The 112443-nt window shown below is 75.7% G+C and carries 109 protein-coding genes and 2 pseudogenes (1 of these 111 cut by a window edge); 53 read left to right on the forward strand and 58 right to left on the reverse strand.

The genetic code is table 11. The annotated features are described in order from the left end of the window. A protein-coding gene (locus BLS21_RS18950) for an MFS transporter (protein ID WP_091222135.1) crosses the window boundary here: on the forward strand, positions 1–1174 show its 3' portion. Its footprint begins 353 nt before the window's first position; the window shows 1174 of its 1527 coding nt (coding positions 354–1527); its start codon lies off the left edge, out of view; its stop codon occupies positions 1172–1174. A gap of 62 nt (positions 1175–1236) precedes the next feature. Here the strand turns inward: BLS21_RS18950 and BLS21_RS18955 are convergent, their stop codons facing one another. After that, positions 1237–2673 carry a cation:dicarboxylate symporter family transporter gene (locus BLS21_RS18955; protein ID WP_091222138.1) on the reverse strand — a complete coding sequence of 479 codons (1437 nt, stop codon included), beginning with the start codon at positions 2671–2673 and terminating at the stop codon, positions 1237–1239. A gap of 152 nt (positions 2674–2825) precedes the next feature. Here BLS21_RS18955 and BLS21_RS18960 point away from each other — a divergent pair, with 152 nt between their 5' ends. The 3 genes from BLS21_RS18960 (at position 2826) to BLS21_RS18970 (ending at position 6055) form a co-directional block, all read left to right on the forward strand. Further along, on the forward strand, positions 2826–4454 hold the full coding sequence (locus BLS21_RS18960; protein ID WP_091222141.1) for a sensor histidine kinase: 1629 nt from the start codon (positions 2826–2828) through the stop codon (positions 4452–4454). Beyond that, complete coding sequence (locus tag BLS21_RS18965) at positions 4451–5137, forward strand: response regulator (protein ID WP_091222146.1); 687 nt, start codon at positions 4451–4453, stop codon at positions 5135–5137. Before BLS21_RS18960 ends, BLS21_RS18965 begins: the two co-directional genes overlap by 4 nt. Positions 5138–5293: 156 nt before the next feature. Further along, a complete protein-coding gene (locus BLS21_RS18970) occupies positions 5294–6055 on the forward strand; it encodes a GAF and ANTAR domain-containing protein (protein WP_091222148.1) in 762 nt (253 codons plus the stop codon). A 93-nt stretch (positions 6056–6148) separates the two neighbouring features. Here the strand turns inward: BLS21_RS18970 and BLS21_RS18975 are convergent, their stop codons facing one another. The 3 genes from BLS21_RS18975 to BLS21_RS18985 form a co-directional block, all read right to left on the reverse strand. Beyond that, the gene (locus BLS21_RS18975) at positions 6149–7777 is read right to left on the reverse strand and encodes an MDR family MFS transporter (protein ID WP_245700568.1); all 1629 of its coding nucleotides are present in this window, start codon (positions 7775–7777) and stop codon (positions 6149–6151) included. 13 nt (positions 7778–7790) lie between these two features. Next, positions 7791–8390, reverse strand: a complete 600-nt coding sequence (locus BLS21_RS18980; RefSeq protein WP_175479644.1) for a TetR/AcrR family transcriptional regulator — start codon at positions 8388–8390, stop codon at positions 7791–7793. A gap of 67 nt (positions 8391–8457) precedes the next feature. Continuing rightward, the gene (locus tag BLS21_RS18985; RefSeq protein WP_217636205.1) at positions 8458–8841 is read right to left on the reverse strand and encodes a nuclear transport factor 2 family protein; all 384 of its coding nucleotides are present in this window, start codon (positions 8839–8841) and stop codon (positions 8458–8460) included. Positions 8842–8923: 82 nt separating this feature from the next. On the opposite strand from BLS21_RS18985, the gene BLS21_RS18990 reads away from it, so the two are divergent. Both BLS21_RS18990 and BLS21_RS18995 read left to right on the forward strand, forming a co-directional pair. Continuing rightward, complete coding sequence (locus tag BLS21_RS18990) at positions 8924–9364, forward strand: YybH family protein (RefSeq protein WP_217636206.1); 441 nt, start codon at positions 8924–8926, stop codon at positions 9362–9364. After that, positions 9361–9564, forward strand: a complete 204-nt coding sequence (locus BLS21_RS18995; protein ID WP_245700570.1) for an MBL fold metallo-hydrolase — start codon at positions 9361–9363, stop codon at positions 9562–9564. The genes BLS21_RS18990 and BLS21_RS18995 overlap by 4 nt, the downstream gene beginning before the upstream one ends. A gap of 32 nt (positions 9565–9596) precedes the next feature. Here BLS21_RS18995 and BLS21_RS19000 read toward each other — a convergent pair whose 3' ends face one another. Continuing rightward, complete coding sequence (locus BLS21_RS19000; RefSeq protein WP_091222156.1) at positions 9597–10049, reverse strand: hypothetical protein; 453 nt, start codon at positions 10047–10049, stop codon at positions 9597–9599. Positions 10050–10164: 115 nt separating this feature from the next. Here BLS21_RS19000 and BLS21_RS19005 point away from each other — a divergent pair, with 115 nt between their 5' ends. Then, on the forward strand, positions 10165–10392 hold the full coding sequence (locus tag BLS21_RS19005) for a hypothetical protein (RefSeq protein WP_091222158.1): 228 nt from the start codon (positions 10165–10167) through the stop codon (positions 10390–10392). Here BLS21_RS19005 and BLS21_RS19010 read toward each other — a convergent pair. The 6 genes from BLS21_RS19010 to BLS21_RS19035 all read right to left on the reverse strand — a co-directional run bounded on the left by BLS21_RS19010 (position 10389) and on the right by BLS21_RS19035 (position 15903). Then, positions 10389–10592, reverse strand: coding sequence for a hypothetical protein (locus BLS21_RS19010; RefSeq protein ID WP_139177211.1), 204 nt, complete (start codon positions 10590–10592; stop codon positions 10389–10391). The two genes, BLS21_RS19005 and BLS21_RS19010, sit on opposite strands and share 4 nt — an antisense overlap. Positions 10593–10680: 88 nt before the next feature. Further along, complete coding sequence (locus BLS21_RS19015; RefSeq protein ID WP_091222163.1) at positions 10681–11184, reverse strand: hypothetical protein; 504 nt, start codon at positions 11182–11184, stop codon at positions 10681–10683. 209 nt (positions 11185–11393) lie between these two features. Then, positions 11394–11660 carry a DUF732 domain-containing protein gene (locus BLS21_RS19020; RefSeq protein WP_091222165.1) on the reverse strand — a complete coding sequence of 89 codons (267 nt, stop codon included), beginning with the start codon at positions 11658–11660 and terminating at the stop codon, positions 11394–11396. A 766-nt stretch (positions 11661–12426) separates the two neighbouring features. Beyond that, positions 12427–13077 carry a DUF4352 domain-containing protein gene (locus tag BLS21_RS19025; RefSeq protein ID WP_091222168.1) on the reverse strand — a complete coding sequence of 217 codons (651 nt, stop codon included), beginning with the start codon at positions 13075–13077 and terminating at the stop codon, positions 12427–12429. 509 nt (positions 13078–13586) lie between these two features. Continuing rightward, positions 13587–14216: a dihydrofolate reductase family protein gene (locus tag BLS21_RS19030; RefSeq protein WP_091222499.1), complete on the reverse strand. Its 630-nt coding sequence runs from the start codon at positions 14214–14216 to the stop codon at positions 13587–13589. Between the two features lie 91 nt (positions 14217–14307). After that, positions 14308–15903: a SigE family RNA polymerase sigma factor gene (locus BLS21_RS19035; RefSeq protein ID WP_091222171.1), complete on the reverse strand. Its 1596-nt coding sequence runs from the start codon at positions 15901–15903 to the stop codon at positions 14308–14310. Between the two features lie 84 nt (positions 15904–15987). Here BLS21_RS19035 and BLS21_RS19040 point away from each other — a divergent pair, with 84 nt between their 5' ends. The 3 genes and pseudogenes from BLS21_RS19040 to mug all read left to right on the forward strand — a co-directional run bounded on the left by BLS21_RS19040 (position 15988) and on the right by mug (position 18403). Further along, positions 15988–17382 (forward strand): thioredoxin domain-containing protein, encoded by a 1395-nt coding sequence (locus BLS21_RS19040; RefSeq protein WP_091222174.1) that lies wholly within the window; start codon positions 15988–15990, stop codon positions 17380–17382. Further along, positions 17379–17897: pseudogene (locus BLS21_RS26260) on the forward strand (UGSC family (seleno)protein). The gene BLS21_RS19040 and the pseudogene BLS21_RS26260 overlap by 4 nt, the downstream one beginning before the upstream one ends. Continuing rightward, positions 17894–18403, forward strand: coding sequence for a G/U mismatch-specific DNA glycosylase (mug, locus tag BLS21_RS19055; RefSeq protein ID WP_217636207.1), 510 nt, complete (start codon positions 17894–17896; stop codon positions 18401–18403). Before BLS21_RS26260 ends, mug begins: the two are co-directional and overlap by 4 nt. Positions 18404–18406: 3 nt before the next feature. Here mug and BLS21_RS25280 read toward each other — a convergent pair whose 3' ends face one another. Further along, the gene (locus BLS21_RS25280; RefSeq protein ID WP_175479645.1) at positions 18407–18550 is read right to left on the reverse strand and encodes a hypothetical protein; all 144 of its coding nucleotides are present in this window, start codon (positions 18548–18550) and stop codon (positions 18407–18409) included. A gap of 16 nt (positions 18551–18566) precedes the next feature. Beyond that, positions 18567–19049, reverse strand: coding sequence for a GNAT family N-acetyltransferase (locus BLS21_RS19060; RefSeq protein ID WP_217636208.1), 483 nt, complete (start codon positions 19047–19049; stop codon positions 18567–18569). A 95-nt stretch (positions 19050–19144) separates the two neighbouring features. On the opposite strand from BLS21_RS19060, the gene BLS21_RS19065 reads away from it, so the two are divergent. Beyond that, a complete protein-coding gene (locus tag BLS21_RS19065) occupies positions 19145–19603 on the forward strand; it encodes a winged helix-turn-helix transcriptional regulator (RefSeq protein ID WP_245700572.1) in 459 nt (152 codons plus the stop codon). Between the two features lie 15 nt (positions 19604–19618). Here the strand turns inward: BLS21_RS19065 and BLS21_RS19070 are convergent, their stop codons facing one another. From BLS21_RS19070 to BLS21_RS19080, 3 genes are all read right to left on the reverse strand, one after another. Further along, complete coding sequence (locus tag BLS21_RS19070; RefSeq protein WP_091222187.1) at positions 19619–19939, reverse strand: AzlD domain-containing protein; 321 nt, start codon at positions 19937–19939, stop codon at positions 19619–19621. Further along, a complete protein-coding gene (locus tag BLS21_RS19075) occupies positions 19936–20616 on the reverse strand; it encodes an AzlC family ABC transporter permease (RefSeq protein WP_091222188.1) in 681 nt (226 codons plus the stop codon). Before BLS21_RS19075 ends, BLS21_RS19070 begins: the two co-directional genes overlap by 4 nt. A gap of 253 nt (positions 20617–20869) precedes the next feature. Continuing rightward, positions 20870–21433: an endonuclease V gene (locus tag BLS21_RS19080; protein ID WP_175479646.1), complete on the reverse strand. Its 564-nt coding sequence runs from the start codon at positions 21431–21433 to the stop codon at positions 20870–20872. 308 nt (positions 21434–21741) lie between these two features. Here BLS21_RS19080 and BLS21_RS19085 point away from each other — a divergent pair, with 308 nt between their 5' ends. After that, positions 21742–23118: an FAD-dependent oxidoreductase gene (locus BLS21_RS19085; protein ID WP_175479647.1), complete on the forward strand. Its 1377-nt coding sequence runs from the start codon at positions 21742–21744 to the stop codon at positions 23116–23118. A gap of 150 nt (positions 23119–23268) precedes the next feature. Here the strand turns inward: BLS21_RS19085 and BLS21_RS26465 are convergent, their stop codons facing one another. Further along, complete coding sequence (locus tag BLS21_RS26465) at positions 23269–24186, reverse strand: cold-shock protein (protein ID WP_091222196.1); 918 nt, start codon at positions 24184–24186, stop codon at positions 23269–23271. A gap of 153 nt (positions 24187–24339) precedes the next feature. Beyond that, positions 24340–24546: a hypothetical protein gene (locus BLS21_RS19095; RefSeq protein ID WP_091222200.1), complete on the reverse strand. Its 207-nt coding sequence runs from the start codon at positions 24544–24546 to the stop codon at positions 24340–24342. A 202-nt stretch (positions 24547–24748) separates the two neighbouring features. Here BLS21_RS19095 and BLS21_RS19100 point away from each other — a divergent pair, with 202 nt between their 5' ends. Together BLS21_RS19100 and BLS21_RS19105 are read left to right on the forward strand one after the other, a co-directional pair. Next, a complete protein-coding gene (locus BLS21_RS19100; protein ID WP_091222202.1) occupies positions 24749–25336 on the forward strand; it encodes a hypothetical protein in 588 nt (195 codons plus the stop codon). A 181-nt stretch (positions 25337–25517) separates the two neighbouring features. Continuing rightward, the gene (locus BLS21_RS19105) at positions 25518–26576 is read left to right on the forward strand and encodes a 2,3-butanediol dehydrogenase (RefSeq protein WP_091222205.1); all 1059 of its coding nucleotides are present in this window, start codon (positions 25518–25520) and stop codon (positions 26574–26576) included. Here BLS21_RS19105 and BLS21_RS19110 read toward each other — a convergent pair. After that, positions 26551–26850, reverse strand: a complete 300-nt coding sequence (locus tag BLS21_RS19110; RefSeq protein WP_091222207.1) for a YciI-like protein — start codon at positions 26848–26850, stop codon at positions 26551–26553. The genes BLS21_RS19105 and BLS21_RS19110 overlap by 26 nt on opposite strands. Before the next feature lie 102 nt (positions 26851–26952). Continuing rightward, positions 26953–27894 (reverse strand): sensor histidine kinase, encoded by a 942-nt coding sequence (locus BLS21_RS19115; RefSeq protein ID WP_245700586.1) that lies wholly within the window; start codon positions 27892–27894, stop codon positions 26953–26955. Between the two features lie 191 nt (positions 27895–28085). On the opposite strand from BLS21_RS19115, the gene BLS21_RS19120 reads away from it, so the two are divergent. From BLS21_RS19120 to BLS21_RS19135, 4 genes are all read left to right on the forward strand, one after another. Then, positions 28086–29864 carry a helicase-related protein gene (locus tag BLS21_RS19120; protein WP_245700588.1) on the forward strand — a complete coding sequence of 593 codons (1779 nt, stop codon included), beginning with the start codon at positions 28086–28088 and terminating at the stop codon, positions 29862–29864. Positions 29865–29889: 25 nt separating this feature from the next. Beyond that, on the forward strand, positions 29890–30606 hold the full coding sequence (locus tag BLS21_RS19125; RefSeq protein ID WP_175479648.1) for an SGNH/GDSL hydrolase family protein: 717 nt from the start codon (positions 29890–29892) through the stop codon (positions 30604–30606). Between the two features lies 1 nt (position 30607). Next, complete coding sequence (locus BLS21_RS19130; protein WP_091222214.1) at positions 30608–31399, forward strand: alpha/beta hydrolase; 792 nt, start codon at positions 30608–30610, stop codon at positions 31397–31399. A gap of 79 nt (positions 31400–31478) precedes the next feature. After that, positions 31479–36011, forward strand: coding sequence for a cation-translocating P-type ATPase (locus BLS21_RS19135; protein ID WP_091222216.1), 4533 nt, complete (start codon positions 31479–31481; stop codon positions 36009–36011). On the opposite strand, the gene BLS21_RS19140 is transcribed toward BLS21_RS19135, so the two are convergent. Continuing rightward, positions 35999–36835 (reverse strand): helix-turn-helix domain-containing protein, encoded by an 837-nt coding sequence (locus tag BLS21_RS19140; protein ID WP_091222218.1) that lies wholly within the window; start codon positions 36833–36835, stop codon positions 35999–36001. The two genes, BLS21_RS19135 and BLS21_RS19140, sit on opposite strands and share 13 nt — an antisense overlap. A gap of 38 nt (positions 36836–36873) precedes the next feature. Here BLS21_RS19140 and BLS21_RS19145 point away from each other — a divergent pair, with 38 nt between their 5' ends. Continuing rightward, positions 36874–37443, forward strand: coding sequence for a TIGR03086 family metal-binding protein (locus BLS21_RS19145; RefSeq protein ID WP_091222221.1), 570 nt, complete (start codon positions 36874–36876; stop codon positions 37441–37443). A gap of 2 nt (positions 37444–37445) precedes the next feature. Here BLS21_RS19145 and BLS21_RS19150 read toward each other — a convergent pair whose 3' ends face one another. Next, entirely contained in the window at positions 37446–38537 is a 1092-nt protein-coding gene (locus BLS21_RS19150) for an FUSC family protein (RefSeq protein ID WP_139177213.1), read from the reverse strand. Continuing rightward, on the reverse strand, positions 38534–39004 hold the full coding sequence (locus tag BLS21_RS19155) for a heme-degrading domain-containing protein (protein WP_091222226.1): 471 nt from the start codon (positions 39002–39004) through the stop codon (positions 38534–38536). The genes BLS21_RS19150 and BLS21_RS19155 overlap by 4 nt, the downstream gene beginning before the upstream one ends. Before the next feature lie 37 nt (positions 39005–39041). On the opposite strand from BLS21_RS19155, the gene BLS21_RS19160 reads away from it, so the two are divergent. The 5 genes from BLS21_RS19160 to BLS21_RS19175 all read left to right on the forward strand — a co-directional run bounded on the left by BLS21_RS19160 (position 39042) and on the right by BLS21_RS19175 (position 43808). Beyond that, positions 39042–40022 carry a YihY/virulence factor BrkB family protein gene (locus tag BLS21_RS19160; RefSeq protein WP_091222229.1) on the forward strand — a complete coding sequence of 327 codons (981 nt, stop codon included), beginning with the start codon at positions 39042–39044 and terminating at the stop codon, positions 40020–40022. A 266-nt stretch (positions 40023–40288) separates the two neighbouring features. After that, positions 40289–41272: an ATP-binding cassette domain-containing protein gene (locus BLS21_RS19165; protein ID WP_091222231.1), complete on the forward strand. Its 984-nt coding sequence runs from the start codon at positions 40289–40291 to the stop codon at positions 41270–41272. Beyond that, positions 41269–42105: an ABC transporter permease gene (locus BLS21_RS19170; protein WP_091222234.1), complete on the forward strand. Its 837-nt coding sequence runs from the start codon at positions 41269–41271 to the stop codon at positions 42103–42105. The genes BLS21_RS19165 and BLS21_RS19170 overlap by 4 nt, the downstream gene beginning before the upstream one ends. Positions 42106–42355: 250 nt before the next feature. Then, complete coding sequence (locus tag BLS21_RS25285; RefSeq protein ID WP_175479649.1) at positions 42356–42526, forward strand: hypothetical protein; 171 nt, start codon at positions 42356–42358, stop codon at positions 42524–42526. Positions 42527–42596: 70 nt separating this feature from the next. Beyond that, on the forward strand, positions 42597–43808 hold the full coding sequence (locus BLS21_RS19175) for a low temperature requirement protein A (protein WP_175479650.1): 1212 nt from the start codon (positions 42597–42599) through the stop codon (positions 43806–43808). Positions 43809–43815: 7 nt separating this feature from the next. On the opposite strand, the gene BLS21_RS19180 is transcribed toward BLS21_RS19175, so the two are convergent. Further along, a complete protein-coding gene (locus BLS21_RS19180) occupies positions 43816–44421 on the reverse strand; it encodes a TMEM175 family protein (RefSeq protein WP_091222239.1) in 606 nt (201 codons plus the stop codon). A gap of 312 nt (positions 44422–44733) precedes the next feature. Between BLS21_RS19180 and BLS21_RS19185 the strand changes: the two genes are divergently transcribed. Further along, positions 44734–45549 carry an alpha/beta fold hydrolase gene (locus BLS21_RS19185; RefSeq protein WP_245700590.1) on the forward strand — a complete coding sequence of 272 codons (816 nt, stop codon included), beginning with the start codon at positions 44734–44736 and terminating at the stop codon, positions 45547–45549. A 22-nt stretch (positions 45550–45571) separates the two neighbouring features. Next, positions 45572–46012, forward strand: coding sequence for an NAD(P)H-dependent oxidoreductase (locus tag BLS21_RS19190; protein ID WP_091222244.1), 441 nt, complete (start codon positions 45572–45574; stop codon positions 46010–46012). A gap of 12 nt (positions 46013–46024) precedes the next feature. On the opposite strand, the gene BLS21_RS19195 is transcribed toward BLS21_RS19190, so the two are convergent. The 5 genes from BLS21_RS19195 to BLS21_RS19215 all read right to left on the reverse strand — a co-directional run bounded on the left by BLS21_RS19195 (position 46025) and on the right by BLS21_RS19215 (position 50886). Continuing rightward, positions 46025–46780 carry a hypothetical protein gene (locus BLS21_RS19195; RefSeq protein WP_091222248.1) on the reverse strand — a complete coding sequence of 252 codons (756 nt, stop codon included), beginning with the start codon at positions 46778–46780 and terminating at the stop codon, positions 46025–46027. Positions 46781–46850: 70 nt separating this feature from the next. Further along, complete coding sequence (locus BLS21_RS19200; RefSeq protein WP_091222250.1) at positions 46851–48398, reverse strand: alpha-amylase family glycosyl hydrolase; 1548 nt, start codon at positions 48396–48398, stop codon at positions 46851–46853. A gap of 76 nt (positions 48399–48474) precedes the next feature. Then, on the reverse strand, positions 48475–50211 hold the full coding sequence (locus tag BLS21_RS19205; protein WP_091222253.1) for a pyruvate dehydrogenase: 1737 nt from the start codon (positions 50209–50211) through the stop codon (positions 48475–48477). 106 nt (positions 50212–50317) lie between these two features. Next, entirely contained in the window at positions 50318–50503 is a 186-nt protein-coding gene (locus BLS21_RS19210; protein ID WP_091222255.1) for a DUF6186 family protein, read from the reverse strand. Next, positions 50500–50886 carry a hypothetical protein gene (locus tag BLS21_RS19215; protein WP_091222258.1) on the reverse strand — a complete coding sequence of 129 codons (387 nt, stop codon included), beginning with the start codon at positions 50884–50886 and terminating at the stop codon, positions 50500–50502. Before BLS21_RS19215 ends, BLS21_RS19210 begins: the two co-directional genes overlap by 4 nt. Positions 50887–50888: 2 nt before the next feature. On the opposite strand from BLS21_RS19215, the gene BLS21_RS19220 reads away from it, so the two are divergent. Further along, positions 50889–51605: a CPBP family intramembrane glutamic endopeptidase gene (locus tag BLS21_RS19220; protein WP_245700591.1), complete on the forward strand. Its 717-nt coding sequence runs from the start codon at positions 50889–50891 to the stop codon at positions 51603–51605. A gap of 84 nt (positions 51606–51689) precedes the next feature. After that, positions 51690–53555 (forward strand): glycosyltransferase family 39 protein, encoded by a 1866-nt coding sequence (locus BLS21_RS19225; RefSeq protein WP_091222263.1) that lies wholly within the window; start codon positions 51690–51692, stop codon positions 53553–53555. Here the strand turns inward: BLS21_RS19225 and BLS21_RS19230 are convergent. Together BLS21_RS19230 and BLS21_RS19235 are read right to left on the reverse strand one after the other, a co-directional pair. Beyond that, positions 53552–54676 (reverse strand): DUF2332 domain-containing protein, encoded by a 1125-nt coding sequence (locus tag BLS21_RS19230; protein WP_245700593.1) that lies wholly within the window; start codon positions 54674–54676, stop codon positions 53552–53554. The two genes, BLS21_RS19225 and BLS21_RS19230, sit on opposite strands and share 4 nt — an antisense overlap. A 213-nt stretch (positions 54677–54889) precedes the next feature. Continuing rightward, complete coding sequence (locus BLS21_RS19235; RefSeq protein WP_091222266.1) at positions 54890–56068, reverse strand: alpha/beta hydrolase family protein; 1179 nt, start codon at positions 56066–56068, stop codon at positions 54890–54892. Between the two features lie 179 nt (positions 56069–56247). Here BLS21_RS19235 and BLS21_RS19240 point away from each other — a divergent pair, with 179 nt between their 5' ends. The 3 genes and pseudogenes from BLS21_RS19240 (at position 56248) to BLS21_RS24755 (ending at position 57648) form a co-directional block, all read left to right on the forward strand. After that, positions 56248–57111, forward strand: a complete 864-nt coding sequence (locus BLS21_RS19240) for a DMT family transporter (protein WP_091222269.1) — start codon at positions 56248–56250, stop codon at positions 57109–57111. A gap of 97 nt (positions 57112–57208) precedes the next feature. Further along, positions 57209–57306, forward strand: a pseudogene (locus BLS21_RS26470) (hypothetical protein); the annotation flags it as partial. Continuing rightward, complete coding sequence (locus tag BLS21_RS24755; RefSeq protein ID WP_425431621.1) at positions 57286–57648, forward strand: DUF6578 domain-containing protein; 363 nt, start codon at positions 57286–57288, stop codon at positions 57646–57648. The pseudogene BLS21_RS26470 and the gene BLS21_RS24755, both read left to right, overlap by 21 nt. 110 nt (positions 57649–57758) lie before the next feature. Here the strand turns inward: BLS21_RS24755 and BLS21_RS19245 are convergent, their stop codons facing one another. The 4 genes from BLS21_RS19245 to lysS form a co-directional block, all read right to left on the reverse strand. Continuing rightward, positions 57759–58451 (reverse strand): NADPH-dependent F420 reductase, encoded by a 693-nt coding sequence (locus tag BLS21_RS19245; protein WP_091222271.1) that lies wholly within the window; start codon positions 58449–58451, stop codon positions 57759–57761. A gap of 91 nt (positions 58452–58542) precedes the next feature. Continuing rightward, complete coding sequence (locus tag BLS21_RS19250) at positions 58543–59625, reverse strand: adenylate/guanylate cyclase domain-containing protein (protein WP_091222274.1); 1083 nt, start codon at positions 59623–59625, stop codon at positions 58543–58545. Positions 59626–59641: 16 nt separating this feature from the next. After that, positions 59642–61042 (reverse strand): APC family permease, encoded by a 1401-nt coding sequence (locus BLS21_RS19255; RefSeq protein ID WP_091222276.1) that lies wholly within the window; start codon positions 61040–61042, stop codon positions 59642–59644. Continuing rightward, positions 61039–64455 carry a lysine--tRNA ligase gene (gene lysS, locus BLS21_RS19260; RefSeq protein WP_091222279.1) on the reverse strand — a complete coding sequence of 1139 codons (3417 nt, stop codon included), beginning with the start codon at positions 64453–64455 and terminating at the stop codon, positions 61039–61041. The genes BLS21_RS19255 and lysS overlap by 4 nt, the downstream gene beginning before the upstream one ends. A 200-nt stretch (positions 64456–64655) precedes the next feature. Between lysS and BLS21_RS19265 the strand changes: the two genes are divergently transcribed. Beyond that, the gene (locus BLS21_RS19265) at positions 64656–65126 is read left to right on the forward strand and encodes a copper chaperone PCu(A)C (protein WP_091222281.1); all 471 of its coding nucleotides are present in this window, start codon (positions 64656–64658) and stop codon (positions 65124–65126) included. A gap of 188 nt (positions 65127–65314) precedes the next feature. After that, positions 65315–65938 carry an antibiotic biosynthesis monooxygenase gene (locus BLS21_RS19270; RefSeq protein WP_091222284.1) on the forward strand — a complete coding sequence of 208 codons (624 nt, stop codon included), beginning with the start codon at positions 65315–65317 and terminating at the stop codon, positions 65936–65938. 98 nt (positions 65939–66036) lie between these two features. Here the strand turns inward: BLS21_RS19270 and BLS21_RS19275 are convergent, their stop codons facing one another. The 5 genes from BLS21_RS19275 to BLS21_RS19300 form a co-directional block, all read right to left on the reverse strand. Continuing rightward, positions 66037–67050 (reverse strand): LLM class flavin-dependent oxidoreductase, encoded by a 1014-nt coding sequence (locus BLS21_RS19275; RefSeq protein ID WP_091222286.1) that lies wholly within the window; start codon positions 67048–67050, stop codon positions 66037–66039. 410 nt (positions 67051–67460) lie between these two features. Next, positions 67461–68024 carry a dihydrofolate reductase family protein gene (locus BLS21_RS19285; protein WP_091222290.1) on the reverse strand — a complete coding sequence of 188 codons (564 nt, stop codon included), beginning with the start codon at positions 68022–68024 and terminating at the stop codon, positions 67461–67463. 383 nt (positions 68025–68407) lie between these two features. After that, positions 68408–68848, reverse strand: coding sequence for a hypothetical protein (locus BLS21_RS19290; protein WP_139177216.1), 441 nt, complete (start codon positions 68846–68848; stop codon positions 68408–68410). A gap of 52 nt (positions 68849–68900) precedes the next feature. After that, entirely contained in the window at positions 68901–69782 is an 882-nt protein-coding gene (locus BLS21_RS19295; RefSeq protein ID WP_091222294.1) for a polysaccharide deacetylase family protein, read from the reverse strand. 28 nt (positions 69783–69810) lie between these two features. Beyond that, positions 69811–70773 (reverse strand): asparaginase, encoded by a 963-nt coding sequence (locus BLS21_RS19300; protein WP_091222297.1) that lies wholly within the window; start codon positions 70771–70773, stop codon positions 69811–69813. A 394-nt stretch (positions 70774–71167) separates the two neighbouring features. Between BLS21_RS19300 and BLS21_RS19305 the strand changes: the two genes are divergently transcribed. After that, complete coding sequence (locus tag BLS21_RS19305) at positions 71168–72565, forward strand: ferredoxin reductase family protein (protein WP_175479651.1); 1398 nt, start codon at positions 71168–71170, stop codon at positions 72563–72565. Between the two features lie 159 nt (positions 72566–72724). Then, the gene (locus BLS21_RS19310) at positions 72725–74290 is read left to right on the forward strand and encodes an acyl--CoA ligase family protein (RefSeq protein ID WP_091222302.1); all 1566 of its coding nucleotides are present in this window, start codon (positions 72725–72727) and stop codon (positions 74288–74290) included. Between the two features lie 210 nt (positions 74291–74500). Here BLS21_RS19310 and nthA read toward each other — a convergent pair whose 3' ends face one another. Genes nthA through BLS21_RS26270 form a run of 3 tightly spaced genes read right to left on the reverse strand, consistent with a single transcriptional unit; the run spans position 74501 to position 75730 of the window. Further along, complete coding sequence (nthA, locus tag BLS21_RS19315) at positions 74501–75094, reverse strand: nitrile hydratase subunit alpha (RefSeq protein ID WP_091222305.1); 594 nt, start codon at positions 75092–75094, stop codon at positions 74501–74503. Beyond that, complete coding sequence (locus BLS21_RS26265) at positions 75091–75381, reverse strand: SH3-like domain-containing protein (protein ID WP_091222307.1); 291 nt, start codon at positions 75379–75381, stop codon at positions 75091–75093. The genes nthA and BLS21_RS26265 overlap by 4 nt, the downstream gene beginning before the upstream one ends. Next, positions 75374–75730: an SH3-like domain-containing protein gene (locus tag BLS21_RS26270; protein WP_091222310.1), complete on the reverse strand. Its 357-nt coding sequence runs from the start codon at positions 75728–75730 to the stop codon at positions 75374–75376. Before BLS21_RS26270 ends, BLS21_RS26265 begins: the two co-directional genes overlap by 8 nt. Before the next feature lie 124 nt (positions 75731–75854). Here BLS21_RS26270 and ggt point away from each other — a divergent pair, with 124 nt between their 5' ends. After that, the gene (ggt, locus tag BLS21_RS19330; protein ID WP_091222312.1) at positions 75855–77663 is read left to right on the forward strand and encodes a gamma-glutamyltransferase; all 1809 of its coding nucleotides are present in this window, start codon (positions 75855–75857) and stop codon (positions 77661–77663) included. Positions 77664–77671: 8 nt separating this feature from the next. Here ggt and BLS21_RS19335 read toward each other — a convergent pair whose 3' ends face one another. Further along, the gene (locus BLS21_RS19335; protein ID WP_091222314.1) at positions 77672–79225 is read right to left on the reverse strand and encodes a DUF6297 family protein; all 1554 of its coding nucleotides are present in this window, start codon (positions 79223–79225) and stop codon (positions 77672–77674) included. Between the two features lie 3 nt (positions 79226–79228). Further along, positions 79229–79927, reverse strand: a complete 699-nt coding sequence (locus BLS21_RS19340) for an ABC transporter ATP-binding protein (RefSeq protein WP_091222316.1) — start codon at positions 79925–79927, stop codon at positions 79229–79231. 74 nt (positions 79928–80001) lie between these two features. Between BLS21_RS19340 and BLS21_RS19345 the strand changes: the two genes are divergently transcribed. The 7 genes from BLS21_RS19345 (at position 80002) to BLS21_RS19375 (ending at position 87120) form a co-directional block, all read left to right on the forward strand. After that, positions 80002–80397, forward strand: coding sequence for a DUF6221 family protein (locus BLS21_RS19345; protein ID WP_091222319.1), 396 nt, complete (start codon positions 80002–80004; stop codon positions 80395–80397). A gap of 255 nt (positions 80398–80652) precedes the next feature. Then, positions 80653–80859, forward strand: a complete 207-nt coding sequence (locus BLS21_RS25645; RefSeq protein ID WP_217636209.1) for a hypothetical protein — start codon at positions 80653–80655, stop codon at positions 80857–80859. Positions 80860–80944: 85 nt separating this feature from the next. Next, the gene (locus BLS21_RS19355; protein ID WP_091222322.1) at positions 80945–81997 is read left to right on the forward strand and encodes a LacI family DNA-binding transcriptional regulator; all 1053 of its coding nucleotides are present in this window, start codon (positions 80945–80947) and stop codon (positions 81995–81997) included. Positions 81998–82064: 67 nt separating this feature from the next. Continuing rightward, on the forward strand, positions 82065–83033 hold the full coding sequence (locus BLS21_RS19360) for an ABC transporter substrate-binding protein (protein WP_091222324.1): 969 nt from the start codon (positions 82065–82067) through the stop codon (positions 83031–83033). A gap of 82 nt (positions 83034–83115) precedes the next feature. Next, positions 83116–84639: a sugar ABC transporter ATP-binding protein gene (locus BLS21_RS19365; protein WP_091222327.1), complete on the forward strand. Its 1524-nt coding sequence runs from the start codon at positions 83116–83118 to the stop codon at positions 84637–84639. Then, complete coding sequence (locus tag BLS21_RS19370; RefSeq protein ID WP_091222329.1) at positions 84632–85714, forward strand: ABC transporter permease; 1083 nt, start codon at positions 84632–84634, stop codon at positions 85712–85714. The genes BLS21_RS19365 and BLS21_RS19370 overlap by 8 nt, the downstream gene beginning before the upstream one ends. Further along, positions 85711–87120 carry a hypothetical protein gene (locus tag BLS21_RS19375; protein ID WP_217636210.1) on the forward strand — a complete coding sequence of 470 codons (1410 nt, stop codon included), beginning with the start codon at positions 85711–85713 and terminating at the stop codon, positions 87118–87120. Before BLS21_RS19370 ends, BLS21_RS19375 begins: the two co-directional genes overlap by 4 nt. Positions 87121–87187: 67 nt before the next feature. Here the strand turns inward: BLS21_RS19375 and BLS21_RS19380 are convergent, their stop codons facing one another. Further along, positions 87188–88120 carry an alpha/beta hydrolase gene (locus tag BLS21_RS19380; RefSeq protein ID WP_091222332.1) on the reverse strand — a complete coding sequence of 311 codons (933 nt, stop codon included), beginning with the start codon at positions 88118–88120 and terminating at the stop codon, positions 87188–87190. A gap of 191 nt (positions 88121–88311) precedes the next feature. On the opposite strand from BLS21_RS19380, the gene BLS21_RS19385 reads away from it, so the two are divergent. After that, positions 88312–89340 (forward strand): Atu2307/SP_0267 family LLM class monooxygenase, encoded by a 1029-nt coding sequence (locus BLS21_RS19385; RefSeq protein ID WP_091222334.1) that lies wholly within the window; start codon positions 88312–88314, stop codon positions 89338–89340. A gap of 2 nt (positions 89341–89342) precedes the next feature. Here the strand turns inward: BLS21_RS19385 and BLS21_RS26275 are convergent, their stop codons facing one another. Further along, complete coding sequence (locus BLS21_RS26275) at positions 89343–89975, reverse strand: CG0192-related protein (RefSeq protein ID WP_091222337.1); 633 nt, start codon at positions 89973–89975, stop codon at positions 89343–89345. 186 nt (positions 89976–90161) lie between these two features. Here BLS21_RS26275 and BLS21_RS19395 point away from each other — a divergent pair, with 186 nt between their 5' ends. The 3 genes from BLS21_RS19395 to BLS21_RS19405 all read left to right on the forward strand — a co-directional run bounded on the left by BLS21_RS19395 (position 90162) and on the right by BLS21_RS19405 (position 93479). Next, positions 90162–90812 carry a hypothetical protein gene (locus tag BLS21_RS19395; RefSeq protein ID WP_091222339.1) on the forward strand — a complete coding sequence of 217 codons (651 nt, stop codon included), beginning with the start codon at positions 90162–90164 and terminating at the stop codon, positions 90810–90812. A 66-nt stretch (positions 90813–90878) separates the two neighbouring features. Continuing rightward, entirely contained in the window at positions 90879–92111 is a 1233-nt protein-coding gene (locus BLS21_RS19400) for an MFS transporter (RefSeq protein ID WP_091222342.1), read from the forward strand. A 189-nt stretch (positions 92112–92300) separates the two neighbouring features. Beyond that, entirely contained in the window at positions 92301–93479 is a 1179-nt protein-coding gene (locus BLS21_RS19405; protein ID WP_091222344.1) for an FAD-dependent oxidoreductase, read from the forward strand. 11 nt (positions 93480–93490) lie between these two features. On the opposite strand, the gene BLS21_RS19410 is transcribed toward BLS21_RS19405, so the two are convergent. Next, positions 93491–95023 carry an ATP-dependent DNA ligase gene (locus BLS21_RS19410; RefSeq protein WP_091222347.1) on the reverse strand — a complete coding sequence of 511 codons (1533 nt, stop codon included), beginning with the start codon at positions 95021–95023 and terminating at the stop codon, positions 93491–93493. A gap of 126 nt (positions 95024–95149) precedes the next feature. On the opposite strand from BLS21_RS19410, the gene BLS21_RS19415 reads away from it, so the two are divergent. Both BLS21_RS19415 and BLS21_RS19420 read left to right on the forward strand, forming a co-directional pair. Then, positions 95150–96373, forward strand: a complete 1224-nt coding sequence (locus tag BLS21_RS19415) for an MFS transporter (RefSeq protein ID WP_091222350.1) — start codon at positions 95150–95152, stop codon at positions 96371–96373. Next, a complete protein-coding gene (locus BLS21_RS19420) occupies positions 96370–97140 on the forward strand; it encodes a PIG-L deacetylase family protein (protein ID WP_091222353.1) in 771 nt (256 codons plus the stop codon). The genes BLS21_RS19415 and BLS21_RS19420 overlap by 4 nt, the downstream gene beginning before the upstream one ends. Positions 97141–97226: 86 nt before the next feature. On the opposite strand, the gene BLS21_RS19425 is transcribed toward BLS21_RS19420, so the two are convergent. Beyond that, positions 97227–97658 (reverse strand): cupin domain-containing protein, encoded by a 432-nt coding sequence (locus tag BLS21_RS19425; protein WP_091222355.1) that lies wholly within the window; start codon positions 97656–97658, stop codon positions 97227–97229. A 110-nt stretch (positions 97659–97768) separates the two neighbouring features. Between BLS21_RS19425 and BLS21_RS19430 the strand changes: the two genes are divergently transcribed. Continuing rightward, positions 97769–98455 (forward strand): winged helix-turn-helix transcriptional regulator, encoded by a 687-nt coding sequence (locus BLS21_RS19430; RefSeq protein ID WP_175479652.1) that lies wholly within the window; start codon positions 97769–97771, stop codon positions 98453–98455. Between the two features lie 96 nt (positions 98456–98551). Here BLS21_RS19430 and BLS21_RS19435 read toward each other — a convergent pair whose 3' ends face one another. Continuing rightward, entirely contained in the window at positions 98552–101380 is a 2829-nt protein-coding gene (locus tag BLS21_RS19435) for an ATP-binding protein (RefSeq protein ID WP_091222360.1), read from the reverse strand. Between the two features lie 150 nt (positions 101381–101530). Between BLS21_RS19435 and BLS21_RS19440 the strand changes: the two genes are divergently transcribed. Continuing rightward, the gene (locus tag BLS21_RS19440; protein WP_091222516.1) at positions 101531–102577 is read left to right on the forward strand and encodes a class I SAM-dependent methyltransferase; all 1047 of its coding nucleotides are present in this window, start codon (positions 101531–101533) and stop codon (positions 102575–102577) included. Positions 102578–102613: 36 nt separating this feature from the next. Here the strand turns inward: BLS21_RS19440 and dhaM are convergent, their stop codons facing one another. The 7 genes from dhaM to BLS21_RS19475 all read right to left on the reverse strand — a co-directional run bounded on the left by dhaM (position 102614) and on the right by BLS21_RS19475 (position 109303). Beyond that, complete coding sequence (gene dhaM, locus BLS21_RS19445) at positions 102614–103039, reverse strand: dihydroxyacetone kinase phosphoryl donor subunit DhaM (protein WP_091222362.1); 426 nt, start codon at positions 103037–103039, stop codon at positions 102614–102616. Positions 103040–103042: 3 nt separating this feature from the next. After that, on the reverse strand, positions 103043–103675 hold the full coding sequence (gene dhaL, locus BLS21_RS19450) for a dihydroxyacetone kinase subunit DhaL (RefSeq protein WP_091222365.1): 633 nt from the start codon (positions 103673–103675) through the stop codon (positions 103043–103045). Continuing rightward, a complete protein-coding gene (dhaK, locus tag BLS21_RS19455) occupies positions 103672–104673 on the reverse strand; it encodes a dihydroxyacetone kinase subunit DhaK (RefSeq protein WP_091222367.1) in 1002 nt (333 codons plus the stop codon). The genes dhaL and dhaK overlap by 4 nt, the downstream gene beginning before the upstream one ends. Before the next feature lie 107 nt (positions 104674–104780). Continuing rightward, positions 104781–105248, reverse strand: coding sequence for a universal stress protein (locus BLS21_RS19460; RefSeq protein ID WP_091222369.1), 468 nt, complete (start codon positions 105246–105248; stop codon positions 104781–104783). Then, a complete protein-coding gene (locus BLS21_RS19465; protein ID WP_091222371.1) occupies positions 105241–106005 on the reverse strand; it encodes a hypothetical protein in 765 nt (254 codons plus the stop codon). Before BLS21_RS19465 ends, BLS21_RS19460 begins: the two co-directional genes overlap by 8 nt. Positions 106006–106040: 35 nt before the next feature. Then, on the reverse strand, positions 106041–106865 hold the full coding sequence (locus BLS21_RS19470; protein WP_217636211.1) for a YceI family protein: 825 nt from the start codon (positions 106863–106865) through the stop codon (positions 106041–106043). Further along, positions 106862–109303 carry an MFS transporter gene (locus BLS21_RS19475; RefSeq protein ID WP_091222374.1) on the reverse strand — a complete coding sequence of 814 codons (2442 nt, stop codon included), beginning with the start codon at positions 109301–109303 and terminating at the stop codon, positions 106862–106864. The genes BLS21_RS19470 and BLS21_RS19475 overlap by 4 nt, the downstream gene beginning before the upstream one ends. 362 nt (positions 109304–109665) lie before the next feature. Here BLS21_RS19475 and BLS21_RS26010 point away from each other — a divergent pair, with 362 nt between their 5' ends. After that, positions 109666–110157: a hypothetical protein gene (locus BLS21_RS26010; protein WP_245700595.1), complete on the forward strand. Its 492-nt coding sequence runs from the start codon at positions 109666–109668 to the stop codon at positions 110155–110157. After that, positions 110112–111620 (forward strand): HNH endonuclease signature motif containing protein, encoded by a 1509-nt coding sequence (locus BLS21_RS19480; protein WP_245700597.1) that lies wholly within the window; start codon positions 110112–110114, stop codon positions 111618–111620. Before BLS21_RS26010 ends, BLS21_RS19480 begins: the two co-directional genes overlap by 46 nt. Positions 111621–111802: 182 nt before the next feature. Here BLS21_RS19480 and BLS21_RS19485 read toward each other — a convergent pair whose 3' ends face one another. After that, positions 111803–112417 carry a copper chaperone PCu(A)C domain-containing protein gene (locus BLS21_RS19485; protein WP_139177218.1) on the reverse strand — a complete coding sequence of 205 codons (615 nt, stop codon included), beginning with the start codon at positions 112415–112417 and terminating at the stop codon, positions 111803–111805. Between the last annotated feature and the right edge of the window lie 26 nt (positions 112418–112443).

Genomic DNA, 112443 nt, shown 5'->3' on the forward strand with positions numbered 1-112443 from the left:
GGGGCTGCTCATCGCGGCCCGGCTGGCGCAGGGGCTGGCGGCCGGGGTCCTGGCCCCGCAGAACTCGGGGCTGATCCAGCAGCTGTTCCGCGGCGGTGAGCGGGGCCGGGCGTTCGGGCTGTTCGGCGCCGTCGTCGGGGTGTCGACCGCGGTGGGGCCGATCGCCGGCGGGCTGCTGCTGCGGGTGGCCGACTGGCGCTGGATCTTCTACGTCAACGTGCCGATCGGCGTGGTCGCGTTCGTGCTGGCCTGGCGGCTGCTGCCGAGGGGCGGGACCGGCCGGTCCGGGCGGATCGACCTGGGCGGGGTGTCGCTGCTCGGCGCGGGTGCGCTGGCCCTGCTGCTGCCGCTGGTGCAGGCGGAGTCCGGTGGGCTCGCGCGGCTGTGGTGGCTGTTCCCGGTCGGGGTGCTGGTGCTGGTCGGCTTCGTCGTCTGGGAGCAGCGGGTGGTGCACCGCGGCGGGGAGCCGGTGTTCGACCCGCGGCTGGTGACGCAGACGCCCGGGTATGGGCTGGGGGCGGCGCTCGGCACCGTCTACTTCGTGGGCTTCAGCGGCATCTGGCTGGTCTTCGCGCTGTTCTTCCAGACCGGCCTGGGGCTCACCCCGCTGCAGTCCGGGCTGGCGGTGACGCCGTTCGCGATCGGCTCGGCGGCGGCCGCGGTGGTGGCCGGGCGGCTGGTCGAGCGCTTCGGCCGGCTGCTCACCGTGCTCGGCCTGGTCGGGGTGATGGCCGGCCTCGGGGCGACCGTCGCCGTCCTGCTGCTCGTGCCTCCCGACGCCGTCCCCTGGGCGGTGGCGCCCGCGCTGCTGGCCGGTGGCCTGGGCGGCGGCTTCGTCATCTCGCCGAACATCACGATGACCCTGCGCGAGGTGCCCGTCCGGATGGCCGGCGCGGCCGGTGGTGGGCTGCAGACCGCGCAGCGCTTCGGCGCGGTCATCGGGACGGCGGCGCTGCCGGGTCTGTTCTACGTCGTCCTCGGGGCGACGGGCGAGGACTACCCGGCGGCGGCTGCGGCGGGGCTGGGTGTCGCCCTCGTCGGGATCGCCGCGGCCCTCGTGCTCGCCGTCGTCGACCTGCGGCACGGCCGGCGGCAGGACGCGGCCGACGCCGCCGCGCGCGACGAGGCCGACCACGACGCCGTGCACGGCCACGGGCACGCCGCCCACTCCTGAGACGACGAGGGGGTGCCCGGCCCGCGATCGGGCCGGGCACCCCCTGGGTGCCGGGTGCTGCGTCAGCGCACCGAGGACTCCGCCAGCTTGCGCTGCGCGTCGCCGGCGTCGCGCTCGCCGGGGCCGGCGTTGGTGGCGTCGGACGGCAGCTCGGCGTCGGACGGGCCGCCGTGGTGGTCGTCGAGCATGGTCGCCTCGTCGAAGGGGCTGCTGCCCGACAGCGCCGCCGACAGCTGCTCGCGGTCGAGCTCCCGCGTCCAGGTGGCGATCAGCACGGTGGCGATGGCGTTGCCCGCGAAGTTGGTCACCGCCCGCGCCTCGGACATGAACCGGTCGATGCCGACGATCAGGCCGACGCCGTCCAGCAGCTCCGGACGGTGGGCCGAGAGCCCGCCGGCCAGCGTGGCCAGGCCTGCGCCGGTGACCCCGGCGGCGCCCTTCGAGGCGATGATCATGAAGACCAGCAGCCCGATCTGCTCACCGATCGACAGCGGGTCGCCCAGCGCCTCGGCGATGAACAGCGAGGCCATCGTCAGGTAGATGGCGGTGCCGTCGAGGTTGAAGGAGTAGCCCGTCGGGACGACGATGCCGGCGACCGGCTGGCTGACACCGGCGTGCTCCATCTTGGCGATCAGCCGCGGCAGGGCGGTCTCCGACGACGAGGTGGAGACGATCAGCAGGAACTCGCGGCCCAGGTACTTCAGCAGCGAGAACACGTTGATCTTGGCGACCAGGCGCAGGATCAGGCCGAGGATGACGAAGACGAAGACGGCGCAGGTCGCGTAGAAGCCCAGCATGATGATCGCGAGGCTCTTCAGCGCGTCGATCCCGGTCTCGCCGACGACGGCGGCGATCGCGCCGAAGGCACCGATCGGGGCGACCCACATGATCATCGCGAGGACGCGGAAGACCAGCTTCTGGAAGTGGCCGATGCCGCGCAGGACCGGCTCGCCCGCGCGCCCCATCGACTGGAGGGCGAAGCCGACCAGCAGGGCGATCAGCAGCGCCTGCAGCACGGACCCCTCGGTCAGCGCCGAGACCAGCGTGGTCGGGATGATGCCGAGGATGAACTCGGTCGTCCCGCCGCTCTCGTGAGCGGTCTCGGCCAGCTGGGCGCCCTGACCGCGCAGCTCGTCGGAGAGCTGCAGCCCGTCACCGGGGTGCAGGATGTTGCCGACGACCAGGCCGATCGCCAGGGCGATGGTCGACATCAGCACGAAGTAGCCCAGCGCCAGGCCGCCGATGCGACCGACCTTGGCCGCCTGCCGGATGGCGCCGATGCCGAGCACGATGGTGCAGAAGATGACCGGCGCGATCAGCATCTTGATCAGCGCGACGAACGCCGTGCCCAGCCACTTGAGCGAGACGGCGAACTCGGGGAAGGCGAACCCGACCGCGATGCCGGCGAGCACCGCGCCGATGACGGCGAGGTAGAGCCAGTGCGTGCGGTCCCGCCGCTTCGCGGGCGGTGGCGCGTCAGCGACGGTGCCTGAGGCCATGACTGCTCCTGGGGGATCCGGGGGATGGGGGCGGCCCGTGATGGGGGCCACTGCACAAACGGTGCGGGTGCTCGGTGACCGCCGTCACGCATTCGTTCATTGCGTACACGCCGGTCGCGGCGCGGGGCTCCGCACGCGGGACACTCGCGGACGTGCGCGTCCCCGCCTTCCTCTCGCACCGCCGTCGTGGCGACGCGAGCCTGGCCCGGCGCCTGCTCCTCCTCCAGGCGCTGGTCGTGGTGGTCGTCGTCCTGACCATGACCGCCGTCGCCTATCTCGAGGCCCGCCAGGCGGTGCGCCAGGCGGCCGCGGAGGAGACCACGGCGATCGTCGCCAGTCTCGCCGACTCCCCGCTGGTCCGCTCGGCGGTGACCGGGCCGGACCCGACGGCGGTGCTGCAGCCCTACGTCGAGGAGGTCCGGGCCGACACCGGGACCTCGTTCATCACCGTCCTGGCGCCCGACCGCACCCGGTTCACCCACCCCGACCCGACGCAGATCGGCAAGCCGTTCATCGGCACGATCGGCCCGGCGCTCGAGGGCGAGACCTTCACCGAGACCTACACCGGCACGCTGGGCCCCTCGGTGCGCGCCACCGGCCCGGTGGTGGACGACGACGGCGACGTGGTGGCCGTGGTGTCGGCCGGGGTCACCGTCGAGGCGATCGGTGAGGACCTCGCCGCCGCCGTCCCCGGCATCCTCGGGACGGCGGCCGCGACGCTGGCCGTCGGCGCGCTGGGCAGCGCGGCGCTGTCCCGGCGGCTGCGGCGGCAGACCCACGGGCTGTCCCCGGCGCAGCTCGCGCGGATGGTCGACTACCACCACGCCGTGCTGCACGCCGTCCGCGAGGGCCTGCTCCTGGTGGACGACGAGCAGCGGGTGCAGCTGGTCAACGACGAGGCGCGGCGGCTGCTCGGGCTGACCGACGACCCCACCGGCCGGCACGTCGGCGAGCTCGGCCTGCCCCCGCAGCTGACCGCGGCGCTGGGGCAGCAGCGCACCGCCGTCGACGAGGTGCACGTGACCGGCACCCGGGTGCTGGTGGTCAACCAGGCCCCGCCGCGGCCGGAGGGCCGCTCGGCCGGGGCGGTGGTGACCCTGCGCGACCACACCGAGCTGCAGGCCCTGACCGGCGAGCTCGACAGCGTGCGCTCCTTCGCCGAGTCGCTGCGCGCCCAGGCGCACGAGGCGGCCAACCGGCTGCACACCACCGTGTCGCTGGTCGAGCTCGGCCGCACCCAGGAGGCGATCGACTTCGCCACCGCCCAGCTGGCCTCGGCCCAGCAGCTCACCGACCGGGTGGTCGACGCCGTGGGCGACCCGGTGCTGGCGGCGCTGCTCCTGGGCAAGGCCGCGACGGCGCACGAGCGCGGCGTGCTGCTGGAGGTCGACCCGGGGACGGCGGTGGGGGAGACCGGCATCCCCGGCGGCGACCTGGTCACGATCGTCGGCAACCTGCTGGACAACGCGATCGACGCCGCGCTGGCCGGCGACCCGCCGCGGGAGGTGCAGTTCGCCGCCGAGGTCGACGGCGAGCGGCTGGAGATCCGGGTCGAGGACACCGGCCCCGGAGTCCGCGAGGAGGACCTGCCGCGGGTGTTCGAGCGCGGCTGGAGCACCAAGGAGACGACCGCCGCGCCCACCGGGCTCGGTCGCGGGCTGGGGCTGGCGCTGGTCGCCCAGGCCGTCGCCCGGCACGGCGGCACGCTCACCGTGCGACCCGGCCCGGGGGCGCTGTTCACCGTCACCCTGCCCGTCGGCGTACCGGCGGTGCCCCGGTGATCGGTGTCCCCGTCATCAAGGTGCTGGTCGTCGAGGACGAGCCGGTCGCCGCCGAGGCGCACCGCGCCTACGTCGACCGGACGCCGGGCTTCACCACCGCGGCGGTCGCCGGCACCGGGGCCGCGGCCCTGGACGCGCTGGCCCGCCAGCCGGTCGACCTGGTGCTCCTGGACATGAACCTCCCCGACGGCCACGGCATCGACCTGTGCCGGCGGATCCGCGGCGCCGGCGCCCAGGTCGACGTCCTCGCCGTCACCTCGGCGCGGGAGCTGGCCACGGTGCGCGCCGCGGCTGCCCACGGCGTCGTCGGCTACCTGCTCAAGCCGTTCACCTACCCGGCGCTGCGCGACCGGCTGGCCGCGTACGCCGACTACCACGCGCGGTTGCACGCCGGCGGGGACGCCGCCGGGCAGGACGACGTCGACCGCGTGCTCGGCGGGGTGCGCCCCAGCCGGCCGGCGCCGCTGCCCAAGGGGATGGGCCGGGAGACCCTCGACGCCGTCGTGGCCGCGGTGCGCGCCGCCGGCGCGGGGCTGTCCGCCGCGGAGACCGCCGAGCTGATCGGGGCCTCGCGGATCACCGCCCGCCGCTACCTCGAGTACCTCGCCGACACCGGGCTGGTCGACCGGGCGCCGCGCTACGGCGGCACCGGCCGCCCCGAGCTCGAGTACCGCTGGCGCTGAGCCGCGATGACCCGGGCGCGGTAGCGTGGACCCGAGCGGCGGGCCCCGCGCTCCTCGTGCGTCACTCCCGCGGCGTACCCGACCACCGGCCCCGGCTCCCGGGGTCCCGGACCTGGGTCGCCCAGCCGCTGCGGTGGACGACCGGAGGTCGACGCCATGGCGAACCCCGAACCGTCGGACCCCCTCGACCCGGTCGAGGCGCTGGAGCGGCTGGGCCGCCTGAGCCTCCGCGAGCACTGCATGAGGTCCCTGCTGCAGACGGTGGCGGACCTGGCCGGTGAGGTCGTGCCCGGCGATCCGGAGACCTCGGTGTCCCTGCTCATCAACGACCGGCCCGGCACGTCGGTGTTCACCGGAGAGCTGGCCCGGGCCTGCGACGAGAGCCAGTACGCCCGCGGCTACGGACCCTGCCTGCACGCTGCCGGCACCGGGGAGGTGGTCGAGATCGCCGACGCCCAGGCCGAGACGCGGTGGCCGGACTACACGGCGTACGCCGTCGAGCAGGGCATGCTCAGCTCCCTGTCGGTCCCGCTGCCGATCACCGAGGGCATCGCGGGGGCGGTGAACCTGTACGCCCGCAAGCCCAACGCCTTCGACGAGGCCAGCCGCTCGGCGGCCGTCCGGTTCGCCGGCTACGCCTCGGTGGTGGCCGCGAACATGTACGCCCACGAAGAGGCCCGCGACCTGGTCGAGCACCTCGAGCGCAGGGTGGAGTCGCGCGCGGTCGTCGAGCGGGCCACGGGCATGCTCATGGAGCGCCACGGGCTCACGACCGAGCAGGCGCGGCAGGTCCTGGCCCGGGTGGCGAGGTACGCCGACTCCAGGGTCAAGGACGTCGCGGCCGGTCTCGTGCGGACCGGCGAGCTCCCGGGGGACGGCGATCCGGCGGCCGACCTGCTCGAGGGCACGGGTCCCTGACCGCCCGCCGGAGTGCCGGTTCGGCGCACCCACCGCGCCAGGCGCCCGGTCGGCATGCCCGCCGGGCCGGGGGATCGCCACCGGACGGCAGGGTCAGCGCGCCGGGGTGGCCTCGCGCGCGTCGTCGTCCCTGCGGTCGACGTCGTCCCCGGCCACCGCCTCGCCGCGGGCGACCAGCCCGGCGACGTCGGACAGCGGGATCTCCCGGAGGAACAGCGCCAGCAGCAGCGCGACGGCGAAGGCCGGCAGCAGGTAGCCGAACACCGGGGCCAGGGCGCCGGCGTAGGCGTCGACGATCGCCGTCCGGAGCGGTTCGCCGGCGGCCTCGACCGCCTGGGGGACCAGGCTGTCCGGCGAGGTGATGCCGGCCGCGACCGCCTGCTGGGCGTTGTCCTGCAGGGCGCCGGTGAGGTTCTCGGCCAGCCGGTTGGTGAAGACCGTGCCGAAGACGGCGACGCCCAGGGTGGCGCCGACCTCGCGGAAGTAGTTGTTGGTCGAGGTGGCCGTGCCCAGGTCGCGCGGGGAGACCGCGTTCTGCGCCACGAGGACGACGACCTGCATGACCAGGCCGAGGCCGAGGCCCATGACGAACAGCATCGTGCAGATGGTGACCAGCGAGGTGTCGCCGGACAGCGTGGTCATCCAGAGCATCGCCGCGGCGATCACCAGCACGCCGGCGATCGGGAAGACCTTGTACCGGCCGGTCCTGGTGGTCGCGATGCCCGAGCCGATGGCGGTGATGAACAGACCGGCCATCATCGGCAGCATCAGCAGGCCGGAGCTGGCCGCCGAGGTGCCCGAGGCCATCTGCAGGAACGTGGGCATGAAGGCGATCGCCGAGAACATGCCCAGACCGATGGCGGCGCCGAGCGCCGTGGCCACCACGAAGGTCGGGTTGCGGAAGAGCGACAGCGGGATGATCGGCTGCACGGCCCGCTGCTCGACCAGCACGAAGGCGAGCACCGACACGGCGAAGACGGCCATGAGGACCAGGGTCCAGCCGTCGGTCCAGCCGCGGTCGCCACCGAAGTCGGTGAAGAACACCAGCGAGGTGGTGGCGGCCGAGAGGGTGGCGATGCCGGCGTAGTCGACCGGCTCGGTGTTGCGCTTGCGCGGCAGCGTCAGGGCGAACCAGCCGATGACCAGCGCGGCGATGCCGACCGGGACGTTGATCCAGAAGCACCACTGCCAGCCGAGGCTCGCGTGGTCGGTGAAGAACCCGCCGACGAGCGGGCCGGCGACCGCGGCCAGGCCGAAGACCGCGCCCAGCGGGCCGAGGTACTTGCCGCGCTCCCGGGCCGGGACGACGTCGGCGATGATCGCCTGCGACAGGATCATCAGCCCGCCGCCGCCGAGGCCCTGCACCCCGCGCCAGACGACGAACCAGGTGAAGTCGGTCGACAGGGCCGCCCCGACGCTGGCGGCGGTGAACAGCGCGATCGCGACGAGGAAGAGGTTGCGGCGTCCCCACAGGTCGCCGAACTTGCCGTAGATCGGCATGACCAGCGTGCTGGCCAGCAGGTAGGCCGTCGTCACCCAGGCCATGTGCGAGACGCCGCCGAGGTCGCCGACGATGGTCGGCATCGCCGTCGAGACGATGGTCTGGTCGAGGCTGGAGACCAGCATCCCGGCGATCAGCGCCGAGAAGACCAGGTTGATCCGGCGCCGGGTGAGGACGAACAGCGGTGCGTCGTCCGTCGCGGTCGGGGTGGGGGCGTGCACAGGGCTCCTCGGGTCAGTGGGGGAGGGCGGCCAGGCCGCGGGCGAGGACGTCCCACGCCTCGTCGACGAGGCGGGGCAGGGAGTCGGTGAAGCCACTGGTGAGCCAGCGGTGCAGAGCGGTGCGCATCACCGCGCCGCTGGTCAGCGCCAGCAGCGTGGGCAGCGTGTCGGTGTCGACGTCGGTGCCGGTGCGCTCGGCGACGGCGGTGGCCAGGGCGCGGTCGGCCTCGCCGAAGTGGGTGACCAGCCGGCCGACGAGGTCGGGGTTGGCCTCGATGACCTGCAGCCGCAGCGGCCACAGCTCGGTCTCGCGCGCCATCTCCTCGGCCTGCTCGCGCTGGACGGCGCGCAGTGCCGCGACGGTGGACTCGTCAGCGGGCCGCCCGGCGAGCGCCTGCGCCGTCCGCCGCAGCTCGGCGGGGTCCAGGCCGAGGACCGCGTCGTCCTTGGTGGCGAAGTAGTTGAAGAAGGTGCGCGGGGAGACGTCGGCGCGGGCGGCGATGTCGTCGACCGAGACGCCGTCCAGGCCGCGCTCGGCCACCAGCCGCAGCGCGGCCTCGTGGAGCGCCGACCGGGTGGCGGCCTTCTTCCGCTCGCGGAGCCCGGTGGTCACCGAGCCATCGTTGCATGGTCTGCAAGTTTGCGGACCGTGCAGAAGATGTCGCGTCGATCACCGCGCGTCAGGCCTGCGGTGGCGTCGGCGCGTACGCCAGCAACCGCCACGAGCCCCCGGCACGCGTCCAGACGGCGAGGGCCAGGTTGTCGAGCGTCTTCGGGACGCCGGCGACGTCGACCACCGCGGTCATCCGGCCGACGACGATCGCGGTGTCGCCGGTGACCTCGACCCGGTCGACCGGGTGCTCGGCCCGGCGGTACACGTAGTGCCGCGACCGCAGCTTGGCCAGCCACTGCTCCTTGGTGTCGCGGGTGCCGCTCGAGTGGGTGTAGCAGAGCCCGTCGGCGAGCAACTGCTCGAGCGCGTCCAGGTCGCCGTCCACCATGGCCCGGTAGCGACGGTCCTCCGCCGCGAGCACCGCCTGCACGTCGTCTCCGAGTTCCGCCACGGCGCCATCGTGACCGGTCCTGCCGAAGGGACGCACCGCGGGCCCGGCGATGAGTCGGCGTGCCCGCGCCGGTCTGACCGTCGTGAGCGCGACCGATCCGAGGGACGACGAGGCCGCCGTCCGGGACCTGATCCACCGCTGGGCGCGAGCCGTGCACGCCGGCGACCTGGACGACGTCCTCGCCGACCACACCGAGGACGTCGTCGTGTTCGACGTCCCGCCGCCGGAGGACGGTGTCCGCGGCCTCGACGCCCACCGGGAGACCTGGCCGGCGTTCTTCGACTGGCAGCGTTTCGGTGCGGCGTTCGAGGTCGTCGAGCTGTCCGTGACCGCCGGCGCGGACGTCGCCTGGGCGTACGCCCTGCTGCGCTGCGGCACCGGGGACGAGGTGGCCGAGCACCCCGGACACCGGCTGCGGCTGACCCTCGGCCTGCGCCGGGAGGGCGGCCGGTGGCGGGTCGCGCACGAGCACCACTCGTTCCCGCTGCGTCGAGCCGTTCCCGGGCTCAGGCTCGGGAGGTGACGGTCCGCGAGCTCGTCGTCCTCGGCACCGCCAGCCAGGCGCCCACCCGCATGCGCAACCACAACGGCTACCTGCTGCGCTGGGACGGCGAGGGGCTGCTGTTCGACCCCGGTGAGGGAACGCAGCGGCAGATGCTGCTGGCCGGCGTCGCGAGCAGCGCGGTCACCCGGATCTGCCTGACCCACTTCCACGGCTGCTAGTGCTTCCTGATGCACAGATATCGAAGCCGAGGTCACTCACCACTGCCAGATGGGAAGGGACGCCTCCTGTTCCGGCTCCTCCTGCCGAGGACCCAGGCGACCGTCCAGAACCCGAGGACGGCTCCGATCGCGCAGATCCACACGAACAGCGGAACTGACGGCCGATCCTCCGGTGGAGCCAACTCGTAGAGGACGGGCACGAAGACCCCGTAGCCCCACAGTACGACGATGATGAAGAGAACCAGCCCAGCGCGAAGGAAGTAGACGTAGAGGGCCGTACGCCGGTCCAGCATGTGCCAGTTCCGGCGTGCCAACTGCTCGATCTCGGCCGCCAGGGTCCTTTTCAGGGGCCCGGCGACGTCCTCAGGTACGTCCTTCAACAACGCGGCGTGCTCACGGATGCGTCGCGGCAGAGTAGGCCACCGCAGGATCGGGATGAAGGCCACCGCGAGCGGCACCAGGGCGGTGAGTAGCTGCATGACCACGGTCAGCAGTCTAGGTAGCCGACCTCTGGGAACCGCTTCGCTTGGGAGCGGCATGGAGTCTACGGAGGCCCCATCCCTTGACGACGCTCAGACCGGGAGCGGAGCGTCCCGCACCATGCCCGAGCTGACCCCGGCCCCCACCTACTTCGAGCTGGTCGAGCCCACCCTGACCGCACCGGACGGCCGACGCATGTGGCGGCTGACCGACGACGTCCAGGTGACGATCTATCCCAACGGCCGGATCAGCGTCACCGACCGCACGCGTCCTACGTTCGATGTGCGCAACCGCCCCACCCGCAGGGGGACGGAGGTCGACCTGGTCCCACGTCCCGACGCGGCCTAGCCGCGCCGGTTCGGGTCGATCGGCAGGCCGCTCGGTCGCTCCCCGTGGGCCCGGTAGTCGGCGATGGCCCGCTCCCGCTCCTCCGGGGTCATGACGTGCGGCGGGGCGTACCTGCGCATCAGCTCGGAGAGGACTTCAACCTCTTCCTGGGCGTTCCTGATGTCCCGTCGGTCGGCGTCGGTCAACCAGCGGATCGTCATGCGGGGAGGGTAAGAGCCATCGACAGTCCTGAACAGCACAAAGGCCCTCTCCCTACGCTGCCGGGAGAGGGCCTCTTCCTGTGTCAGATCAGCCCCCGCAGTGGGTCACCGGGTTGAAGCTGATGAGCGGGAAGCCCTCGACCATCAGTTCCCCGATAGACCCGAAGGGGATGAACTGGCTCTGTAGGGTCTGCGGTTCCTCAGTGAACAGGAACGTTCCGCTCGACACGACCTTGCCGTCGATCCGCCAGGTGAAGTCCACCACCTGACCGGTCGACATGACGTTCTGCTGGTCCAGTCCGATCGTGGGGGTCAGTTCGCACCCGTTGTCGAGTGTGACGACGTCCTGCTGCACGGTGAAGACGGCAGCGAGGGCTCCGCCGTGAGCAACGTGCTGAACGCACGACCTCTGGTCCGTGAAGTTCGGGCCAATGATGACGCCGTCCAGCACCGGACGGAGGACGGCGAACCCGCCGTCCCGGCACAGGCTGGCGTCTCGCTGTTCACCCTGAGGAACGGGAGGGTCTGCCGCAGCAGTGCCGGTCATCGCCGCGAACAATGCGACGACGAGTACGAGCAGTCGAGTCTTCATGTGTCCATTCTCCTTCTACTTGACCGTGATCGGATGTGGCTTAGCGTCGCCGGAGAGGTCGTCTCAGTCGACGCCATAGGGCCCTGCCAACCTCATCCAGTAGATGAGGGTTCGGACAGTCGATCCCGTCCGAGCTAATCAATAGAAGTGGCGTCACCCCGTCTGATGCAGGAATCACGATGCGCGAGTCGAGCACCAAGCGATCCATCTCAGTTCTCCAGCTGATCGCCGTGCTCGGGGCGCAGGAAGGTGATGGAGGCATCCAGCACGGTGTCGGAGTCCCGGTCGTTGATGCCGCTCTCCAAGCCGATGCCCCGGATCCAGTCAGGCGAATGCCCCTGTGCCAGCGCGTCGCACATCAACTGGCCGAAGCCCTCAACCTCACCAGCGGTGCCGTAGCAGGGCACCAGGCCTTCGTTCCGCATCTCCGCGAGGAAGGCGTCGGGGTCGGGCTGGAGAGCCTCGACGGCTTGCACCGTCTTCCCCTCGACGCTGTTGGGCCCGCTGCACTGCGCGGCTCCGCTTCAATGTCTGGAAGAAGCGGTGCGCTGGTGCTTCGGGGAGATTCGTACAGCTCGCTCGCACCCAACTGCTGTCCTGACGTGTCCGTCGAGGAGGTGTACATGTGGACGGGGACGGGCTTTCAGTTGGTGGATAGGACTGCTGAGCGAAAGTAGCGTGACAGCCTTGGATCTGTGAGCCAAACCCTACGGCCTGAGAGCCCGACGCGGTCCGACTACGGGCGCCGACCACCGCTGCCGTCCCGGAGGGTGGCTCCGAGTGAGAGACGGGACAACCGTATCCGGAGTACCCGAGCTAGCTCTGAGTGAGCGGCCCAGGTACGGCCGCCCGGGGCGGCCATGGGGTTGCTTCGTGCGCATCCTGGACCCGTTGGCGACGGCGTCTCCGCCTTTACGGGAACTGCACTCCTGCGGCCACAACTGGCGTGAGCATCCCGGCACGCCAGCGATTGACGGCGTGGAGTGCAGCGAGTGTGTCTACGAGTTGGAGCACGGGGAGCGGCCGAATGCCGTTCCGCTGTGCACCAGAAGCCCTCCTGCGCCACTCGTGATGCGGTGACGCCGCTGTCCCTAGGTGGGCCGTTCAGGGACGGTGGGCGGCCTCAGACGCACACATGCCAAGACCGTCCCTCGTCTCTCACCAGGCCCGGAAAGGTGCGGCCTCAACGACGAAGCCCCCGCCCCGGCTGACCGGAACGGGGGCTTCGTGCGTGTCGAGGTATCAGCTGAGGTTGACCGTCACGCCACCAGAGAACGGCGAATCGTGGAGCTCAAGCGCGGTGAGCTGGGTCCCGACGGGGACGTCGTAAGCGATCTGCCCGTCGACCGTGCTCCCGGGGTTGAGCTGGTTCAGGAACGTGCTCGTGTCCCCCAGGTACACCGCGGCGCTGCTGTCCGCCGAGTACTCCTTGCCCGCAGCGTCCAATGCCTTCTGCGAGCTGGCATCGAGCAACTGGGCCTCGTTGCCGATGTTCTTCACGGTGAGCGACACGAGGCAGAAGGTCCCCTGCGCCGTCTTGGTCACCGGGGCTTCCCCGAGCGTGTTCTGAGAACAATCCACACTCGTCACCGTGAACTCGAACTTGCCGTCCTGAGCCGGCTGGTTCAGGCCCACCGCGTTGACCGCGTTCTCCGACGAGCCGCCTCCAGTCGAAGACGAGCCGCCGTCAGAGGACGACGAGGACGAGCTGTTCTCGCCGCCGCCACTGGTGGCGATGGCGATGATGACGATGAGAGCGATGACCGCGAGAAGGATGAAGCGCTTCTTCTTGTAGAAGGGCCGGCTGGCCTTGCGGTACGCCTTCTCAGCCTTCGCCTGAGCCTTCGCGCTCCTGGGGTCGGCAAACTGAGGAGGAGGAGTGGGATGAGACATGGAGGATCCCCCGTCGAGAACTCTGAGTGACGCAGATGTTTGATCTTGAGAGCCCTCTGCTCAGCAGATCATCTACGGCCAGGCTGGTGCTTTCGTCAGACTAAGTTCTGGATCTCCTCCGGTCATGAACCGTCTTCGACAATCCCCCCCGAGAAAGATGGCACGTGTTGCCAGGACGTACGACCGCAACGACCATCCCGCCGACCTGGTCGATCTGAGCGCGCCCGCCCGGCCGACGGGTTGGACGACCTCGAGTGGGCCGCCCAAGGACACGGTTGGACCAGCAGTCGCGACGGGCATGATCCGCGGGACAGGGCCCGGCACCGCAGTCGTGGATCGGGCCTGTGGCCTGCGGTGACGCTGGCACCGCCAACGCCATCAGCACCGCCCGCACCGCCGCAGACGCGCGACCCCCAGCGTCGGCACCCCGAACTGACGACGCCGTGACGGGATGCCGACCGAGCGGATCCGCCACCGGCGACACCGGACAGCCCTGGCGTGGAGCGGCCTCAATCGTCGCGCCCGACACCGCGGTCGGGTGCGGTCATGTCCCCCGTCAAGGGCGTGCCCTCGGCGAGCCCGTAGCGCAGGTACACGGTGCCCCGCGGGCTGGCCACCGGCGGTTCGAGGAGCGTGACGTTCGTGGGCACCGCGCCGCCGTCGAACACCTTCTTCCCGACGCCGAGCACGATCGGGTGCACCCAGAGGTCGAGACGGTCGAAGAGCTTCTCGCGCAGCAGGGTCTGCACCAGGTCCAGGCTCCCGACGACCTTCACGTGCTCGTGCCGGTCGCGGATCTCGCGCACCGCGCCGGCCAGGTCCGGACCGAGCTGCGTGGACCCGGCCCACGGGAGGTCGGGCCTGCCGCGGGAGGCCACGTACTTCGGCACGCGGTTGAACAGCGTGGCGATGTCGCCGTCCTGGCCGCCCTCCTGGTGCGGCCAGTAGGCGGCGAAGATCTCATACGTCCGCCGGCCGAGCAGGAGGGCGTCCGTGCCCTCGTACGCGGCGCCGACCTGCGCCCCGGCGACCTCGTCCAGCAGGGGCGCCTGCCAGCCGCCGAACGGGAACCCCGCCGGGTCCTCGTCGGGGCCGCCGGGCGCCTGCCCGACGAGGTCGAGGGTCGCGAACAGCTCGATGTGGACGAGGCCCCATGGCCCGCTCCCGGTGGGTCGGTCGACTCGGTCGAGGGGTGGACCGGTGGACGCCGGCGAACTGAGCGCTGCGGTCCTAGCCGACCTCGCCGGAGCCGTAGTCGCCGAACGGCTCGGTGGCGACGGCGCTGATCGGCACCTCCGCCAGCGCCCGCCCGGCCGCGTCGAGGGTGCGCACCTCGCGGGCGCCGGCCGGGAGGAGGGCGACCCCGCCGCCGTCGGGCAGCGGGACGGTGGCGAGCACGCCGCCGCGCTCGTCGAGGACGGCGGCGGCCGTGGCCGGGGCGGGCGCGGTGACGACCAGCCAGCGGCCGGCGTCGGACGGCTCGGTCTCGGGGGAGGAGAGGTCGCAGATCCGCGCCACGACGAGCCCGGCGACGTCGGTGGTGCCCGGCGGGGTGTGCACACCGCACGAGACGGTGCGCCCGGCCCCGGTGCTGCCGAGCTGCCCGGCCCGGGTGGTGACGACGAGCCCGCCGCCGGGGCTGCGACCCACGACGACGGCGACGCTGCCCGGCACCTCGGGCATCGGCAGGCCGCCCGACCAGAGCAGCTGCGGCTGCAGCTCGGCGGGTTCGGCGCCCAGCGGGACGGAGATGTCGGTGAGTGCCTCGGTCACCAGCCGGTCGGCCGGAGCAGCGGTCGCCGGGCGCAGCGGCTCCAGGGGTGGGACGTCGGCGGGGAGCGCGGTGCCGGGAACGCCCGCGCGGTACACCGGCTGCCCGTCGCGCAGCACGCGGACGCTGGTGCCGGCACCGCCGGTCGTCGTCGGCACCCCGGTGACCGCGAGGCCGTCGTCCGCCGGGACCGGCTCGTAGCGGCGGCCGACCGTGCCGCGCGGGCCGACCTGCAGCCGGGGGGAGACCTCGACCCGGTCGCCGGGGGCGGTGAGGACGACGAGGGTCGCCGGGCCGGGGCCGCCCACCAGCAGCGACGCCGGCCGGAACGGGCCGAGGTCCTGCGGGACGTGGCGGGTGAGCTGCTCGGGCGGTGCGCCCACCGGGCCGGTGAGCCAGACGCCGCGGACGTCCTCGTCGACCGTGCCGGCGAGCAGGACGACCCGGCCGTCGGGGGTGTCGGTGGCGAGGACGACGCGGCGGTCCTCGACCGGGGGCGGGGTCAGCGGGCCCCAGTCGGCGCGGCGCGCGGCCTCGACGAAGGCGGCGTCGCCGGCGAGCGAACCGCGGGTGGGCTCGGTGAGCACCGGGACGTCGGCGGCCTGCTGCTGGGCATCCGGTGGGGCGGGCGGCTCCGTGGTCAGCTGCGGGACCACCAGCGCGGCGGCGGCCACGGTGACGGTGGCCGCGGCGGCGGTCCCGGCGGTGCGGACCCGGCGCTGCCGGCGGGCGCGGCCGAGGGCGTCGGTGGCCGCCGCGTCGGCGTCCAGGCGCCAGCGCGCGGGCGGGACGGGTGCGGGTCGGGGGCGGTCGTCGAGCGACTCGAGGACCTGCCCGTCCCCGCGCGGCGACGCGGCGGCGTGCAGGGCGTCGGCGGCGGTGGTCGCGGGATCGGTGCCGCGCCGTCCCCAGTGCCGCCGGGTGCGGGCCAGGGCGCGCTGGACGGCGTCCTCGGCGCGGTCGGGGTCGCCGGTCAGCCGGAGCGCCTCGGCGAGCAGGCCGGCACGCTCGGCGGCGACGAAGCGGCGGAAGGCCGCGTCGGCACCCTCGGTCATGCCGGCCAGTGTGCGCTGTGCAGGAGCCCTGGTCTCCCGCTCCGCGGTCGTCCGGGCCCGTCGTCGGGGCTAGCGTCAGCAGACGTGCAGCTACCCGACGGACTGGTCGCCGTCGTCAAGCGGGACTGCCCGACGTGCACCCTCGTGGAGCCGGTGCTGCGCGGGCTGGGTGCCGCGGTGTGGTGCCAGGACGACCCGGACTGGTTCGACGGCGACGACACCGGTCTGGAGCTGTCGTACCGGCTGGGCATCGAGACCGTGCCGACGCTGCTGCGCGTCGAGGGCGGTCGGGAGACGGGCCGGGTCGTGGGGTGGAGCCGGGAGCAGTGGGAGGAGCTGACCGGGGCCGCCGGGCTCGGTCCCGGGCTGCCCGAGCACCGGCCCGGCTGCGGGTCCCTGTCGGTGGACCCGTCCCGGGTGGACGAGCTGGAGGCCCGCTACGGCGACGGGCTGGCCAGCCGGCGGGTGGCGCTGGCCGACCTCGAGGACGAGCACGAGGCGCTGTTCGACCGCGGCTGGACCGACGGGCTGCCCGTGGTCCCGCCGACGCCGGAGCGGGTCCTGCGGTTGCTGCGGGGGACGACGCGGGACCCGCGCGAGGTGGTCGCCGTCGTCCCGCCGGACCTCGTGGCGTGCACCGTGGAGAAGGTCGCGGTCAACGCGGTGATGGCCGGGTGCCTCCCCGAGCACCTGCCGGTGGTGCTCGCCGCGGTGGAGGCCGCCTGCGCCGAGGAGTTCGCCCTCCACGGGCTGCTGGCCACCACCTACTTCTCCGGCCCGGTCGTGGTGGTCAACGGCCCGGTCGCCCGGCGGGTGGGCATGAACAGCGGGGTCAACGCCCTCGGCCAGGGCAACCGGGCCAACGCCACGATCGGCCGGGCGCTGCAGCTCGTCGTCCGCAACGTCGGCGGCGGCCGGCCCGGGGAGGTGGACCGGGCCACGCTCGGCAACCCCGGCAAGTACACCTGCTGCTTCGCCGAGCGGGAGGAGGACAGCCCCTTCGCCCCTCTGGCCGCCGACCGCGGGATGCCCGGGGACGCGGTCACCGTGTTCGCCGGCGCCGGGGTGCAACCGGTGGTCGACCAGCTCAGCCGCGACCCGGAGTCGCTGGCCCGCAGCTTCGCCGCCTGCCTGCGGGTGAACGCCCACCCCAAGCTGCCGATGGCCTTCGACGCCATGCTGGTCGTCTCCCCGGAGCACGGCCAGGTGTTCCGCGAGGCGGGCTGGGACCGGGCGCGCCTGCTCGCCGAGCTCGACGGGCTGCTCCAGCTGCCGGCCGGCGAGCTGGTGCGGGGGGCGGGGGGCATGGCCGAGGGGCTGCCGCCCGGCGTCGGGGCCGAGCAGCTGCCGAAGTTCCGCCCGGGCGGGCTGCTCGTGACGCACGCCGGCGGGGACGCCGGTCTGTTCAGCGCGATCATCGGCGGGTGGGTGTCCGGCGAGACGGGGAGCGTCCCCGTGACGAGGGAGGTGCGCGGGTGAGGACCGTCCTGGACCCGACCGGCGAGCGCAGGCCGGCGACCCGGGAGCTGCTGCCCCGGCCCGACGCGCTGCGCGGCCGGACCGTCGGCCTGCTCGACATCAGCAAGGCCCGCGGGGACGTCGTCCTGGACCGGCTGGAGGAGCTGCTGCGGGCAGACGGGGTGCGGGTGCTCCGGTACCGCAAGCCGACCTTCGCCCGGCCCGCCCCCGTGGACCTGCGGCACGAGATCGCCGAGCACTGCGAGGTGGTCATCGAGGCGCTCGCCGACTAGGGCTCGTGCACGTCGTGCAGTGTGCACGACATCGCCGACCTCGAGCGCCGCGGCGTGGTGGGGGTCTTCCTCGCCAGCGAGGCCTTCGCCGAGGCCGCGCTCGTCCAGGGCCGGGCCCTCGGGTTCCCCGCTCCCGCCGTCCTCGTGCCGCACCCGGTGCAGGACCGCACCGACGACGAACTGCGTGCCGCCGCCGACGCCGCCTACCCCGCGGTGGTCGCCGCGGTCACGGCGGCCCGGTGAAGCCGCTGCGCGACGTCATCGCCCCCGGCCTCGACGTCCTCTTCTGCGGCATCAACCCGTCGCTGCTGTCGGCCGAGCGCGGGCACCACTTCGCCCGCCCGGGCAACCGCTTCTGGCCGGCGATCCACCGGGCGGGCCTCACCCCGCGGCTGCTGCGGCCCGAGGAGGACATGCAGCTCCTGGACCACGGCCTCGGGGTGACCAACGTGGCCGACCGCCCGACCCGGACCGCCGCGGAGCTGTCCCCCGAGGAGCTGCGGGCCGGGGCCGCGGCGCTGGGCGAGCTGGTGGCGCGGTACCGGCCGCGGGTGCTCGCCGTCCTCGGCATCACGGCCTACCGGATCGGCTTCGACCGGCCACGCGCGACGATCGGGCCCCAGCCCGAGCGGGTCGGCGGCGCGGCGACCTGGGTGGTCCCCAACCCGAGCGGGCTGAACGCCCACCACCAGCTGCCCGACCTGGCGCGGCTGTACGGGCAGCTGCGGGAGGCGGCGCTCGCCGGCTGACCGTCAGCGGCGGGTCGAGATGGCGCGCAGCTCGTGCGCGGACTCGACGGTCGGGGCGCGGGCGAGCAGCCGCTCGAAGGCGCGGTCCTCGCGCAGGCGGGCGCGGGTGCGGCGGCGCTCGGCGATGGCGGTGCGCAGACGGGACACGGGCGTTCCTCTCGGATCAGGCGGCGGCGGGCACCGTCGCGCGGGGAAGGGGGCTGTGCACGGCGTAGACGCCGTGCTCGGGGGTGAGCCGCGCGCCGGGGAGCAGCCGGTGGACCAGCCCGACCACGCGGTCGTTGTCGGCCTGGACGTCGGCGGTCAGGCTGCGGACGCCGCGGCGTCCGGCCAGCTCGGTCAGCTCGGCGAGCAGCTGGCGGCCGACGCCGACGCCCTGCCAGGCGTCCTCGACGACCACGGCGACGTCGGCGGTCGCGGGGTCGGCGGGCGAGCGGTCGTAGCGCGCCACCCCGATCACCTCGCCGCCGACGACGGCCACGAGCGCCTCGCGCAGGTCGTGGTCGACCTCGACCAGCCGGTGGACGTCCACCGGCGGGGAGCGCAGCGGCGCGTGGAAGCGCCGGTAGACCGTCTCGGGGGAGAGCCGTTCCCACAGCCGGCAGAACAGCGGGGCGTCGTCCGGCCGCACCGGCCTGGTCGTCACGGGCAGATCCATCCCGGCCTCCCTGGGTTCGTGTGATGAACTCTGCTCCCGTCGAGTGAGTTCGTCAAGTGAACTCAGCCGGATATGCTGGGGACGTGAGCGAGGCGCTGTGGGACCGGTCGCGGTGTTCGGTCGCGGGCACGCTGGCCGTCGTGGGCGAGAAGTGGAGCCTGCTGGTCCTGCGCGAGGCGTTCCTCGGGGTGCGCCGGTTCGCCGACTTCCAGCGGGTGCTCGGCGCGCCCAGGGCCGTGCTCACGGACCGGCTCAACACGCTGGTGGAGCAGGGCATCCTGCGGCGGGTCCCGTACCAGGCCGAGGGGGAGCGGCAGCGCCACGAGTACCGGCTGACGCAGAAGGGCGTCGACCTGCACCCGGTCCTGGTGGCCCTGATGAGGTGGGGGGACCAGTACCTGGCCGAGGACGGCGAGGCCGCCCTCGAGCTGCGGCACCGCGACTGCGGCGAGCCGGTGCACCAGGTGCTCGTGTGCGAGGCCGGGCACCAGCTCAGCGGCGCCCGGGACGTCCGACCGGTGCCACGGGGCTCCCGGGCCTGAGCCCGGCCGCTCGGCTCAGTCCACACCCAGCGCGCGCAGGCCCGCTGTGACCGCGGCGGCTCCCAGGACGACGACGAGCAGGTGCGCCCGCCGCCACAGCAGCACGCCGGCGGTCGCCGCGCCGGCGGTGTCCGCCCCGACGCGCAGCTCGCTCCCGTCGGCCAGCGCGGAGGTGACGACGAGCGCAGCCAGCAGCGCCGAGGACAGCAGGACGACGACCCGCACCGCGGGTGCGGGGAGTTCCCGCCCGCCGGTCGCGGCCGGGCCCGCCCCGCGGGTGAGCGCGGTCGTCAGCACGCAGAGGCCGATGAGCAGCCACCAGGTCGACGGGCTCACCGCGGCCCCCGCAGCCCGACGAGTGCCACGGCGCTCGCTGCCAGGACCGGCAGGCCCGGTGGGGCGACCGGCACGAGGGCCAGCGCGACCCCGGCGCCGGCCAGGGCCACGCCCAGTCGCAGCCGGTCGCGGACCTCCGCCGCGAGCAGCGCGAGGAAGAACGCCGGGAAGACGGCGTCCAGGCCGAGGGCACGGGTGTCGAGCACCGGCACGAAGACCCCGACGACCGTGCCGGTCACCCACGGGACGTACTGCGCCGCGGAGTGGCCGAAGAGGTATTCGCGGTCGTACCGGCCGTCGCCGCGGGCGGCCATCGCCCAGGACGCGTCCACCGTCGCCTGGCCTTCGAGCGCGCGGCGCAGCCGGCTGCCGCGCAGCGAGGGTCCGAGTGCGAACCCCATCGGCAGGAACCGGGAACTGACCAGGGTGGCGGTCCCGACCGCGGCCCCGACGCCCCCGCCGGAGCCTGCGACGCCGAGCGCGGCGAACTGCCCCGAGCCCGAGTAGACGAGCGCCGACATCACGATCGCGGCGACCGCGGGCATCCCGGCGTCGGTGGCCACCACCCCGAAGGACACCGCCAGCACGAACGCCGCGGCGCCGTAGGGCGCCCCGTCGCGCAGCCCGTCCCGCCAGCTCCTGCTCTGCTCCGCCGACCCGTGTCCGCCGCCCACCACGCCGCCGTCCTCCCCGCTCCGGTCCGCCGGGCCCCGTGCGGACGACGGCGTCGCGACGACCCTGCCAGGACCCCTCGCCGGGGAGGCCTCCCGGCTCGACGGAGACGGCGGGGCGCGCTCCACCTGGTGCATCCCGACGGAGGTGCGCGGGCCCGCGCTCGCCCGTCCCCGACCAGCCGGGCGCCTCGGCCCGCTCGACCCCGCTCCGCCCGCGGACGGACCCCCGTGTCCCGGTGACGGCACCGGCGCGGTGTCAGGGCCGCCCACGGCGGGCGCGTCCGTCCCGGGCGAGGCGGCGGGCCTCCCGGAGGGGCAGCGGGGTCCGCACCCCGGACGACGAGGCGAGGACGAGCCCGGCCGCGACCTCCGCGGCGGTGCGCCAGGCGGCGTGCGCCACGACCGGGCGCGCGCCGGCCGCCGTGCGCACCCAGCGGGCCACCTCGGCGCCGTCCAGCCGGAGCGGTGACGTGTCGCCCCGCGCAGGGCCGGGTGGGGGACCGACGGCGAGGAGGGGACGGTCGGTGACGCCGACCGTGGGCAGGTCCAGGTCCGCGCCGAGGTGCAGCGCGAGGCCGGCCCGCCGCGGGTGGTCCCGGCCGGCCGCGGCCAGCAGGAGGACGTCCGGCCGCGGGTGCAGCCCGCCGACCGCGGCGGCCAGCAACGGCCCGTCCCGAGCGACCAGCGACCCGGGTTCGTAGGGCACCCGCACCACGCCGGCCGCCACCTCCGTGGCCAGGACCCGCTCCCCGCGGGTCAGCACCGCGGCCGCCCAGGCGGGGCCGACGTCGCCGGCCGAGACGACGACGGCGGCGGCCACGGCCGGGAGCCACCCCCCGGGCCGCCAGGCCGGCGGGTGCTCGGCGGCGAGCCGCAGCTGTTCGGCGACGACCGCGTCGGGCGGGGTCAGACGGGCTGCGGTCCGGACGGCGGCGGCGCCGACGGGTCGGCGGGACCCGGCACGGGGAAGGGAGCCGGCTCGGGCGGCGGCACGGGGTCCACGGGCGACGGCGTCGGTGACGGGGGTTGCGGACCGGGAGGCGGCGGGACGGTCATGGACCGACGCTAGTCCCGGGCTGGCCCGCCGTGGACCGGCGGACGCGCACCGGGTCCCCTAGCGTCCGGGACGTGGGCAGACGCGTGGTGGTGATCGGCGGGGACGCCGCGGGCGGCAGTGCGGCGTCGCAGGCGAAGAAGCGACGTCCCGACCTGGACGTCGTCATGTTCGAGCGGGGCCGTGCGACGTCGTACTCCGCGTGCGGCATCCCGTACTGGATCAGCGACGCCGTCGACTCCGAGGCCGACCTGGTCGCGCGCACGCCGGAGCAGCACCGCGCGATGGGCATCGACGTCCGGATGCGGACCGAGGTCGTCGGCATCGACCTCGACCGGCGCGTCGTCCACTGGCGCGACCTGGAGGACGGCGGCAGCGGCGTGGAGCCGTTCGACGACCTGGTGTACGCCACCGGCAGCGTCCCCATGCGGCCGCCGGTGCCCGGCATCGACGCGACCGGGGTCCACGGCGTCCAGACGCTGGACGACGGCGCGGCGCTGCGGGCCGCGCTCGAGAGCGGGGACGTGCGGCGCGTGGTCGTCGTCGGCGGCGGCTACATCGGCCTGGAGATCGCCGAGGCCTGCCGGATCCGCGGGCTCGAGGTGACCGTCGTGGACATGTCGGCGACGCCGGTCGGCACGTTCGACCCCGACGTCGGGGAGTTCATCGCCGACGCGGTGCGCAAGGAGGACATCGAGCTGGTCCTCTCCGACGCCGTCGCCGCGATCGAGACCGACGCCGGCGGCCGGGCCCGGGCGGTGGTGACCGCCAGCGGCCGGGAGCTGCCCGCCGACCTGGTGGTGCTCGGCCTCGGCGTCCGGCCGGCGGTCCGGCTGGCGGAGGAGGCCGGCATCCCGCTCGGCACCTCCGGCGGCATCGCGGTCGACACGGGGATGCGCACCCGGGTCGAGGGCGTGTGGGCCGCCGGCGACTGCGTCGAGTCGGTGCACCGGCTCTCCGGCCAGCGGGTGGTGGTCGCCCTGGGCACGCACGCCAACAAGCAGGGCCGGGTGGCCGGCATCAACATCGGCGGCGGCTACGCGACCTTCCCCGGCGTCATCGGCACCGCCATCACCCGCATCTGCGAGCTGGAGGCGGCCCGCACCGGGCTGTCCACCGCCGAGGCCGAGGCGGCCGGGTACCAGTTCGTCACCGCCGTCGTCGACTCGACCACCAAGGCCGGCTACTTCCCGGGCGCGCAGCCGATCCGGCTCAAGATGATCGCCGAGCGGCGCAGCGGCCGGCTGCTCGGCGCCCAGGTCGTCGGCCGGGAGGCGGCGGCCAAGCGCATCGACGCGCTGGCCATCTGCATCTGGAACGAGATGGGCGTCGACGAGATCCTCTCGCTCGACCTCTCCTACGCCCCCCCGTTCTCGCCCGTCTGGGACCCGGTGCTCATCGCCGCGCGCAAGGCCTTCGAGGCCGTGGAGGCCGACGTCCGGCAGCTCTGACGCCGGGTCCGCCGGCGCCGCACCCCGCGGGGTGCGGCGCCGGCGCAGGCCCCGTCCAGGGCACCGCCCCGAGCCTGGTGAGGCGCTGGAACGGCCCCCCTGCAGGGACCCGCCGCGCGCCTGCGAGCGGTGGAGGGCAGGGGGCCTTCCTCAGGCCGGGTCGACCCGGTCGGCCTGCCGGCCGCGCTGACCCTCGCTGGCCTCGAACTCGACCCGCTGCCCCTCGTCGAGGCTGCGGTACCCGCCGCGGTCGGCGATCGCGGAGAAGTGCACGAAGACGTCCGGTCCGCCGTCGTCGGGCTCGATGAACCCGAAGCCCTTCTCCGCGTTGAACCACTTCACCGTGCCGTTGGCCCGGCCGCCGCCCGAGGGACGGCGACCCGCGCCGGCGCCGCCCCGCCCGGCGTCCCGGCCGCCGTCGCGGTAGCCGCCACGGTCCCGGTCCTGGTAGCCGCCCCGGTCCCGGTCCTGGTAGCCGCCCGGGTCGCGGTACCCACCGCCGCGCGGACCGGCGTCCCGGGAGCCGCCGCTCCGCTCGGCCGACCGCACGTCCTCGGCCTGCGGACCGCGCTGGCCCTGGGTGACGTCGAACTCGACCCGCTGCCCCTCGTCGAGGCTGCGGTACCCGCCGCGGTCGGCGATGGCCGAGAAGTGGACGAACACGTCCGGCCCGCCGTCGTCCGGCTGGATGAACCCGAAGCCCTTGTCGGCGTCGAACCAGGAGACCGTGCCGGTGGCCCGGCCACCGCGCGACGGGCGGCCGCTCTCGCGCCCGCGGTCGCCGCCGCGGCCCCAGTCCCGGTCGTCGTCCCGCCCGCGGCCCCGGTCCTCACGCCCGCGCTCCTGGCGGCGGGGGGCGCCGCCGACCGGCCGCACCGAGTCGGCCTGCGGGCCGCGCTGGCCCTCGCTGGCCTCGAACTCCACCTGCTGCCCCTCGTCGAGGCTGCGGTACCCGCCGTCGTCGGCGATCGCGGAGAAGTGGACGAACACGTCCGGTCCGCCGTCGTCGGGTGCGATGAACCCGAAGCCCTTCTCCGCGTTGAACCACTTCACCGTGCCCTGCGGCATCCACGTGCTCCTGCACTGCTCGTCGCCGGCGGGCCCGTCCCACCGGCCGTCCTCCGGCCGCGCCGTCCCCGAGGAGAGGCCCGGCCGCAGCCTCAAGCCTCCCTCACCCGCCGCGCGCGCGGGCAGGCACCCGGCAGGAGACCGGTCCCGGGCTCATGCTGCGCGCGCCCGGCGAGCGGCGGTCATGGTGTCGAGGCGCGCGTCGAGCAGCTCGTTGAGCCGATCCTCGGCGGTCTGGCAGGCGGCGACCGCCGCCCCGCTCGGGGAGCGCGCGAACGTCGACCGCGCCGTGCCGAGCTCACGGTGGGCCTCGACGATGCGTCGGTCGATCTCGGACAGGGGGACGACGGCGGGTGCCATGGGGTGCTCCGCGGGGACTCCGGCCGGTCCGACTGTCCGAACCTCGGCCGCACGGCGTTGCATACCCACCCGTGACCGCTCCCATCCCCGGCCGGCACTCCCGCGGCGTGTCGCGGAGGTCGGCGGGCGTGTCCCGTTACCCGGGCGCGGGTCCGGGTAGGGGCGGCCACTCGCACGGGGGGACGCGACCGGAGGAGGAACGATGACGTCCAGCAGCGACAACCACGTCGTGGCACAGGCGGTACACGACCTGGGCTCGGCTCTGTGGTTCGGCGGAGCGGTGATGGGCATCGCCGGCGTCAACAAGTCCGGCCAGGACCTCTCCCAGGGCCTCGACCGCATCCGGGTGGCCGGGTCCGCGTGGAGCCGGTACCAGCCCGCGCAGTTCGGCGGCATCGCCGCCACGCTGCTGGCCGGGCTGCGGCTCACCCAGGTCGGCGGCCGGCGGATCGCCCTGCAGAAGGGCTTCGGCACCGTGGGCGCGCTCAAGGCCGGGCTGGCCGTGGCCGGCGCGGGCGCCACCGCCTACGCCGCCTACAGCGGCAGCCGCATCGGCAAGGCCGCCGAGGAGGCCGCGCGCCGCGGCGAGCAGGTGGAGGTCAAGGACGCCACCCTGCCGACGCAGAACACCCCGCCGGAGATCGCCAAGTGGCAGAGCCGGCAGCGGGTGACGCAGTTCCTCGTGCCCGCGCTGGCCGGCGCGAACATCGTCTGCAACTCGTGGCTGGTGCAGTCCTACCGCGTCGGGGCGACGGCCAAGGGCGTGCTGCGGCGGCTGCTGCCGGACTGAAGAAGGACCACCGTTCCCCCCACGCCTCGCAGGCTCGGCGCGGGACCCTGGAGGGTGGCCACCGTCCTCCCAGGGCGGAGGCCGGTGCAACCGGCTGCAACGCTCCCGGGGACCGGGCGCCTCGCGGTGTCCTGTCGGCAGCCTCCCGCGCGGAGGTCCACCGACGGACGGAGACGACGCCATGAAGGCAGCCCGGTTCCACGGTCGCGGCGACATCCGGGTCGAGGAGGTCCCCGACCCCCAGGTGCGCCCCGGAACGGTCGCCGTCGAGGTCGAGTGGTGCGGCATCTGCGGCACCGACCTGCACGAGTACCTCGAGGGCCCGATCTTCGTGCCGACGGCCGAGGCGCCGCACCCGCTGACCGGTGAGGGCATGCCGGTGACTCTCGGCCACGAGTTCGCCGGCGTGGTGGCGGAGGTCGGCCCCGGGGTGGACGACGTGCGGGTGGGCGACCGGGTGGTCGTGGAGCCCTACGTCGTCTGCGGTCGCTGCGACGCCTGCCAGCAGGGTCGCTACAACGTCTGCCGCACCCTCGGCTTCGTGGGGCTCTCCGGCGGCGGCGGGGGCTTCTCCCGGTACGTCGTGGCCGAGCGGCGGTGGATCCACCCGCTCGGCGACCTCGGCACGGACGTCGGGGCGCTGGTCGAACCGCTCGCCGTCGCCCACCACGCCGTCCGGCTCTCCGGCGCCCGGCCGGGACACGCGGCGGTGGTGTTCGGGGCCGGTCCCATCGGGCTGGTGACCACCGCGGCGCTGACCGCCGCCGGCGTGGACCAGGTGCTCGTGGTGGAGCCCGCCGAGGCGCGCAAGCAGAAGGCCGCGGGCGCCGGCGCGGCCACCGTGCTCGACCCGCGGTCGGTCGACGTCGTCGAGGCCGTGGAGGAGCTGACGAAGGGCCGAGGCGCCGACGTCACCTTCGAGTGCGCCGGCGTCGACCAGGTGCTGGCGACGGCCATCCGCTCCACCCGTGCCGGCGGCACCTGCGTCAACGTGGCGATCTGGGGGCACGAGGCCCGCGTGGCGATGAACGACCTGGTGTTCCGCGAGGTCAGCGTGCTGGGCAGCCTCGCCTACGCGCACGACCACCCGGCGACGATCGAGATGGTGGCCTCCGGCCGGGTGGACCCGTTCCAGTTCATCACCGGGCGGATCGGCCTCGACGACATCCTCGACCAGGGGTTCCGCGAGCTGATCGACAACAAGGAGGAGAACGTCAAGATCCTGGTGCAGCCCCGATGACGACGGCCCACGGCCGGATGGTCCAGCCGGTCACCAGCCCCTGGACGACGTAGGGGTCGGACTCGACGAAGCGCTCCACCGCCTCGCGCGGCGCCGTCCACACCAGCAACGCGCGGTCGTACGGGTCGGGCAGCGCTCCGGCCATCAGCAGCTCCCCGCGCTCGTGGGCGGCTCGGAGGAGCGCCAGGTGTTCGGCCCGCAGCGCCTCCCGGCGCTCCAGGTAGTCGTCGGCCAGCGTGTACTCCAGGACGCTGTACTGCGAGGCGGGCTGCACGCCGACAGTCTCCCAGGCGGGCAGGGCGCGTCTGACGGACCTCCGGCCTCAGTGGCACCGCCCAGGCGGCGCTCCCTTCGGCATGGGTCCGTCAGGCGCGCCCTAGCGCAGCGCGGTCGTCAGCCGCACCGTGACGCCGTCCGGGCCGGAGCTGATGTCGACGTGGTCGCACAGCTGGCGGGCCAGCCACACGCCCATGCCGCCGCGGGAGAGGTCCTCGCCGTGGGCCGGGCCGTAGCCGGCGAACGGGGTGTCCAGGCCCGGGCCGTGGTCGGTGACGGCGCACACGACCCGGTCGGCCGACGTCCACAGCCGCAGGCCCACCGGCGGCGCGCCGTGCCGGACGGCGTTGGACGTCATCTCGTCGACGGCCAGGAGGAAGTCCTCGACCACCTCGCGCGCACCACCGATGGCGGCCAGCTCGGCGGCGACGGCGTGCCGCAGCGCGATCGGGTCGGTGACGTCGTCCACGGCCAGGCGCGGGACGCCGGCCTGCAGCGGCTCCACCGGCACCGGCAGCCTTCGCAGGTAGTCGGCCGGGTCGACGAAGCGGGGGTTGGGCGTGCGGGACCGGCCGGTGACGACGGTCGGGTGGGTGCGGGCGACCGACTCCAACACCTGGTCGGGCAGCCGCGTGGTGTCGAAGACGCACAGCCCCCACAGCGGCCAGGGCCCCAGGGCGTCGTTGATGACGGCCTCGTAGCGCTGCCACTCCAGCCACTCGCGCTCGGTGCGGCCGAAGTCGGTCTCGCCGATGACCCGGACGCGCGGCGCGCCGGCGGCGGACAGCTCGTCGGCCAGCCGCCGGAACTCGATCACCGCCGCGGGCGTCCGCCGGGCGTAGCCGGCGCCCCGGGCGACCACGCGGACCCGCTCGTCGCCGTCCACGGTCTGCCGGACGACGTCCGCGGTGGCGGGTGAGGCGGCGACGACCACGGCGTCCCCGGCGGCCAGGCCGGCCTGCACGAAGGGAACCGTGGCGGCGGCCAGCTCGTCGGGGGAGGAGAAGAACAGCGCGTCGTGCACGTAACGCGGGCCGGGCACGGGGACGACCCCGTGCGAGAGCGCCGTGTCCACTGTCCGTCCCCTCGCGTGTGGCCCGCCGTTGCCCCACCACGGTAGCCAGGTCCGCGGTGCGGCCGCCCGCGGACACGGGGCGATGTCGCCCACCCCGGGCATGCCCGCGGGCTCCCGGCTGTTGTCCCTCCCGGGCCCGGACGGGCCCTCGGCCGGGGGTGCTGCGCCCACGGCCTCTCCCGCACCAGACGAAGGACGACGTCCTGCCTGCCTCCCCGTACCCCCGGACCGTCTCCGGGGACGAGCTCCCCGCCGGCGCCGGCGCCGGCCCGGCGCTGCCGGTGCGCGGCACCCCGCCGCAGCGGGTCGTGTTCCACCTCGGCCCCACCAACTCCGGCAAGACCCACGACGCCCTGGCCGCCCTCGCCGCCGCCGGCTCCGGCACCTACGCGGCCCCGCTGCGGCAGCTGGCCCACGAGGCGTACGCCCGGCTGTCGGCGCAGCTGCCGCCGGGCACCGTCGGCCTGTCCACCGGCGAGGAGCAGATCGACCCCACCGCGCCGGTGCTGTGCTGCACCGTCGAGAAGGCCCCGCCGCGCGGCGGGCTGCTGGTCCTCGACGAGGCGCACTGGGTCACCGACCCCGACCGCGGGCACACCTGGGCGCGACTGCTGCTCACCGGCGAGTACCGCGAGATCCGGGTGATCTCCGCTGCCGAGGCGCGGCCGGTGCTCGAGCCGCTGGTCGCCGACGTCGCCGACGTCGAGGTCGTCCGCCACGAACGGCTGTCCCGGCTCGACGTCCTGCGGGCGCCGGTGCGGACCTCGGGCGTGCGGCCGCGGACGCTGGTCGTCGCCTTCTCCCGCAAGGCCGTCTACGCCACCGCGGCCGTGCTGGAGGCGGTCCGGCCGGGCCGCACCGGCGTCCTCTACGGCGCCCTGCCGCCGGCCACCCGCCGCCAGGTGATCGACCGGTTCACCCGCGGCGAGCTGGACGTCCTGGTCACCACCGACGTCATCGGGCACGGCATCAACGTGCCGGCGGCGACCGTGCTGTTCGCCGAGACGACCAAGTTCGACGGGGTCGAGCGCCGCCCGCTGCGCACGTGGGAGGCCGCGCAGATCGCCGGCCGGGCCGGCCGCTACCTGCTCACCGGCCACGGCACGGTCGGCGTGCTCGCGGGCGTGCCCGGCCTGCGGCCGGACGCCGCCCTCGTCGCGGCCGGCGCCGCGGTGGCCCGCGGCACGGTGGCCAGCGACCTGCCCCGGCGCACGCCCCGGCTCCGCCCGGAGCTCGACGACCTCGGCGCGCTGGCGCCGGCCGACCTGCCCGAGGCCCTGGCGCGGTGGGCGCGGTGGGCCCGGACGGCCACCCGGCACGAGGCGGTGACGGGGGACGACGTCAGCGGGCTGGTCGAGCGCGTCGAGGCACTGCTGCCGCTGCTGGAGGGGCCGGTCGGGGAGAGCACCGACCTGGAGACCGTCTGGCGGCTGGTCACCCTGCCCGTCGACTTCGAGCCGCCGCGCCGCACCCGCTGGCTCACCCTGGCCCGCGCCGCGCTGCTGCACGGGGCCGGGTACCGCGTCCCGCCGCAGACGGTGCTGCCCGCCCTGCCGCGGCGGGGACCGGTGGAGGACCTCGAGCAGGCGGCCGCCGCCGCGCGTGACGCCGCGACGCTGCTGCGGTCCTTCCCGGGCGTCGCGGGCCTCACCGCCGGGGACGCGGCCCGGCTGGAGCAGCGATGTGCCGCCCGCATCACCGAGCTGCTCCCCGGCGCGATCACCGCGGCGGGGCCCGGCCGGTGCGCCGACTGCGGCGTGCCGGTCGCCCCGCGGTTCCCGACCTGCCGGGCCTGCGCGGCGCGCGGCTCCCGGCGCGGGACCCCGGTCCGCCGGGGCGCGGCCCCGGCCCGCCGCCGCGAGGACGCCGGGCGCCGCCGGTCCGGGCGCACGGACGCGCCCCGCCGCGCGACCCCGCGCCGGGCGGGGCGCGGCTGACCGGCTCCTGGCGCACCATGGCGGGGTGACCGGCGCTGGGGGGTACGTCGCGCTCGGCGACTCGATCTCGATCGACGACTACTCCGGCGGCCCGGGCCGCGGCGGGGCCAGCCTGCTGTACGCCAACCGGGACGACGACTTCCCGGACTGGCGCGGGCGCGACCTGCGCAGCACCGCGCCCGGGACGGCGTTCGCGCTGCTGGCGACCGACGGCGCGACCACCGGCACGCTGATGGACCGGCAGCTGCCCCGGCTCGCCGCCCTGACCGCCCGGCCCGCGCTGGTCACGCTCACCATCGGCGGGAACGACCTCCTCGGGGCCTACGGGAACACCGCGGCCGCCCGTGCGGTCGTCGCCCGGGTCGCGGCGGCGCTCGACCGGGCACTGGTCGCCATCGGCGAGGCCCTGGCCCCGGACGGGCGGGTCGTCGTGGGCACGGTGTACGACCCCAGTGACGGCACCGGCGACGCGGAGCGGCTCGGCCTGCCGCCCTGGCCGGACGCCGTCGCGCTGATCGGCGAGCTCAACGACGCCCTGCGCCGGGGAGCGGCCCGGCACGGCGCCGCGGTGGCCGAGATCGCCGAGCTGTTCCGCGGCCACGGGCTGGCGGCGGGCGACCCCCGGCGCCCCGAGGCCCGGCCGGAGCAGCGGGACCTGTGGTTCTGCTCCCTCATCGAGCCCAACGCCTGGGGTGCCGACGGCGTCCGCGCGGCCTTCTGGGCAGCCCTGCACGGCGGCTGAGGTGGCGCCCCCGGACCCCGCCTGGACCCGCAGGCGCCTGCTCGGCGCCGCCGCGGCGCTCGCCGGTGCGGGCGCCCTCGCCGGCTGCGGTCCGCAGCTGCCGGGGTCCCCCGGGAGCACGGGGACGCCCACCCGGCTCACCGCCCGCCCGCAGCCGGAGCTCCCCGCCGCGCCGCCCGCGCCCGGGACGCAGCCGCTGGACCCGGGGGTCGACCGGCCGCCGCTGCTGCACGTGCCGCCCGGGCTCGCGGCGGGCAGCGCGGTGCCGCTCGTGGTCGCGCTGCACGGGGCCGGCGGGAACGCCGAGACCGGGCTCGGCATCCTCGGCGGCCTGGCCGACGAGCGGGGCCTGCTGGTCCTCGCGCCGGCCTCCCGCGGGTCGACGTGGGACGCGGTCACTGGCCGCTCCGGCGAGGACGCCGCCCTGCTGGACCTGGCCCTGGCCCGCGTCTTCTCGACCGTGCCGGTCGACCCGGGGCGCACCGCCGTCGCCGGGTTCTCCGACGGCGCCTCCTACGCGCTGGGCCTCGGCCTGGCCAACGGGGACCTGTTCGCGCGGGTGGTCGCCTTCTCCCCGGGCTTCGTGCCCGGGGCGTCGCGGGAGGGGCGGCCGGCGGTGTTCGTGTCGCACGGCGACGCCGACGAGGTCCTGCCCGTCGAGCGGACCAGCCGGCGGATCGTGCCGGCTCTCCGCGACGACGGCTACGACGTCACCTACCGGGAGTTCGCCGGCGGGCACGCCGTCCCGCACGAGGTGGCCGTGGCGGCCGTGGACTGGCTCGGCGCGGGATGACGACGCTCCGGGGCGCGGACGCGCGCCGACCGGCGTAGCGTCCGCACCCTGTTCCGGGAGACCGAGTTCCGGAGGAGCGATGGCCCTCAGACGCCGGATCGGCGGCGCGCTCAGCGCGGCCGCGGCCCTGGCCGGTGCCGGCGTGGTCGCCGGCGCGGGGGTCACGGCCGGGCTCGTCGGTGGCACCGCCGGGCTGGTGCAGGGCGCCGCCCGCTCGTCGCTGTCCCTCGCGCACGCGGCCGCCGTCACGGGCACCCGCGCCGTCGGCACCCTGGTCACCGGCGCCGACCCGCTGCCCGACGGCCGGCTGCACGACCTGCTGGACGCCGCGCGCGGGATGCTCGAGCCCCCGCCGGCGCGGCACACCCGCCGGGTCTGGGCCGACCGGGGCCGGGTCCAGGTCGAGCTCCTCGCACCGGATGCGCAGGAGACCCCGGAGGTCCGCTCCGCGCTGCGCCGGCACCTCGAGCGGCTCGAGGGCGTGGAGTGGGCGACCGTCAACGACGTCGTCGGCCGGGTCCTGGTCGCCTTCGACGAGCGGCGGGTCACCGCCGAGGACCTCGTCGGCACGGTGACCGCCATCGAGAAGGCCCGCGGCGGGCAGGGGCTGCTGCCGGCGCGGGAGGACCACCCGGCCGACCTGGAGCCGCTGCTGGCCGCGCTCGTGGCCGCCGGCATCGACCTCGCGGCCGTCGGTGTCGCCTACGCGGGCAAGATGCTGCCGGTCCCGGCGCTCACCCGCCACGCGACCCTCGCCGTCGCGCTGCTGGAGTCCCAGACGTGGCTCAAGCGGGAGCTGTACCGGCGCGTGGGCCCGACCGGCACCGAACTGGTCTTCTCCGGCGTCAGCGCGCTGCTGCACGCGCTCACCCAGAGCCCCACGGTGCCCGCGCTCAACGCCGCCGCCGCGTTCCAGGAGGTCCTGGAGATGCGCGCCCACCGGCAGGTGTGGCGGCGCCGCGAGTGGGAGCTGTGCCGCCCGGAGCCGGACGACGGCGAGCGGGAGCCGCTGACGCCCCCGGGGCCGCGGCCGTGCCCCCTGCCACCCGGCCCGGTCGAGTCCTACACCGAGCGGCTGGCCCCCACCGAGCTGGCCGCCGCGCTCGGTCTGCTGGCGCTCACCGGGCGCCCCGGTCGCTCGGCCGACCTGCTCAAGGCGCTGAACCCGAAGGCCGCCTTCCACGGGCGCGCGGCGTTCACCACGACGCTGGACCTCCTGCTGTGCCGCCGCGGCGTGCTGCCGATGGACGGCTCGGCCTACCGGCGGCTGGACCGGGTGGACACCGTCGTGGTCGACGGGGACGCGCTGTGCACCGGCCCGCCGGTGGTGCTGGAGGCCACCGCGGAGGCCGACGGGTGGGACGACGCCCGGGTCTGGACGGCCGCCGCCCGGCTGGTCGGCGCGCTCGAGGGCGACGAGCCGGACGACGCCGTGCGGCTGGGGCCGTCCCGGGACTCCGAGGACCTGCCCGGGGCCGAGGTCCGGCCGCTGCACGAGGGGCGGCGCCGGGTGGGCACGGTGACCGTCGCCCGCGAGCTGGACCCGCACGCCGAGGCGCTGCTGACCACCGCCGCGACGGCCGGCGCCCGGCTGGTGCTCACCGCGCACGCCGGCACGCGGGAGGTGGCCGCGGCGGCCGACGAGGTGGCACCCGCGGACGAGGCGCTGGTGGAGACGGTGCGCCGGCTGCAGGACGACGGGCGCGGCGTCCTCCTGGTGAGTGACACCGACGGCCCCGCCCTGCTGGCCGCCGACGTCGCCGTCGCCCCCGTCCGGCCCGGCCGCGCGCCGGCGTGGGGCGCCGACCTGGTGACCCGGCCGGGGCTGGCCGACGCCTGCCGGGTGGTCGCGGCGACGGCGGCGGCCCGCACCGTGAGCCGCCGCTCGGTGCAGGCGGCGCTCACCGGCAACGTCCTCGGCGGGCTGCTCGCCGCCGTCGGCAGCGAGCGGTACGGGCAGCGCAGGTCCACCACGCCCGGGAAGACGGCCACGACCGTCGCGATGCTGGGCGGCACCTGGGCCGCCGTCCGGGCCGCCGGCCGCCCGGTCCCGCCCCCGACGGTGCACACGCCCTGGCACGCGCTGGACCCCGACGAGGTGCGGCGCCGCGTGGCCGAGCTGCCGGCCGCGGAGGACGCGCGCCCGGTCCGCCTCCGCCGGGTCCGGGCGCACCCGCTGGTGCGGGGGCCGTCCCGGTTCGTCCGCACCGTCGCCGCCGAGCTGGCCGACCCGCTGACCCCCGTCCTCGGCACCGGTGCCGCGGCCACCGCACTGCTCGGCGAGGCCACCGACGCCGTCCTCGTCGGCAGCGTCACCGTCGCCAACTCGCTGGTCAGCGGCCTGCAGCGGCTGCGCGCGGAGACGGCGCTGGAGTCGCTGCTGCTCGAGCAGGACGTCGTCGTCCACCGGGAGACCGGCGACGGCCGGGAGGAGGTGCCCGGCAGCGCGCTGCGGGTCGCGGACGTCGTCGTGGTCGAGCCCGGTGACGTGCTGGCCTGCGACGCCCGCCTGCTGGAGGCGGTCGACCTGGAGGTCGACGAGTCCAACCTGACCGGGGAGTCGCTGTCGGTGGGCAAGTCGGTGCCGGCCACACCGGGGGCCGAGGTCGCCGACCGCACCTGCATGCTCTTCGACGGCACGACCGTGGTGGCCGGGCGCGGCCGGGCCGTCGTCGTCGCGGTGGGCGACGCCACCCAGGCCGGCCGCGCGGCCCGGGCCGCCGGCGGCGCCGCGCCCCCCGCCGGCGTGCAGGCCCGGCTGGGCGAGCTGACCCGCTCGGTGCTGCCGCTGACCCTGGCCGGCGGCGTGGCGGTCGCCGCCCTCGGGGTGCTGTGGCGCCGCCCGCTGCGCGACGCCGTCCGGGACGGCGTGGCCGTCGCGGTCGCCGCGGTGCCCGAGGGGCTGCCGCTGGTGGCCACCGTGGCGCAGCAGGCCGCCGCCCGGCGGCTGTCGCGGCGGGGCGCCGTCGTCCGCAGCGCCCGGGTGCTCGAGGCCCTCGGCCGGGTCGACACCGTCTGCTTCGACAAGACCGGGACGCTGACGGAGAACCGGCTGCGGGTCGCCGGCCTGGCCCCCCTGGACGGGGAGCTCGACGAGGACGGGCTGCTGCGGCTGGTCGCGGCCGGTGTCGGCAACGGCGACGACCAGGCGCACGAGACCGACCGCGCGGTCGTGGAGGCCGCCGAGGAGCGCGGTGTGTGCCCCGACGGAGACGCGGGCGAGAGCCTGCCGTTCGCCGCCGGTCGCGGCTTCTCCGCGGCCGTGCGCGAGGGCCGGCTCGTGGTCAAGGGCGCACCCGAGGTGGTGGCCGGCCGCTGCCGGGACGCCGGGGACCTCACCGGGCGGGTCCAGGAGCTCGCCGCCGAGGGGCTGCGGGTGCTGGCCGTCGCCGACCGGCAGTGGGACGGCGGCGCGGGCGACCTGGAGGAGGGGGCCCGCGACCTCACGCTGCGCGGGCTGGTCGGGCTGGCCGACACGGTGCGCGGCTCCTCGGTCGCGGCGGTCGAGCAGTTGCGGGCGGCCGGCGTCCGGGTGATCGTGGCCACCGGCGACCACCCGGAGACCGCCCGCGCCATCGCCGCGCAGGCCGGCGTCCCCGGTGCCGACCGGGTCGTGACCGGCGCGCAGTTCGCCCGCGCCTCGGAGTCCGAGCGGGCCCGCATGGTGCGCGAGACGACGGTGTTCGCCCGGCTGTCACCGGAGCAGAAGGTCTCGCTGGTCGCCGCGCTGCGCCGGGCCGGGGCGACCCTGGCGATGACCGGCGACGGCGTGAACGACGCCGCGGCGATCCGGCTGGCCGACGTCGGGGTGGGGGTCTCCGGGGCCGAGTCCCCCGCCGCCCGTGCCGCTGCCGACCTCGTGCTCACCGACCTGGACCTGACCCGGCTGGTCGACGCGATCGGTGAGGGCCGGGCGATGTGGTCACGCGTGCGGGACGCGGTCTCGGTGCTGGTCGGCGGCAACGCCGGCGAGGTGGCGTTCACCGTGCTCGGCACCGCGTTCGGCGGGCGGGCGCCGATCAACACGCGGCAGCTGCTGCTGGTCAACCTGCTCACCGACATGTTCCCGGCGCTGGCCGTCGCCGTGGCCGCGCCCCGTCGTGGCCCGGCCCGCCCCGCACCCGGCGGGGACGACGGCCCGCTGGCCGGGCACCCGCTGGCCGCGGTGCTCGAGGCCGGGCCACAGCGTGGCTTCGCGCGGGAGGTGCGCCGGATGGTGCTGGTGCGCGGGGCGGCCACCACCGCCGGCGCGACCGCCGCCTGGGCCACCGGGCGGCTCACCGGCTTCCGCGGCCGGGCCGGGACGATGGGCCTGGCGGCCCTGATCACCACCCAGCTGGGGCAGACCGCGTGGGCCGGCCGGCGCAGCCCGCTGGTGCTGGTCACCGCCGCGGGCTCGCTCGCCGTCCTGGCCGCCGTCGTCCAGACGCCGGGGCTCAGCCGCTTCTTCGGCTGCACGCCGCTGGACCCGCTGGCCTGGCTGGTCGTGCTCGGCTGCGCGGCCGCCGGCACGGCCGGCGCCGAGGTCGTGCCGGCGCTGGTGGCGCGGGTGCGCGGGGAGCCGGCGGCCATCTCCGCGGAAGTGGCCGCAACGGGCGATCAGCCGGCGTAGCGGGCCGCGAACGCGCCCGGCGTCATGCCGGTGACCCGCGTGAAGTCGCGGCTGAAGTGCGGCTGGTCGGCGTACCCGAGGAGTGCCGACACCTCGGCGAGGGTCGTGCCGCGACCGCGGAGGCGCTCGGCGGCCTCCTGCAGCCGGCGGCGCTGGATGAGCCACTTCGGCGTCAGCCCGAGCCGGCGCCGCACCAGCCGCTGCAGCGCCCGCTCGGACAGGCCGAACTCGGCGCAGACCTGGGCCACCCGGGTGACCTCGCGGTCGCCCTCCACGAAGGCGACCACCCGGTTGACCAGCTCGCCCTCGGCGTCGACGGGCAGCAGCGGCCGCAGCGCGTCGCCGAAGGCCTCCATCGCCGTCCGGTGCGCGGCGGGCGACGTCGGGTCGGGGGCCATCGCCGCCCGCACCCGCGCGGTCAGCCGCTCGCCGTCGACGCCGAGCACGTCGGCCAGATCGACGGAGCGGTCGGTGTACGGCGCCACCGAGCCGCGGGTGACGAGCGCGCCGGCGGCCGGGGCGCACATGACCCCGACCGCCCAGCCGTCGCCGGTCAGCGTGGTGGTCGACAGGCCGGGCACGACGCCGTAGAAGCGGGCGTAGTCGCCGGAGACGACGAGCAGCGTGACCGGGTACTGCAGCACGTGCTGCGGCGCCTCCCGGCCGGGCGGCACGCACCAGACCGGGATCCAGAAGCGCTCCAGCAGGCCGGCGAACTCCGGCGCCGCGTCGTAGCGGTACATCACGTGGGAGGCGTCGCCGGGGGAGCGCAGGTGCGCGCGCTCCACGTGGTCGAGGGGCCGCGCGGCGGTGTCGGGTTCCATCAAGACCCCACCCTGCCCGGCTCCCTACCGTCCCGGCCATGACCTCACCGACCACTTCACCCGGCACCTCGATCGCCACGGCCCACGCCGCGGCCGACCGCCCGCTGACCGCGGTCCTCGACGCCGTCCCGGCCGACGCGTGGGACCGGCCCTCGACCTGCGAGGGGTGGACCGTGCGCGACGTCGTCCGGCACCTCGTGCAGACCCAGCGGGCGTTCCTCACCGAGCGCGGCGTGGACCTGGGGCCGGAGCCGGACGTCGACGCCGACCCGGCGGCGGCGTGGCGTACCCACGCGCGGCGGGTCGCGGCGGCGGTCGCCGACCCGGCCGTCGCGGAGCAGGGGTACGACGGCCACTTCGGCCCGACGACGGTCGGCGCGACCCTCGAGCAGTTCTACGTGTGGGACATGGTCGTGCACCGCTGGGACGTCGCCCGGTCGGTCGGCGCCGATCCCGCACTCACCGACGCCGAGCTGGACCGCGTGGAGACCGGGGCGGACTCGTTCGGCGAGGCCCTGTACTGGGACGGCATCTGCCGGCCCGCGGTCGAGCCTCCCGCGGACGCCGACCGCGCGACCCGGGTGCTGGCCCGGCTGGGCCGCGCCTGACCTCAGCCCGCGGGTTCCCGTGCGGGGAGGGCGTCCAGCGAGCGGCGCACGGTCTGGACGACGTCCCCGGCGACGAACAGGTCGTCGGCAGAGGTGGCCCGCGCCTGCCGGACCGCGTCGGTGAACTCGTGCAGGCAGGTCTCGGTCCGGCGCAGTGCCTCGGGGTCGGCGGCCGCGTCCTCCACCGAGCGGAGCGCGGCGGCCAGCGCGGCGAGGGTGCGGGCCGCGGGCGGGCGCAGCGTCGGGCCGAGCGCGACCCGCTCGAAGTCGGCCCGCTCGGTCTCGGCGATCACCTGGGTCAGCTGCTCGACCATCAGGCTCAGCCGCTCCAGCGCCCGGGCCTGCCGGTACTGGGCCTCCGCGGCGGCGCGGTGGTGGCGGGCCCGGCGGTTGCCCCGGCGCGCCTCGGCGGCCTGCTGCACCGCGTCCCGCATCTGGGCGAGCACCGGGTCGATCCGGTGCGTGCGCTGCCGCCACTCGTCCTCGGTCGGCGGGTGCTCCTGCTGCAGCCCGTCGGCGAGGTCCTCGAGCTGGCCGGCCAGCGTGTCGCGCAGCGCCTGCAACTGCTCGGCGGCCGGCGCGAGCGGCAAGGGCGGGAAGGCGGCGGTGACCGCGAGGCCGATGACCGCACCGACGGCGGTCAGCCCCGTGTAGGCCACGACGAAGCCGGAGTCCTGCGTGCCGAGGACGAGCACGAACAGCGCCGAGGTCGCCGTCCAGCTGCCGGAGCTGCCCAGGTGCCGCCAGCCGGCCAGCAGCACGCTGGCGGCGGTCACCACGGCCAGGGCCCCGAGGCCGTCCCCGAGCACGGCCGAGACCCCGAGGGCGAGGGCGGCGCCGAGCGCGATCGCGGCGACCGACTGCAGGGAGCCGCGCACGGAGCCGCTCAGCGTCGTGGACGTGGCGATCACCGCGCCCAGCGGCGCGTAGTACGGGTACTGCTGGGCCGGGTCCAGGGGGAGCAGGACCGCCACGTGCCAGGCCACCGCCGCGGCGAGGGCGGCCTTGACGGCCAGCCCGGCCCGCGGGTGGCGCGCCCAGGTCCGCCGCACCCGTCCCGGCCGGCCGAGGTACGGGCGCCGAGCGCCGCTCACCGGCCGAGGTGCGCCCGGATCGCGGCGACCACCATGCGGTGGTCCTCGAGCTGCGGGAGCCCGGAGACGACGACCGCGCCGACCGGCCCCACCGAGCGGACGACGACGGGGAACGCGCCGCCGTGGGCCGCGTAGAGGGCGGGGTCCAGGGCGAACTCCTCCTCGAACGTCGTCCCGCGCTCGATCGAGGCCTGCCGCACGTAGAGGCTGCTGTGCCCGAAGCGGTGGACGACGCGCGTCTTGCGCTGGATCCACGAGTCGTTGTCCGGGCTGGTGCCCGGCAGCGAGGCGTGGAAGAGCTGGTGACCGTGCCGGCTGATGTCGACCGCCACCGGGGCACCGTCCCGCCGCGCGGCCGCCACCAGCGCCGAGCCGAGGTCCCAGGCGTCGTCGTTGGTGAAGCCGGCGAACTGCAGCTCCTCCTCCTCGGCGGCGAGCTCGGCGAGGGACGGGGAGGAGTCGGTCATGTCGCCTTCCTACCGCCTGACGCGGGAGGCTGTGCCCATGAGGTGGACCGAGCGGGTCGACCGGTTCCAGCGCCGGCACCCGGCGGCCGGGTTCCCCATCGCGGTGATCTACAAGTTCATGGACGACGACGGCCACTTCCTCGCCGCGCTGATCACCTACTACGGCTTCCTGTCGCTGTTCCCGACGCTGCTCCTGCTGGCCACCGTGCTCGGGCTGGTGCTGGCCGGGGACCCGGCGCTGCAGCAGCGGCTGCTGGACTCCGCGCTGGCGGAGTTCCCGGTGATCGGGCCGCAGCTGGCCCGGCCGGAGGGGCTCGGCGGCGGGGTCACCGGCATCGTGGTCGGCGGGCTGGTCGCCCTCTACGGGGCCCTGGGCATGGGCCAGGCCATCCAGCACGCCATGAACACGGTGTGGGCGGTGCCGCGGCACAGCCGGCCGGACCCGATCACCTCCCGAGGGCGCAGCCTGATGCTGCTGTGCACCCTGGGCCTGCTCGTGCTGGCCAGCACCGTCCTCTCCGCCCTCGGCAGCGGTGCGGCGGCCTACGGCGGCTTCAGCGGATGGCTGCACGTGCTGCTGACGGTCGCCTCGGTGCTCGCGAACGCCGCCGTCTTCGTGCTCGGGTTCCGCATCACCACCGTCCGCCGGCTCACCACCCGGCAGGTGCTGCCCGGCGCCCTGACCGCCGCGGTGCTGTGGCAGCTGCTGCAGTCCTTCGGCGGCGTCTACGTCGCCCGCGTGGTGGCCAACGCCAGCGCCGTCGACGCGGTCTTCGCGCTCGTCCTCGGGCTGCTGGCGTTCATCTACGTGGCAGCGGTCGCGCTGATGCTGTGCGTCGAGATCGACGTGGTCCGGGTCGACCACCTCCACCCCCGGGCGCTGCTCACGCCCTTCGTCGACCACAAGGACCTCACCGAGGGCGACGAGCGGGTCTACTCGGACGCCGCGCGCGCCCAGCGGGCGGTGCAGCACCAGGAGGTCGACGTCCGCTTCGAGGCCGGGGACGACCGTCCGTGATCCTCGGCGGGAGGCCGTGGACCCGGTCCCCGTCTCCCGTGCGAGATCGCGCGTTCCCGCACGGCCGGGCGACCGGAACCGTGCGGCACCGCCGATCTCGCCGGTCCGGCGGTCGGACGTGGCGGTCCGGCGGGGCTTGACCTCGAGTGCACTCGAGGTCCGACCATCGCGGCAGGAAAACCGGTGGCGGCCCGATGAGTCCGGCGCGCACATTCCGTCGGAGGGGCAGAGGACGCTGCGACGCACCACCTGCTGAGGAGCCCGGGATGACAGCCCAGCCAGCGCTCGCCATCGAGGCGGTCGGCCTCGAGAAGTCCTTCGGGGACACCCGGGCGGTGGCCGGCGTCGACCTCGCCGTCCCCGCCGGCGCCATCTACGGGGTCCTCGGACCCAACGGCGCCGGGAAGACCACGACGATCCGGATGCTCGCCACGCTGGTCGAACCCGACGCCGGCAGCGCGCGGGTCCTGGGGCACGACGTGGTCGCCGAGTCCGACGCCGTCCGCGGCCTGGTCAGCCTCACCGGTCAGCTCGCCTCGGTCGACGAGGAGCTCACCGGCCGCGAGAACCTGGTGCTCGTCGGCCGGCTGCTCGGCCACCGCCGGGCCGCGGCGCGGGCCCGGGCCGACGAGCTGCTGGAGGCCTTCGGCGTCGCCGACGCCGCGGGCCGGCTGGTCAAGCACTGGTCCGGGGGCATGCGCCGCCGGCTGGACATCGCGGCCAGCATCGTCGTCACCCCGCAGCTGGTGTTCCTCGACGAGCCGACGACCGGGCTGGACCCGCGGTCGCGCAACCAGGTCTGGGAGATCGCCCGGGCGCTGGCCGCCGCCGGGACGACCATCCTGCTCTGCACCCAGTACCTGGAGGAGGCCGACCAGCTGGCCGACGGCATCGCGGTCATCGACCGCGGCCGGGTCATCGCCGAGGGCACCCCCGGCCAGCTCAAGGCCTCGGTGGGCACCGGCTCGCTGCACGTGCGGCTGCTCGACCCCGGCCGCCGCGCGGAGGCCGCCCGCGTCCTCGAGGCCGCGGTCGGCACCGTGGTGCTGGAGCCGGACCCGGCCGCGCTCTCCGCCGCCTGCGCGGACGCCGAGCGCGCAGCCGTCGGAGTCGGTGAGCTGGGGCGCGCGGGCGTCGGCGTCGCCGGCTTCTCCCTCGACCAGCCCAGCCTGGACGAGGTCTTCCTGGCCCTCACCGGCCACGTGGCCGAGCAGCAGCCCTCCGGGACCCTCGAGGAGCAGGCGTCATGACCGCCACGACCACCGCACCCGGCTCCGCCGACACCGCCGCCGTCCGCCGGGCCATCGCCGACACCGTGCGGCCGGCCCGCCCCGGTCGCCTGTCGACCGCGCTGACCTTCGGCTGGCGCGGCATGCTGAAGGTCAAGCACGTGCCCGAGCAGCTGCTCGACGTCACGGTCACGCCGGTGATGTTCCTGCTGCTGTTCACCTACCTGTTCGGCGGCGCCATCGCGGGCTCGACCAGCGCCTACCTCGACTACACCCTGCCGGGGCTGCTGGTCATGTCGGTGCTGTTCACCACCGTCTACTCGGGCGTCTCGCTGAACACCGACCTCACCAAGGGCGTGGTCGACCGGTTCCGCTCGCTGCCGATCTGGCGGCCGGCGCCGCTGCTGGGGTCGCTCCTGGGCGACAGCGTCCGCTACGTCGTGGCCGGCACGGTGATCATCGCGGTCGGCGTCGCCCTGGGGTACCGGCCGGACGGCGGGGTCGGCGGGGCGCTCGCGGCACTGGCGCTGGTCGTCGTCTTCTCGTTCGGGCTGTCGTGGGTGTTCTCGGTGCTCGGGCTGCTGATGCGCTCGCCCAACGCGGTGATGAACGCCGGGTTCATGGGCATCTTCCCGCTGACGTTCCTGTCCAACGTCTTCGTCGACCCGGCCACGCTGCCCGGCCCGCTGGAGGCGTTCGTCGAGGTGAACCCGATCTCGGTGCTGGCCACCGCCTCCCGCTCGCTCATGGCCGGCGCCCCCGACGGCACCGCCATCGCGGTCTCCCTGGCCGTGGCCGCGGCGCTGGCCGCGGTGTTCCTCCCGGTCACGACCCGCCTCTACCGCAGCCGCTGAGGGCCGCCGTGACGGCCGAGGTGCCGTCGGACCCGGACCCGTCGGGGTCGGTGCGGCCGCCGGGAAAAGCGGTGGCGTCGTCCGTCACGTCCCGAGGAGCGTTTCCGTCGGTAGGGGAGAGCAGGGTGAGCACCCCACCGAGGAGAGGAGCGGCATGACCGCACGACCGGGCCACGCGGGTGTCCTTGTGGCGCTCCCGCCGGGGGGGCGAGCATGGGCACCCTGGCGCACCCGGCGAAGAGGAGCCGACATGGAGCCCGACCCGCGCGAACCCACTGGAGACCTCGGCTACGACATGGCGCACGAGGTGACCGGCCGGCCCCGCCCCCAGGACGAGGCCCCGCACCCTCCTGCGGAGGACACCCGCGACGACGCCGCGGGGGACTACGGCTACGACGAGGCGCACGACTTCCGGCGCTGACGGCCCTGCCCCGGCGTGGCGGCGCCGCGCCGGGGTAGGGGAGGGGCACCCCTCGACCCCAGGGAGCGTCGTGGCCGACCGCAGCTCACCCCGATCCGCTCTCGGTGCTCTCCTCGGCGGGCTGGTCCGCGCGCCCGAGCTGCGCACCGACGACGAGCGCTCGGCCTCGCGGCTCGAGCTCTTCTTCGACCTGGCCTTCGTCCTCGTCGTCGCCGAACTGGCCATCGACTTCCGCGCCGACGTCACCTGGCACGGGGAGCTGGTGTTCGCCGGGCTGTTCACCACCGTCTGGTGGGCGTGGGTCAGCTCGACCCTCTACGCCAACCGGTTCGACCACGACGACGTCGTCTACCGCTTGCTCAAGCTCGGCAGCATGGCCGCCGTCGTCGGGATGGCCGCCACCGCCACCGAGGCGACCGGCACCTACTTCGGCGTCTTCGTCGGCTGCCAGCTGGTGCTGCGGGCGACGCTGTTCCTCCAGTACCTCCGTGCCCACCGGCACGTGGCCGGTGCCCGGCCGATCGCCCGGCTGTACATGATCGGCACCGTCATCGGGGCGCTGCTGTGGGCGGTGTCCCTCGCGGTGCCGCGGCCGATCGGGTTCGCCCTGTGGGCCGCCGCGATCCTGGTCGAGGTGCTGGTGCCGCTGGTGGCCACGCGCTCGTCGGCCGACGTCCCGCTGCACGTCGAGCACCTGCCCGAGCGGTTCGCGCTCTTCGTGATCCTGGTGCTCGGCGAGTCGGTGGCCGGCATCGCCCACGGGCTGCACTCCGCCCACTGGACCGGCTCCGGACTGCTGGTCGCCGCGCTGGGCTTCGTCCTGGCCGCGGCGCTGTGGTGGAGCTACTTCGACCTGGCCGGGGCCCGCGCCAAGCAGTTGCTCAGCGAGGTGGGCGGGGAGCGCAGCGACCACTCGCACGACGTGTACGTCTTCGGGCAGCTGCCGCTGACCCTGGCGCTGGCCACCATCGGCGCGGGGCTGGAGCTGGCCGTCGTGCAGAGCGGCGAGGGCGAGGTGCCGACCGGCACCCGGCTGGTGCTGGCCGGCGGGGTGGTCGTCTACCTGCTGTCGGTGGCCGTCACCGAGGTGGGGATGTCGAAGAAGGGAGCACGGCGCGGGTTGTGGTGGCCGGTCGTCGCGGCCGCCGTCGCGGCCGTGGACGTCGTGCTGGAGCTGCCGGCCGCCGTCGTGGTCGGCGCGCTGGCCGCGGTCGTCGTCGCCGTGGTGGTCATCGGGCTGGTCGAGCGGTCCACCGGGCGGGTGGCCGTCGAGGAGGTCTGAGACCGGTTCAGCGCGCCCGGCGGGCGAGCAGCCGGCGCACCGGGTCCGGCAGGAAGAGCAGCAACAGCGCGAGGTAGCCGACCGCCGGGACGGCGACACCGAGGACGAGGGCGACTCCGAAGGCCGCCGTGGTGAGCAGGGAGCCCGTCGGGTCGTCCTCCGTGCCGTCGTAGCCGTGCCGGCGCAGGTGCGGCCGGCCGGAGACCATCAGGCTCAGCACGGTCAGGCAGGCCGAGCTCAGGGTCATCGTCCCGATGTAGAGCGCGATCCCCAGCCGGGTGCTGTTCCCGTAGACGGCGGCCACCTCGGTGGCGAAGGGCAGCAGCACGATCGTCAGCGTCCAGAGCAGGTTCACCAGCACGAACGGCCGGTCGTAGGAGCCGACCCGCTCGACGATCCGGTGGTGCACCAGCCACAGCTGGGCAATCACCGCGAAGCTCAGCGCGAAGGCGCCGAACCGGCCGGCCTCGTCGGCCAGCAGGGTGTCGAGGTCCAGCGTCGCACCCTCGTCGGGGAGGACGTCGACCAACGGCAGGACGAGCAGCGTGATGGCGATCGCCACGACGGCGTCGAGGAAGGTGATCAGCCGGTCGAGGCCCCGGTCGGTGCGCACCCGCCGCAGGCTAGGGCGTGTTCGACGGACCCATGCCGACGGGAGCGCCGGTCAGGTGGCAGCTCCGCGAGGCCGACGGTGTGTCGGATACCGGGTTCGCATCCGACACAGCGTCGAACGCAGCGGAGCGCCGCCCGGGCGGTGCTGCCGGGGCTGGGGGTCCGTCGGACCCGCCCTGGGGCGCAGGTGACGAGGTGGGGCGGTCGGAGCGCCGACCGGCGGGGTAGGGGCCGGGGCATGCGGGAGCGACCAGGCCACGGCGGACGACCCGGACCCCGGGAGGGCAGCATCCGACTGCCCGACGGGCGGGCGATGGCGTACGCCGAGTACGGCGATCCGGCGGGCCGGGTGGTGCTCGGCTGCCACGGCTCGCCGAGCTCCCGGCTGGAGCGCCACGTCGAGGACCCCGAGGACTACCGGCGCTGGGGGGTGCGGTTCGTCGTCCCGGACCGGCCGGGCTTCGGCCGGTCCGACCCGCAGCCGGGACGGCGGGTGGTCCACTGGCCCGACGACGTGGCGCGGTTGCTCGACTCCCTGGACATCGGCGAGTTCTCCGTCCTCAGCCTCTCCGGCGGCGCCGCCTACGCACTGGCGTGCGCCGCCGCGTTCGGCCCCCGGGTGCGGGCTGTCGGGGTGCTGGGCGGGGCGCCGCCGCCCGACGTCCCGTGGCCCTGGCCGCAGTGGGTGCCCCGGCGGCTGCGGTCGGCCGCGCACCGGCCGTCGCCGGCGGCGGCGCTGCTGCGGCCGCTGTTCGCCCCCGTGGCGCTGCGTCCCGCGGCCATCCCGCGCTACCTGCAGGCGCGGCTCAACCCGGCCGACCGGCGGGTGATCGGGCGTCCCGAGGTCCGGCGCATCCTGTCCGAGACCTTCACCGAGGGGCTGCGCAACGGCGCGGCCCCGCTCGCCGAGGACCGCGCGCTGCTGTTCCGGCCGTGGGGGTTCCCGCTGTCGTCGGTGGAGCAGCACGTGCACGTCTGGCACGGCACGCAGGACTGGCAGGTGCCCGCCGGGCTCGGCCGGGTGCTGGCCGCGATGCTGCCCAGTTGCACCGCGCACTGGCTGGTGGGCGAGGGCCACTTCGCCGTCTTCGACCACGCCGCGGAGGTCTACGGCGCGCTGCGGCCCTGACCGGCCGGGGGAGGATGCCCGCGTGCCCCGGCTGCTCGTCGTCCACCACACGCCCTCGCCGTCCCTGCAGGCCGTGCTCGTGGCGGTGCGCGAGGGCGTGGCGCTGGTCGAGGAGGTCGAGCTCGAGGTGCGCCCGGCGCTCTCGGCCGGTGCCGCGGACCTGCTCGCCGCCGACGGCGTCCTGCTCGGGACGCCGGCCAACATCGGCTACATGTCCGGGGCGCTCAAGCACTTCTTCGACACCGTCTACTACCCGTGCCTGGACGCCACCGTCGGTCTCCCGTACGGCGTGTACGTGCACGGCAACGACGACACCGCGGGCGCGCTGCGCAGCATCGAGCGGATCACCGGCGCGCTGCGGTGGAAGCAGGTCGCCGCGCCGCTGAGCCTCACCGGCGCGCCCGGCCCGGCCGACCTCGAGGCCGTCCGCGAGCTGGCGGCCACCGTCGCCGTCCAGCTGTAGCGCAGCGCCCGTTCACCCCGGCCGGACGGGCGGCGCTGCAGCCGTGGGCGCGGGCTGCGGGGGAACCTCGGCGAACAGGTCGACCAGCGCGTCCCAGCGGGTCCGGCGGCCGGCGGGGAAGCGGGCCTCGGCGCGGGCCCGCCGGCGCGAGCCCGGCCGGTACCACCGGTGGGCCCACGGTGAGCTGGGCCGGGCCAGCCGTACCGCGCCGACGAGCGCGACCAGCGGGACGAAGACGCCGACGACACCCAGCACCACCCGGCCCTTGAGGATCGCGGCCAGGGCGAAGACCAGGTTGACCCCCACGGTGGTCCACACGATCGTCTCGCCACCGGCGTCGTAGGCGTCGAACGGGTTCGCGCCGACGAGCAGCAGCCCGCCGACGACGAGCGCCACGAGGACGGCGTCGATCGAGCTGCGGCCCTGCCGGCTCCAGTAGACGTCCTCGAGGTGCAGCCAGAGCGCGAACTCGTCGAGGGTGAGCGCGGCGCCGGCCCCGAACAGCACGGCCAGCACCTGGAGCCACGGGGTCCCGGGCCGGTAGGTGAACTCCAGGGTGCCGGTGCCCAGCAGCAGGAAGATGCCGTAGACCTCGTGGTGCACGTGCACCCCGCCGATGCTGGCGTCGCGGAACGGCCCGCGGCCGGTCCGGATGGCCCGGGTGACCAGCCGGGTGACCAGGAAGGTCACCAGGAACGCCAGCACCATCCAGGCGACGACGGCCCGGCGCCCGGTCAGGTCGGGCAGGATCTCGAGGTCGATGTCCACCCGCCACCTCCGCGCCGCGGACCCGGTCGCCGCCGATCGTGGTGCCGGCGCCGGTCCGCCGACAAGCAGGTCAGCCGCCGTGCAGGCGCAGCAGGACGGCCTCGTCCGGCAGCAGCACCAGGTCGCGCACCGCCGAGGTCGGGCGGTCGGGGTCGGTCGAGACGAGCAGGGTGGACTCCTCGCCCGGGGCGAGGGCGCGCGGCCCGAGGCTGAGGTTGACGGCGGCCAGCAGCCGATCGTCGCCGTCCTCCCGGACCCAGGCCAGCACCCCCGGCGCGGCGTCCAGCACGCGCTGCCGGCCGGTCTGCAGGGCGGGGGAGGCGGCGCGCAGCGCGCCGAGGCGGCGGACCAGGGACAGCGTGGACGACGGGTCGGCGGCCTGGCGCTCGACGCACAGCCGCTCGGCGTCGGCGACCAGCGGCAGCCAGGGCTCGCCGGTGGTGAACCCGGCTCCCGGGCCGGCGACCGACGGCGGCCGCCAGGGCAGCGGCGCCCGCTCGGGGTCGCGGCCGTCGACGTCGACCACCCGGTCCGGCGGGACGACCGCGTCGGGCAGTCCCAGCTCGTCGCCCTGGTAGAGGAACGGCGTGCCGCGCAGCGCGGTCAGCAGCAGCGCGACCGCGCGCGCCCGCGCCGGACCGTGCCCGCCGTCGTCGTAGCGGGTGGCGATGCGGGAGTGGTCGTGGTTGCCGAGGAACCACGCCGGCCAGGTCTCGGGCTCGGCCTGCGCCTCGAACTCCTCGATCGCGGTGCGGAAGGCGATGGCGTCCCACGGCAGGTGGACGAACACGAAGTTGTGCGCCAGGTGCAGCTGGTCGCCGCCGGCGAGGTAGGCCAGCACGCGGCGCAGGTCGAGCAGGTAGACCTCGCCGACGATCATCCGGTCGGGGAACTCGTCGACCACCCGCCGGATGCCGCGCAGCCGCTCGTGCGCGGTGTCCCAGTCCTGGTCGTGCCGGCGGTCGGAGCCGGCGTTGCTGCGCAGCAGCGGGTCCTTGGCCAGCCGCTGCAGCGCGTCGATCCGCAGCCCGTCGACGCCGCGGGCGAGCCAGAACCGGATCGTGTCGTGCATGGCCGCCACGACCTCCGGCTCGTCCCAGTTCAGGTCGGGCTGCTGCGGCGTGTACGAGTGCAGGTACCACTGGCCGGTGGGCTCGTCGTAGGTCCACGCCGGGCCGACCGCGGCGAACTCCGAGCGCCAGTCGTTGGGCGGCCCGCCGTCGGGGGCGCCGTCCCGCCAGACGTACCAGTTGCGCTTCGGGTCCTCGCGCGAGGACCGGGAGGCGCGGAACCACGGGTGCTGGTCGGAGGTGTGGTTGGGCACCCAGTCCAGCACCACCCGGATGCCGCGCGCGTGGCAGTCGGCGACCAGGTCGTCGAGGTCGGCGAGCGTGCCGAACAGCGGGTCGACGTCGCAGTGGTCGGAGACGTCGTAGCCGAAGTCGGCCATCGGGGAGGGGAACACCGGCGACAACCAGACCGCCACGACCGACAGGTCGGCGAGGTGGTCCAGGTGGGCCCGCAGGCCGCGCAGGTCGCCGACCCCGTCGCCGTCGGAGTCGGCGAACGACCGCGGGTAGACCTGGTAGACCGCGCCGCGCCGCCACCACTCGGTCACGGGCTCCCCTGGCCGGCGCTCGTCGGCGTCGCGACGGAGGACCCTGCTGCGCCCGTGCGGGACCTCGCGAGCTCGGTCACGGGCGCGGGATGTTGCGGAGGTTGCTGCGGGCCAGGTCGATCATCTTCCCGACGCCGCCGCCGAGCACCTGCTTGGTCGCCGACGTCGCGAAGCCGCGGATCTGCTCGCCGGTGATCGCCGGCGGGATGGACAGCGCGTTCGGGTCGGTGACGAACTCCATGAGCACCGGACCGGGCTCGGCCAGGCCCTTCTCCAGCGTGCTGCGGACGTCGCGGGGGTCCTCCACCCGCATCGACCGGATGCCGACGCCCTCGGCGATCGCGGCGAAGTCCGTCGGCTCGTGGTCGGTCTCGAAGTCGGGGATGCCGTCGACCATCATCTCCAGCTTCACCATGCCCAGCGAGGCGTTGTTGAACAGCACGACCTTGACCGGCAGCCGGTGCAGCCGCACGGTGATCAGCTCGCCGAGCAGCATCGCCAGGCCGCCGTCGCCGGACATCGACACCACCTGCCGGCCCGGCGCGGCGAACTGCGCGCCGACGGCGTGGGGGAGGGCGTTGGCCATCGAGCCGTGCCGGAAGGAGCCGATGACCCGCCGGCGGCCGTTGGGCGTCAGGTAGCGGGCCGCCCACACGTTGCACATCCCGGTGTCGACGGTGAAGACGGCGTCGTCGTCGGCGAGCTCGTCGAGCTGCGCGGCCACGTACTCGGGGTGGATGGGCCGCATCCGCTCCACTCGGTGCGTGTAGGCGTCGACCACCTTCTCCAGCGCCTCGGCGTGCTGCCGCAGCATCGAGTCGAGGAAGCGCCGGTCGGTCTTCTGCTCCAGCAGCGGCAGCAGCGCCCGGATCGTCTCGCCGACGTCCCCGTGGACGGCGACCTCCAGCGGGCTGCGCCGGCCGAGGTGGCCGGCGTCGGCGTCCACCTGCGCCGTCCGCCGCTGGGGCAGGAAGTTCGTGTACGGGAAGTCCGTGCCCAGCAGCAGGAGCAGGTCGGCCTCGTGGGTGGCCTTGTGCGCGGCGCCGTAGCCGAGCAGCCCGTTCATCCCGACGTCGTAGGGGTTGTCGTACTGGATCCACTCCTTGCCGCCGAGCGCGTGCCCGACCGGGGACAGCACCCGTCCGGCCAGCTCCACGACCTCGTCGTGCGCGCCCGCGCACCCGGCGCCGCAGAACAGGGTGACCGTGCGCGCGGCGTTCAGCGCGTCGGCCAGGGCCTGCACCTGCTCGGGCACCGGCCGCACCGGTGAGGGCCGGGAGACCAGAGCGGTCGGCACGGTCGGGCCGCCGGACTCCCCGGCCGCCAGGTCACCGGGGAGCACGACCACCGAGACCCCGCGCCGGCCGATCGCCGTCTGGATCGCGACGCGCAGGGCGTGCGGCATCTGCTTCGGCGTGACCACCTCGCACCAGTACGAGCAGTCCTGGAAGGTGCGCTCCGGGTGGGTCTCCTGGAAGAAGCCCATCCCGATCTCCTGCGACTGGATGTGCGAGGCGATCGCCACCACGGGGGCGCCGCTGCGGTGGGCGTCGTAGAGACCCTGCAGCAGGTGGGTGTTGCCCGGCCCGCAGGAGCCGGCGCACACCGCCAGCTGCCCGGTGACCTGGGCCTCGGCGGCCGCCGCGAACGCGCCGCCCTCCTCGTTGCTGACGTGCACCCACTCGATGCCCTCGGTGTGCCGGACGGCGTCGACGACGGGGTTGAGGCTGTCGCCGACCACGCCGTAGATCCGGCGGGCACCGGCGTCGCGGAGCATGCGGACCAGCTGGGCGGCGACGGTCGGGTGGGCCATGGCGACCTCCGGGGACGGGGGAGCGGCGGCGACGGCGTCCGGCCCGGCTGCCCTACCCGGGCGGCCCGCTGTCGAGTCGTGGGGGGCGTCCCGCGGTGACACGCCGTCAGCGGGCGAGGAAGTGCACGCCGAGCCACACCCAGGCGAGCAGCACCGCGACCCGTCCCGGTGTCGTCCGCATGGCGGCGCCGACCGCCTCCCGGACGGTCGCCGGCCCCGCGCCGCGCCGCGCGGCGGCCTCCAGCGCGAGGGCGGTGACCAGCAGGACGGCGAACCCGACGGCGCCGGTCACCCCGGCCGCCGGGATCCGGGGCGGGTGACCAGCCAGGCGCCGGCCGCCAGCCAGGCGAGGGTCGCCCCGCCGCGCAGCACCGGCGAGGCGAGGACCGGGTCGGCCAGGTCGCTGAGCGTGGGCAGGTCGTCGTCGGCCAGGGTGACCAGCTCCCAGGCGACGGCCGCTCCCAGCCAGCCGAGCCACGGCAGCCCACGCCGGCCCACCGGCGCCGTCCCCGCGCCGGCGCGCCGGGCCAGGCCCGTCGCGGTGACGACGGCACCGGCGGCGGCCACGGCGAGCAGAGCGCCCGCGGACAGCTCGCCCGCGGCGGCGACCGCGGCGGCGCAGGCGAGGGCCGCCGCGGCGCAGGTGAGCCCTCGCGTGGAGCGGGAACACCGCATCCGTGCATGCTGGCGCAGCCGACCGCAGGAAGGTGCTGGTCCTCGCCGTGGCGCTGGTCCCCGTCCTCGGCGCCTGGAACAACCTGGTCGTGCACCGGCTCCCGGGCCGGCCCGGGTCCTACGTGGTGGCCAACGTCGCGGCGGCGGGGGTCCTGCTGGTCGCCGCCCGCACCGCCGGGCTGTCCTGGGCCGAGCTCGGGATCGACCGCCGGCGGCTCGCGGCGGGGGCGCGGTGGGGCGGCGCGTGTGCCGCGGTCGTCGCGGCCGGCTACGGCACGGCGCTGGGGGTGCCCGCACTCCGGCCGCTGCTCGGCGACGCGCGGGTGGCCGGCCTCGGGGGCGGGGAGCTCGCCGGGCAGGTGCTGGTCCGGATCCCGCTCGGGACCGTCCTCTGGGAGGAGGTGGCGTTCCGCGGGGTGCTGCTGGCGACGCTGGGCCGGCTGCTGCCCCGGCGCGGGGCCACCGGGGTCTCCGCCGCCCTGTTCGGCCTCTGGCACGTCCGCCCCACGCTCGGGGCGCTCGCGGCCAACGACCTGGCGGGCGGACCGCTGGCGCGCACCGGCGCCGTGGTGCTGGCCTGCCTGGGCACCGCGGCCGCCGGCGTCCTCTTCGCCGAGCTGCGGCTGCGCAGCGGCAGCCTGCTCGCCCCCGCCCTGCTGCACCTGGCCACGAACTGCCTGGGCCTCCTCGCCGCGGCCGCCGCGCACCGGCTCGGCTGAAGGACCCCGTCCTCCTCGCGCAGCGCACGCTCGGCGCGAGCCTCGGGACGGGGCCGGGCGGGCCTGTCCGTAGACTCGGCCCCGATGACGGCGGCGAGGTGGCGGGCGGCGCTCGCCGTCCTCGCGGTGGTCGCCGGGGCCCTGGCCGTGCTGACCAACCTGACGCTCTTCCCGCTCTACTCGCTCAACCGCGACGACTCGGTCTACGTCGCCATGGCCCGGCTGCTCGAGACCGGCGCGGTCACCCTCCCCGCCGACCACGACGCGTTCCGGCCGTGGGCCTCGGCGGTGGTCGGCGACCGGATCGTGCTGAAGTACACGCCGCCCTGGCCGGCCGTGATCGCGGCCGGCGACCTGCTCACCGGCTCGCCGCGCGCCGCCCTGGCGGTCAGCGCCGCGGCCGCCGCGGTGCTCGTCGCGCTGCTGGCCGCCGAGGTGCTGCGCGACCGGGCCGTCGCCCTCACCGCCGGCGCGCTGTTCGCGCTCTCGCCGGTGGTCGTGGTGCAGAGCGGCACCTTCCTGCCGTACCTGCCCGCCCTGGCGCTGGGCCTGGGCGCCGCCGTCCTGCTGCTGTCGGGGGCGCGGCTGGGCTCGACGCCGCGGCTGGTCGCGGGCGGCGCGGTGGCCGGGGTCGCCGCGTTCGCCCGGCCCTTCGACGCGCTGCTCACCGTCGCGCCGTTCGCGCTCGCCGTCCTGCTGGCCGGGGAGCGCGGTGGCCTCTCCCGCCCCGGCCTGGTCCTCCGGGCGGCCGCCGGGGCGGTGCCGGTGCTGGCGCTGACGCTGGTCTACAACGCCGCCGTGGTCGGCGGGCCGTTCCGGCTGCCGTTCACCGTCACCGGCCCGCAGGACACCTTCGGCTTCGGCGACCGCGGCGTCTTCCCGCAGTACACGGTGCACTTCACGGCCGCCGACGGCGCGACCGGGATGCTGGCCAACCTCCTCGCGACGCCGGGCTGGGTGGCCGGCGGGGTCGTGCTCGTGGCGCTCGCCGTCCTCGGCCTGGTGCGGACCCGCGGCGCAGCACGCTGGGCGGTCGCGGCGCTGGCCGTGGTGGTGCCCGTGGGCTACCTGCCGTTCTGGGGGCCGTGGGCGATCAGCGCGCAGTGGGAGGGCCTGGAGCTGTTCGGCCCCTTCTACTGGCTCCCGGTCGTCGTCCCCCTGGTCGTGTTCGGCGCCGCGGGCCTGGTGCGGCTGGCGCGGTGGAGGCGGCCGCTGGCCGTCGTCGCCGGGGTGGCGATGGTCGGGCTCACCGCGCTGGCCGTGCCCGGCCCGGTGAGCGGCAACCGGGAGGTGACCGAGCAGTACCGGGCGGTGCAGCGGGTCGTCGAGGACGCCGGCCTCGGCGACGCGCTGCTGTTCCTGCCGGAGCGGGGCGACCTGGGCTTCGAGAGCGACACGCCGTTCCTGCAGAACGAGCCGTCGCTGCAGCAGCCGGTGCTCTACGCCGAGCAGCGCGGCGCGGCCGACCTCGCGCTGGCCGCGCGCTTCCCGGACCGCGCCCCGTACCGGCTGTCGCAGGACGACGACGACCCGCCGGTCGTCGAGCCGCTGCGGGTGGACGCCGGTCCGCAGGTGACCCTGCGGCTGCGGCTCGCCGTCCCCGCCGGCGCCCCCTCCGCCGTCGCCTACCTGCGGGTGGGGGACCGCACGTACGAGCAGCCCCTGGACCCGTCCGGCGAGGTGAGCTGGACCGTCGCCGCGCCCGGTGCGGCGGCCGACCCCGGGACGGTGGTGCTCGACGACGACGGCGTGCTCGCCGTCGGCCTGGCCGTCCGCGCGCCAGGGGACGACGGTCCCGGCGACCGCTGGGAGCGGCGGGTCGCGCACCGCACCGTCGACGGCGGGGCGCGGGTGGAGCTGCTGCGGCCGGGCCAGGCCTGGGCGCGCACCGACGGCGGCGGCTGGGTGCCCGACGCGACCGGCAGCCCGGTCGAGGAGCTCGGCCCCTAGCGTCCCGTCCGGTCGGAGCGCTCGCCGTCCGTCGAGGGGACGGCGGTGGCCGGCGACCCGGTCGCGGACGTCCCGGGCGAGCGCTCGGGGTCCGCCAGCCACGCCAGCATGCGGCCCCGCGACCAGCAGCGGCCGATGGCCTCGGCGCGCAGCGCCGACCCGTCGAACACCGCCAGGCCGATGGTGCTGTGGCCGGAGGCGCGGCGATCGCCGAGCGTCGGGATCGCCGGCGCGACCCCGACCCCCTCCGCCGACACCCACGCGACCGCCCGGCCGGCCGCCGCGTCGTCGAGGCGGTGCAGGAAGCGCAGGCGGTCCTCGAGCGGGACGCGCGACAGCGCCCACGTCGTGGTGACGACGGGCAGGGCGTCCGCGGGCACCCGGGCGACGGCGTCGGGCAGCACCGCGACGGCGTCCCCGCGCAGCAGCAGCGGAGGGGCCGTCGCCGCCAGCGCGAGCTCCGCCTCGAGCGCCGCGAGCCGCTCCGGCTGGTCCGGCGGGAGGCAGGCGCGCAACCACCGGGCGTCGTCCGGGTCGGTCACGTCGACCGGATCGACGTCGACGCCGACCCGGGCCACGACCTCGGGCACCGCCTGCGCCGGGACGGGCCGGTCTCCGACGATCGACGACGACAGCTGCACGGGAGACGACGGATCGCCCAGCGATCGCCCGTCGCTGTACGTGACGCCGACGCGATCGACGTGGAGGTTGAGCCCGGCCGAACGACCCACGTCGATCAGCCCGACCGCGTCCGCGCCCACCCGGCGCGCCGCCTCGGCGATGGCCGGGTACAGCACGGCGCAGCAGCGGGTCTGGAAGCTCTGCGGCTGCCGGCGCACGGCGATGGCCACGACCGAGTCGGTCATCCGCAGCAGCGTGTCGATCGCCGCGCCGGCGGCAGCGTCGCCGTCGGCAGCGGCACAGGCAGCGGCGAACGCCGGGGCGCGTCCGGCGAGGGCGAGGTCGTGCAGCGCCGCGAGGACCACCGCGGGGTGCCGCCTGCGCGCCGGCACCGTCCCGATGGCGCGCAGCGCCTCGTCGGACCCGCTCAGGGCGATGGCGACGCGCGCGTACAGCGGCGACGTCCCGGCGGCGTCGACCTCGCCGAAGCGTCGGTACACCTCGGCGAGTGTGCGTGCCCTACCCACGGGTGCGGCGCTCCCCGCGGTCGGCCCCGGCACCCCGACGTCTCCGGCCACCGCACCGACGTCCGGCCATGGGAACGACGACCCCCGACCCTCCACCTGGCACGAGAGCGCCGAGGCGGTCCGCGACCGACTCGCCGGCCACTGCCGCTCCCCGGCACGTGACGAGCCCTCCGGCTCGACAGCACACTAGGTGAGCTGCCGCGCCAGCCAGTCGAGGACCCGCTCCCCGCGCAGGCCGACGGCGAGCGGCTCGCAGTGGCCGGCCGCGCCCTCCTCGGCGGTGAACCGCACGAGCTCCCTGGGACCGGGCAGCATCTCGTACAGGCGTCGGGACTGGCCCGGCCAGAACTGCTCCTGCTCGGGATCGGTGACCAGCACCGGGCAGGTGACCTGCCGGACGACGTCCTCGGTGAGGGTGTACGCGCGGGCGGCGGTGAAGAAGTCGAACGGTGAGGTCGTGCCGTAGGGCCGCATCCGCCACGTCATCATCGCCCGGACGCGCGGGGTCAGCCGCAGCCCCAACGCGATCTCCTTGTCGAAGACCTCCCGGTTCCCGGCGTCGAGCAGCCGCACGAGGTGGTGCGGCAGGTGGGTGAGCATCGCCGCGGACACGTCGACGACGCCGGGGTCGGCGACGGCCGCGGCGACGCGGTGCTCGAAGGCCACGGCCCGGGGCACCCAGTAGCCGGCCTGGCTGACGCCGACCAGGGCCAGCCGGTGCGGGTCGGCGTCGGCACGGGCGAGCAGGGCGTCGACGACCGGGGTGACGACGTGCTCCCAGTCGGGCCGGAAGTGCAGCCCCTGGCGGACGAGGGCGGCGTTCTGGCCGGGGCCGTCGAAGGTCATCGCGTTCCACCCGCGGGCCAGGGCGCCGGAGATGCCCCGCACCCAGGCGCCCACCACCGAGCCGTCGCTGCCGTTGGTGTAGACCAGCGTGGGCCGGGGGTCGTCGGGTGCGCCGGACCGGAACAGGTAGCCGGGCAGGGTGGTGCCCTCGTAGGGGACCTCGAGGCGTTCGACGGCGAGGTCGGTGGCGTCGACGAACGCGTCCCAGGCCCGCCGGTGCCGTTCCCACAGCGACGCGAACAGGCCGTCGTCGCCGGTGCGGTCGGCCGCCCCGGTCGCGGTGGCGAGGTAGCTCGCGGCGCGCAGGGCGCGGGCCGCGGTCGAGGCGGCGCTCCCGTCCTCGGCGAGCAGCCGGTCGGCGGTGGCGGTCCACTCGTCGACCCAGGACCGGCCGTTGCCGTCGCGGATCCGGTCGACGGTGGTGAGCACCTCGCCGACGTCGGCGGCGCCGGCGAACACGCCGCCGAGCAGGGTGCGGGTGGCGAACTCGAAGTCCTCGTCGGTGAAGAGGGGCCGCACGGCCGTCACCTCCCGGGTGGACGACGACTGTGCCGCTCGACGGCAGCCCGCGGCACCCCGCCGGCGCCGCGCGGGGGCGGGCGCTCGCGGGTCGCGCCGGGGCGCGAGGGGACCGGCCGGTTCCGTGAGGCGGCGCGGGCGGGGTTCCCGGGCCGGACCGGGCCCGGCAGCATGGCGCGGTGGACGGACTGGCCGCGGCGCTCGCGCTGCTCGCCGCGGTCCTGTTCGCGGTCGCCTCGGCGGTGCAGCAGGAGTCGGCCGCCGACGTCCCCCAGGCGCAGGCCCGCGGTGGTCGGCTGCTGCTCGCGCTGGCCCGCAGCCCGCGGTGGTGGGCCGGGACGCTCTGCGACACCGCGGGGTTCGCCGCGCAGGCGGCGGCGCTGGGGCTGGGCTCGCTGCTGCTCGTGCAGCCGCTACTGGTCACCACCCTGCTGGTCGCGCTGCCGCTGGGCGCCCGCTGGGGCGGCCGACGGTTGCGCCGGTCGGACTGGGTCTGGGCGGCGCTCCTCGTGCTGGCCCTGGCCGTCTTCGCCGTGGTCGGGGAGCCCACCGCGGGCGTCGACCGCGCCGGCTGGCGGCCGTGGCTGCCGGCACTGGTGCTCCTGGGCCTGCTGCTCGGCGGCTGCCTGGCCGGCGCGGCGGTCCGCCGGGGGGCGGCGCGGTCGGTGCTGCTGGCCGTCGCCGCGGGGGTGGCCTACGGCATCGGCGCGGCGCTGACCAAGGGGGTGGTGAGCCTGCTCGACGACGGGCTGCTCGCCCTGCTCACGAGCTGGGAGACGTGGCTGCTGGCCGTCGCGATGGGCGGCGGCACGCTGCTGCAGCAGGCGGCCTACCAGGCCGGCGCCCTCGAGGCCTCGCTGCCCGCGGTCACCGTGGGGGAGCCCGTCGTCGCCGTCGCGCTGGGCATCGCGGTGCTGGGGGAGCGGTTGCGGGCCGACGGGGTGGAGTGGGCGCTGATCGGCGTCCTGGTCGTGGTCATGGTCGCCGCGACGGTCGCGCTGGCCCGGGCCGCGGCGCGGGACGCCGCACCCGTCCCCGCCTGACCATGGCGGACGACGGTCGGGTCGGGTCGGGTCGGCGCACAGGACGTCGTCCCTGAAGGCGGCCTATGGGACACCCTGCCCGGCGGGACTGACGACGATGGTTGTCATCGTCAGCCGACTAGGTGACCCTCTGCCTGTGCGGGCATTCGTGTGGGTGGATTCGTGGCAGCAGCAGTGCTGCGGCACAACGTTCCGCGTGGGTTCGGAAGTTCACTGGCACGGGCACCGAACAAGGGAGAAAAAAGTTGGATCACCACGCTACTGGGGGCGGACGCAGTTGAATACGAGGAGAACCACCACGGTCCCCCTGATCAGCTCAATCCCCTCGTCGAGCTGCACGGCATGGTCCGATCAATCCGCGTTGTGGCATACGACCGCAAGGCGAAACCAAACTCGACGAGTTTCAGTGGTATGCCCGTACCTGAAAGCGGGCGGCTCCAGATGGTCGAGGTCGCCGACCCCTGGAAGCCGGAGCCGCCCGCCCAAGCTCGCGAAATGTTCTCAGGATGGATCGTGGAGCTCGTGTTGTGCGGCTGACTCAGAAGAGCCCGGCCTCGGCCGTAGAGAGTCCGGCTGTCCCTGAGTGGGCCGCTCAGGGACAGAAGACGGGCTCAGGGACACCCTTCGCACCAGTGGCCCGGCGGCCTCTACATGTCCCGGTAGCGCACGGCAGCGTCCAGCTTCTCCTCCAGCATCTCCCGGGTGACCTGGCGTCCGGGCCACGTGGGGTACTCAGATCCAGGGACCGCGTAGGGCTGGACGTAGGCCGCGGTGTCGCGCTGGTAGCGCCACCCCTCGGACAGCGGGCCGACGTCGTAGGCGTCGTACCCGATCGAGTCGAGGAACTCGGCCACGGTCTGCCTGGCCGCGTCGTCGTCGCCGGCGATGGGGAGCACGGAGCGCTCGGGGGAACCTGCAGGGCGCTGCAGGCTGCCGAGGTGGCTGACGTAGATGTTGTTGAAGGCCTTCACGACGCGCGACTCCGGCAGGTGTGCCTGGAGCAGCTCGCTGGTCGTCGTGGACTCGTCGTCGAGCTCGGCGATGTGCCCGTCGCGCTCGGGGTAGTAGTTGTTGGTGTCGATGACGACCTTGCCGCGCAGTGGCTCGACCGGCACCTGGCGGTAGGCCTTCAGCGGGACGGTCACCACGACGATGTCGCCGGCCGTGGCGGCCTCGGCTGCGGTGGCCGCTCGTGCCCGCGGTCCGAGCTCACGTACGAGGTCGGCGAGGGTCTCCGGTCCTCGACTGTTGCTGAGGACCACGTCGTGGCCGGCGGCGAGCGCGAGCCGGGCGATGGTGCTGCCGATGTTCCCACTGCCGATAAGTCCGATCGTCGTCACGCACGCCGCAAGCCGTGCACCGGCGGAGCCATTCCCGGCGCGGGCGTCGTCCCGGCCGCGCTCCCACCGCGAAACGACCCAACCACCTGGATCACGGCCTCGGGGCGCGTCCGCCGGGGTGCGGGACGTCGTCGGCGCGCTCGCCGACCATCGCATCCGGGCGCGGCGGCTCCTCGTCGGCGTCGCTGCGGCTGACCAGCCACGGCTGCAGGTCCTCGAAGCCGCGCACCGAGCGGCGCTGCAGCGGCTCGATCCGGTAGCCGGGGTGCCGCCGCAGCCGGGCGGCCAGCTCGCGGTCGACGAGCACGCTGCCGGCGCGGGCCACCGTGGTCAGCCGGCTGGCCAGGTTCACCACCGACGAGTACACGTCGCCGAGCCGGGTGAGCACCCGGCCGTGCGCCAGGCCGACCCGCAGCGGCGGCCGGTCCCCGGCCGCCCACCGCTCCGGCAGCGACAGCGCGATCTCCGCCGCGGCGGCCGGGTCGGTCGCGGTGAACAGCACCCCGTCGCCGACGGTCTTCACCACCCGCCCGCCGCCGCGCGCGACCACCTCGGCGGCGGTCGCCTCGAAGTCCTCGACCATGACGCCCAGCTCGGCACCGCTCATGCCGCGCGTGCGGGTGGTGTAGCCGACCAGGTCGGCGAAGCCGACGGCCAGCTCGCGGATCTCGTCGCCGGGCGGTGCGGTCGGCGCCCGCTCGACGGCGGCGGCCAGGTGGCGGCGCCACACGTGGTCCTGCACGTCGCGCAGCCGCGACAGCAGCGCGTCGGCCGCCAGCGGCTCGTCCGGGGACGGGACGTCCGGCTGGTCGTGCCGGGCGGCGCGATCCCGGCCGAGGGCGCCGGTGAGCAGGGGAGCCTGCCAGTCGGCCAGCCGCGCCAGCGGCTGCGCCAGGGCACGGGCGAACGACGCCTCGGTGCCCGGGCCGACGGACCCGGCGTCGGCGAGGTCCAGCAGGGTGCGCAGCGCGGCGACGTCCTCGTCGGTGAACACCACGTCGTCCTCGGCGACCTCGGCGAAACCCAGGGCGTGCCACAGCCGCCGGAAGCGGTCCGGCGGCAGCCCGGACAGATGGGCCACCTGCGCCCGGGTGTACCGGCGGCGTCCCCCCAGCAGCAGCCGGTCGAGCTGCGCGGCGATCGGGTCGCGACGCGTCCCACCCTCGTCGTGCACCTCCCGAGTGTGCGGCTCACCCCGGGACGGCGCCGCGCCGACGCTCGAGCAGGGCGAAGACGAACGGCGGCAGCGACAGCACCACGGTCGCCAGCGCGAGCAGCAGCACGTAGACCACCGGGTTGCCGGTCTGCAGCTGGTCGGGGGGCACGAACCCGAGCAGGAACGAGACGACGCAGCCGAGCAGGCCCACGCCGCCGACGAGCCAGACGCCGGGCAGGCCGCCGGGGATGCGGTAGGGGCGGGGGACGTCGGGCTGCGTGTGCCGCAGCCGGATGACCGCGGCGAACACCAGCGCGTACATGGTCACGATGACCTGCGCGGTGACGGCCGAGAGCATCCAGTACGAGGTGCTGACGCTGGGCACGAGCACGAACAGCAGCGCGAACACCGATCCTGCGACCGCCTGCACGACCAGCAGCGCCACCGGGACGTCGTTGCCGTTGACCCGGCCCAGCCGCGCCGGGGCCAGCCCCTCGCGGGCGACCGCGCCGACGCCCTTGGCCGGCCCCAGCACCCACGGCGTCAGGTGGGCGACCCCGCCGAGCGCGACGACGACGGCCAGCGGCGCCAGCAGCCACCCGATGTCGAGCCGCTGCAGCACGGTGGAGAACAGCTCCATGGTCCCGGAGACCAGGCTGATCTCCCGCTGCGGCACGACGAACGCCATGAACAGCGAGCCGAGCACCGAGAAGGCGACGGTGACGGCGACGGCCAGCGCGATCGCCCGGGGCACGGTGCGCCCGGGGTCGGCGGTCTCCCGGGCGTGGAAGCCGGCCATCTCCATGCCGGTGAAGAGCAGGATGACCCCGCCGAGGAAGGCCACGTTCTCCAGCCGCACGTCCGGCACCAGCGCGCCGGCGGAGAACGGGATCTCGGAGGGGTCGCCGCGCAGCAGGAACGCCGCGCCGAGCGCGACGACGAGGACGGCGGGCAGGATCGAGCCCGCGATCGTGCCGACCGCCCCGATCGCCGACGACGTCCGGACCCCGCCCAGCGCGGCGGCGGTGGTGCCCCAGAAGACGACGAGCATGACCGTGACGAGGAAGAACCGGTCGTTCGCGAGCGCCGGGTCGAACGCGTAGGCCAGCGAGGCGGCGATGAACGACAGCACGGTGGGGAACCAGGCGATGTTCTCGGCGTAGTCGCACCAGACCGCCAGCGCCCCGGTCCGGCCGCCGAAGGCCTCCTTCACCCAGGCGTACACGCCGCCCTCGTGCGGCCAGGCGGTGCCGAGCTCGGCCGCGGCCATCGACACCGGCACCAGGAACACGCCGATCGACAGCGCGAACAGCGCGAGCATCGACCAGCCGTACTCGGCCATGACCGGCAGGTTCCGGGCGCTGACGATCGAGGCGATGTTGACCATGGCCAGCGACAGGACGCCGAGGCGGACGGTGCCGCCCGGCCGGGTCACGCCGCCGACCGCCGCTCCGGCGCCGACGGCGCGGGCACGCCGCCGACGGCCTTGGGCACCAGCAGCTCGCCGAGCCCGGGCAGGGCCAGGAAGCCCTCCGCGCCGGCGTAGCGCAGCCCCACCCGCGGGAGGTCCGCACGGTGCCGGTAGGCGAGGACCCGCGGGAGCCACTCGGGGTCGAACTTGGCGTTGAAGTCGTGCAGCGACTTGATCTGGAAGAACGGGTTGAGCGCACCGACCGCCCAGCGGGCGGCGCGCTGGGCGGGGGTGAACGGGACGTCGTCGGCGAACAGCCGCCCCCACATCGCGAAGTTCATCGACAGCCGGGCCACGCCGCGGGCGCCCAGGGCGGCCGCGGTGGAGGCGATGAGGAACTCGGTCATCCCGTTCGGCGCATCGGGGTCGTGGCGCATCAGGTCCAGCGTGTAGCCGAACGACGGCCCGTAGGCGGGCACCAGCCGGAGGAAGCCGCCGGGGCGGCCCTCGGCGTCCTCCGCGACGCACAGCAGGAACCCGGGGTCGGCGCCGGCGCCGCGGACGTCCTGGGACAGCGACATGGTGAAGCCGCGCTCGGGGTGCTTGCCGCGCCAGCGGGCGCTGATCGCGTTGAGCTGGTCGACCAGCGCCGGCGGGGCGTCGGTCTCGGCGACCAGCCGGAAGCGGTGGGTCCGCCCCACCCGCCGGACGGCGGCCCGCAGGCCCTTGCGGCCCGGGCCCTCGAGGGTGAACCGGCGGCAGTCGATGACCGCCTCGTCGCCCAGGTAGAACGCGCTGAACCCGCGGGAGGCGTACAGCGGCATGCTCGCCTCGCGGGCGGCCAGCAGGGCCGGCGCCCAGGCCCGCTCGTCGCACATCGCGAGGAACTCGTCGAGCACCCGCGGCACCGACTCGCGGGCCCCGATCGGGTCGCCGGAGACCAGCGCGTAGCCGCCGATGTAGGTGTAGGCCAGGAACGCCTCGCCGTCCCGGGAGAAGAAGAACGACTTGTCGTCGCGCAGGGCGAAGTAGGCGAGGGTGTCCCAGCCGTAGGTGTGCACCAGCCGCTCGGCGTGCGCCCAGTCCTCCTCGGTGTGCGGACGGCGGGCCGCGGCCAGCGGGCGGAACAGCAGCACCGCCAGGGCGACCAGCCCGACCACCCCCAGCGCGAGCAGGGCCGCGGGGTAGAACGCCGCGAAGAACCGGGAGCCGTAGCTGTAGGGGCCGTCGAGGCCGACCAGCCCGGCGAGCACGGTCTGCAGCGCCCCGGCGAGGGTGAGCGGCGGGTCGACGCGCCCCCGCTCGGCCCACAGCGCGGCCAGGCCGAACAGCAGCACCGCGGCCAGGTACAGGGGGACGAAGCGCAGCAGGCGCAGCAGGGACGGCGGATCGGCCGGCGCACGGAAGGCCGACCGGTACCGCACCAGCCCGGCGAGCAGCGCCAGGCACAGCGCCACGGCGACCGGGTGCGGTCCCTTGACCACGTGCGCGACCGCCCCGACGGCGAACAGCAGCACCGCCAGCCGCCAGGCCAGCGCCTTGCGCCGGGCCAGCTGGTCGGACAGCAGCAGGAGCAGCAGCCCCACCACCACCGACGCGACCGCGCCGCTCACCGGCACCCACAGCGGGCCGAACGCCGTCCCCCGGCCGACGAGCCGCTCGTGCACCACGGGCAGGGCGGTGAGCAGCTGCAGGACGCCGGAGAGCGCGGTCAGCCCGGCCAGCACCCGCACGGCCGGCGCATGGGTGCGCGCCGTCGGCGGGGGTGCCGGGACCGGGCCGGAGGAGGGGGCCATCGACGGCAGCGCGACGACCGAGGCGACCGCCGTCCCCGCGTCGTCCGCCGTCGCCGCGCCGTCCGGGCCGGCCGTGCTGCCGGCGGGCAGCGGGGTGGGGGCGACCAGGGGGCGCACCGCGCCGTCCGGGCCGGTGCCGGGGACCTCGGGGCGCAGCGTCGGGAAGAGGATGACCTCGCGGATCGAGTCGACGCCGGCCAGCAGCATGACCAGCCGGTCGATGCCGATGCCCAGCCCGCCGGTGCACGGCATCCCGCACTCCAGCGCGCGGACGTAGTCGAGGTCGACGTCCCCGGCCTCCGGGTCGCCGTGCGACTTGGCGCGGGCCTCGGCCTCGAACGCGGCGAGCTGCTCGACCGGGTCGTTCTGCTCGGAGTAGGCGTTGCACAGCTCGAAGCCGGCGACGATCAGCTCGAAGCGCTCGACGTAGGCGGGGTCGTCGCGGTGCACCCGGGCCAGCGGCGAGACCTCGCGCGGGTAGTCGACGCAGAACACCGGCCCCACGACCGAGTGCTGCACCTTCTCGTCGTAGACCTCCTTCATCAGCCGCCCGGCGCCCCACGAGGCCTCGTAGGGGATGCCCAGCCGGTCGAGCACCGCGCGGGCGTCGTCGATCGGCATGGCCGGGTGCATGGGAGCGCCGGTGGCCTCGGCGATCATGTCGGCGAACCGCTTGCGGGGCCACGGCGTCGCGGCCAGGTCGATGGTGTGGCCGGAGTACCGGACGGTGAGGTCCTCACCGAGGGCGGCCCGTGCCGCGGCGGTGATCAGGCCCTCGGTCAGCTCCATCATGTCGGTGATGTCGCCGAAGGCCTGGTATGCCTCCAGCAGCGTGAACTCGGGGTTGTGCCGGGTGTCGACGCCCTCGTTGCGGAAGACCCGGCCGATCTCGAAGACCCGCTCCAGGCCGCCGACGATCAGCCGCTTGAGGTGCAGTTCGAGGGCGATCCTCAGGTAGAGGTCGAGGTCCAGGGCGTTGGAGTGGGTGACGAACGGCCGCGCGCTGGCCCCGCCCTGGATGGTCTGCAGCACCGGCCCCTCGACCTCGGTGAAGTCGAGGTCCTCCAGGTGCCGGCGGATCGCCCGCACCGCCGCGTGCCGGATGCGGAAGACCTGCCGGGTGCGCTCGTTGACCTCGAGGTCGACGTAGCGCTGGCGGTAGCGGGTCTCCACGTCGGTCAGGCCGGCGTGCTCGGGCGGCGGCGCGCGCAGCGCCTTGCCGAGGACGGCGAAGTCCTCGACGCACACCGACAGCTCGCCGGTCCGGGTGGTCATCACGGTGCCCTCGGCGCCGATCCAGTCGCCGCGGTCGACGTCGTCGAACTCGGCGTGCCGGTCGGGGCCGAGGACGGAGCTGTCGACGTAGAGCTGGATGGCGCCGGTCCGGTCGCGCAGCGTCGCGAAGGTCAGCCAGCCCTGCCGGCGGATGAGTTCCACCCGGCCGGCGACCCGCACGCGGTCCGTCGTCCGCACGTCGGGGGCGAGGTCCGCGTGGGCCGCGCGGACGCCGGCGGCGGTGGCGTCCGGGGGCCAGCGGTAGGGGTAGGCGGTGGTGCCCCGGGCGCGCAGCGCCTCCAGCTTGGCCAGCCGGTGCGCGCGCTGCCCCGCGCTGCGCCCGGCGACGTCGGTTCCGCTGACCACCGCGCCATGATGGGGAGGACCCCGGGCGGTGCGACCCCCTCGACGACGCCGGTCGCCCCGCCCTCGCGCGTCCCCGGTGGGTCGCTGCGCTCAGGGTCGGGCGGCCCCCGCTGCGTGTGGTCGCGACCGGGACCCTCGCCCCTGGTGGCGAGCCGGGCGCGACGGGATCGTGCGCTCTCGTGCGACGGACTTCTCTTCCCGTGTGGGCAGCCGCCGGCATCCTGGTCCTCGGCGGTTGCGCCGCCGGGCAGGAGGCCGAGACAGCCGAGGAGACCCCTGACGTCGCGGGCGTCGACGGCACGGTCGGCGAGGTGTCGCTGGACGACGTCTTCCTCGACGCCGAGGACACCGTCGAGGCGGGCGCCTCCGTGCCGCTGCGGGGTGTGCTGACCAACGACGCCGAACAGGCCGACCGGCTCGTCGGCGTCAGCACACCGGCGGCGGAGTCGGTCCAGCTGCTCGACGAGTCCGGTGCACCGAGCGCCGACGGGATCGAGCTGCCGGCCGGCGGTCAGGTGGAGGCCGTCAGCGGCGCCGTGCGGATGCAGTTGGAGGGGGTGACCGCACCGATCGCCCCCACCGACACCGTCTCGGTCACCTTCACCTTCGCGACGGCCGGTGAGGTGGCCCTCGACGTGCCGGTCGCCCCCGGCCCCGGTCCCGTCGACTAGGCCGCCGCCCGCACCCGGTCGGCGGGGGTCCGCCGGATGCGTGCCCGGCGGCGTGCGCACGGTCCGCACGCGCCGCGCCCGGTCCCGGCCGGCCCGACGGGACGCTCCGGGCGCCGCCCGCCCCGTCGCGAGCGAGGACATTCCCCTCTGTGCGGTGCCGCCCGGCGCCGCCAGGGAGGAGATCGGTCATGTACGCCAGGACCACCACCGTCCGCGGCGACCCGCGCGCGGTCGACGACGGGATCGCCTTCATCCGCAACGACGTCTGGCCGATGGTCCAGCGGATGGACGGCTGCATCGGGATGTCGATGCTCGCCGACCGCGAGGCGGGGCGGTGCATCGTCACCTCCGCGTGGGCCAGCGAGGACGCGATGCGGGCCAGCGCCACCGAGGTCCAGGAGTCGCGGCGGCAGGCGGCTGAGGTGCTCCGCGCCGATGCCGTCGACATCGCCGAGTGGGAGATCGCCGTCCTGCACCGGTCCCGGCCGGCGGGGGACGCGGCGTGCGTCCGGGGCACCTGGCTCGACGTCCCGGCCGGCCACGTCGACGAGATGGTCGACACCTTCCGCATGAGCCTGCTGTCGAGGCTCGAGGACCTCCCCGGCTTCTGCAGCGTCAGCCTGCTGGTCGACCGGCCCGGTCACCGCGGCGTGGCCGCCGTGACCTACGAGGACCGGGCCGCCATGGAGCGGGCCCGCGAACAGGGCGCCGCGCTCCGCGAGGAGTTCAGCCGGGCGATGGGCGCGAGGATCACCGACGTCGCCGAGTTCGAGCTCGCGATGGCCCACCTGCACGTCCCCGAGATGGCGTGAGGTGGTGGCGCCGCTGAGGCGGCGCCCCCTGCAGTACTGCGCGCCCCTGGCCCGTTCCGGTCCCCTGAACGGGCCACCGGCGCGCGACGACCGGTGGCTCAGCCGCCGGGCTGCCAGCCCAGCGCCGGGCCGAGGCGCGTGGCGACGTCGGTGAGGATCTGCTCGTAGTCGGCGGGTGCGAAGTCGAACGGCAGCGCGAAGACGACCTCGGTGACCTCGCGGAAGCCGGCGTGGGCGTACAGGGCCTCGGCGATCTCCTCGGAGCTGCCCAGCAGGTCGCGGGCGAAGAGCATCCGCGCCGGGCCCTGCGGTGCCGTCGTCCGCGGGGTGCGGGCCTCGACGTAGGCGGCGTAGCGCGCCCGCTGCTCGGCGGTGGCGGTGTCGGTGGGGATGACCACCAGCCCCTGGGAGACCCGGCCGGCGGGGTTGGCGGCCCGGAAGGCCCGCACGTGCGAGGCCTGGACCTCGGCGAAGTCCTCGGACTGCTCGGCCTTGACCACGCTGGAGGTCAGGAAGTGCGTGCCGTGCTCGCCGGCCCACGCCGCCGAGCGCAGGCTGCCCCCGCCGTACCACATCCGGCCGGCCAGCCCGGGGGACTGCGGCTGCACCCGGTCGGACCACTCCTCGACGACGCCCTCCCGGCCGACGAAGGTCGACGCCCGCTCGCCGCGGACGAACCGCAGCAGCCGCTCCACGCGCGCGTAGCTGAAGTCCTCGCGGTCGGCGGTGTCGGGGTAGAGGGCGTCCTTCACGTCGTCCCAGTGCATCGGCGGGCCGACGCTGACGCCCGGGTGGAGCCGCCCACCGGAGAGGACGTCGACGGTGGCGAGGTCCTCGGCCAGCCGCAGCGGGTTCTCCCACGCCAGCGGCGTGACGGCGGTGCCGAGCCCGATCCGGCGGGTGCGCTGGGTGAGCGCGGCGAGGACGGCGACCGGCGAGGAGATGCCCGGCTGCAGGTGCCGGTGGCGCAACCACGCGCTGTCGAACCCGAGCTGCTCGCCGAGCTCGACCATCGCGAGGGTCGCCTCGTGCCCGGGGCCGGGGTCGGCCGGGTCGAAGGTGCCGATGGTCAGGAAGCCGAGCTGTTCCAGCGGGGTCCCGGGGGCGGGCATGGGGCGGCTCCTCGATCGGTGCGGTGGGTTCCGTTCCATCGTCGGTCAGTGGCCGACGACGTGCTCCTGCGCCCCGCCTCCGGCCGGGAGACGTGGGTGGACGCGGTGCTGCCGCAGGTCCCGGGGTCGTCGGCTCGCCGGCTCGCCGGCTCGCCGGCTCTCCTGGTCTCCTGGTCGACGCCGACGGCCATGATCTCCTGCCGCCGCGGGCCGGGGACGGCGACGGCGACCTCGGTCTCCTCGCCGTGCTGCGCGACGAACCCCTGCAGCACCACCGGTCCGACCGTCCCGTTGGGGGATCCCTCACATGCACGGCCTGCGATCCGGCGGGGGTGTCACGATCGCCTCGGAACGCAGCGCCACGAGATCCTCGGGCGGCCCGAAGCCCGCGCCGATCCGAGGCCGGGCACTCAGTGCCTGGTCTCGTACCTGGTCAGGAGCACGCCGTCGGGAAACGTCCGGGTCTCCACCAGGGTCAGGTTCACCCAGTTGTCCAGGGCCGTGAAGAACGGCGTGCCGCTGCCCACCAGGACCGGTGCGGTGGCCAGCACGTACTCGTCGATCAGCCCGGCCCGCATCGCCGCTGCGGCGAGGGTGGCGCCGCCGATGTCCATGGGGCCGCCATCCTCGGCCTTGAGCCGGGTGATCTCGGTGACCGCGTCGCCGGTGACCAGGCGGGTGTTCCAGTCGACCGTGCTGATCGTGGAGGAGAACACCACCTTCGGCATGTCCTGCCAGCGGCGGGCGAACTCGATCTCCGCCGGTGTGGCGCCGGGCTGCTGGTCGGCGGTCGGCCAGTGGGAACTCATCGTCTCCCACAGTCTGCGCCCGTACAGCGCCAGGTCGGTCGCTCCCACCCGGTCGGACCACCACTGGAACAGCTCGTCGCTCGGCACGCTCCAGCCGAGGTCGTCGCCGGGCGCGGCGATGTAGCCGTCCAGGGACAGGTTCATGCCGAAGGTCAGTCTCCGCATGCGTCACCCCCCGCGAGTCGGTGTTCGGCGTACAGACCAGCACGGCGCGGAGAAGTCATCGGTCAGGCCACACCGAGGGCCGGTTGACCACCACGCCAAGCGGATGCTGCCTACGGAAGGGAACCCCTACGTACACCTGACACCGGGGCACCCGCACCGCCATCACCGTGACCAGCGGTGTTGCGGGTACCCGTACGGTGAAGCTCTCACCAGCCGGGGCCTGGACGTACACGCACTGAGCCCCAGCCAGATCGAGATCGAACCCTGCCGGGCAAGGCGCAGAAGGCGGCGGAACTGCAGCGGCTGCGGGCCCGCGAGGCGATGGACGCCGCCTACGAGGCCGAACTGCTGCTGGGCCCGGCCGACGAGCCGACTCACGGCTGTCACGCTCGGGCCGCGAAGTGGAGGAGGTCGGTGAGCGCGGCCTCCGGCTCGGGCCCGAGGACGCCGACCTCCGCCGTCCCGGACGAGGGGTCGACGTGCGCCGCGCCGCCGTCGGAGAACTCCACCACTCCACCGGGCAGCGCCGCCGCGGTGATCGTCCCGATGCGGGCGGCCGCCGCCACCCAGACGGTGGCCGCCTGCCGGTCCCACCCGGCCGGCGCGGGCGCCCGGGCCCAGTGCTGCTCGCCCGGGGGCGCGCCGTCCCGCTCCACGGCCGCCCAGAGCTCGTCGAGCGAGGCCACCGGGCGGCTGGCCCCGGTCGCGGTGGCCAGCAGGTAGCCGCCGCGCCAGGGCGTGACCCGCAGCCGCCGGCCGGTCAGCAGCCGGCCGGCGGCACCGGCCCGGGCGGCCCGCTCCGCGGGACCGGCCCCGGCCAGCACGTCCTCCCACGGTGCGACGGCCCGGCCGCTGCCGCAGGCGCCGCACACCGCGTCAGGCCGGGCGGGGCGAGCGGCGCAGGAAGTCCTGCGCGATCTCGTCGAAGGTCACCCAGCGCACGCCGTCGTGGCCCTTGATGTGGGCGATGATCCGCTCCAGGGCCATCAGCACCTGCGGCCGCCCGGAGACGTCCGGGTGGATGGTCATCGTGAACACCGCGTAGTCCTGCTCGCGGTAGACCCAGTCGAACTGGTCGGTCCACATCTGCTCGATGTCGCGCGGGTTGACGAACCCGTGGCTGTTCGGGCTGGTCTTGACGAACATCATCGGCGGCAGGTCGTCGAGGTACCAGTTCGCCGGGATCTCCACCAGCTCGGTCTCCCGGCCGCGGACCAGCGGCTGCATCCACGTGTCGGCCGGCTGCGAGTAGTCGATCTTCGTCCAGCTGTCGCCGACGCGGACGTAGTAGGGCTCGAAGTCGCGGTGCATGAGCGAGTGGTCGTAGGTGATGCCCCGCTCCAGCAGCAGCTCGTTGGTGACGGGGGAGAACTCCCACCACGGCGCGACGTACCCGGTGGGACGGCGTCCGGCCCGCTTCTCGATGAGCTCGATGCAGCGGTCGAGCACCGCCGACTCCTGCTCGCGGGTCATCGCGATCGGGTTCTCGTGGCTGTAGCCGTGCACGCCGATCTCGTGGCCGGCCGCCACGCAGGCGTCGAACTGCTCCGGGAACGTGTCGATGGAGTGGCCCGGCCAGAAGAACGTCTGGGTCAGCCCCTCGCGGCGGAACAACTCGAGGATGCGCGGCACGCCCACCTCGCCGGCGAACAGCCCGCGGGAGATGTCGTCGGGGGAGTCCTCCCCGCCGTAGGACCCCAGCCACCCGGCGACGGCGTCGATGTCGACGCCGAAGGACACGAAGATCTCCTTGGCCATGCCCGTTCTCCCCTCGATGTGTCGGTGCTCACAGCCGGCCGGCGAGGACCCGCCCCGGGTCCCGCGGGTCCAGCGCCAGGGCGGCGGCCAGCAGCAGCCGCCCCTGCCACGGGCTCAGGTCGCCGCCGAACAGGGCGCCGTCGCGCGCCAGGCTCGCCCCGCCCCCGGCGTAGAGGGGGGCGACCGGACCCGACGGCACCCGCGAGCACACCAGGACCGGCACGCCGCCCGCCACCAGCTCGGCCGCCGCCGCAGCCACCGGCGGCGGGACGTTGCCCGCCCCGAAGGCCTCCAGCACGACCCCGGCGGCGCCGGCCGCGACCGCGGCGCGCAGCAGGGCGTCGTCCGACCCCTGGGCGCAGGCGACGACGTCGACCCGCGGCAGGTCGGCGGCCAGGTCCAGCGGCAGCGCGGGCGGCCGCGGCGGCCGCCCCAGGGGGACGACGGCCCCGCCCGCGACCCGCAGCACCGGTCCGCGGCCGGGAGCGCCGAAGGCCGCGCCGCGCAAGGTCTCGACCTTGCGCACCCCGCGCGCGGCGAAGACCAGGCCGTCGAAGGCCAGCAGCGCACCGAGGTCCCGGGCCGCGGGGTCGGCGGCGACCCGGAGCGCGTCGGCGAGGTTCGCCGGACCGTCGGGGGCCGGCGCGTCGAACGGCCGCTGCGCGCCGGTGAAGACCACCGGCCGCGGGTCGTCGTGCACCAGGTCGGCCAGGAACGCCGACTCCTCCATCGTGTCCGTGCCGTGGGTGACGACGACGCCGTCGACGCCGCCGGCCAGGTGCTCCCGCACCTCGCGGAGCAGCCCCCGCACGTCGGCGCCCGTGAGCGCGAAGCTCGGCACCGTCGTGAGGTCGCTGACGGTGACCTCCAGGCCCGGGAGCGGCCCGGCCGCGGCCAGCAGCTCGGCGGCCGGCGTGGTGGCCGACAGGCCGTCGTCGGTGCGGCGGCTGGCGATCGTGCCCCCGGTCGCCAGCAGGTGGACCCGTGCCACGGCACCCTCCCGTCCTCGCACCCGACCTCCCGCAGCGGCCCCAGGTGACCACGGCGCGCCGAGCGACGCACCTCGGGGAGCGGTGTGAGCGGACCCACCCTCGGTGCTGACCTGCGTCGTTGCCGGACCGGTCCGTCCCGGGCTTGACGATGGTCGGCGGGACTCACTTAGAGTTCTCGTCCGGACACCGCCCGTCATGGGGGGCCGCACGCCGCGAGGGCCACGGGGCTCTCGCGTCGCGCGGTGCGGGGGTGGCCCGCCGGAGCGCCCCGTCGCCCGGACGACCGCCGCCCGGGTGTTCGGAGCCCGGGCGCGCCCGACGCCCGCACGCACTGGAGAACGCCTTCATGCACCACCCTGCCCTCCGGCGTCCCACCACCGCGGGAGCCCGCCGGTGACGACGGTCCTCGACCGGCCGCGCGTCTCGGACCTCACCGGCGAGATCCCCGTGCCGGTCACCCGCCGGGCCGCGCCCTCGACCCGCGCACAGGCGGTGGCGTGGACGGCGCTGCACGCGTTGCTCGCCGCCGCCCCGCTGGCCCTCTGCGCCACCGCCGTCCGGCCCGGGCGCGGCTTCCTCGTCGACCTCTCCGTGGCGCTGGGCTTCCTGGCCCTCTCGGTGATGGGGCTGCAGTTCGCCCTGGCCGCGCGGTTCTCCCGCGCCACGGCGCCGTTCGGCATCGACGCCGTCCTGCGCTACCACAAGCAGATGTCGGCGCTGTCCGTCCTCGCGGCGTTCGGGCACCCGGCGCTGCTGTTCCTCGCCGACGACCGGTACCTGGTGCTGCTCGACGTCGTGGACGCGCCGCTGCGGGCCCAGTTCGCCTGGCTGTCGGTGCTGGCGCTCGGGCTGCTCATGGTGACCTCGATCTGGCGGCGGGCGCTGCGGATCCCGTACCAGGTCTGGCACGTGCTGCACTCGCTCCTCGGCGTCACCATCGTGCTGGCCGGCCTGGGGCACGCCTTCCTCGTGGACAACTGGATGAGCGCTCCGTGGGTGCGGCTGGGGTGGCTCGTCTACGCCACGGCGTTCCTGTGGCTGGCGGTGTGGGTCCGGCTGGTCAAGCCGCTGCGGCTGTGGCGCCGTCCCTGGCGGGTGGTGGAGCTGTGGCCCGAGCCCGGCGGCGCCGTGACCGTCGGCCTGGAGCCCGCGCACCGGCACGGCGGGCGGCCGTGGTCGTTCACGGCCGGGCAGTTCGCCTGGATCCTCCCCGGCCGGGTGCCCTTCACCCCGACCTACCACCCGTTCTCGATCTCCTCGAGCGCGCTGCGCCCCCGCGTGGAGTTCACCATCAAGCAGGTCGGCGACTTCACCTCCTCCATCCGCCGGCTGCGGGTGGGTGACACCGTCTACGTCGACGGTCCGCACGGCTCGTTCACCCTCGACCGGCACCCGGGCATGGGCTACGTCCTCCTGGCCACGGGCGTCGGCGTCACGCCGTTCCTCAGCATGCTGGCCACGCTGGCCGACCAGGGCGACCGGCGCCCGGTGTGGCTGTTCCTCGGCAACCGCAGCGAGGACCAGATCACCGGCATCCGCCAGCTCGAGCGGCTGAAGGGCCGGCTGGACCTGCGGGTGGTGCACGTGATCAGCCGGGCGTCCGAGGGCTGGCCGGGCGAGCGCGGCCGCATCGACGCCGCGCTGCTGGCCCGCCACCTGCCGCCGCACGCCCGCTCGCTGCAGTACTTCGTCTGCTCCCGCGAGGAGACGGTGCGGGCGGTCCGTGCCTCGCTCGGCGAGCTCGGCGTGCCCGCGGACCGGGTGCACAGCGAGCAGTTCGGGATGGTCTGACGTGCGTGCCGACGGACCGGCCTGGGTGGTCAGCGGCGTGCTGCTGGCCCTCTGCGTGCTCTGGGCGCTCCTGCAGACCTGACGCGTCCGGGGAGCGCGGTCGCGGGCACTGTGCCGACAATCCACCACGGAACCGTCCGCACAGCCTGAGGAGACCCGGTGGCGACCTTCAGCTCCGCCCCGCTGACCCCGACCGCCTTCCTCGACCGCTCCGCGCGGGTGTTCCCCGAGCGCACCGCGGTGGTCGACGGTGACCGGCGGTTCACCTACCGGGAGTTCGCCGACCGCTCGCGCCGGCTCGCCGGGGCCCTGGCCGCCCGGGGCGTGTCGCCCGGGGACCGGGTCGCTGCGCTGTGCACGAACAGCTCGGCGATGCTCGAGCTGCACAACGGCGTGCCGTGGGCCGGTGCGGTCCTGGTCCCGCTCAACACGCGGCTGAAGGCGGGCGAGCTGGAGTACATCCTGCGGCACTCCGGCGCCGCGGTCCTCGTCGCCGACGCCGCGTTCGCCGCGACCGCCACCGAGGTCGCCGCGGCGGTGGGGATCCCGGTCGTGGTGGCCGGCGGCGAGGCCGACGAGTACGAGCGGTGGCTGACCTCGGCCGAGCCGCTGGCCCGGCCCTGCGACGACGAGTGGGCGCTGCTGGCGCTCAACTACACCTCCGGCACGACCGGCCGGCCCAAGGGCGTCATGTACAGCCACCGGGGCGCCTACCTGCAGGCGATGGCGATGGCGCTGCACACCGGGCTGGCACCCGGCAGCCAGTACCTGTGGACGCTGCCGATGTTCCACTGCGACGGCTGGTGCTTCCCCTGGGCGGTGTCGGCCGGCGGCGCCACCCACGTGTGCCTGCCCCGGGTCGAGCCCGCCCGCATCTGGCAGCTGCTGCGCACCGAGGGCATCACCCACTTCAGCGCGGCGCCCACCGTGCTGACCATGATCGCCAGCGCCGAGGAGGCGGAGGCCGGCCCGGTCTCCCCGCGGGTCGCGGTGCAGACCGGCGGTGCGCCGCCCACCCCGACCCTGCTGGCCCGGATGTCCGCGCTGGACATGGACGTCACCCACCTCTACGGGCTCACCGAGACCTACGGGCCGGTGGCGGTCAACCAGTGGCACCCGGAGTGGGACGACCTCCCGGACGAGCGGCAGGCCGAGCTCAAGGCCCGGCAGGGTGTCGCCAACGTGGTCGCCGAGCCGCTGCGGGTGGTGGGGGAGGACGGCGCGGACGTGCCCCGCGACGGGGAGACGATCGGGGAGATCGTCGCCCGCGGGAACGACGTCATGCTCGGCTACTACCAGGACGAGGAGGCGACGGCGAAGGCGACGCTGCCGGGGCCGGACGGCGGACCCGGCTGGTTCCGCACCGGGGACCTCGCGGTCGTCCACCCGGACGGCTACCTCGAGATCCGGGACCGCAGCAAGGACATCATCATCTCCGGCGGCGAGAACATCTCCTCGGTGGAGGTCGAGCGGGCCCTGGACGCCCACCCCGCCGTCCTGGAGTCCGCCGTGGTCGCCGAGCCCCACGAGAAGTGGGGGGAGGTCCCGGTCGCCCACGTGACGCTGCGGCCCGGTGGCGAGGTCACCGACGAGGAGCTCGCGGCCTTCGTGCGGTCGCGGCTGGCCGGGTTCAAGGTCCCCAAGCGGTTCGTCTACGGCGACCTGCCGAAGACCTCCACCGGCAAGGTGCAGAAGAACCTGCTGCGCGAGCGATCCTCCGGCTGACCGCGGATCAGGTGTCGCCCGGGGGCGCAGGCGTCCCCGGAGAGGCGTCGTGCCGAGTGGCCGCCGCCGGAGGGCCGGCAGCGGCCAATGACGGCCCACGGGCCAGCGGGGTGTCGTACCCCGCGGGAGCTCCGCCCCTGCTTCCCGGTGGAAGCAGGGGCGGAGCTCCCGCGGAGTGGTGGTGCTCAGCCGGGCCTCGGGACGCCGCTGTCAGACGGCGGCGGTCCCGATCAGGCCCTTGCGGGTGACCAGGCCGGCGAGCTCCTCCTCCGGCATCCCGTCGGTCCCCTCGGGCCGGCGGGGGACGACCATGTACCGGGACTCGGCGCTGGCGTCCCACACGCTGATCCGCGTCCCGGCCGGCAGCTCGAGCCCGAACTCCCGCAGCACGCCGCGCGGGTCGCGTACGACCCGGGACCGGTAGGCCTCGCTCTTGTACCAGGCCGGGGAGGGGCCGAGCAGCGCGATCGGGTAGCAGGAGCACAGCGTGCAGACCACCACGTTGTGCTCGTCCTCGGTGTTGGCGACGACCTTGAGCCGCTGCTCCTGCAGGCCGCCGGACATCGACAGCCCGAGCTCCCGGATCGCGGCGTTGGCGTCGGCGAGCAGCCGGTCCCGGAAGTCCGGGTCCACCCAGGCGCGCGCGGTGATCCGGGCCCCGTTGGCCGGGGAGCCCCCGGCGAGGAACTCGTCGATGCGCCGGTCGATCTCGCCCTCGTCGACGAGGCCGCGCGCCTCCAGGAGGGCCTCGACGTGCCGGACCCGCTCGGAGATCGCCGAGCTGCCGTGGTGGTCTGCGCTCATGGTGTCCCTCCTCGGGGGTCGGCGGGCTCCAGGTAGTCCTCCCAGAGCTCCACGGTGACGGCGTGGTCGCCGTCACCGAACAGGTCCGCGGCGGCGAACCGCACGTGGTAGACGGCCTGCGTCGTGCCCGGCAGGCCACGGGCCCGGTCGTCGGCGAGCGGGTGGTGCCCGGCGAGCTCGACCACCCGGCCGACCGCGCCGCGGGCGTACCGCGGCAACCGGGTGTGCCCCGCCGGGTCGGCGGTGCTGGTCCGCACCGCGTCCCCGGGGGCGAACCGGTCAGCCACCGGCCGGCTCCTCCGGCGTGGCCAGTTCCTCCGGGGTGGCCAGTTCCTCCGGGGTGGCCAGTTCCTCCGGGGTGGCCAGTTCCTCGGGGGTGGCGACGCCCTTCTCGACCAGCAGGGTCGTGATGGCCGTGAACCACTTCTCGTAGTAGGAGCTCGAGAGATAGGCGTCCGGCGGCATCCGCTCGATGGCGTCGCGGAACTCGTCGAGGTTGTAGACGCCGCGCCGGATCAGCGCCGCGTTGAGGGCCAGGACGTGCGCTTCCCAGTCGGCGTGGAAGGCCGGCTCGTCGGGCTCCTCGACGATCGCGGGGAAGCCGACCATGCCGCCGACGTCGTTGATGCGGCTCACCCGCCGATCCTGTCCCGTCCCACCGGATCGGTCCAGCGCGCCGGGCGCCCGACGGGCGGGCCGACCGCTCCAGGAGCAGGCTGAGTCCCTGGACCGCGACCGTCCCGACGCCCGAGGAGTCCCCGTGCCGCGTCGACGCACCGTCTTCACCGCCCTGACCGCCGCCGTCCTGGCCGGGGTCGCCCCGGCCGGCACCGCGGCCGCCGCGCCGGGGGACGCCGCCGTCCCGCCGCCGGAGAAGGTGCCCCGCGCGGTCGGGACCGGCGGCGCGGTCGCCACGGTCGACCCCGACGCCACCCGGGTCGGCCTGGAGGTCCTGGCCGCGGGCGGCAACGCCGCCGACGCGGCGGTCGCCGCGGCCGCCGCGCTCGGCGTGAGCGAGCCCTACTCGGCGGGCGTGGGAGGCGGCGGCTTCTTCGTGTACTACGACGCCGCGACCGGCGAGGTCACGACGGTCGACGGCCGGGAGACCGCGCCGCAGGCGATGGGCGCCGACGCCTTCGTCGGGGAGGACGGCGAGCCCCTGCCCTTCGAGGAGGCGGTGACGAGCGGGCTGTCGGTCGGCACGCCGGGGACCCCGCTGACGTGGCAGCGGGTGCTCGACGAGTTCGGCACGCTCTCGCTGGCCGAGGCGCTGGAGGGCGGCACCGAGCTGGCCGAGGAGGGCTTCGTCGTGGACGAGACGTTCCGCCAGCAGACCGCCGACAACGAGGAGAGGTTCCGCCGCTTCGCGCCCACCGCCGAGCTGTTCCTCCCCGGCGGCGCGCTGCCCGAGGTGGGCTCGGTGTTCCGCAACCCCGACCTCGCGCGCACCTACGATCTGCTGGCCGCCGACGGGGTCGAGGCCCTCTACACCGGTGAGCTGGGCGAGGAGGTCGTGCGCACCGCCCAGGAGCCCCCGCTCGCGGAGGGCGCGGCGCCGGTGCGGGCCGGCCTGCTGGAGGAGTCCGACCTCGCCGCGTACGAGGCGCCCATGCGCGAGCCGACCCGCGTCGAGTACCGCGGCCTGGAGGTCTACGGGATGGCGCCGCCGTCCAGCGGTGGCTCGACGGTCGGGGAGGCCCTGAACGTCCTGGAGGGCTCCGACCTGGCCGCGCTACCGGAGGTCGACGTGCTGCACACCTACCTGGAGGCGAGCGCGCTGGGCTTCGCCGACCGCAACGCCTACGTCGGCGACCCCGCCTACACCCAGGTACCTCTGGCCGAGCTGCTCTCCGACGCCTTCGCCGCCGAGCGGGCCTGCCTGGTCGACCCGCAGCGGGCGGCGCCCAAGCCGGTGCCGGCGGGTGTCCCGGACGGCGAGTACGGCCCGTGCCCGGCCGCGGCCGCAGCCACCGACGACGGCGGTCCGGAGGGGCCGTCCACGACGCACCTCACCGTGGCCGACGCCGAGGGCAACGTGGCCGCCTACACGCTGACCATCGAGCAGACCGGGGGCAGCGGGATCACCGTCCCCGACCGCGGGTTCCTGCTGAACAACGAGCTGACCGACTTCACCTTCGCGCCCGCCGACCCGACCCGTCCCGAGCCGAACCTGCCCGCTCCGGGCAAGCGGCCGCGCAGCAGCATGGCGCCGACGGTCGTGCTGCAGGACGGCGAGCCGCTGCTGGCGCTCGGCTCGCCCGGCGGCGCCACGATCATCACCACCGTGCTGCAGACGCTGGTGGACCGCCTCGACCGCGGCACCGACCTGGTCGACGCCATCGCGGCCCCGCGGGCCAGCCAGCGCAACGCCGCGACGGCCGACGCCGAGCCGGCCTTCATCGACGCGTACGGCGCCGAGCTGACCGCCCGCGGGCACGCCTTCGCGGCGGTCGACGAGATCGGGGCCGCCACCGGGGTGGAGTTCCTGCCCGACGGCCGGCTGCTGGCCGCGGCCGAGACCGTGCGGCGCGGCGGCGGCAGCGCGGGGGTGGTGCAGCCGGGCGGCTGACCCCCCGGTCAGCTCCCGGGAGAGCGTCTCCGGCCCAGCTGCACCAGCACCGCCACGGCCAGCAGCAGCGCCCACACCCCCTGGACGGCGACCAGCAGCGGGGTCGGGCCCCCGGTTCCCAGCGCGGCGAGCAGCGGCAGGCTGCCGACGACGCCGACGTCCACGCCCTGCACGAGCGTGGCGCCGACCCCGGCCGGCAGCACGCCCATCGGGGTGGAGACCACCGGCCCGGACCAGTCCGGGTCCGGCCGCAGCGCCCCGCGCAGCGCCGCGGCCGCCCACGCCGGCACCGCGGCCAGCCCGAGCAGCGCCCAGCTGCCGAGGAGGCCCGTGCCGACGCCCAGCAGCAGCCCGCTGAGGGTGCAGACCAGCGCGGTCGCGACCAGCGGGACGACGGCGCGGCTGCGCACCACGGCCGCGGCTGACAGCGCGAACAGCCGGTCCAGCTCCGGTGCGCCGTGCGCCTCCCGCGCGGCTCGCCCGGCTGCCGTCGCGGCCAGCCCCCAGCCGACCAGGCAGCCGGCCCAGACCGCGGGCGGCAGCGCGCCCAGCCCCTCGGTGCGGGCGACGACGACCGGGACGGCGGCGGCGACGGCGAGCTGGCCGAGCTGCCACCGGCCGCGGGCGAGGACGGCGAGGTCGGCGGCCACCACCGCCTGCCAGGGGCGGCGCACCCGGGAGAACCGGCGGCTGCGGCGGGGCGGGCGGTCCCGGCCGGCCAGCGCGCGGCCCAGCTGCCGGGTGTCCAGCGAGAGCAGCGAGCCGCCGGCGTCGCGGGCCGTCGCCCCGCCGGCGAGCAGCCGCCCGGCGTCCAGCCGGCCCAGGCCCCGGTCGGCCTGCACGAGCAGGGCCGCGGCGGCGACCGCGGCGACCGCGGGCGCCCAGCCCGGCAGGGTGCCGGCGACCGGGACGCCGACCGGGCCGCCGCCCGCCGCTGCGAGGGTGCCGGCGACCGCGGGGACGACGGCCGCCGCGCCCGCGACCGCACCGGCGACCCCGGCCACGCCGCGGCCGCGGCGCCCGGTCTGCAGCAGCGCCGTCCCACCGACCGCGGCGACGGCCAGCGCGACCGCGGCACCCAGGCCGCCCAGCACCGAGGCCGCCGTCGGCGCGGCGGCGGCCCCCAACACCAGCGGCAGCGCCAGCAGCACGGCGACGGCGCCCGCGGCGACGGTCAGCCGCACCAGCTCGCCGCGCAGCAGGCTCCGGCGGTCGGCGGGCAGCGGCAGCCACCACGCGGCGGCCGCCGGCGTGGCGCTCACCGGCCCCAGCCGGGCCAGGACGACGACCACGCCGGCCAGCGCGACCAGCGTCAGGGCGGCTGAGGTGAGCGAGGCGGGCAGCGTCGTCCCGGTGACCGGCGCGCCCGCCAGCGCGATCCGCTCGCGCAGCGAGGCGAGGCTGCCGCCGGCCACGGCCACGCCGATCCCGGCGGTGACGAACCCGCCCCAGGCCTCGGAGAGCCGCTCGCCCAGCGTGGTCCGCGCCCGCGCCGCCGTCGCGGAGCGGGTCCAGCGGCGCACCGCCGCACCGTCCAGCGGCGCGGCCACCTCGGTCGCCACCGCTCAGAGCTCCGCGATGCGGCCGGCGGCCTCGGCCGGGGCCAGCAGCCGGCAGGCGTCGTCGCCCACCACGAGGACCTCGTCGGCGACCGTCCCGACCACGTCGGCGTCGTGGCTGGCGAAGAGCACGGCGGTGCCGGCGTCCCGCAGGGCGGCGAGCCGGGCGGCCAGCCGGGCCCGCATGCCCGCGTCGAGCCGGCGCTCGGGCTCGTCGAGCACCAGCAGCCGGGCGGGGCGGACGAACGCGGCCGCGAGCGCCAGCCGCCGCCGCTGGCCGGAGGAGAGCGCCGAGGGCAGCGCGTCGGCGCGCTCGCCGAGGCCGAACGCCTCGACCTCGGCGTCCACGACCTCCTCGGCCGCGGCCACCCCGTGCCCGCGCGCGGTCAGCAGCAGGTGCTCGCGGCCGGTGAGCGAGACGAAGAAGGCGTCGTCGTCCAGGACGGCGGCGACGTCGCGGCGGAAGGCCGCCGACAGCTCGTCGACCGGCGCGCCGGCGAAGGCGACGGTGCCGTCGAGCGGCTCGAGCAGGCCGACCAGCGTGCGCAGCAGCGTGGACTTGCCCGAGCCGTTCGGGCCGACGACGGCCACGGCGCGGCCGGCGGCCAGGCGGAGGTCGACCGGGGCGCACACCGGGGCGGCCCCGTGCCCCACGGAGAGGTCCTCGACGACGAGCAGGTCGGGCGATCCGGGTGCGTTCCGCATGGCCCGCCCACCGTAGGACGGCGGTCGGAGCGCAGCCGGTTCCGGCGCGCGTGCCCACGGCCCAGGATGGCCGCATGGACGCCGACCCCGGGCTCGAACCCGACCTCGAACCGGACCTGGACGGCTTCCTGCTGGCCCGGATCGCCGAGGACCAGCGGCTGGCCGCCGAGGCCGCCCAGGCGAGCGGCCGCGAGTCCTGGGACGGCGGCGTGACCGCGCCGCACGGCGCCGCCGACCACGTCGCCCACCACGACCCCGCACGGGTGCTCGCCGAGTGCGCCGCCAAGCGACGGCTCGTGCTGGCCTGCCGCGACGTCCGACCCGACCTGCGGCTGCTCGGCGCCCGCCCGGCGGGCCTGGACATCCCGCTGCCCCCCACCGACCAGCACCAGTTGGCCGCGCTCACCCTGGCGCTGCTCGCGCTGCCCTACGCCGCGCACCCCGACTACCGGCCGGCCTGGCGCCCCTGACCGGACCCGGCGACCCCCGAGCACCCCGGTTGCGCGCGTGGAGACGCATCAGCGGGTGCGGATGCGTCTCCACGCGCGCACCCACCGGGGACCCGGCACACCCCGGCGATGAGTCGCGGGGCCCGGGCGGTCGGTTCTGCGACGGGAAGCGCACCCGGGAGGCACGGTGCGCACGCTCGCGATCACCCAGGACACGACCGTCGACGGTGCGGTGGAGATGCTCGGCGACTGGTTCGACCCGCAGGGGCAGTCGGGGTGGACGACTCCGACCTGGTCGAGGGGATCCACAGCGAGGACGAGCGTGCCGACGCCCTGCTCCTCGGCCGGCGGACCTCCGAGGACTCCCGCAGCTACTGGCCGGTCACGTACTGCGCCATGCCGCGGCCTGACCGGCCCGCCACGCCTCGGCGGGCCGTGGCCGGCACACGGCGGTTGCGGATCCGGCTCTTGACAGCGACGTGAACGGCCTCCTACTTTTCGACCTAATCGTTTAGCGGTGACGAGCACCACAGGTCGCCGTGGGACCTAAACGTTTAGGAGGCCAGTGGTGGGGCGGAAGCCGACCTTGCGTGACGTCAGCGTGGCCAGCGGCCTGTCCACCTACACGGTGTCCCGGGCACTCAGCGACGGCGACGGGGTGTCGGCGGCCAGCCGGGAGGCGGTGCTCAAGGCCGCCCGCGAGGTCGGCTACGTGCCCAACGCCGCCGCCCAGCAGCTGCGCAAGAACACCCGGAGCTCGGTCGCGGTGATCACCGCGAGCACCAGCAACCACTACTACCTGGAGCTCATGCGGGGGATCGACCGGACCCTGCGCCGGTCCGGCCGCACGACCGTCGTGGCCGACATCGCGGCCGAGGGGCGGTACACCACCGCCCTCGAGGACGCCACGGTGCAACACCTGATCCAGTCGCGCGCCGCCGGGGTCATCTCCACGCTGACGCTCCGCGGCAGCAACCTCGACCTGCTGCACGACTGGGACATCCCGGTCGTGTTCGTCGACGCCGCCCCACCGGAGGAGGCCGGACTCGTCCCGAGCATCACGACGGACAACCGGTCGGCCAGCCAGGCCGTCGGCGACCACCTCGCCGAGCACGGCTACGGGCAGTGGCTGCTGCTGGCCTACCCGAGCCGCTGGTCGACGCGGGTCCCGCGCGAGGCGGGCCTTCGCGAGACGGCCCGGCGGCACGGCGCCGAGCTGACGGTCGTGGAGAGCGAGAACGACGTCGACTCGGCGGTGCGGGCCCTGGAGGCCCACCTCGACCGGTCCGGCCCGGCGCCGCGGGCCCTCGTGGCCGGGAACAACCCCCTGCTGCAGGGCGCCCTGCGGGTGCTCCGGTCCCGCGGTCTGCGCGTGCCCGACGACGTGGCCGTCATCGCGTTCGACGAGTTCCCGTGGGCGCCGCTGCTGGACCCGCCGCTGACCGTGCTCGACGAGCACAGCGAGACGATCGGTGAGCTGGCCGCGCAGACCCTCACGCGGCTGATCGACGCGCAGATCGAGGCGGAGCGGGCAGGCCGGCCCGTGACGCCGGCCTACCTCCCGGACGACCGACGGGAGGTGGCCTTCGACCTCGTCGTCCGCAAGTCCTGCGGCTGCTGACCCCGCCGCCCCCTTCCTGACCCCCGTAGCACCCGGGCGGCTGTCCGCCCCGTCGAAGGAGACACCCGTGCGCCGTACGACCCGTCCCACCCCCGCCCGGCTCATCGCCGGCCTGAGCGCGATCGTCCTGCCCCTGTCGGTCACGGCCTGTTCCTCCGGGGACGCCGAGACGGCGGCCGGGCCGGAGTCCATCGAGAGCATCGGCCTGCTGGTGCAGGACATGTCCAACCCGTTCTTCTCCGCGATGGACCGCGGCCTGCAGCAGGCCGCCGAGGAGATCGGCGCGACCGCCAACACCCAGGACGCGCAGCTGGACCTGGGCACCCAGACCAGCCAGATGGACGCCTTCATCCAGCAGGGCGTCGACCTCATCGTCGTCAGCGCGGTCGACCAGGATGGCATCGAGCCGGCGATTCAACGGGCCAAGCAGGCCGGGATCATCGTGATCGCGGTCGACACGCCCGCGGTGGGTGCCGACGCGGTCGTGGAGACCGACGCGGTCCAGGCCGGGGAGACGTCCTGCACGTACCTGTTCGAGCAGCTGGGCGGGCAGGGCAACGTCCTGCTGGTCGACGGCACGCCGATCCAGACGATCATCGACCGGATCGAGGGCTGCAAGAACGTCGCGCAGAACTTCCCCGGCATCAAGATCGTGGGTCAGCAGGCGTCGGAGAACGACCGGGCCTCGGGCCTGGCCGTCACCACCGACATGCTCACGGCGACCCCCGACGTCCAGGGCATCTTCGGCATGAACGACCCGTCCGCCCTCGGTGCGGTGCTCGCCGTCGAGCAGGCCGGCATCGCCGGACAGGTGAAGGTGACCGGCGTCGACGGCAGCCCCGAGGCCGTCGACGAGCTGAAGCGGGCGGGCTCGCCGTTCATCGGCACCGCCACTCAGGCGCCCGGCGAGATGGTCCGCCGGGCGGTCGAGCTGGCCCAGCAGATGGTCAGCGGCGAGGAGATCGCCGAGACCCACATCCGGATCCCGAGCGAGCTGGTGACCCGGGACAACGTCAACGAGTACGCCGGCTGGTGACCCGACGTGGGGCGGTCCCGGCTGGACCGCCCCACCCGGGCCGGCCGGGCCCGGCCCTCAGGACCCCGAGAGGACTCGATCGATGACGCAGGACATCCCCCTCTTGCGACTGGAGGGCGTGACGAAGCGCTACGGCGCGACGACCGCCCTCGACGGGGTGCACTTCGACCTGCGCGCGGGCGAGGTGCACGCCCTCATGGGCGAGAACGGCGCCGGCAAGTCGACGCTGATGAAGATCCTCGCCGGCAACGTGCAGCGCGACGCCGGCCGCATCCTCCTCGACGGGGCGCCCGTCGAGATCGAGAGCCCCAAGGACGCCACGGCGCTGGGCATCGCGATCATCCACCAGGAGCTCAACACCGTCCCGGCGATGACCGTCGCGGAGAACCTCGCCCTCGGTCGCGAGCCGCGGACGAGGTGGGGCTCCCTCGACCGGCGGGCCCTGCTGCGCGAAGCCAGGGAGAAGCTCGACCGCATCGGCGCCGACATCGACCCGCGCCGCGAGCTCGGCTCCCTGTCGGTCGGCATGCAGCAGATGGTGGAGATAGCCCGAGCGGTCAGCGAGGACGCCCGTGTCCTGGTGCTCGACGAGCCCACCGCGGCGCTGTCGCGCGGGGAGTCGCTGCAGCTGTACCGCCTGGTCCGGGAGATGCGCGCGGCCGGGGTGGGGCTGGTCTACATCTCCCACCGCATGGAGGAGGTGTGGGAGCTCGCCGACCGGATCACGGTGTTCCGGGACGGCGGCTACGTCGGCACCCGGGAGCGCACCGAGATCAACCCCTCCGATGTCGTCCGCATGATGGTCGGGCGCTCCTTCGACGACCTCTACGCCCACGCGCCCCGGCAGCCCGGCGACGTCGTCCTCGACGTGCAGGGGCTGACCGACGGCGAGCTCGTCGGCCCGGTGGACTTCCAGGTCCGCGCCGGCGAGGTCGTGGCCATGGCGGGGCTCATCGGCGCCGGTCGGACCGAGACCTGCCGGCTCCTGTTCGGCGCCGACCACGTCCACGGCGGCAGCGTCCGGGTCCGCGGACGGGAGGTCCGGGCCCGCTCGCCCCAGCAGGCCATCGCCGCGGGCCTCGCCATGGTCCCCGAGGACCGCAAGGCGCAGGCGCTCTTCCTGGACCACACCGTCGAGGACAACATCGCAGTCAGCTCCCTGCAGGAGCACAGCCGCGCCCAGGTGCTCCGGCGCGACTCCGTGCGGACCGCCGTCAAGCGGCACATGCGCCAGCTGCGGATTCGCGAGAGCGCCATCGGTCTCCCCGCCCGGGCGCTGTCGGGCGGCAATCAGCAGAAGGTGGTCCTCGCGCGCTGGCTGATGCGCGAGGCCGACGTGCTGGTCCTCGACGAACCCACCCGCGGGGTCGACATCGGCGCCCGCCGGGAGATCTACGAGCTCATCGAGGAGCTGACGGCGGCCGGCAAGGCGGTCCTCGTCGTCTCCTCCGACCTGCCCGAGGCCATCGGGATCAGCGACCGTCTGCTCGTCATGCGCGCCGGCCGCATCGTCGCCGAACTGGACTCGCACACCACCACCGAAGAGGACGTCATGTCCCACGCCACCGGGACGGCCACCAGCCCATCAGGAGCACACCATGTCTGAGTCCGCCCCCCGGAGCGCCACCGCTCCGGCCTCCCCGGGCCCGTCGTCGGCCCCCGAGTCGATCCCCGTCCCCGCGGCCGAGGAACGTGTCGCCGCCCAGCGCGGGGTCGACCTCGCCCGCTGGTGGGACCGGGTCGGCATCCTCGTCGTGCTGGTCGCCCTCGTGGCGCTGATGGTCTTGATCGCGCCGAACTTCGCGAGCGTGTCGAACTTGCTCAACATCGCGCGGTCGATCTCGATCAACGCGATCCTCGCCGCCGGGCTGACGCTGGTCATCCTGACCGCCGGCATCGACCTGTCCGTCGGGTCCATCCTCGCCGTCTCCGGCGTCGTGTCAGTCCTCGCCGCGGTCGGCGGGCTGCCGGCGTGGGTGGCGATCGTCCTCGGCGTCGTGGCGGGCTGCCTCGCCGGCCTGGTGAACGGCATCCTGACGGCGTACCTCGGCCTGGCGGCCTTCATCGTCACGCTGGGCACGATGACCGCCCTCCGGGGGCTGGCCTACACCATGACCGACGGCCAACCCATCGTGTCCAACACGCTGAACTTCCGGGACATCGGCAACGGCTACGTGGCCGGCATCCCGGCGCCGGTCGTGGTGATGATCGTCGTCTACCTGGTCATCTGGTTCCTGCTGGAGCGAACCCGGTACGGCAAGCAGGTGTACGCCGTGGGCGGCAACGCGGAGGCCGCCCGGCTGGCCGGCATCAACGTCCGGCGGGTCACCACGTCGGTCTACGTGATCGCCGGCGCCTGTGCCGGTCTGGCCGGCATCATCTTCGCCGCGCGGGTGGTCTCCGCCCAGCCCACCGCCGGCACCGGCTACGAGCTCGACGCCATCGCCGCGGTCGTGCTGGGCGGCACCAGCCTGGCCGGCGGCCGGGGCCGGCTCTACGGCACGCTGATCGGCTCGATCATCCTGGGCGTCCTCAGCACCGGGTTGATCCTGATGAACGTCCAGTTCTTCACACAGCTGCTGATCAAGGGCGGCGTGATCATCCTGGCCGTCGCCATCGACGGGCTCAAGCAGCGGCCGCTGCGACGCCAGCGGGTCCGTGCCGCTGGGGCCGTCACATGAGCGCCCACCCCACCCGGCCCGCCGTCCCCGTGTCCCCGACCTCCCAGGAGGAGTTCGTGTCCCTGCCCGACGTCCACGTCCGGGACCCCCTCGGCGGCCGGCGCCGGAACGAGCCGGTGGTCTTCACGGTCCCCGTCGAGCTGGAGGGCGACCTCTGGACGGCACGGACCGCGGAGGGCGACGAGGTGACCTGTCAGGTGCTGCGCGCGCAGCAGGCGCCGGGGTCGACCACCCTGGTCGCCGCGGTCAGCTTCGTCGGCGAGACGAAGCTGACCCTGACCGGTCCCGCGGCCGCCGACGTCGACGGCATCCGGGAGCTGCCCGCCCGGGAGGCGGACGCCTTCGTGCGGCTGGACACCGGCGTCTTCGACCTCGAGATGTGCAGGGGGACGGCGCAGGGGACCGGGTCCTCGAAGTGGGGCCTGCGGCACTTCTCGTCGACCGCGGAGGGCGTGGACCTGCTGCCGTCGGGCAACAACGCGATCGGTGGCTTCTACGGTCCGTTCTTCACCCCCGAGAACGGCCTGATCAACCCGCCCGAGCACACCACCGTGGAGATCGAGGTGGTGGAGCGCGGGCCGGTGCAGCACCACTACCGGATGCACGGCACCGTGCCCGACGGCCTCCTGCCCGAGCTGCGCGGGAAGCGCTTCAGCATCGACTGGGTCTTCACCCACGGCAGTTCGCACTTCACCCGCGTCTACCGGGTCGACGAGTTCCAGACCGTCATCAATGGCCGGTCCGTGACCAACAAGATCACGGTCGGGGACGAGTTCGAGAGCGGCCAGGGCAGCGTCGTCTTCGACCGGTTCGCGGCCCTGGGCGGCACCCGCTACCGCAGCGGCGACCCCTACGCCGGTCAGCTGGCCGACATGGTCGGCGACACGCTGGCGACCTCCACGTCGCGCAGCGAGACCTTCGACCGCTTCCGGACGGCGCTGACCGGCGACATCGAGGCGGCGCACTGGGACCTCTACTGGCGGCTGTTCTGCGTGTGGGAGGGGGCGCTCGACGAGGCGGAGATCCGCGAGCGGCTGGGCCGCGTCCGGGCCGCCTCGCACGTCCTCGCCGACCTGCCCGACCGGCGGTGGCAGCTGGACGCCGAGCCGGTGGACGTCTCGGCGGTCGAGCACGAGACGGTGTTCGCCGGTCCGGCGGCCAAGACCGTGGAGTTCCACTCGGAGACCGGCCGGACCATGGTCTGGTGGACGTCGGCTCCCTCAGGGGCGTTCCAGATCGTCCAACGACCGCAGTCCGGCTGGGTCAACTGGGGGACCAACGGGGAGAACGAGTGCCCCGAGCTCCCGGTCGGCGTGACCGTCAGGACCGCCTACGGCCAGTTCGCCGACAGCTGGAGCGCCGTGGCCGACCAGCTCGAGTCCCCGCCCGTGGTCACGCAGTCCTGACGCGGCCCGTCGCGACCGGCCCCGCACGTCCGCCGACGTGCGGGGCCGGTCTGCGCCCGGGCCCGGCTCAGCGGTGCAGCAGCTCCCCGAAGGCCGCGCAGGTCTCGTCGACGGCGGCCTGCGCCGCCGGGGACACCGCGCCCATGGCGAAGAAGCCGTGGATCAGCCCGTCGTACCGGCGGACCCGGGCCTGCACCCCCGCGGCGCGCAGCGCCTCGCCGTAGGCCTCGCCCTCGTCGCGCAGCGGGTCGTACTCCGCGGTGACGACGACCGCCGGCGGCAGCCCGGAGAGGTCGGCGGCGTGCAGCGGGGACAGCCGCGGGTCCTTGGCGTCGTCCCAGGCTCCGGCGTAGTGGCCGTAGAACCAGTCCATGGTCGGCTGCTCGAGGAAGTAGCCGCGGGCGTTCTCGGTGCGCGAGGGATAGTCGCCGAGCGCGTCGACCGCCGGGTAGACGAGCAGCTGCGCGGTGAGCGGTGTGCCCTCGGCGGTCAGCTGCTGGGCGACGACGGCGGCGAGGTTGCCGCCCGCGCTGTCGCCGGCCACGGCCAGCCGGTCGTCCCCGCCCAGCTCGTCCCGGTGCGCGGCGATCCAGCGGGCGGCGGCGACGGCGTCGTCGGCCGCGGCGGGGAAGGGGTGCTCCGGGGCGAGCCGGTAGTCGACGGCGACGACGACCGCGCGGCTGCCGCGGCAGATCTCGCGCACCGACCGGTCGTGGGTGTCGAGGTCGCCGATCACCCAGCCGCCGCCGTGGAAGAAGGCGACCGTGGGGAAGGGGCCCTCGCCCTCGGGCCGGTACACGCGGGCGCGCAGGTCGCCCTCGGCGCCGGGCACGGTGGTGTCCTCGACCGCCGCGACCGGCACGACCAGGTCCGGGGAGCGCGCGGCGCTCATCACCAGGTACTGGGTCCGGGCGGCCTCCGCCGTCCCCTCGTGCATGGGCGGCAGGCCGGTCTCGGCCAGCATGGTGAGCAGAGCGGCGATGTGCGGGTCGACCGGCACCGGGCCTCCTGTGCGTGCGTGTGCTGGGTCACGGCAACCTATCCGCGCCGGACGACGGTCCCGGCACTCGGGTGTCCGCACCTGGCGACCCGGGCGACCCGCCGCTGACCTCGGGCCGGGGCGCGGCCTGGTTGACTGGTTGAACACTGGACCGTCGCCGGTGGCGGCCCCCACCCCCGAGGAGGACAGCCGTGCACGTCGGCGTCGACAGCTTCGTCGCAGCGGTGACCGACCCCTCGACCGAGCGACCGGTCGGGCCCGAGGAGCGGATGGCGCACCTGCTCGAGGAGATCGCCCTCGCCGACGAGGTCGGGCTGTACTCCTTCGGCATCGGTGAGCACCACCGCCCGGAGTACTACGACTCGGCACCGCCGGTGATCCTGGGCGCCGCAGCCGCGCGCACCTCGCGCATCCGGCTGGGCAGCGCGGTCACCGTGCTCAGCGCCGCGGACCCGGTCCGCGTCTTCCAGCAGTTCGCCACGCTGGACCTCGTCTCCCGCGGCCGCGTCGACCTGGTGGTCGGCCGCGGCTCGTTCGTCGAGGCGTTCCCGCTGTTCGGGCTGTCGCTGGCGGACTACGACGAGCTGTTCGAGGAGAAGCTGGACCTGCTGCTGCGGCTGCGGGACTCCGAGGAGGTGACCTGGTCGGGCCGGCACCGCCCCCCGCTCACCGGGCAGGGCGTCTACCCGCGGCCGCTGCAGGACCCACTGCCGATCTGGGTCGGGGTCGGCGGGACGCCGGAGTCCTTCGTCCGCGCCGGGCTGCTCGGCCTGCCGCTGATGGTGGCGATCATCGGCGGGGAGCCGCGGCAGTTCGCGCCCCTGGTCGACCTCTACCGCCGGGCCGGCGCGCAGGCCGGGCACGCGCCCGAGCGACTGCGGGTGGGGCTGCACGTCTTCGGCTACGTCGCGGAGAGCACCCGGGCCGCCGCCGACACGATCTACCCGGGCTGGCACGAGATGTTCACCAAGGTCTCCCGCGAGCGCGGCTTCGCCCAGCCGACGCGGGCGCAGTTCGACGCGACCAGCGGCCCGAACGGCGCCTTCTTCACGGGCGACCCGGACACCGTGGCCGACAAGCTCGTGCGGGTGTCCGGGCAGCTCGGCGGGGTCGACCGCGTCTCGATCCAGATGACCAACCCGCGGCTGGCGCACGCCGACCTGCTCCGCGGCATCGAGCTGCTGGGCACCGAGGTGGCCCCGCGGGTTGCGTCCGCCTGAGGTCAGACGCTCCCCTGCGCGGTGGCGAGCAGGACCGGGTCGTCCTGCCCGGCCCAGGTGCCGGTGAGCGTCGCGGCGCCGTCGGCGGGCGCGACCGGCGCCAGCACGCGGCGCACGACGAGCTCCAGGTCCCCGGCGCGGACGGTCGTCGCGTCGGCGGTGTCGGTGGCGGTCGGCGGGCCGAGGGCGCCGACGCCGGCCGCCGTCCCGCTGCCGGTGACGTGCGCGGTGGGGTCACGGCGCTCCTGCCGGTCGTCGACCACGACGTGCTCCTCGGCCTGCGGGGCGCCGGTGAGCACCGCGGCGGCCAGCGCGGCGACGTAGACCGGGTCGGCGCAGGCGTCGTAGACCCAGCGCCGGCCGAGCACCGAGTGCTCCGTCGTCCCCACCAGGTGCTCCGCCAGCTCCGGGGCGGGGGCGCCGCGGTAGGTCACCGGCACGTGCAGCAGGGTGTCGCCGACGCGCAGCACGAACGTCTCGGTGCCGACCTCGCCGGCCGGGTCGTCGAAGCGGTAGGCGGCGACCTGCTCGAGCTCGGCGCCTGCGGCCGCGGCACCCCACGGGCGGCCGGGCGCCCAGCCCGCCACCAGCTCGAGCTTCGACGGCCGCAGGGTGGCCCGGTGGATGAGTGCCATGAGGCCGACCGTACGGGCCGGTGGCCGGGCTGCCCGGACGGGTGCCGTCGCCGCTGGCTGCCGCGGATCCCCCGTCCGCCGTACGCTCCTACGACCGGGAACGGGCGGCGGGACGCCGTTCGTGCTCCCCGGTCGGAACGCACCGGGAACCCGTCCGTCGGGGCAACGGGTGGAGGAGGCGGGGCGATGGCGCAGGGTCCGGCGTCCATGCCGGTGCTCAGCCGGGGCAGGCACCGCAGTCCGGCGCGCGGGGCGTGCTTCCTGGAGTACACCGCCCTCCTGGCCGGCGAGCCGTTCACCGACGCCCCGGGCTGCGTGGACGGGGAACTGGCCGCGGTCCTGCGGCACGCCAACGACCGGCTGTCGGACGGCGACCGGTTCCGCTTGACCCCCCTGCTCGGTCGCGCGATCGGCCTGGTGGTCCCGGGGCCGGCGGCGTCACGGCGCCCGCGCCGCTCGGCGCGCCGGGCCGGGGGGGAGGACGCGCACGCCCTCGCCGTCCACGACGCGGTCGTCGGCGAGCTGCGCGAGTCGGTCTCGCGGCGCTTCACGGCCGCCCTGGGCCACCGCCCGTCCCCGGCGGAGTGGCGCGGGCACGGCTGCGGCCGGGACGTCGACCGGCTGTTCTGGTCCCTGATGCTGGAGCCCACCCCGGTCAGCACCTCGGCCGCGTACGTGGACCGGCTGGTCGACCGGCTGGTCCTGCTGCACGAGTGCTACGAGCAGGAGATGGCGCGGCTCGGACCCGCCAGGCGGTCACCGGGACCGACGCCGTCCTCGGGCACGACCGCGTCGTCCTCGGACGCCGTCCCGGCCGCGTCCCCGCCGGGGGTCTGACCGCCGCGCCGCACGCGGACCGACCCCGGCGTCCGCGCCCCGACGCCCTGTGGTGCGGTGGGCGGGATGCGGACACCGCGAGGGACGGACGCGGCGGTCTTCCTGCTGGGCCTGTCGGCGCTGCTGACGATCTACGCGCCCCAGCCGCTGCTGCCGGCGCTCGCCGCCGACGTCGGCGTCTCCGCGACCGCCGCCGCCTGGACGGTGAGCGCGACGGCGCTGGGGATCGCGGTGGCCGCGCCGTTCGCCGGGGCGGTGTCGGACCGGCTGGGCCGCAAGCGCGTGATGCTGACTGCGATCGCCGTGCTGGCCGGGGCGACGGTGGCCTGCGCTCTCGCCCCCGGCTTCGCCGTGCTGCTGGCCTCGCGGGCGGCGCAGGGCCTGGCCGTCCCCTTCGTCTTCGCGGTCGCGGTGGCCTACGTGGCCGAGGAGGTGCCCGCGTCCCGGTCGGCGGCCGTCAACGGCCTCTACGTCTCGGGGACGGCGTTCGGCGGCTTCCTCGGCCGGTTCCTCTCCGGGGCGGTCGCGGATGCGTTCGGCTGGCGGGCGTCGTTCGCGGCCCTGGCGCTGGTGCTGGTGGTCGTGCTCGGCGGGGTCGCGGCGTCGCTGCCGCGGGAGCGGCGGTTCGCGCCGACGACCGGTGTCCTCGGCGGCCTGCGCGGCATCGGCGGCCACCTGCGCAACCGGCGGCTGCTGGGCACCTGCGCCCTGGGCGCCGCGGTGCTGTTCGTGCAGGTCGGCGCCTTCACCTACGCCGGGCTGCACCTGTCCGGGCCGCCGTTCGGGCTGGGCACCGCGCAGGTCGGGGCGGTGTTCGCGGTGTTCCTCGTCGCCGTCGTCGTCACGCCGCTGACCGGGTGGCTGGTGTCGCGGGGAGGCCGTCGTGGCGTGCTCGTGGTGGCCACCGCCGTCGTGCTCGCCGGGCTGGCACTGACCCTCGTGCCGGCGACCGCGGCCGTCGTCGCCGGACTGGCCGGGGCGTGCACCGGCGTGTTCGCCGCGCAGGCGTGCGCCACCGCCCAGGCCGCGGCCAGCGGCGGCGAGGCCCGGTCGAGCGCGGTCGGCCTGTACCTGACCTGCTACTACGCCGGTGGCGCCATCGGCGCCGTCGTCCCGGCGCCGCTGTTCTCGTCGGCCGGGTGGCCGGCGTGCGTGGCGCTGCTCGGCGCGGTCGCCGTCCTGGGTGCGGGCACGGCGCTGGTGAGCTGGCCGGCGCGGGCCGGCGTCCAGCCCTCCGCGAGCCGGGCCCGGACGGCGTCGAGCGGGTCGGCGCCGATCGGCGAGCCGTCCGGCCGGTAGCGGACGGCGAGCGGAGCGGGAGCCGGAGCGGACGTGCCTGCGGGGGTGCTCCGCCCGTGCCCCCGTGGTGGGCAGCGGGAGGGCGTCCGGGAACGGTGGTCGGGCACGCCGCGCCGGGCGCGCAGGGGTGGCATCCGGCGCCGGCCTGTGAGGAGATGCCCTCTCGGACGGGACCACGCGGAGGTGGGCATGACCCGAGCGATCGTCGTCGGCGGCGGGGTCGCCGGGCCCGTCGTGGCGATGGCCCTGCAGCGCGTCGGCATCGAGGCCACCGTGCACGAGGCGCACGCCGGCCCCGCGGGCGACGTCGGCGCGTGGCTGGGCCTGCAGACCAACGGGCTCGACGCGCTGCGCGCGATCGACGCGGAGCAGGCGGTCGCCGGCGTGGGCTTCCCGACCCCGGTCATCGAGTTCCGCAGCTGGACCGGGAAGGTGCTGGGCGCCGTCCCCACGTCGGGCCCCGACGGGAGCGTCGGCCTCTCCCTGCGGCGCTCCGACCTCTACCGGGCGCTGCACGCCGAGGCGCTGCGCCGCGGCGTGCACGTCCGCTACGGCTCCCGCCTGGTCGACGCGCGCTGCACCGCCTCCGCGGTGACGGCCGTCTTCGCCGACGGCACCGCCGAGGAGGCGGACCTCCTGATCGGGGCCGACGGCGTCCGCTCCACCGTCCGGGCCCTGGTCGACCCCGGGGGGCCGCCACCCCGCTTCGTCCCGGTGCTCAACACCGCGGGGTACTCCGAGCACGTCCCGCCGGACGCCGAGGTCGGCCGGCTCACGATGGTGTTCGGCCGGCGCGGGTTCGCCGGGTACCTCGCGGCGCCGTCCGGGGGGACCTGGTGGTTCGCCAACCCGCCGCTGACCCGTGAGCCGCCGGCCGGCGAGGTGGCGGGCACCTCGGACGCGGAGTGGCGCGCCCTGCTCTCCGACCTGCACCACGGGGACCGGTCGCCGGTCCTGGACCTGGTCGAGGCCACACCCGGCCCGCTGCGCGGGTGGACGACGTACGACGTCCCGACCGTGCGCCGGTGGTCCGCCGGCCGCATGGTGCTGATCGGGGACGCCGTGCACGCCACCTCGCCCGCGGCCGGTCAGGGGTCGTCGCTCGCCGTCGAGGACGCCGTCGTCCTCGCCCGCTGCCTGCGCGACCTGCCGCTCCCCGCGGCCCTGGCGGCGTTCGAGGGACTGCGCCACGAGCGGGTGGAGCGGGTCGTCGCCCAGGCATTCCGCACCAGCAGCGCCAAGTCGCCCCCCGCCATCGGCCGGGTCGCCCGCGACCTGGTGATGCCGTTCGTGCTGCGGCGCCGCGACCCGCAGGCCTGGGTGCGGGCCCACTCCGTCGACTGGGACGCTCCCGCGGTCCCCGCCTGAGGGCTCCGCGTTCAGCCCCCGGCGAGCAGCGCGCGGACGGCGTCGAGCGGATCGGCGTCGGCCGGCGACCGGTCCGGCCGGTAGCGCACCACCCGGGCGAAGCGCAGCGCGACGCCGCCGGGGTAGCGGGGGCTGCGCTGGGCGCCGTCCAGGGCGACCTCGACGACCAGCTCGGGTTCCAGCAGCACGCCCCACTCGTGCTGCTCGCGGGCGAGCCCGGGGAAGGTCCGCGTCTGCCAGTCGAGCAGCTCGTCGGTCATCCCCTTGAAGGTCTTGCCGACCATCACCGGCTCGCCGCCGTCGGGGTCGCGGGCGCCCAGGTGGATGTTCGACAGCCTCCCGGCGCGCCGGCCGTACCCCCACTCCGCGCCGAGCACGACCAGGTCGAGGGTGTGCACCGGCTTGACCTTCTGCCAGGCCCGCCCGCGGCGGCCGGCGGCGTAGGGCGCGTCGAGCGCCTTGACCACCACGCCCTCGTGCCCCGCGCCCAGCGCGGCGTCGAGCACCTCGGCGGCCTGCTCGGGCGTGGGCCGGCGGACGCCGGGCATCCGCAGCGCCGCGTGCTCCGCGCCGGCCAGCAGCCCCGCCAGCGCGTCGAGGCGGACGGCCAGCGGCTCGTCGAGCAGGTCGCGGCCGTCGAGGTGCAGCAGGTCGAAGAAGAACGGGCTGAGGACGACGGCGGGGTCGGGCTCGTCACTGCCGAAGCGGCTCATCGTGTCCTGGAAGGCGCGCGGCCGGCCGTCGTCGTCCAGGGCGAGGGTCTCCCCGTCGAGGACGGCGGTGCGGCACGGCAGCGACCGGACCTGCGCGACCAGCTCGGGCACCCCGTCGGTCACCTCGCGCAGGGTGCGGGTCCAGACGCGCACGACGTCGCCGTCGCGGTGCACCTGGATCCGGGCGCCGTCCAGCTTGTGCTCGACCGCGACGGCGTCGCCGAGGTCGGCCAGCACGGCGTCCAGCGAGGCGCCGGGGCCGGCCAGCATCGGCCGCACCGGGCGGCCGATCCGCAGGTGCACGGCCTCCAGCGCGTCCGTGCCGCCGGCCAGGGCGGTGGCGGCGGTGTCGGGCAGGCTGCCCGACAGCATGAACGCTCGCCGCACGGCTGCGGTGGGGACGTCGGCCGCGGCGGCGATCGCGTCGAGGACGACGCCCTCCAGCGCGCCCTGCCGCAGCTCGCCGGTGAGCAGCCGGACGAGGAAGCGCTGCTCGTCGGTGGTGGCGGCGGTGAACAGCTGCCCGAGGAGCGCCTCCCGCCGGGCCGCCGACCCGGTGCCGGTCGTGCCGGCCAGCTCGGTGAGCGCACGGTCGACGTCGGGGACGGTCAGCTGCGGTGAGGTGGCCGGGTCGTGCGCGAGGCGGCTCAGCGTGCGCCAGCCGACCCCGAGCCGGCCCTGCAGGGGATCGCCGGCCAGCCACGCGGGAACCGCCCGCACCTCGTCGCCGTCCGCGCGGCGCAGCAGGTCGGCGATGGCCGTGGCCTTGGCCGTGCGCGAGCGGGTGGCCGCCACCGCGGCGGAGGCGGTGACGACGTCGGCGAACAGCACGGCGCCATGGTGGCAGCCGGGTCCGACACCACCGCGGTGCCGGTGCCGCAGCGCTGTCAGGCGGGCGGCGGCCGTGCCAGCCGCGTGACAGGGCCGTGCGAGGGGGCGCGGCCACCGTGAGGACCCGTGGAGGTGGAGGACGAGATGGCCGGTCGATCGGTGGACGCAGCGGCGCCGGCCCGGGCGGTCGGCGCGCCGGAGCGGGGCCGTGGGACGGCGACGCCGGTGGCGGTCCTGGGGATCGGTGCGTTCGCGACCGGCACCGACCTCTTCGTCGTGGCCGGGGTGCTCCCCGGTCTGGCCGACGACCTCGGGCTCACGGTCGGCACCGCCGGCCTGACGGGAACGGTGTCCGCGGCCGCGTACGCCGTCGGCGGCCCGGTGCTCGGCGCTGCGCTCGGCGCGCGCCCCCGGCGGCGGGTGCTGATCGGGTCCCTGGCGTCGTTCGGGGCGTGCACCGCGATCGCGGCGGCGGCACCGACGTTCGCGGTGCTCCTCGTCGCCCGGGTGCTGGGCGCCCTCGCGGCGTCCGTGCACGTGCCGGTCGCTGCCGCGGCAGCCGTCGCGGCGGTCCCGGCGCGGTCCCGTGGCCGGGCACTGGGGGTGGTCCTCGGCGGGGCCTCGGCCGCGATGGTCCTGGGTGCACCGCTCGGCGTCCTGCTGGCCGGGCTGCTGTCGTGGCGTGCGGCCTTCGGCCTGGCCGCTGTCTTCGCGGCCGGCGGCGTCGTCGTCCTGCTGTGCGGCGACGTCGGGTCCGGTCGGCTGCCCCCGTCGACGCTGTCCGAGCGGCTGCGCCCGGTCCGCCGCCCCGCGGTCGTCGTCACGCTGGGCGCGACGGTCCTGGTGATGGCCGGCTCGAACGGCGTGTACAGCTACCTCGGCGTGCTCCTGGACCCGGTCGCCGGACCGGCCGGTCCCGGCCTGGTCATGGCGGCGTTCGGCCTCGGCGGCGCGGCGGGAGCCCGGTGGGGCGGGATCCTGGCGGACCGGCTCGGGGACCGGCGCCTGGTCCTGCTGGCGGGAGGGGCGCTGACGGCGGCGGTCGCCGCGCTCCCGCTGGTGGCCTCGACCGGCGGCGCGCTGCTGGTCGTCGTGGCCGGGTGGGGGACCGCGGCCTGGGCGTTCACCGCGGCGCAGCAGCACCGCGTGCTCCGGCTGGGCGGGGACGCGGCGTCGGTGTCCCTGGCCCTGAACAGCGCGGCGACCCACGTCGGTTTCGCGGTGGGTGCGCTGCTCGGCGGTCTCGTCGTGGACACCGCCGGCCCCGGCCCGCTGGCGCTGCTCGGCGTCGCCCTCGGCAGCGCCGGACTGATCCTGCACCGATCCCTCGACCTGGAGGTCCGATCATGACCGAGTCCGTGACCGTCGTCGCCGAGCTGGGCACCGTCCTCGGCATCTGGGCGCACCCCGACGACGAGGCCTACCTGTCCGGCGGGCTGATGGCGCTGGCTCGCGACGGCGGCTCCCGCGTGGTGTGCGTGACCGCGACGCGAGGCGAGCTGGGCACCCCCGACCCGGAGGCGTGGCCGCCCCCGCGGCTGGCCGCGGAGCGCACCCGCGAGCTGGCGCGCTGCCTGGCGCTCCTCGGCGTCTCCGAGCACCGCTGGCTCGGGTACCGGGACGGCGAGTGCCCGGACGCCCCCGCGTCCGAGGCGGTCGCGGCCTTGTGCGAGGTGATCGACGAGGTCGCCCCGGACACCGTGGTGACGTTCGGCCCGGACGGCATCACCGGTCACCCCGACCACCGGACGGTGTCGGCGTGGGTGACCGCGGCGTTCGACCGGGCGGCCGCGCGGGGGGCCCGGCTGCTGTACGCGGCGGCCCCCGAGCGGCGGGTGCCCCGGTGGCAGGACCTGGACGAACGCCTGGGCGTCTACCTGCCGGGTTACCCCGTCGCGGTCCCCGACGAGCAGCTGGCGGTCGACCTGGTGCTGGACCCGGACACGGCAGCCCGCAAGGTCCGGGCGCTGGCGGCCCAGACGACCCAGACGGCCGGCCTCATCGCCACGATGGGGATCGACTGCTACACCGCCTGGGTCGGTGAGGAGTCGTTCGTCGAGCACCGGCGCTCGGCGCCGGTCGCCCAGCGGCCGGTCGCGGCGGTCACGCGCGGGTGAGCGTCGCATCCAGGTGACCTGAGGGACCGGGCTCTGCCCGAGGACATCCTGCACTCCAGGGCGCGGCTCAGCGAAGGGCACGCTCGTCAGACGGGTACGGAGTCGTAGCGGGAGGAGATCTCGCGGCGGACGACCGGGTCACGCAGGCTGTCACCGGGAAGCCGGCTGAGGGCCTTGAACATCTCGTGCAACCCGGCCGGGGCCATGATCGCCAGCAGGGTCCCGCCGCCTCGCCGCGCTGTGATCATGTGCGGGCTGCCGACCGGGACGAGGTAGTAGTCCCCGCGTCCTGCGGTGACCGCATCCCCGTCGCACTCGAAGTCGAACGTGCCGTCCAGGACGAAGAACGACTCACTGGTCCGCTGGTGCACGTGCGGGATCGTCCAGGGGCCCTCGTCCCCGCGGAACTCCGCCAGGGCGAAGGCGCCCCCGGCCTGGTCCTCGACCAGGACGCGCATCGAGACCACGCCCAGGTCGCAGATCTCCCCGGCGTCCTTGTTCACGTAGTACCCGGCCACTGTGACCGCCTCCTCCAGTGAGAGGAACCCACGATGCTGCGCCGTCCTCGGGCACTCCAGCCCAGAAAGTGAACCGCCCCGGTGACCCTCCGGGTGCCAGACTGCGGGGTGTGCGGACCTACGGTCAGTACTGCCCGGTCGCACGGACGGCCGAGCTGTTCGCCGAGCGCTGGACGCCGATCATCATCCGGAACCTGCTCGCGGGTGTGACGACCTTCGGCCAGTTGCTGGCCGGGGCGCCGGGCATCCCGAAGGCGCTGCTCGTCCAGCGGCTGGCCGGCCTGCAGAGGGCTGGCATCGTCGAGCGTCGCACCGGCCCCGGCCGCCGGGTCACCTACGACCTCACCGATGCCGGCCGGGACCTCAAGCCGCTGTGCGACGCGATGGGCGCCTGGGGGATGCGCTGGCTCGAGGTCGAGCCGCAGCACATCGACCCGGCCTACGTCCTGTGGGCCACCGCGCGACTGGTCGACGTCGACGCCCTGCCACCCGGCCAGGTGACCGTCCGGGTCGAGCTGCGCGAGGCAGCCGCCGGCCCCTACTGGTTGCTGCTGCACCGCCCCGTGGCCGAGGTCTGCACCCACTACCCGGGGACCTCCGAGGACCTGGTCCTCCGCACGGACGCCGACGCCCTCGCGCGCTGGCACCTGCGCGAGTGCAGCTACGCCCACCTGGTCCGTCAGCAGCGCATCCGGATCGACGGGCCGCCGGGCCTGGTCCGCGCGTTCCCCCGGTGGATCCGCCCCAGCCCGCACGCCGTGCACCGCATCCCTGCGTCCGCCCTGCCGTCCTCCTGAGCCCTTCCCGCAGGCAGCTGGGGGTCCTCCACCCGCGTCAGCCGCACTCAGTCGTCGCCGACCGCGCCTGGGGCCCAGGTCACCTCCGTGCGACGGTCACGCGCGGGTGAGGTTGCGTTCGATGGCCAGCCGCGCCACCTCGAGCACGGCGGCCCGGTCGGGGACCTCGACGGTGGCCGGCCGCGGTGGGGTGCTGCGGGCGGCGGCGTCGGGAGCCCGGTCGGAGGCCGCGTCGAGCAGGTCGGCCGGCTGCTCGTCGCCGAGCCGGCGGAGGAGGTCGGCGAGGTTGCGCAGCGTCGTCCACTGGTGGGTCCAGTTGCCGGTGCGGGCGAAGTAGTCGACCACCTCCCGGTACCCGACCAGCGCCTCACGGACCCGGCCGGCGTCGGCCCGTGCGGGGAGCAGCCCCACGGAGGCGATGCCGACGACGAAGGTGGCCCCCGCCGTCCGGGCCAGGTCGATGGCCCGGACGTAGTGGGGCTCGGCGCGGTCCCGGCGGCCGACGGAGGTCTCGATCTCCCCGGTGACGTAGGCACCGAAGGCCCGCATCGAGGGCGAGACCGCCTCGGCGAGCCCGCGGTCGTTGAGGCTCCGCGCCCGGTCGGCGTCCCCCGCGTAGGCCAGCGCGAGGGCGGCGATCCCGAGCAGCTCGCCGGGCCGGGCCCGGAGCGCGGCCGCGGCGAGGGCGTGCTCGGCGGCCTCGGCGTACGCCCCGCGGGCCAGGGCGACCACCGACAGCGGCAGCAGGCAGTACCCCGTCCCGATCGCGTCGGTCGCGCGATCCAGCCCCGCGCGGGCGAGCCGGACCGCCGTGGGGAGGTCGCCGCGGTGGTAGGCGGCCTCACCGGCCGTGCCCAGCACCGCGGCCTCCCGCGGGTGGCCGGTGAGCGCCGGGTCGGCGGCCAGCTCCTCGGCCCAGCTGCGGAGCTCGACGAGGTCGCGGTAGGTGACGGCGTCGTACAGCCCCAGGACCATCGCGATCGCGTCGTCGAGGGCGCCGCGGCTGCGGGCCGACCGCCAGGCGGCCCGCAGGTTGGCCACCTCCCGGCGCAGGACGGCGTCGGCCTCGGGCTCGCGGTCGGTGAGGGTGGTGGCGGCGAACCAGGCGGCCAGCTCGACCGCCCAGCGCTGCATGCGGTCGGTCGCGGCCTCCCGCTCTCCGGCCGCCGCCAGCCGGTCCAGCCCGAACGCCCGCAGCGTGTCGAGCATGCGGTAGCGCGCGCCCCCCTCCGCGATGTCGGCCTCGACCATCGAGGCGTCGACCAGGCGGGCCAGGACGCTCCCCGGGTCGCTGCCCAGGTCCAGGTCGGCGGCGAGCCGCTCGGCGGTCCCCAGGTCGACGCCGTCGACGAACACCGACAGCTGCCGGAACAGGCGCCGCTCGTCCTCGGAGAGGAGCTGGTAGGACCACTCGACGGTCGCGCGCAGCGTCCGGTGCCGGGCGTCCCCACTGGGGCGCCCCCCACCCAGCAGGTCCAGCGAGCGGGTCAGCCGGCTGCGCAGGTCCGTGAGGGAGAAGGTCGACAGCCGGCCGGCAGCCAGCTCGATGGCGAGCGGCATGCCGTCGAGCCGGTGCACGATGTCCGCCACCGTGCGCAGCTCGTCGGGTGTCGGTGGGGGGCCGGGGCGCACCCGGTCGGCCCGGTCCAGGAAGACCGCCACGGAGGGGACCCGGGCGAGGTCCCGGTCGCCGTCCGGGAGCGGGAGCGGGGCCAGCCGGACGACGCACTCGGCCGCCAGACCGAGCGGCTCCCGGCTCGTGGCGAGCACGGCGACCCGCGGGCAGGCGGACAGGACGGCGTCGACCGCGTCGCGGACCGCGTCCAGCAGGTGCTCGCAGTTGTCGACCACCAGCAGGCCGGGGCGGTCGCCCAGGACGGCGACGCAGGCCGCGAGGACGTCGCCCCGGACGACCTCCAGGCCCAGGGCCGCCGCCAGCGCGTGCGGGACGGCGGCCGGATCGGTGACGGGTGCGAGCAGCAGCGTCGCGGTCGTCCCGCTGCGTCGCGCGACCTCGACGGCGACGCGGGTCTTCCCGACACCGCCCGGCCCGACGAGCGTGACCAGCCGCTCGCTCTCCAGGCGCCGGTGCAGCGCAGCGACCTCCGCGTCCCGGCCGATGAGCCGGGTCGCGGGCCGGACGGACACCCGGGGTCCGGGTACCGGACCGGCAGCACCTCCGGCGACCTCCCGTTCCAGCTGGTCCAGCTCCGGTGACGGGTCGAGGCCGGTCTCCTCGGCCAGCCGCTGCCGGTACCCGCGCGCGGTCCGCAGCGCCTCGGGCGCCCGCCCGGTCGCCGCCAGCGCCCGCACCAGCAGCAGCACCGCGGGTTCGCGCAGCGGGTCGTCGGCCAGGGACGCGGCCGCCAGGCCCAGCACCTCCTCCGCCTTCCCGGCGGCGATCGCGCTGCCGATCAGCGCGTCGGTCACCTCCCGCAGGAGCCGCGTGCACTCCTCGACCGCGGCGGCGATCGGCAGGACGTCGGTGAGGTCGGACAGGACCGGTCCCCGCCAGAGGGCCCGTGCCTCCCGCAACACGGCGAGCGCACCGGCCGGGTCCTGCCGTCCGCGCGAGCGCGCCGCCGCGAGCAGCGCCCGCGCCCGCGCCACGTCGAGGGCGTCGCCCTCGAGCACGAGCCGGTAGCCGTCCGGCTCGGTCTCCAGCCGGGCCGCCGCGGAGCCGAGGTGCCCGCGCAGCCGGGACACGTGGCTGTGCAGGGCCTGGCGGCCCGACTCCGGCACCTCCGACGGCCACAGCGCGTCCACCAGGGTGTCCACCGGCACGGTCCGGCCCTCGGCGAGCGCGAGCAGGGCCAGCACTGCCCGTCGCTTGGGACCGCGCACGTCGACCACTCGGCCGTCGACGACCAGCCGCAGCGGCCCGAGCACCTCCACCCGGACCCCCGCCGCCTGGTCGCCCGACATCGCGCACCTCCGGTGCCCAGCGTGCCCGCCTCGGCCCCCGGACGGGAGGGTCGGCCGCCCTGTCAGCGGGCTGCCAGCGCCTGCGAGAGCCGTGACAGGGCCCGCGCCCACCGTCTGTCGCGACACCGCAGGACAGTGGAGGAGGACGAGATGGACCAGAGCAGGGTGACGGCGTTCCTCGAGCGCTTCGTCACCGACCTGGGCGCGGGTGGATCCGTCGGCGCGGTGGCGATCGGCCACCGGCTGGGGCTCTACCGCGCCCTGGCGCAGGGCCCGGCGACGCCCGAGCAGCTCGCCGAGCGCAGCGGGTGCCACCCCAGGTACCTCACCGAGTGGCTGCGCGGCCAGGCCGCCGGCGGGTGGGTGGGCTACGACGCGGCGACCGGCGCGTTCTCGCTCACCGAGGAGCAGGCGTTCTGCCTGGCCGACCCGAACGGGCCCAACCTGGCCGCGGCGTCCCTCGTCGTCCTCGGCTACCTGCGTGCGGAACCGAGGATCACCGAGGCCTTCCGCACCGGTGCCGGCGTCGCCTGGAGCGAGCACCACGAGGACGTCTTCGTGGGGTGCGACGCCTTCTACCGACCCGGCTACGTGGCCCAGCTGGTGCCGGACTGGATCCCCGAGCTCGACGGGGTCGAGGAGAAGCTGGCCGCCGGGGCGCGGGTCGCCGACGTCGGGTGCGGTCTCGGCTCGACCTCGGTGCTGCTCGCCCAGGCCTACCCGCGCACGACCGTCGTCGGCTCGGACTCGCACGCCGGGTCGATCGACCTGGCCCGCAAGAAGGCCGCCGACGCCGGGGTCGGCGACCGGGTGAGCTTCGAGGTGGCCTCCGCGCAGACCTTCTCCGGCAGCGACCACGACCTCGTGACGATGTTCGACTGCCTGCACGACATGGGGGACCCGGTGGGTGCCGCCCGCCGGGTGCGCGAGGCGCTGGCGCCCGACGGCACGTGGTTGCTCGTCGAACCGTTCGCCGGCGACACGGTGGAGGACACCCTCGACCCCGTGGGGCGGCTGTACTACAACGGCTCGACGTTCCTGTGCGTCCCCAACGCGCTCGCCCAGCCGGGCGGCCGCGCACTCGGCGCCCAGGCCGGTGAGGCCGCCATCCGCGAGGTCGCGGCCGAGGCGGGCTTCACGCGGTTCCGGCGGGCGGCGCAGACGCCGTTCAACCTGGTCTACCAGATCCGTCCGTAGCCCCCGGCCGGCGCCGCGGTCCCGGCCGGCGGGGGGTCAGCTCCCGCCGGCCGGCCCACCGAGGTGCGCCTGCTTAGGGGCCAGGCCGCGCAGGGCCTCGGTGGCGACCCGGTCCCGGTCGGCGCCGGCGGCCGCGGTGACCGCCGCGCCGACGAGGCCCTCGACCAGGGGAGCGGGGGAGAGGACCACCCGCTCGCGGACGTCGTCGTCCAGCAGTTCCAGCGCGGTCTCGGCGGAGAGGACGGCGCTGCCGAGGTCCATGAGGACGACGACGCCGTCCCCGCTGTCGGCCGCGGTGACGGCGTCGGCGATCGCCGTCGCGTCGGTGCCGAGGCCGCCGTCGACGTCCCCGGCCGCCACGCCGACGGCGAGCTCGCGGCCGGGCAGCATGCCGCGGGCGAGCTCGACGGCGGCGTCGGCGAGGGCGCGGCTGTGCGACACGACCACCAGTCCGACCGGCACCGCTCAGCCCTCGCCGGCCAGCGCGGTGGCGGCGGCCTGCACCAGCAGCGTCGACGAGGCCGCGCCGGGGTCGACGTGGCCGGCGCTGCGCTCACCCAGGTAGCTGGCCCGGCCCTTGCGGGCGACCAGCGGCTCGGTCGCGTCGCGCCCGGCCGCGGCCGCCTCGGCGGCGGCGCCCAGGGCCTCGCCCAGCGGCTTGCCGGAGCCGAGGGCCTCGTCGAGCGCGTCGCACGCCGGGCCGAGCGCGTCGAGCATCGTCTTGTCCCCGCGCTCGGCCTTGCCCCGGGCGACGACGCCGTCGTACCCGGCGCGCACCGCAGTGGCCAGGGCGCGGCCGTCGTCCCCGTCCAGGGCGCCTGCGGCGCGCAGGAAGAAGGTGCCGTAGAGCGGTCCGCTGGCGCCGCCGACCGTCTTGATCAGCGTCGTCGCGACCGTCTTGAGGACGGCGGCGGGGTCGTCCGAGGGGGTGGCCTCGAGGGCGGCGACGGCCGCGGTCATCCCGCGGTCGAGGTTGGCGCCGTGGTCGGCGTCGCCGATGGCGGCGTCGAGCTGGGTGAGCGCGTCGCGCTGCTCGTGCACCAGCCGGGCGAACTCCCGGACCCAGGCGGTGAGCGCGGCGGCGTCGACGGCGCTCATGCGCCCCAGCGCAGGGACGGGGTGCGCACGGGGGCGTCCCACAGCCGCAGCAGCTCGTCGTCGGCCTTGAGCAGGGTGACCGAGCAGCCGGCCATGTCCAGGCTGGTCATGTACGAGCCGACGAGGTTGCGGGCGACCCCGACCCCGGCCTTCTCCAGGACGGCGACCACCTCGGCGTACATGAGGTACAGCTCGAGGAGCGGGGTGCCGCCCATGCCGTTGACGAAGGCGATCACCCCGTCGCCGCCGGTCATGTCCAGGTCGGCCAGGACCGGCTCGAGGAGCATCTCGGCGACCTCCCGCGCCGGCGCCAGCGGGACGCGGCGGCGGCCGGGCTCGCCGTGGATCCCGATGCCGATCTCCATCTCGTCGTCCGGCAGGTCGAAGGTCGGCCGGCCGGCCGCGGGCACGGTGCAGGAGGTGAGCGCCATGCCCATGCTGCGGCCGTTGGCGTTGACCCGCTTGGCGATGTCGGCGACCTGGGCCAGCGGCCGGCCCTCCTCGGCCGCGGCGCCGGCCAGCTTCTCGACGAGGACGGTGACGCCGACGCCCCGCCGTCCGGCGGTGTAGAGGCTGTCCTGGACGGCGACGTCGTCGTCGGTGACCACCGCGACGACCTCGGTGTCGGCCTCGGCGGCCACCAGCTCCGCCGCCATCTCGAAGTTCATGACGTCGCCGGTGTAGTTCTTCACGATGTGCAGCACGCCGGCGCCGCCGTCGACGCCGCGGGTCGCCGCCACCACCTGGTCGGGGACCGGCGAGGTGAACACCTCCCCGGCGCAGGCCGCGTCGAGCATCCCCATCCCGACGAACCCGGCGTGCATCGGCTCGTGCCCCGAGCCGCCGCCGGAGACCAGGCCGACCTTGCCCCGCACCGGTGCGTCGGCCCGGAGGACGACGCGGTTCTCGTGGTCGACCCGCAGCTCGGGGTGCGCCAGGGCCAGGCCGCGCAACGCCTCGGGGACGACGTCCGCGGGGTCGTTGATGAGCTTCTTCATCGCAGCCTCCTGGCCTCGGCGTTCCCGGTGACGGGGGTCCCGGGGCAGGAGGCTAGGAGGGTGCACCGACGGGCACAAGCGAGGCCGGGGTCGTTCCCCGGTCCGCGTCACGGGACGACGACGACCGGCCAGCGGCTGCTGCGCACCAGGCGGTTGCCCAGCGACCCGAGCAGGCGGTGCCCCACCCGGGCCGAGGCCCCGACCACGACGAGGTCGGCCCGCAGCTGCGTGGCCAGGCGGCACAGCTGGGCGAACGGCTCGCCGCGCACGGCGACGAACTCGGCGCGGACCCCGGCGTGCGCGGCGTCGTCCTCCACCTGCGTGCGCAGGTCGGCGGTCCGCTGCGCCATCGTCTCCCGGATCGGCCACGGCTGGTCGGGGGAGAGCAGCGCCATCACCGGCGGGGTCTCGACGTGGACCACGACGAGCCGGGCGCCCTCGCGACGGGCGACCCCCGCGGCGTACGCGCCGGCCCGCGCCGAGGGCGGCGACCCGTCGAAGCCCACGACCACCACGGACGGGCCGTCGGTGCCGAGCTCGAACGCCGGCCGCTGCGGCGCGGCCTCCTCAGCCATGGTGCCCGCCGATCCGGCGGGGCCGGTCCTGCGGGCAGGGCGACGACGCGGCGGACGGCGACGACGCGGAGGACGGCGACGACGCGGAGGACGGCGTGGCCCGCTCGGGGGACGGCGTCGCCGTGGGGGTCGGCTCGGGGCTGGGCGTCGCGGACGGCGCCGGTCCTGCGGCGGACGACGACGGCGGGGCGGGTGCTGCCGCGGCCTGCGCCTCGGGGACCGGGGCGGGCGGCGTCGCGACGGCGGCCGGGGTGGCGGGCTGCGCAGCCGGGGCGTCCGCGTCCGCGTGCGCGGGAGCGGCTGCGGGCCGCGGCCGCGGCGCGGACGGTGCGGTGGGCACGACCGGTCCGGCGTCCGCCGGTCGTCGGCTGGTGGCCGGTGCCGTCGCGGCGTCCTCGGGCACGTGGGCCGCCTCGGTGGCGCCGGTCGGCATCGCAGCGGCCGGGCCGGGAGTGCCGCGCGGTGCCGAGGCGGCCGGCAGGGCCGTGTCGGCGGGGCCGGGTCCGGCCGGTGCGGGCTGCTGGTCGCCCGCGGTGCCGGCCAGGACGGCCCCGCCAGCGATGACCGCGGCTGCCGCCCCGGCCGCCAGGGCGAGCCGGCCGCGGCGCGTCGCGCGCGGCTCGGGGGACCGCCGCGGCTCGCCGCCCAGGATGCGGAGGGCGGCCACCGCCGGCGGGCTGAGCCGGGTCCGGCCGGCGCGGAGCTCCGCGAGCACGACGCCGGCGAGGTCCTGACGCAGGTCGTCTGCGTCGGGCATCGGACAGCCTCCTCGGGCGCGGTGGGGTCGAGCGGTCAGTCGGCCAGCACGGCCTGGACCTCGAGCTCGACGAGCAGGTGCGTGCCGACGAGGGAGAGACCCAGCTCGACGGCCTGGTTCCAGTTCATCCGGAAGTCCTCGCGGTCGAGCCGGGCGGTGGCCGTGAAGCCCGCCCGGACGCCGCCCCACGGATCGGGGCGGGTGCCGCCGTAGCGCAGCTCCAGCGGCACGTCGCGGGCGGTGCCGGCGAGGTCCAGCCGGCCGTGCACGGTCCAGCGGCCCGGCCCCGCGGGCTCGACCGCGGTGCCGGTGTAGCGGACCTCGGGGAAACGCTCGACGTCGAGGAAGTCCGCCGAGCGCAGGTGGGCGTCGCGCTGGTCGTTGGCGGTGTCGATGCTGGCCGCGTCGATCACCGCCTCGCACCGCGACCCGTCGAGCGGCTCGGCCACCACGATCTCGCCGGAGAAGTCGCGGAACCGACCGTGCACGGTCGAGAGGGCCAGGTGCCGGGCGGTGACCTCGATCGTGGAGTGCGCCGGGTCGATGACCCACCGGCCGGCCCGCGGGGTGCCGGAGTCGCCGGGGCGGCTCAGCACGAGCAGCCCGAGGTCGGTGCCGGCCGGTCCGGTGGCCACGGTGCGTGCGACCGGGACGCACCCGGGGGCGGCCACGATGACCGTCGCCGTCCCCGGAGCGGGGACCGGGACGGCGAAGCGGCCCGCGGCGTCCGCGGCGGCGCGGCCGAGCTGCCGGCCGGTGCCGTCCACGAGCGTCACCGTGGCCGCCTCCAGCGGCTCGCCGTCCCGGCCCAGGACGGTCCCGGTGACGGCGTCCCGGACGTCCGGCCGACCGGCGCTCACCGCAGCGCTCCCAGCGTCATGTCGTGCGCCACCTCGGCCCCGGCGGGCAGCCGCAGCGCCTCGGCGACGGGGGCGAAGCCGCTCGCGGTGACCGTGTAGTCGCCGGGCAGCAGGTCGGCGAAGGCGTAGCCGCCGTCCCCTCCGGTGCGGGTCGTGGCCAGCACGGTGCCCCCGTCGTCGAGCAGGGTGACCGTCGCCTCCGGCAGCGGACGCCGGTCGCTGGCGGCGCGGACCGTGCCGGTGAGCCGGGCGCCGCCCACGAGGACGAGGTCCCGGACGACGGTGCCGCCGTCGGGCAGCTCGACGGTGCCGGCGACCGGCTGGTGCCCCGGCGCCTGGGCGGTCAGGGTGTAGACCCCGGCCAGCAGCTCGCCGAGCCCGAACGTCCCGTCGGTGGCGGTCGTGGTGCTCGCCACCACGTCGCCCTGGACGTCGGTCAGGGTGACCAGCGCCCCGGGCAGCGGCCCGCCGGTCGCCCCGCACACGGTGCCGCGGACCTCGCCGCTGCCCGCCAGGACGACGTCCCGGTGCACGGCGGAGTCGGCCACGGCGACCATGGCGGCGTTCGGGGCCAGCTGCGGCGCGGCGGCGATCAGCAGGTAGGTGCCGCCGGTGGCCGGCCGCAGGCGGTAGCCGCCGTCGTCCCCGGTGCTGGCGCGGTCGACCTGCCGCCCGGTGACGTCGGCCAGCGTGACCGAGGCGCCGGCCAGCGGCCGGCCGTCGCCGCGCAGCACCCGGCCCAGCACCAGCCGTCCGTCCGCGTGGTGTGCGTTGCCGTCGGCGCCGGGCGCCACGCCGTTCGCGCTCGCGGCGGCGGCCGGGGGGACGGGCTGCGTCTGCGGCGCGCGAGGGGCCTGCGCGGCGGCGGCCGGAGCGGCGGCCGCGGGAGCGGCCTCGCCTGCGGTGTTGCTGCGGCGCAGCGGCACCTCCTGGATGAACAGGACGGCGAGCACCGCGACCGCGGAGATGACCGCCGCGAAGACGAACACGTCGCCGATGACGTCGCCGTAGACGGCCCGGACCAGGCCCTGCACCGGGGCGGGGAGCCCGGTGAGGTCGAGGGACTCCGAGCCGCCGCCCTGCGGTGCGGGCAGGCCCATCGCCACCAGGCCCTCGGCCACCCCGTCGCTGACCCGGTTGGCGGCGATCGAGCCCAGGACCGAGACGCCGGCGGCACCGCCCATCGAGCGGAAGAAGGTGACCACGGAGGTCGCGGCGCCGATGTCGCGCAGGTCGACGGTGTTCTGCACCGCCAGGACCAGGTTCTGCATGGTCATGCCGACGCCGAGGCCGAGCAGCGCCATGTAGGCGGCCATGACCGCGTAGTCGGTCTCGTGGTCGATCGTGCCGAGCAGGCCCATGCCGGCGACCAGCAGGATCGAGCCGGCCACCAGGTAGACCTTCCACTTCCCGAACCGGGTGACGAGCTGGCCGGAGACCGTGGAGGAGACCAGCAGCGCGCCGATCATCGGGATCGTCGCCAGCCCCGCCTTGGTCGGCGACCAGCCGCGGGCGATCTGGAAGTACTGACCGAAGAAGACCGAGGCGCCGAACATCCCGACGCCGACCGCGATCGAGGCGATGATCGCCAGCGCGGTGGTCCGGTCCCGCACGATGGGCAGCGGGATGATCGGCTCCCGCACCCGGCTCTCGACGAGCACGGTGAGCAGCAGGGCGACGAGGCCGCCGCCGGCCATGACCGCCGACTGCCAGGAGACCCAGTCGAACTCGTTGCCGGCGAAGGTCACCCAGATGAGCAGGTCGCTGACCGCGGCGGTGACGAGCGTGGCACCCAGCCAGTCGATGCTCACCGTCCGGCGCACGGTCGGCAGGTGCAGCGTCTTCTGCAGCAGGACGAGGGCGATGAGGGCCAGCGGCACGCAGGCGTAGAAGGTCCAGCGCCAGCCGAGCCACGAGGTGTCGACGATGACGCCGCCGAGCAGCGGGCCGCCCACGGTGGCCACGGCCATGACCGCGCCCAGGTAACCGGAGTACCTGCCCCGCTCCCGCGGCGGGATCATCGCCCCGATGACGACCTGGACCAGGGACTGCAGGCCGCCCATCCCGATGCCCTGGAGCACCCGGAACCCGATGAGCATGCCCATCGACTGGGTGAGGCCGCAGAGCGCGGAGCCGATGACGAAGATGACGATCGCGAGCTGGACCAGCAGCTTCTTGCTGTAGAGGTCGGCGAGCTTGCCCCAGATGGGCGTCGACGCCGTGGCCGCCAGCAGGGCCGCGGTGACGACCCACGTGTACTGCGACTGGGTGCCCTCGAGCCTGGCGGTGATCGTCGGCAGCGCGTTCGCGACGATCGTGGTGCTGAGCAGGCCGACGAAGAGGGCCATCAGCAGGCCGCTGAGCGCCTCGAGCGTCTCGCGGCGCGTCATGGCGGACTCGACGGCGACAGGCCTCGTGGCCCGGTGGGTGGTGCTCATGCAGTGTCCTTCGCGAATGACGGCCGCCGGCCGTGCGCAGGTACCAGGGAGGCGGTCGGCGCTTCACTCGGCCGCCGCACAGGTTGTATTACGCAACGATATGCGGAGGTCTTCCCGGAGGCCGCCGAGACGTGCGTCACGTCGGCTCACGCCGGGCCGCCGGCCGGTGGACGGCGCGGCTGACTGGTCCTCGGGAGGTCGGTCCGCGTGCGAAGTCGTCTCGCGATCCGGTCGTCGAGGTCAGCCGTCCGGTCCTGCGCATCCCGGGAGCAGCGGCTGTAGTCCCACGTTGTCCGCACCCAGGCCGCTCACCTGCACGTTCTCGTTGTGCTTCCTGCCAGATCGAACGTGTGATCGGACCCGTGGACGACGGGATGCAGGGCACGCCGAGTGCCGCTGCGGCCCCTGTCGTGGGGTGGGCGGCCGGGCCGCTGGGTGCGGTGCAGGCCGCGGACCAGGAGATCGCCCGGCAGACGGCGATCAAGGCCCGGGCGGTGGCGGCGTTCGCCGCGTCCCGGCCCGCCGGTGCCGACCGGGCCCAGGGGGAGCGCGGGCCGATGTCGGCCGAGCGGTGGGCCGCCCGGCCGGAGGTGCTGCGGTCGGTGTCGGAGTGGGCCACCCCGGAGCTGGCGATCGCACTTGACCTCACCCAGCAGGGCGCGGAGAAGGAGCTGGCGCGATCCCTCACGCTGGTGTCCCGGCTGCCCGCGACGCTGGCGGCGCTGGAGTCGGGGGTGGTGCACGCCGGGATCTGTGGCACCTGTTCGAGCACGTCGCCCCGATCGCCGATGAGCGGCTGCGTGCGGAGGTGGATGCCGAGCTGCTGGCCTGGCTGGCCGGACGGCACCGGGTGACCTCGCCGGCGCAGCTGGGTGACAAGGCGCGCCGGCTGGTGGCGCAGCGGGATGCCGCGGCGGCCGGCCGGCGGCTGGCCCGGGCGCTCAAGGAGCGCGGCGTGTCGGTGCGCCCGGAGCGGGCCGAGGGCATGGCGGCGGTGAGCGTGTACTGCACCCTGCCGGAGGCGCGGGCGTTCCACGCCGCGCTGGTGCAGTGCGCCGAGGCGCTGGTGGATGAGCCGGGTGCGCCGGTGCGCACCCGCGGGCAGCAGATGGTCGACGCACTGCTGGAGCTGGTGCTGCGCCCCGGGGAGACCGAGCTGCCGCCGGTGCGGGTGCTGCTCACGCTGGTGGCCTCGGTGGCCACCATGCTGGGTGGGGATGCGCCGGCGGAGCTGGACGGGGAGGTGCTGCCGGCGGAGATGGCCCGCCGGCTGGCCCACGCCTTCGCCGGTGTCGACCCGGTCGACGGCGCGGCCGGGCCGGGGTCGGCGGTGGCGTGGCAGGAGGCCGAGCAGGCCGAGCTGGCCGCCTGGTGGGACGAGGTGGAGCGCCGCCTGCTCGCCGGCGAGCTGCCCGACGAGCCCGAGTGGGACCCGAATCCGCTGTCCGCCGCAGCGCCGGGCACCGCGCCACCGCCGGACACCGACCCGGCGCCGTCCCCGGGCACCGACGCACCGCCGGACGCCGAGGCCCCAGCGGGCGCCCACCGAGCACTGGGCACTGCTGCGTCACCGCCGGACACAGATCCAGCACCGGATGGCTGGTGGGCGACCGCGGACCGGGCCGTGCAGAACGCCGATGCGGCGGTGCGCGCCGCCCGGATGGCACTCGGCCACGCCGCCCGCAGCGTGCGCACCGAGCGGGCCGACGCCGCCGACCGGGCCGCCTGGACCGCGAGCCCGGCCGGGCGGGCCGACGCCGCGACCGACGCCCTCGGTGCGCTGGCCGCGGCCGCGGACGCCCGGCGCGCGCAGCTGGCCGCGCTGCTGGACCGCACCGCCGGCGGCGGGCTGGCCGACCGGCCCCGGCTCGCGCTCACCGACGCGGTCAGCGGCGCGCTGCTGACCCTGACCGACCTGCCGGCACTGCGCCGCACCGGCGCCTGCGGCAGGCCCGCCTGCCGTCGCCTCGAGGCCTGCGGCCACGACCTGACCGGCCGGCCCGGCCTGACCCGGCCCGGCGCCACGAACGGCTACCGGCCGGGGGCGGCGCTGGACCGCCACGTGCGCGCTCGGGACCGGCGCTGCCGGTTTCCCGGCTGCCGCCGCCGGGTGCCCGTTGCCGGCGAGCTGGACCACCACCGGCCGCACGCCGCCGGGGGGACGACTGCCGCGGCCAACCTGGCCGGCTGCTGCACGAGTGACCACCGCGGCAAGCACCAGGCACCGGGCTGGACCGACACCCTCGCGGCCGACGGCACGCTGACCGTCACCACCCCCACCGGCCTGACCGCCGTCACCGAACCACCGCCCCACTGAGCCGAGCGGGCCCGGGCCGTGGCCGCCCGGGCCTGAGGCGGCACGACAGCCACGCCCCGACCGCACGAGGCCGCACGCTGCAGGGAGGGAGACCCCGAACGCTCCGCGGCGAGGGCCCGAACCGGTGGCCGGTTCGGGCCTCGCTGCGGCAGAGACGGTGCGCCCGGCAGGAGCCGAGCGGCTCAGGTGGTGGGCGACGAGGTGCTGGTGCCGTCCTCGGTCGGGTCCTGGTCGGGGTCGTCGTCCGGGAAGTCGAACGGCGGCGTCGGGTTCTGGCCCTCGGCGGACACCGGCACGTCGACGGTCACCTCGCCGGCCTCGCCGAAGGTGAAGGTGACGGGGATCGACTGCGACGAGCGCAGCTCCCGCCCCAGGTCCAGCAGCGTCACGTCGGGCGGTCCCTCGGCCCCCACGTAGAGGGTGTCCTCGGCGTCCACGGTCAGCGGCAGCCCCTGGCCCTCGGCGGTCTCGACCCGCACCCCGCCGAAGTCCGGCCCGCTGATGTCGGTCAGCGTGACCGGCTCCCCGCCGGTGTTGGTGACCGCCATGAACAGCCGTGCGTCCTCGCCGGCCTCGTGCACGCCGTCCAGCGGGTACTCCAGCTGCACCTGCTGCAGGCCGACGTCGTCGTCGAGCCGGACGTCGGGGCCGACGGCGCCGCCCTCGACCTCGGCGGGATCGTCCGACAGCGTCTGGTCCGGCTCGGTGCTGCCGCAGCCAGTCAGGGCGAGCAGCACGCCGGCGGCGCCGGCCGCCAGCCGCATCCGGGGGAACGGCAGTGGACATCGGGCGGTCATCGAGCGGGCCTCCTGTCGCGATCGGG

The sequence above is a fragment of the Geodermatophilus siccatus genome (assembly GCF_900103785.1).
Taxonomy (GTDB): domain Bacteria; phylum Actinomycetota; class Actinomycetes; order Mycobacteriales; family Geodermatophilaceae; genus Geodermatophilus; species Geodermatophilus siccatus.

Excerpts from the sequence above, each read along its gene's own strand:
- BLS21_RS18955 (WP_091222138.1), bottom strand. The coding sequence starts at position 2,673 with ATGGCCTCAGGCACCGTCGCTGACGCGCCACCGCCCGCGAAGCGGCGG.
- BLS21_RS18970 (WP_091222148.1), top strand. The coding sequence starts at position 5,294 with ATGGCGAACCCCGAACCGTCGGACCCCCTCGACCCGGTCGAGGCGCTG.
- BLS21_RS19005 (WP_091222158.1), top strand. The coding sequence starts at position 10,165 with ATGCCCGAGCTGACCCCGGCCCCCACCTACTTCGAGCTGGTCGAGCCC.
- BLS21_RS19010 (WP_139177211.1), bottom strand. The coding sequence starts at position 10,592 with ATGACGATCCGCTGGTTGACCGACGCCGACCGACGGGACATCAGGAAC.
- BLS21_RS19015 (WP_091222163.1), bottom strand. The coding sequence starts at position 11,184 with ATGAAGACTCGACTGCTCGTACTCGTCGTCGCATTGTTCGCGGCGATG.
- BLS21_RS19025 (WP_091222168.1), bottom strand. The coding sequence starts at position 13,077 with ATGTCTCATCCCACTCCTCCTCCTCAGTTTGCCGACCCCAGGAGCGCG.
- BLS21_RS19035 (WP_091222171.1), bottom strand. The coding sequence starts at position 15,903 with ATGACCGAGGGTGCCGACGCGGCCTTCCGCCGCTTCGTCGCCGCCGAG.
- BLS21_RS26465 (WP_091222196.1), bottom strand. The coding sequence starts at position 24,186 with ATGCCGCAGGGCACGGTGAAGTGGTTCAACGCGGAGAAGGGCTTCGGG.
- BLS21_RS19095 (WP_091222200.1), bottom strand. The coding sequence starts at position 24,546 with ATGGCACCCGCCGTCGTCCCCCTGTCCGAGATCGACCGACGCATCGTC.
- BLS21_RS19100 (WP_091222202.1), top strand. The coding sequence starts at position 24,749 with ATGACGTCCAGCAGCGACAACCACGTCGTGGCACAGGCGGTACACGAC.
- BLS21_RS19105 (WP_091222205.1), top strand. The coding sequence starts at position 25,518 with ATGAAGGCAGCCCGGTTCCACGGTCGCGGCGACATCCGGGTCGAGGAG.
- BLS21_RS19135 (WP_091222216.1), top strand. The coding sequence starts at position 31,479 with ATGGCCCTCAGACGCCGGATCGGCGGCGCGCTCAGCGCGGCCGCGGCC.
- BLS21_RS19140 (WP_091222218.1), bottom strand. The coding sequence starts at position 36,835 with ATGGAACCCGACACCGCCGCGCGGCCCCTCGACCACGTGGAGCGCGCG.
- BLS21_RS19145 (WP_091222221.1), top strand. The coding sequence starts at position 36,874 with ATGACCTCACCGACCACTTCACCCGGCACCTCGATCGCCACGGCCCAC.
- BLS21_RS19155 (WP_091222226.1), bottom strand. The coding sequence starts at position 39,004 with ATGACCGACTCCTCCCCGTCCCTCGCCGAGCTCGCCGCCGAGGAGGAG.
- BLS21_RS19160 (WP_091222229.1), top strand. The coding sequence starts at position 39,042 with ATGAGGTGGACCGAGCGGGTCGACCGGTTCCAGCGCCGGCACCCGGCG.
- BLS21_RS19165 (WP_091222231.1), top strand. The coding sequence starts at position 40,289 with ATGACAGCCCAGCCAGCGCTCGCCATCGAGGCGGTCGGCCTCGAGAAG.
- BLS21_RS19170 (WP_091222234.1), top strand. The coding sequence starts at position 41,269 with ATGACCGCCACGACCACCGCACCCGGCTCCGCCGACACCGCCGCCGTC.
- BLS21_RS25285 (WP_175479649.1), top strand. The coding sequence starts at position 42,356 with ATGGAGCCCGACCCGCGCGAACCCACTGGAGACCTCGGCTACGACATG.
- BLS21_RS19185 (WP_245700590.1), top strand. The coding sequence starts at position 44,734 with ATGGCGTACGCCGAGTACGGCGATCCGGCGGGCCGGGTGGTGCTCGGC.
- BLS21_RS19205 (WP_091222253.1), bottom strand. The coding sequence starts at position 50,211 with ATGGCCCACCCGACCGTCGCCGCCCAGCTGGTCCGCATGCTCCGCGAC.
- BLS21_RS19215 (WP_091222258.1), bottom strand. The coding sequence starts at position 50,886 with ATGCGGTGTTCCCGCTCCACGCGAGGGCTCACCTGCGCCGCGGCGGCC.
- BLS21_RS19225 (WP_091222263.1), top strand. The coding sequence starts at position 51,690 with ATGACGGCGGCGAGGTGGCGGGCGGCGCTCGCCGTCCTCGCGGTGGTC.
- BLS21_RS19270 (WP_091222284.1), top strand. The coding sequence starts at position 65,315 with ATGTACGCCAGGACCACCACCGTCCGCGGCGACCCGCGCGCGGTCGAC.
- BLS21_RS19275 (WP_091222286.1), bottom strand. The coding sequence starts at position 67,050 with ATGCCCGCCCCCGGGACCCCGCTGGAACAGCTCGGCTTCCTGACCATC.
- BLS21_RS19285 (WP_091222290.1), bottom strand. The coding sequence starts at position 68,024 with ATGCGGAGACTGACCTTCGGCATGAACCTGTCCCTGGACGGCTACATC.
- BLS21_RS19295 (WP_091222294.1), bottom strand. The coding sequence starts at position 69,782 with ATGGCCAAGGAGATCTTCGTGTCCTTCGGCGTCGACATCGACGCCGTC.
- nthA (WP_091222305.1), bottom strand. The coding sequence starts at position 75,094 with ATGAGCGCAGACCACCACGGCAGCTCGGCGATCTCCGAGCGGGTCCGG.
- BLS21_RS19340 (WP_091222316.1), bottom strand. The coding sequence starts at position 79,927 with ATGCGGAACGCACCCGGATCGCCCGACCTGCTCGTCGTCGAGGACCTC.
- BLS21_RS19345 (WP_091222319.1), top strand. The coding sequence starts at position 80,002 with ATGGACGCCGACCCCGGGCTCGAACCCGACCTCGAACCGGACCTGGAC.
- BLS21_RS19365 (WP_091222327.1), top strand. The coding sequence starts at position 83,116 with ATGACGCAGGACATCCCCCTCTTGCGACTGGAGGGCGTGACGAAGCGC.
- BLS21_RS19370 (WP_091222329.1), top strand. The coding sequence starts at position 84,632 with ATGTCTGAGTCCGCCCCCCGGAGCGCCACCGCTCCGGCCTCCCCGGGC.
- BLS21_RS19375 (WP_217636210.1), top strand. The coding sequence starts at position 85,711 with ATGAGCGCCCACCCCACCCGGCCCGCCGTCCCCGTGTCCCCGACCTCC.
- BLS21_RS26275 (WP_091222337.1), bottom strand. The coding sequence starts at position 89,975 with ATGGCACTCATCCACCGGGCCACCCTGCGGCCGTCGAAGCTCGAGCTG.
- BLS21_RS19395 (WP_091222339.1), top strand. The coding sequence starts at position 90,162 with ATGGCGCAGGGTCCGGCGTCCATGCCGGTGCTCAGCCGGGGCAGGCAC.
- BLS21_RS19400 (WP_091222342.1), top strand. The coding sequence starts at position 90,879 with ATGCGGACACCGCGAGGGACGGACGCGGCGGTCTTCCTGCTGGGCCTG.
- BLS21_RS19405 (WP_091222344.1), top strand. The coding sequence starts at position 92,301 with ATGACCCGAGCGATCGTCGTCGGCGGCGGGGTCGCCGGGCCCGTCGTG.
- BLS21_RS19420 (WP_091222353.1), top strand. The coding sequence starts at position 96,370 with ATGACCGAGTCCGTGACCGTCGTCGCCGAGCTGGGCACCGTCCTCGGC.
- BLS21_RS19435 (WP_091222360.1), bottom strand. The coding sequence starts at position 101,380 with ATGTCGGGCGACCAGGCGGCGGGGGTCCGGGTGGAGGTGCTCGGGCCG.
- BLS21_RS19440 (WP_091222516.1), top strand. The coding sequence starts at position 101,531 with ATGGACCAGAGCAGGGTGACGGCGTTCCTCGAGCGCTTCGTCACCGAC.
- dhaL (WP_091222365.1), bottom strand. The coding sequence starts at position 103,675 with ATGAGCGCCGTCGACGCCGCCGCGCTCACCGCCTGGGTCCGGGAGTTC.
- dhaK (WP_091222367.1), bottom strand. The coding sequence starts at position 104,673 with ATGAAGAAGCTCATCAACGACCCCGCGGACGTCGTCCCCGAGGCGTTG.
- BLS21_RS19460 (WP_091222369.1), bottom strand. The coding sequence starts at position 105,248 with ATGGCTGAGGAGGCCGCGCCGCAGCGGCCGGCGTTCGAGCTCGGCACC.
- BLS21_RS19465 (WP_091222371.1), bottom strand. The coding sequence starts at position 106,005 with ATGCCCGACGCAGACGACCTGCGTCAGGACCTCGCCGGCGTCGTGCTC.
- BLS21_RS19475 (WP_091222374.1), bottom strand. The coding sequence starts at position 109,303 with ATGAGCACCACCCACCGGGCCACGAGGCCTGTCGCCGTCGAGTCCGCC.
- BLS21_RS19485 (WP_139177218.1), bottom strand. The coding sequence starts at position 112,417 with ATGACCGCCCGATGTCCACTGCCGTTCCCCCGGATGCGGCTGGCGGCC.